This is a genomic window from Legionella cardiaca (assembly GCF_029026145.1).
In the GTDB taxonomy this organism is placed as follows: Bacteria; Pseudomonadota; Gammaproteobacteria; order Legionellales; family Legionellaceae; genus Tatlockia; species Tatlockia cardiaca.
Genome location: NZ_CP119078.1, coordinates 2,408,428 through 2,523,770, shown reverse-complemented (window position 1 = coordinate 2,523,770; position 115,343 = coordinate 2,408,428). Strand labels below are relative to the sequence as shown.

Here is a 115,343-nt window from a genome sequence, read left to right as displayed (position 1 = left end):
CCTCGTTGTTTATATCTTCTAACTGAGCTTTGGCAACAGGCTGCTCTATAGCGGCCTGTTGTTCATCCAAAATCGCAAAATTTTCGCTATCATCAACTACGGGTGCTTCAGCAAAAACCTGAGAAGAAAAAATCCAGGTGAAGCATAAGCAAAGTAGAAGTCGATGGGATTTTATCATCGGGTAGCCTCATAAGTTAGCTCGACACGACGATTTTGCATGTGAGAAGCTTCGTCATGACCGAAGTTTGCGGGACGCTCCTTACCATAACTTACAACACGAATTTGATCTCTACCAACACCAGCCATACGCATTAGCTCAGCAACAGTATCAGCACGACGCTCTCCGAGTGCAATGTTGTATTCACGGCTACCGCGCTCGTCAGTGTGCCCTGCTAATAAGACGCGTGCGCCGGGATGAGTCTTTAAATATTCTGATTGTGCGTTTAAAGAAGCAGTATACTTAGGATTAAACGAACTATCGTCATAAGAAAACAGGTAAATTTGATTGTGTGGTGCTTGAGTTGTATAAGATTCACCTGGCTCTTGACCGGCAAAACGACTCAATTTTCCCAGACCATGGGCAGATGCTCCACCAGTACCACCCATGCCATCAGCACTGCCGGGGGTCTTTGAACAGGATGCAAGTAGCACCACGCTGGCGGCAACAAGTCCCAATTTTAAAAACGATCTGGCGTTCATCCTTTTATTCTCCTTTATTATTCGAATTACTAATAGTTAAAGCGCCACAATGGCGGCTCATTGTACAATTGTTTTCTGCATTTCGCTATTGTCTCTGGCATTTAAGATGAAAATCAGTAAATTTAATGGTCATTGCTTATGTGCTTCACTACAAATTGAGTGAGTATCGCAGTAAATAGCTCCGTTGCGCGATTTGCCGCGATAACTCCGCCGTAAGGGGTGTCAGCGGGACAAGGTACCAGGTGATTGATAATTCGCGAAGCAACAACATGATTATCTTCAACCCGCACTAATACTATTTTGACGACAAAATTAACAGTACTTGGCTTTGTTAAAAAGTTTTGCTGTAGTTCAATTAATTGCGTATCAAGACGATATTCAGCCACTTCAGCTCCAGGGCTGGAGGCCACAACGCGAAAATAACCACTACGTTGTAAGCTTTGCACAATCAGAGGTAATAACATTTCTGCAGGTTCATCGACCCAGGCACTATGCACAAATGGTGTCAATTCATAAGCCTTATCAGTGTATAACATGCTCTCACTTTGATATCCAGCAACTGCGTCAGGAGTATTGACAAAAATAGAATGATTTGATGATTTTTTCGTCAATTGCTTTTTACTGAAGGCTCCTAATTTGTATTGATCAGTAATTAAAGGTTTTACGGAGCAGCCCATTAAGAGGACGTGAACGCAAAGCAGTAAAATTAAATTATATTTTTTCACATTACTCTCCTGGCCCAGCTTTGGGTGGCTTGGTGCCACGGATAAGGACTGAGGGATTTTGACGCATTTGTAAACTGATTTTTTCAAGATTGGCAGCGATAACATCAAGACGGCGCAACAAGACTACTGCTGGCGGTACTGCTTGCTGAGAAATTTTATTAATGGCAAGTTTTCCAGCCTTCATTGTATCTGCGATTTCATCACCTGCTTGACTGACGGAGTTTGCCATGACATTAAATTTTTTCACACCTGTTTTTAAATCGGCAATAACTGCGGGGAATTCTTCACTCGCATTCGCTGCGTTGTTTAAAAATCTATCCGCACTTTGTAAGCTTTTATGAATAGATTGACTATCTTTGGCAAGCACGTCAGTGACTGTTTTAAAGTTAGCAAGTGTTCTTTTAATGTATTCTGCATTCTCTTTATCAAATATGCGGCTAACTTCCTGACTGACTTTATTTACATTTTCTGAAACCTCTTTGAGAACACTATCAAGCTGGTGGAATAAAGAAGGTTTGGATGGGATAATTGGATAGCGGTGTTTGGGAGCTTTCTTTAAAGGGGTCAGGTCGGATGAACTTGCTGAAAGCCCAACATAAGTTGTTCCTGTAATTCCTTGCGAAATTAATGTGGCACTTGTACTTGTAGTAATTGGTGTGTCTTCCTCAATGCTTAGTAATAGCCTAACCTGTTGGGGGTCTTCTTGATTCAATTCAATTTTTTTAACAAAACCAACCTGGACGCCATTAAATTTAACAGCTGCTTCATGACTAAGTCCTGACACGGCTTCATGCATAAAAACCTCATAAGTTTGATATTTTTTTTGTTCAAAGCCGACGGATAGCCATAAGCCTGAAGCAATCAGACCAGCTATAAGAATTAAGACAATGATGCCGACAACAGTATAATTGGTTTTTGCTTCCAAAAAGCCTACTCCCCTGGTTAAATTTCTTCAGTTTAAAGTTTACTGAAGTAATCAGCAATTAGTGGATGTTTATTTTTCATAAGCTCATCAATTGGACCAACGGCTAAGATTTTACCTTCGCCAATAAATGCAACGCGATCGGTTGTCCTTTTTAAGGACTCAATGTCATGACTAATCATAACAATCGTTAAATTAAGTGCATCTCGTAAAAAGACAATGAGCTCATCAAATTTTCTGGCACTATGCGGATCAAGTCCTGTAGTTGGTTCGTCTAAAAACAATAATTCAGGATCCATGGCAAGTGCTCGTGCTGCAGCAGCACGTCGTTGCATACCACCACTCAATTCAGAAGGGTATTTTCCGGCTGCTTCTTTGGGTAAACCTACCAAGGCAATTTTAAGCATGCCGAGTGCTTCCATGAAATTTTGCCCGAGTGTGGTAAATTCTCGCATGGGGAAGGTTACATTTTCCAAAACGGTCATCGCTGAAAAAAGAGCACTATGCTGAAATAACATCCCCCAACGTCGCCGTAAGGCATTTGCCTGGCTACTCTGTAAATTTAAAATATCTTGACCAAAAACTTTTACACACCCTGCTGTTGGTTTCAAGAGCATAAGTAAACTACGTAAAATCGTTGTTTTACCACTGCCGCTACCGCCAATGATTGCTAAAATTTCTCCTTTTTCCACTGTGAGATTGACGTCAGAATGAACCCATTGTCCTCCGAGATAATTTTTTAAACCTTTAATTTCAATGACAGGCTCACTCATTATAAGTTCAACCAGCTATAAATTATGGAATAAGCAGCGTCAGCGACGATGATTAAAAATAAAGCTTGAACAACACTTTTAGTTGTTTGACTACCTATTGTATCTGCCTCAACTCGAAAGCCCTGAAAGCAGCCAACCAGAGAAATCAGGATTGCAAATGCAGGCGCTTTATATAAGCCTAATAATAATTGATCCAAACCCACCGTATCTCTCAAGCGAATCATAAAATCTGAATAACTCACATTAAGCATCCATTTTGACATAAATAAAGCACCTAGAATGCTAAAAAAATCAGCCCAAAAAATAAGTAAGGGAAAAACAAAAAATAGCGCGATCACTTTGGGCATTACCAGAAGTTCCGTGGGTGATAAACCCATGGTTTTAATGGCATCAACTTCTTCATTAATCTTCATGCTACCAATTTGTGCAGTAAAAGCAGAGCTGGTACGTCCAGCAACAATAATTGCTGTGATCAATGGGCCGAATTCGCGAAAGATGGCGAGTCCTGATAAGTAAGCTATGAAAATATTAGCGCCATAGGTTTTTAGTTGTAAGCCCATTTGATAGGCAAGCACAATGCCAATAAGAAAGCCTAACAAGCCAACGATAGGCAATGCTTGTATGCCTGCAGAATTAACATTGGAAACAATACTTGGCAGTTGAAAACGGCGCCAATGACCAAAAGATTCAAAAATTTTAGAACTTAAATCACCAAGTAAAATAATAAAGCCGTCCAATTGCTTTAATTTTTCAATGGTTTCCATGCCAACTCGGGCAAAGACATTCGGTTTGGGAGGAGGTGGGGGTTTATAATCCAAGGTTTCTTTCTTTTCTTCAACAAGCTCTAATAATGCTTCCTGATTTTCTTCGAATTTAGTCAATTCAATTTTTTTATCTTTGTCTTTTAGGGTCTTGATGCATTGAAGCAAGGTTAATGCGCCCGCACTATCAAATTGTTTAAGTCGTTCGCCACTAATAGTTATTGTTTCTGTTTCAGGGAGAGAAGTTGCGTCAAAACGCTGAAGTAGACCATCTAAATGAAGAACGGACCAATTCCCTTCACAGAGATAAGTATTATTCTCTTTATCAAAAATTAATTCGGCTGATGGGATGGCCTTCGTCATGATTGCAATTATTTCAAGAAATAGCCTAGCATAATACGAATCTTCTTTTGCAGCAAAAATACTTAAATAAAGTGCTTAATTTTAGACGCCTTCGATTTTTTCTATGGAAAATAGATCCCGGTTATTTTTGCTTAAAGCAAGCACTTAAAACCATTTTAGCTATTTTAATTACGCTATGGTTTGTGCTTGATGAATCTACCGTAACCAAAGCCATGGCGGCCATGTCTTGTGCTATGTCAATGCAAGGTGCTTTCGCCAAGAAGTTTTGGTGGCGTGTGGGCCAAGTGATTTTATTTGACATGCTCTATTTTGCATCGTTTATTTTAGGGCTTAGTATTCGTGATTCAGTAGATTTAAAAGCGGTGGTCTTTGTCCTGTTGGGATTTACAGTCAATTACTGTCGTCGTTTTGGCCTGCAAACCAATGTGGCACCATTCATGGTATGGCTATTATGTTTTGTTGCCACCATTTTACCTTTTAATTCATCTAAAGAAGCTTGGATGCATATCAATGGTTTAATAATTGGTCTCATTGTATCTGCTTGTGTCATGTTAGTGATATTTCCTGAAAATTACCGCCGATTGTATGTTCATAATTCCAATCGATTCTTCCAGCATTTGGCAAATGGTCTCAATGAGATTAGACGCTATCTATTAGACCCCGACATAACGTTTGATTCTCGGCGCCCTATCCTTTTGCGTGTCAAAGATAGTATGAATCATTTGCTGGCGAGTAATCGCGGTATTGATCAGAGCGATATATTTGATGAGCATCAAGATGGGTTAGTAAGTGAGATATTAATTTGTGAATATGCTTTAACTCAAGCCTATACGATGATGATTGATGCTTATCAAGATTTAAGGTTGCATCAACATTTTTGGTCGCCCCAGATCAGATTAAGTTTAAGTCTCATTAATAAACAATTGTCGCAATTATTTGCTTCAGTGAAAATGAATGAATCCTATCTAGTTAAAGTGAAAATGGTTGAAATTTCTTTTTCTAAATTTACGCAGAGAGTCAATCAGGAGAAGATTACCGATCCTCATCTGCTCATGGCAATCTTGAATTTAAATTTCAGTTTAAGATTTATGACTCGTCAATTTGATAAATTATTGGATTTTAGTCATGCCAATTAGAAATACAACCAGAATGGCATTTCAAGCGGCCATCGCTATTGCCATTTCTGAGATAATAAGTCGTTATTTCAATTTAGAACATGGCTACTGGTCCACTCTTACTGCCATGGCATTAATTGCGCAAACCTGGGGTGAAAGCGTTAAGCGTTCGGTTGAACGGGTAACTATGACTGTTTTAGGTGGGGTATGTGGAACCTTTTTGTATTTTTTTGTGATTCCCCCAAATGATTTTTTAATTATGGGCGTTTTGTTAGTTTTTATTTTTTTCACCGTTTATCTACTTACTATCAATAATCTGTTGGCTGTTTTTACTTTAACAATGTTTGTCGTGTTTTTCTTTGCCTTATTAGGTGACTGGAATCTCGTATTGCTAAAGCAGCGCATTGAAGAAACGGCTTTAGGTGCCTTGATTGCTATCGGCGTAGGTTTCTTCTTCTTACCAGTAAGAACCAATATTAGAGAGCTTTTTATTAATTATTTAGAAAAAATGAATAATAGTCTCACGGCGATTTTTACTGAATCCCATTACAATCAATTGATCATTAAAGAAAATTTATATGAAGAATTTCAAACAATACGAAAAAAGGCAATGGCTATTCGCTATGAAGTATTTTTCCATCGTTTAAATAGACTGGATTTTAATAGCCTGTGGACGCATGCGCTTATTTGTACACAATATCTTGCAAATCTAATTGAATCCTATCAATGGTTATCTCTCCACCTAAGAGCGGAAGATAAAGAAATTGTTGTCATGGCGGCACAAACCACGCAACATAATATTCATATGATTATTAACCTCCTCAAAGGTATGCAGGATGTCAATATGATTCCCGCACAAAATTTACTTGATAGACTCAGTGAAGCTATCGTTACTGAGCCGACACGTTTTGCTGCTTTGGAAGATGAGGCATTGGGTTTTTATAATTTGATGTATTTTTTTTCTCGCCTGAACACGCGTCTGCAGCAAATTGCTGCTTTGGTACACCATGCCGGGAGCTAGGATTATTTCTAGTTGAAATGATTAAAATATGTTACTATTAACACCATTTTTTCTGGTGCAGTATCGGGGCATGCAAGATAATTACAGTCAATTTGAAAAACGCAAACAAGATCACATCACGCTTGCATTATTAGAAAGTAATCAAGCCAGTGAGTTGAACGTTTTAGATAGCATTGTGCTTGCCCATGAAGCATTGCCAGATTTGGATTTTGCGGACATTGATATCCAGAGTCAACGTTTCGGAAAAATTATAGAGAAACCGTTTTTGGTCAGCTCAATGACAGCTGGACATCGAGATGCCATTAATATTAACCACAATTTGATTGCTGCCTGTACGCAAAGTAAGTGGGCGATGGGAGTGGGGTCGCAACGACGTGAGCTAACAGATAAACAAGCAGCAAGTGAGTGGCAAGTTTTAAGACAACAATTCCCCGATGTTACCTTATTTAGCAATATAGGTATTGCTCAAGTAATAGGTACCCCACTAGAACAACTTCAGCGCTTGACTGAAGCGCTGCAGGCCCAAGCATTAATTGTTCATTGCAATCCCCTGCAAGAAGCAATTCAACCAGAGGGCACGCCCCAATTTAAAGGTTGTTGGCACGCGCTTGCCGAGTTAGTCCAAAAGTTAGCTATTCCTGTAATTATTAAAGAAACAGGTTGTGGTTTTTCTTTGCCCACATTAAAGCGCCTGAATGAAATTGGTGTTGCTGCAGTTGACGTAAGTGGTTTAGGCGGCACGCATTGGGGGCGCATTGAAGGCCATCGCGCTTCAGAAGGAAGTCTGCAGCAAAAAGCAGCAGTGACTTTTCGCAACTGGGGTATTGATACGGTGCAAAGTGTAAGAAATGCGGTTTCATTGTCACCTTGTTTTGAGGTGTGGGGTTCGGGTGGAGTTCGTCATGGTTTGGATGCTGCAAAATTATTTGCCTTGGGGGCAAGTTCTGTCGGTTTTGCCAAACCCATGTTGAATGCAGCGCTTCAAGGTGCACAAAGCGTTTATGACTTGATGACAACAATTGAATATGAATTGAAGGTTGCTATGTTTTGTACAGGTAGCCGCATACTCACTGAGTTAAAGGAGAAGGCATGCCGTTAAGCAATCAAGCGAATCAATTATTTCAAGGATTTTCTAAATTGACGCGTGAAGAGCGATTTCAGCGTTTGTTGGATTTAGGTGCCTTAACTGCAGAAGATATTCAATACCTACAAAAGGGTGGCGTACAAGATACGGTACTTGCTGACAAATTAATTGAAAATGTCATTGGTTATTTTCAACTTCCTTTAGGTGTTGCAACTAATTTTTGTATTGATGGCGAAGATTATGTTATCCCTTTAGCTGTTGAAGAAACATCAATTATTGCTGCCTTGTCTAAAACTGCCAAATGGATAAGACAGCATGGTGAAATCATGACTTGGGTGACTGGTGATTGTATTCTTGGGCAGATTCAAATTGCGAAAGTAAGTGATTTTGCCAGATTTTCCAGTATCTTCAGTGAAAATAAGCAATTTTTGCTCGAAAAAGCAAACGAAGAAGTCGCTTTTAATATGGTGAAACGGGGCGGTGGTGTCATGGATTTGCAGCTGCGACATATTCCTCGCCATGATGGTGGGGACATGGCTGTAATTCATGTCACGATGAACACTTGTGATGCGATGGGTGCAAACATTATTAATCAAGTTCTGGAATTTCTAAAAACACCCATAGAAAATATCTCTGGTGAGCAAGTCACCATGTGCATTTTATCAAACTTAAATGATGAAAAACTGACAACGGCCAAAGTGACTATTCGCGACGTCGAACCTGAATTAGGGGAACGATTACAGGAAGCATCATTATTTGCAGAAATCGATCCATACCGTGCTGCTACTCATAATAAAGGTGTTATGAATGGTATTGATCCTGTCTTAATTGCTACCGGAAATGATTGGCGAGCGGTGGAAGCAGGGATCCACGCTTATGCGACTCGCTCTGGGAGTTATCAAGCAATTACCCGCTGGCGTTATCAGGATGGCTTATTGACGGGGGAATTAACAGCACCGATTATTGTTGGTACTGTAGGTGGTGTTACGGCATTGCATCCGACGGCAAAACTTTGCTTGCGCATGATGGGTATTCAATCCGCTAATCATCTATCTCGCGTGTTGGCTGCCGTAGGCTTGGTTCAAAATCTGGGGGCTATTAAAGCACTATGCACAGAAGGGATTATTCAGGGCCATATGAAATTACACATTGATAATTTATTATTGGTGGCTGGCGCAACGGATCATGAAATGCCGGTGTTAAAAGAGCGTTTGCAGAGTTGGTTGACTATTAATAAGCGCGTTAGTTTAAATAATGCTTGTGAGCTATTAACTGAAATACGACGGGCAAAAGCAGCATCATGAAGTGGCGTATTCCGGCAAAAACATTTTTACTGGGCGAATATGCTGCTGTAGCTGGTGGTTCAGCAATTATTCTAACGACAGCTCCCTGTTTTGAATTAGCGTTTACTGAGGATGATCTTATGCAAGGGATTCATCCCGATTCTCCTGCAGGTCAATGGTGGTTACATCATCGCATGCCCAAACAAGGGCTACTATGGCGTGATCCTTATAAAGGAAAAGGAGGATTGGGGGCATCGAGCGCGCAATTTATCGGCGCTTATTTGGCAAGTTGCCATTTATTGCATCTTCGTCCTACTCAAAAAACGCTTCTTGATGCTTATTATCAAGCAGCATGGCGAGGAGAAGGACTTAAACCTAGTGGTTATGATGTCTCAGCCCAATTGCAGAATCGCTGTGTTTATATCAATCGTCAAAATAATATTATTCAATCCTATGATTGGGTTTTTAAGGATATTGCCTTTTTATTGCTTCATAGTGGCCAGAAGTTAGCAACACACTATCATTTACAAAGAATGACCCTTCCTCATTCAGTTAACGAACTTTCTGCAATTAGTGAACAGGCAAGAAAGGCATTTGAGCAAGAAAATAGTGCAGAATTGGTTAAAGCCATCAATGATTATCAACAACAATTAAGTAGCCTTAACCTAATTGCATCTCACAGTTTGCAACATATTCAAGCCTTTAAAACGCAGGATGATATCTTGGCGGCCAAAGGATGCGGAGCCTTGGGAGCCGATGTTTTATTATTGATAGTACCGAAAGCGTGTTTAAAAACAAAAGCCAGTAGTTTGACTACAGAGGGTTGGACTATTTTGGCTACCAGTGATGATTTATTTACTGGAAGAGCATTAATGAAAAATAAAAGCCAGAAAACACTTGAAATTTTACCTTAATCCGGTATCATTCCAGCCTCTTTAGGGCCGTTAGCTCAGTCGGTAGAGCAGGAGGCTTTTAACCTCTGTGTCATAGGTTCGAATCCTATACGGCCCACCATTTAATGCAATGCATTAAATGAGGTTTGCTCTAAAAAATTGTTTACCTGTAAAGGGCCGTTAGCTCAGTCGGTAGAGCAGGAGGCTTTTAACCTCTGTGTCATAGGTTCGAATCCTATACGGCCCACCATTCTGGCCTCAGTTGTTTAAAGTCCAGACAACGGGGTAGCATAATCAATCCGATTTACCCTACAGTATCTTATTGCGCTCGTAGCTCAGCTGGATAGAGTACTTGGCTTCGAACCAAGGTGTCGGGGGTTCGAGTCCCTCCGAGCGCGCCATTTAAATTATTTGAAATCAATATGTTAAAATTTTCCATCCAACATACATTGCCTTGTTGTGTAGCAGAATTGTAGCATTTTTTGAGGTTCTTACTGTTTTGAATGATGTGGGTGGAAACCAAGCAAGCTTAGGCTGGGCTGAAAAGCCCAGAAATGATTGGAGGAATGGATTGATATTTGAATTAATATTCTGCTTTTTAGTTAATAATCAATTTCTATGTAATACTCAAGCGTAGGCTGGGCTTTCTAGCCCAGCCTACGCTTGCTATTCTCAATCACTTCCTACGGAACCATAATAGGAAGAACGTAGCCTTGGTCTGAAAAGCCAAGAAATGATTGAAGGAATGGATTGATTCTTGAATTAATATTCTGTTTTTGAGTTAATAATCAATTTCCAGATCATACTCGGATTGGTCGCTGCGTTTATAGCCCAGCCTATGCTTGCTTGAATTAGCCAAAAGTATTCACAATTGAAGCTTAAGCTTTTCAAGATCGTTTTTTACGCGTTGAGTCGCTTCGTGACCTTCTTGTATGGTTTCTTTCGCACGATCGAACTCCATAAGACCAATATAGCCAAGTTTCGGTTCGATAAGAATGTCAGGTGGATCCTCTGCTATTCGCGCATGAGTAATGCGCTCCTGCATAATGTTAATGGAGCCAGCGATTGCATCGAAGAGACCTGGTTTGAAGATTTTTTTCTTGTGCAGGGAGGAAATAAAGGAATCCAACCGAATGTCGAAGTCTACTTTAAGCTTCGATGGCCACGTAGAAATGGTTGGATTATTCTTTTCCCCGTATTCCAGTTTCTTTTTGTTGTCCTCGTTCTCAGTTAACGATGTTTCTCTAGGATATCGCGAGAAATGTCTGCCAACGAGATCCCCATTTAGATTTACCGCGATCACATAATCTGCACCCATAGCACGCGCTAGTGAAATAGGCACAGGATTAACTAAGCCACCATCTAGCATAAAATCGTGTTTTAAAACAAAAGGGGCAAAGATGCCAGGCAAAGAGATGGAGGCTCGTACTGCTTCAAGCAAGGAACCCTCGCGCAACCAATGCTCTTTACCACTTAATAGAGACGTGGCAACACAGGCAAAGGGAAACTCAAGATCCTCTATATTAAGATTTCCAATGCGTTTTTCTATGGCAGTCATCAGAGATTGCCCTTGAATAAAGCCTCCACCAGTGATGCGGACATCTAATAATTTTAGGATGTCCGTACGCTTCAGCGTGTAGACCCATTCTTCAAATTTGTCGAGGTTACCTGAAGCATAAGCTGCACCAACTAACGCGCCTATGGACGAGCCTGTAACTAGATCCGGTTTTATACCCAAGTGTGCTAATTCACGAATGACGCCTATGTGTGCCCAGCCACGTGCGGATCCACTTCCGAATACTAGTCCTATCTTAGTTCTTGCCATGCTATCCATCTCATGCCAATTTCTAATAAATTATAGTCAGAACATTATGGAACTGGAACAATACCCAGATAAATTATGACATGGTTCGAGTTTTGAAAATTTTAGAGTGCGCGTTAGAGTGCGAATAAAAGAGCTTAAGGGTCGCCTCTTGCTTTTTCAAAAAGTAATGGGGCGCATATGCTCACCAAATATCCCATCTGCGTTTGATTATGTGTTTAGATGATGAAAATGAACGACATTACTATCTGCAAGAAGCAAGCTCCCAAAATTGGAGCACGTGTCTGTTGGAACGCAACATCAAAAGTCGTCACTACAGACGTTTGTTGTTCACCCAAGGACATGAAGAAGCAGCCATACATAATCATCAACAGTCTCCTTGGCTAATCAAAGATCCTTATGTTTTAGAGTTTTTAATGTCCTGAAGATCTGAGAGGTCAAGAAAGTCTTTTAGAATCAAATATAATAGAACACTTACAAAAAATTTCTTTTAGAATTAGGCAAAGTTTTTTGTTTGTAGCACGTTAAATGCGTGTAAGTATGGAAACATCACATTTCTATGTTGACTAAGTTTTTTGTGTTCCTTATTACAAGAAAGCTACACTTAAAATAGCCAGTATGACTGGGGTGGAAAATGACTCTTTTTAATGAGATTAAAACGAGATTTATTGTTATCTTTATAACTGCCTTTGTAGTTACTGCTGCCTTACTTTTTGTTTACTCAATCTACTCAAGAAATCAACTTATTGATTCTTATAAAGAATTTTTCAAACTCTGGGAGTCCAGAAAACTTGATAATTATCTATTAAATTACAGTAGTCGTGATTGTGCATATACAATCAAGGTGACTAATGGGATTCCTAAAATTATCAAAACAGCTAATTCTGGTCTGGGTTGTGAAATCACCCCATCATGGTTAAATAAAAAGCAACCAATGACTGCTTTGTTTAGAGAGTTGATTCCATTAAATTATCCACGATGTGGAGCAAACGGTTGTATCTGCGACAATATTAATAACGTAACAATTAAATTTGATAAAAAATTAGGCTACATTCAGTCATGGAAAGAAATAAACTCAGGTAACTTTACCCCTTATAATACTGCAAGATTTTCCTTAGGGGTTTCTTGCCATACGATGTATTCTGAACCTGTTAATTTTTCGGTATATCTAGGGCCCTTATGAGAATTAATTGGATATTATCGATTCTTTTTTGCAGAAAAATACTCAACCCAAGTGAGAGTGGGCTCTTACTCTTATTGCAGCTTATATTGTTTTTAGAATTCTGCGTATTTCTAGGTAATTACCTGCCCTTTGATATACTATATGAGAGACTATTTTTATTTATAGTTTTTCTTATTTTATTTAATCTCATTTTGCTTGCGTGCTTCAAAACACCTTATTTTTTTTCTTATAATAATTCCTTTTTTATTAGTCTTTGGATTTATACCTTAGTTATTGTTTTAGAACAGCTTCTATTAATGCTCATTTCTCCCTATCTCATATCAGAAAAAGTGGTTTTCATTTGGGCAGTCTATTTTTTATTTTATTCTCTCTTTGCTTTTTTATGGGGAATAATGATGTTTATTAATGTATTAGTCTTTTTTATTTCAAAACCGTCAAACTAGTAGTGTTTATTCTGCAGTTTGCATTGCAACAAACAGCGAATCTTGTCTGTGCATTGGGTAATGCACAGACAAAAAGCAGGCTCTTATTTTAAGATAATCTCAGCCTTCATGCTTTTATAAAAATCTGGCCAACATCTAACAAATAGTTCTAGATTTTCATTGGGGATAAGATCCATTTTTCCTATTTTTACGCCAGGGTTTAAAGGATCGTTAACCACAGGCTCCAGGAGTCCCACTTTTTTGGAGTTAATATATTGAGTTATTTCTTTTTTTGAAAAAGAGTTACCACTAGGAGATATAACCGGATTATCAAAATGCTCAACACTAAGTGAGTCAATGAGTTCTTCATCTATTTTATCTAAAATTTCTGAATACTCGGTAGGTGATTTTTCTTGTGAAGCAAGATAACCAATAATATTTCTTAATACCAAATTACGGTAATAATGCTCTCCTTCCTGTAAATGAATGCCTAATTCTTTGTATTGAGCAATTAGCACATCGCGTTCATACGTTTTTCCATCATCTTTTAAAACAACGGGATCTTTCATAAGTGGAACGGTTCCATGTAGCCCCAATTGTTCTCTTTTCTCTTTAGTTAATGGGCAAATTAAAATATTTGCTATATAGCTGGGTAATGTGAAGTCTTCTTCTTTCTCGACATAGCGACCCCTAGCCACAACCTTGGTATCTTTTTCCATGAAAGGGGTAATATGATCATCAAGACTACAATTTACTGTCTCAAGTATGTGGATTACTAAGCTCTCAATGAGCACGCTATTATCATCAGCAATAATATCTTTCTTTCCACCAGATTTTTCTACTATTTGAGCAAATTCTAAAGACTTAGGGGGCTTATTATTTATTACCCATCCTTGCTTTGAATTCATATAACGAATAGCATTTTGAACTACCCATTGCTCACTTGCCTTATGATAAACAATCGATTCAAAAGTAATTAGACCAGGGACACTACTGTCTCGTAATAACCATAATTTTTTATTATCCTGAATGTCTTTACCATGTTGTTCCACTGCTTTTTGGGCGCTTGTTAACAATAATTTTGTAGCCTGTGTTTGGCTCATATTCTTGTGAATGTAAATTATATTTTCTTGAGGTTGTTCCATTTTGTTGTACATTTTAATTTCTCATATAATTTAAAGAGTTAAGTATTTTTTTGACGTAGAAGATAAAAGAACAACGTTTTTGAAGATAAAAAATCTTAGCATAATTCTTTGATTGCTAGCTCAACTAGTTGGATAGTTTATCAACAATTTCTTAGGAAATTATTAAGGCTTTAATAGAAAGGAAATTGCGACAATAGACCAACTAAGTAACTTCCCAAGATGCCCCATCAATAAGCATTCCAGAACAATTAAATCTGAAATCAAGTAAAGTTCCTTAACAATGATTTAATTAGTGTGCTAACGTCATTGTAAATAATGCATAGCATTGTTCTTAACATAGTTACCATTACGAGAAGGTTTCATAATGAAGCATACAATCAATCTTAAGTTAGTGAGGTTTTGGCATCTTATATTAGCTATGAACTTGAGTATCGGCCTATGTTTGATATCAGGCATCGCAACAGCTCAGGAGGCTAAGGTGATGTCACTTATGTCAAAAGATCTGAAAGACCTCCCTGGTAAGGAAGGCCAGCTGATCATGGTAGAGTATCCGCCTGGAGCTACGGACCCTATCCATCGTCACAATGCACACGCATTTGTATATGTGCTGGAAGGCTCCATCGTTATGCAGTTGAAAGGCGGAAAGGAAGTTACATTGACACCAGGACAGACCTTCTATGAAGGGCCCGACGATGTTCACATTGTTGGCCGGAGTGCAGACAAAACCAAGTCAGCAAAATTTCTTGTGTTTTTGATCAAGAACAAGGGCGCGCCAGTGCTCACACCAGTGAAGTAACTGGGAAGCGTCTTGCCATTTCCGAACTTATCTTTGACGAAGCAATGGAAGCGGGTAGGAGAAACAATCTGTTATGGTTCAATAAACATTGGAGAGTGTTTTTACACATGTGCATTAAACATAGTGTGAATCTGAAGTGCACTTGACCACTTGCCCGAATTACGGGCTACCTACAGGAAGGAGCGCATATGAAAATCGTAGTCATAGGGGGCACTGGGTTGATTGGAACGAAGCTTGTGAACAATCTTCGCAAACGAGGGCATGATGTCGTAGCGGCATCACCCGCTACAGGCGTCAATACCATCACTGGTGAAGGGCTTGCAAAAACGCTTGCCGGTGCTCAGGTTGTCGTCGACTTGGCGAACGCGCCTTTGTGGGAAGACAAAGCCGTGCTGGAATTCTTCGAGACTTCTGGCCGCAACCTCCGCGAAGCGGAAGCTGTAGCAGGCATTCGTCACCATGTTGCGCTGTCTATCGTCGGAACTGACCGGACACCCGATAATGGCTATTTCCGCGCTAAGCTTGCTCAAGAGAGGCTGATAGAGACATCCGGTATTCCCTACACCATCATCCGCTCGACCCAATTCATGGAATTTCTTGGTGGAATTGCTTCTTCAAGTACAGATGGAAATGTAGTCAAGATTTCGCCGGGTCTGTTTCAGCCTATCGCTGCTGACGATGTCGCTGCCATCGTTGCCGATGTGGCGCTCGCATCGCCACGCAACGGCACTATCGAGATCGCCGGCCCAGAACAAGCGCCATTTAACGAAATTGTTGCGCGTTATTTGAAAGAGATTGGCGATCCGCGTAAGGTCGTAAGTGACCCGGATGCCCGATACTTCGGTGGCTTGGTCAAAGAGCATTCACTCGTGCCGTTGGGCAAAGCACGCCTCGGTCATATCGGTCTCGACGAATGGCTCCGCTCACAAGCAAAAGCTTGAGTCTAGAATTATCTAACTGTAGGAAAAACGATGAATAAGGAATTGCTCGAGAATACCACTTTTGACGAGTTGACCCTGGGTCAGCAGGCTAGTTTGACTAAAACGTTAACACAAGAAGATATTTCGCTTTTTGCGGTTATGTCCGGTGATGTAAATCCTGCTCACATGGATCCTGAGTTCGCTAAAAGTGATATCTTTCGTGGCATTGTTGGCCATGGTATGTGGTCCGGCTCATTAATTTCGGCGCTGCTTGGAACAGTCTTGCCAGGCCCAGGGACAGTTTATCTTGAGCAGGATATTAAATTTAGAAAACCAGTACGTATTGGAGATAACATCACCATCACGCTTATCGTGCGAGATAAATTCCCCCATAAGGCAATTGTAACGTTTGAATGTAAAGGCGTTAACCAACGTGGGGAAATTGTTATTGAAGGATTAGCTACCGTTCTTGCACCGACTAAAAAAATACGCGTGGCAAGAGCTGATTTGCCATCCATCGAGATTCATAACCATGATCGTTTTCAGGCCATTATTCGATCCTGTCAGGATATGAAGGCCATTCGCACAGCTATTGTTCATCCGGTAAAAGCTAATGTGCTCACTGCAGTGGCCGATGCCGTGAAGGCTGAGCTAATTCTCCCCATTTTAATTGGTCCGATGGTAAAGATTAAGGCGGCTGCTTATGAGGCAGCTATTGATATCTCCCAATGGGAGCTAATTGATACAGAGCATAGTGATGCTGCAGCAAGCAAAGCGGTAGAGTTGGCCGCTACAGAGAAAGTTGAGGCCATAATGAAGGGGTCTCTGAGTACTCATGAATTATTAGCAGCTGTTGTACCTGCTGCATCTAATTTACGCACTAAATACCGAATTAGTCATGCTTATGTGATGGACGTTCCGTCTTATCATAAACCACTCATTATTACAGATGCTGCTATTAATATTACACCTAATGCAGCTGAGAAAGCTGACATCTGTCAAAATGCGATTAATCTTTGGCGTGTCTTGTTCGGTGAGGATAAAAAACCTAAAGTAGCTATTCTTGCAGCCATAGAACTTGTAAATCCCAGGATGCAAGCAACGATTGATGCGGCCACCCTGTGTAAAATGGCTGATCGCGGTCAAATCACCGAGGGTATTCTTGATGGACCTTTGGCATTTGACAATGCGATTAACAAGCAGGCTGCAGATGATAAAGGAATCCTATCCTTGGTTGCGGGGGATGCTGATATTTTGCTTGTCCCTGATATTGACTCGGGTAATATTTTGGCTAAGCAGTTAACTTTTCTTGGACATGCTGATGCTGGCGGTATTGTTTTGGGGGCACGTGTACCCATTATTCTGACTAGTCGAGCCGATTCATTGCGAACTCGACTTTTATCCTGTGCTTTGGCAGTTAAAATGGCCGCAGCTCGCAAGGCAGGAAAGATAAAATGATGAGTAAGAAAAAAGACAGTATTCTGGTGATTAATACAGGATCGTCAAGTGTGAAATTTCAAATCTTCTCAAGACACCCTTCATTGGAACTTTTATCTCAAGGTAGTATCTCTGATTTAGGCAATAGACCTTTATTTACAGTAACAGATGAAAAAAAGGCGCTTAAAGATAAAATAGAACTTCCTAGGGATTATAATCACGAAAAGGTCTTGCATTTTATCTTCCATTGGATTGAAGCGCAAAGCCAATGGCCGGTCGACACAGTAGCCCATCGCATCGTTCATGGCGGTACCAGATATACTTCCAGCGTACTAATAACACCTGAAGTAATGACCTATTTGCGAGAACTATGTTCTCTAGCACCACTTCATCAACCGCATAATCTTATTGCTATTGAGATTTTCAGTGCGCTCAAGCCTGAGTTAATGCAAATAGCCTGTTTTGATACGGCTTTTCATGCTCATCATGAGCCTTTATTTATTGAATATGCCTTGCCGCAAACAATCCGTGATCAAAGCATTCGCCGTTATGGGTTTCATGGTCTTTCTTATGAATGGATAGCTCATTTTTTACATCAGAATGAACCTGAGTTGGCAAGAGGACGCATCATCGCTGCCCATCTTGGTAATGGCGCCAGTCTATGCGCCATACACAAGGGCATCAGCATTGATACCACCATGGGGATGACCGCTCTTGACGGCTTACCAATGGGAACTCGCTGTGGAACTCTGGACCCAGGCGCTGTCATTTATATGATACGTGAGCTTAATTTATCTCCTGATGATGTGGAGTCCATTCTCTATCATCAATCAGGACTTCTTGGATTGTCAGACTTGACATACGACGTTTGTCTATTACAAGACAGTAATGCCCCCAAAGCACGATTTGCACTCGATTATTTTTCCATCAGAACAGCGCAGTTAGCAGGCATGATGGCAGTGGCGTTAGGCGGTGTTGATGGGATTGTGTTTACTGGTGGTATCGGAGAAAATTCAAGTTTTATACGCGATGCGATTCTACGTCACCTCGATTTTTTAAGGCCCTTTGAAGTTCGTGTTATTAAGGCCAATGAAGAACAAATGATGGCGATGCACACGGTATCCCTTCTCGAAAATCATGAAGGAAAACGCAGATAATTTTTTTAAAAGAACTGGTTATTGGTGTGGTTTGAGCAATTTATTATAGCGAGTATTTTTTCTGTACTGATAGGGCTTATAACATTTATTCTTAAGCGAAGTTGTTTTTAATTTAAATTACAGCGAAAAATGACATCATGGTCATACTATTTAATGCGTATTCACGCATTCAGTGGTGAAATATAGTCCGGTGATTTTAACGTAATGCAATGAAATGATTAGGGTCTATGTATGTTAATTATTTTTGGTGGACTTCCAGGAACAGGAAAAACAACAATATCAAAACAAATTGCTAAACAATTAAATGCAGTTTATCTACGGATTGATACAGTGGAGCAAGTATTCAAAAAATTCTCTGGCTTTGCTGAACATTGGGTAGGGCCTGAAGGGTATATGATATGTTATGCCATTGCGTTAGATAACCTAAAGTTAGGGCTTCCTGTAGTTGCTGACTCGGTCAACCCCATTGCCATTACACGGAACGATTGGCAAAAAGTGGCGATGGATGCAAACACAGCTTTTATTGAAATCGAGCTAGTTTGTTTAAATGCCAAAGAACATCAACGCCGAATTGAAACCCGAAAAGCCGATATACCCGGACACAAGTTACCTAACTGGCTAGATGTTTTAAAACGGGATTATGAACCATGGCAATCAAAATCAATGACATTAGATACTTCTAAATATTCTGTTGATGAATCGGTAACGATTATTACGGATTTTATTAGGTCAAAAAGTTAATTGAATTGTTTGGTCTTCGAATCACGGCGTCGAGGGCAAGTGCCTTGACGCCATGTTATGTCGATATTCGTTATTTATAGATTGCAATCAAGCCAATTTTTATTGATTAAAAAATCAGTATACAACTTCTCTTCTTCTGTTCCAGATAGCGGATGCCAATCATAAACCCAAGCTACCTGGGGTGGTAGTGACATCAAAATCGATTCAACCCTTCCTCCTGTTTGCAGACCAAAAGCTGTCCCTCTGTCGTAGATTAAATTAAATTCAGCATAACGTCCCCTGCGGTATAGCTGAAAATTCCTTTGTCTTTCTGTGTAAAATATATTCTTTCTGCGAAGAACAATGGGACAATAAGCTTTAGTATATTGATTCGCAACGGCTTTTAAAAAATTAAAACAGGTCTCAAATTCCCACATATTAAGGTCATCAAAAAAAATTCCTCCAACACCCCGAGGTTCATTTCGATGTTTAATATAGAAATAATCATCACACCATTTTTTATAGGAGGCGTACACATCGTTGCCAAAATTGTCACACGCTTCTTTTGCCATGGTATGCCAATAAATACAATCTTCTACAAATCCATAATAAGGCGTTAAATCAAAACCACCACCAAACCACCAAATGGGTTCAGCATTTTCCCTGGTGGCTATAAAAAATCGAAAATTAGCATGTGAGGTGGGTACGTAGGGATTGATAGGGTGAATAACAATGGATACTCCAAGAACTTCAAATTGATAACCTTTAAGCTCCGGGCGTTTTTCTGTTGCTGAATCAGGTAGGCTCTTCCCCTTAACATGCGAAAAGTTTATTCCTCCCTTTTCAAAAACATCACCATTTGCTATCACACAACTTATCCCATGTCCTAACTGGTTTTCCCAGCTATCTGAGATAAAGTTAGCATTCCTGTCTATAGCGAGAAACTCATGACAGATTGACTTTTGTAGTTCAGTTAAAAAAGTCTTAACTTGGGTGATGTGATTCATGCCTTAATCCTTAAATATCACTTGACGAGGATTCTATAAGTCAATGAGATTTACCGCATTGATCTACATCATGGAAAAATTTGTATTATAAAATGCATTTGCGGTTTATAATAAAACAATTTAGACATTGCTAGTTCAGTATGATGGTACAAATATGGTAGGCATCGGTGGTGATCATCCAACATGTGAAAATTGCACATTTTCTCCTTTTTGCAATGCAGAGGAGAAAAGTTCACAATGGATGAGTCAAATTAATCGTGCAGTAAAGCAACATCATCATCTAAAAAAGCATGCATTTTTACATCTTCCTCAGAATACATTTCGAAATATCTATGCTATTCAGCATGGAAATTTAAAAACATATCAAGTTGATGCTAATGGAAATGAATTAATTCAAGGGTTTTATTTTACTGGCGAAGTCATTGGATTTGAGGCAATTTCCACAGGGCATTACCGTTTTTCAGTAGTTGCATTATCGGATACTGTCGTTTGTGAAATTCCCTATGATAATTTTCTTGAGTTACTTCAGGTAAATCCCTCTTTGCAAAAACAGATGTTGCATTTAATGAGTCAGCAACTAAATATAGGGAATTATTTGTTTTTAGTTACTGCAGAACAACGTCTTGCCGCCTTTCTTATTGATTTATCCTACCGATTACACTTCTCGGAAATGCAACTTGAATTTCTTCTGCCGATGTCTCGTCAAGATATTGGTAACTATTTAAGACTCACTGCAGAAACGATTAGTCGTCTTCTCTCTCACTTTAAAGAAAATAAAATTATTGCGATTGATCATAAGAAAATTAAATTGTTGCAACCTGAAGAACTAAAACTTATTGCCGATATGGACTTGATGCAATAAATATTAAATACATAAACAGTAAACTCCTGCATACCACCATGCTCTTTTCCATGATGTAGATCAATGTCATCCGTATAAAAACAATTAAAATATCCAAAAAAAATACAAATTTACAAAAATTGGATTCTTAACTAATGAGTCTTATTGGCTTGGAAATTCCGACAGTTTCGGCCGAAGTTGTATGAAGGTAGTGTCTAACCATCACCCAGAACAATTATTTTTTTAGTCACGACAAGCCAATAACCTGATCCCTGCGAAATCTATAAAAACGGAGAGTTAAAAGTATGATACAACCAATTTGTAAAGTAATTAGACATGCGGGTGTTGTTGTTCTACTTGCGATGGTTTTACTTACTTTAAATGGTTGCCATTCCGGAGCAATAGCACCCAGAGGGCAAATCGCTGCAACTGAATTAAAATTGATTATATTTTCAATAAAACTCATGCTAATTGTGGTGATTCCCGTTATTTTCATGGCATGCTGGTTTGGCTGGCGATATCGGGAAGGAAGTAATAGCAAATATACGCCAGAATGGAATCACAGCACTATTTTGGAAATCGTTTGGTGGACAATTCCCTGTATTATTATTTTAATTTTAGGTACAGTGACTTGGAAAACCACGCATAGTTTAGATCCCTATAAACCACTTGATTCACAAATAAAACCTGTGACAGTTGAGGTTGTCTCACTGGATTGGAAATGGTTGTTTATTTACCCTGAACATCAAATAGCCACACTTAATTATCTTAAAATTCCTGCTGATACTCCTATCAATTTCAAAATAACAGCTGCATCACCTATGAATTCTTTCATTATCCCACAGCTTGGGGGACAAATTTATGCGATGACTGGAATGAAAACACAGTTGCATCTTATTGCAGACAACCCAGGAAATTATCGAGGGCTTGCAACGAATTATACAGGCATCGGTTTTGCTGAAATGAGCTTTAACACGGAAGTTACATCGCATGAAGATTTTATTAATTGGGTTAATTCAATTAAGAGCAAGCCAAACCAACTGACATCAGCGGTATTTTGGGAGCAACTGGCACCCAAATCGATCAATGTTTCTCCCAGGTATTTCGGTAGTGTTGATGCTGGATTATTTGACAGCATTATTATGCATTACATGATGCCAGATGTTGATCATAAAAATGCATAGGCAAATTCTCCTTGTGCTTATGAACCAAAGTTAATACAAAAAAGGAAATCGTCATGCTAGAAACCATTTTAGGAAAATTAAGTATTCCACAAGAGGTTTTTCCTTATCTCTATGAGCCTATAAGTCAGCAGATTATTATATTTTCCATGTTGGCCTTCATTGCAATTGCAGGTATTGCGGTATTGGGAGGTATAACTTATTTCAAGAAATGGAGTTATCTTTGGCATGAATGGATAGTAACTGTAGACCATAAGCGCATTGCAAAGATGTATCTTTTTGTTGCGCTGCTAATGCTTTTTAGAGGGTTTATCGATGCGGTTATGATGCGAGCTCAGCAAGCTATGGCCTCTGGCGATTCTTATGGTTACCTTATTCCCGAGCATTTTGATCAAATATTTACTGCTCATGGAACCATAATGATATTTTTTGTCGCAATGCCCCTTATGTTTTCGTTATTTAACCTGGTAATACCATTACAAATTGGGGCTCGAGATGTTGCGTTCCCCTTTCTAAATTCGCTTAGTTTTTGGCTTTTTGCTGTTGGTGCACTGCTAGCCAATGTATCCTTATTAATTGGTGATTTCGCGCATGCGGGTTGGTTAGCATACCCGCCATTTTCGGAGCTTGCCTATAGCCCAACCGTTGGAACAGATTATTACATTTGGGCTATTCAAATCTCAGGTATTGGTAGTCTCATATCGGGAATAAATTTTTTCGTGACAATTCTTAAGATGCGCTGTCCTGGAATGTCCTTAATGAAAATGCCGATTTTTACATGGACAGCTTTTTGCTCTTCAATTCTTGTAATGCTTATTTTTCCTGTACTAACGGTTGCTTTAGCTTTGCTTGGTCTGGATAGATACCTTGATATGCATTTTTTTACCACTGGTGCTGGTGGGGATCAAATGATGTATGTGAATTTAGTTTGGATTTGGGGGCATCCAGAAGTCTATGTATTAGTTTTACCTGCTTTCGGTGTTTACTCTGAGATTGTTGCCACCTTCTCTCGAAAAGCATTATTTGGTTACAAAACCATGGTGTGGGCCACTGCGGTCATTACCTTTTTAGCTTTTATTGTTTGGGCTCATCACTTTTTCACAATGGGCGCAGGCGCTAATGTGAATGCAGTTTTTGGAATTCTTACGATGATTATCTCTGTACCTACCGGAGTGAAAGTCTTTAACTGGCTATTTACGATGTATCGAGGGCGAATTAAATTTACTTCTCCAATGTATTGGCTAATGGGGTTTTTTATAACCTTTACCCTAGGTGGAATGTCTGGAGTAATGCTTGCAGTACCGGGCATTGATTTTCAGGCTCACAATAGTACTTTTTTAGTCGCACATTTTCATAACACGATTATTGGTGGGGTTGTCTTTGGTTATTTTGCTGGCTTAGCTTATTGGTTCCCAAAAATGTTTGGTTTTACCCTGAATGAGACATTGGGTAAATGTGCTTTCTGGTGTTGGCTAGTTGGTTTTTTTGTTGCATTCACTCCTCTCTACATCCTGGGAGGTATGGGTATGACGCGTCGTTTGTATCATTATGATGCTTCCACGGGTTTTCAACCTTATTTAATTGTAGCGGCAATTGGTGCAGGTATTATTGCATTAGGCGTTGTTTTCCAGGTGCTACAAATTATAGTTAGTATCAAAAACAGAGAAAAATGTCGTGATGTTACTGGCGATCCCTGGGATGGTCGTACCTTGGAGTGGGCTACAGCATCGCCACCTGCTTTCTATAACTTCGCTCATATTCCGGTTGTTAGCGAGATAGATGATTTTTGGGAACAAAAACAAAAGAGGATAAATCGCACAGATAAGTCCAAAAAAGAAGTTTTGACTTACCAGAGTATTCATATGCCTAAAAATACTCCAATGGGATTTATTATTGGTATCTTTGCGTTTATTTTTAGTTTTGCCATGGTATGGCATATTTGGTGGCTTGCAATATTAGGCCTGGAGTGCGTTGTCATTTCTTTGATTATCAGATCTTTCAATTACGATACAGATTTTTACATCAAAGCAAGTGAGGTGGAAGCAAACGAAATTCAATATCAACAATCTATTGTAGGAAGATAATGATGAGTAAAACGTTAATGAAAGATACTCAAGCCGCGACCCCAATTCCAGCTACTACGAATCGCGACCTATTCATTGGATCTTATAATGAGCGGCATTCCAGACCTGAGGGAAAAACAGCAGCGCGAAGCCACAATATTGATGGTCACATGAGTCATTTTGATGGTTCTAAAAATGTCTTCGGTTTTTGGATATACATCATGACTGATTGTATTTTATTTGCATCTTTATTTGCAGTGTATGCCGTGCTTCATACTCATACCTTTGGAGGCCCCCATGCCAAAGAACTTTTTAATCTATCCTTTGTGTTAACTGAAACGTTAGTACTATTAAGCAGCAGCTTTACCTATGGCCTTGCAATGCTGGCACGTGACAGTAAGTCTCAAGACAAAGTGACCCGTTGGATGTGGGCAACTTTTGTCTTGGGTTTTTGTTTTATTACAATGGAAATGTATGAGTTTCAACACTTGTATTTAGAGGGTCATACCTGGGCTAAAAGTGCATTTTTATCATCATTTTTTACTTTGGTTGCTACACACGGGCTGCATGTTACCGTAGGACTTATCTGGATGTTAGCCCTTATATTTCAAATGAAAACCCATGGGATTACACCCGTGACCAAAACTAAATTAACCTGCCTGGGTTTGTTTTGGCACTTTCTGGACATTGTTTGGATTTTTGTTTTTTCAGTCGTCTATTTGATGGGAGCAATTTAAAATGTCAAAACATGAACTTGTTTTTGATGTAGATACAGGTGCGTCTTATGGTACATATCAATCTTATACCATTGGTTTTGTATCCTCACTTTTGTTGACGCTTTTTTCGTTTTATTTGGTTGCCTCTTCTGCTCTACCTCCCAAAATTCTGTACATAGCGGTGGGAGCACTTGCGATTATGCAGCTTTTTGTCCAGCTTGTTTTTTTTCTCCATTTAAATACGACTTCAAAAACAAACTGGAATTTATTAAGTTTTCTCTTTACGTTGGTTGTGGTGTTAGTTTTGGTAATTGGTACCATGTGGATTATGTATAATTTGTACGCGAACATGGATATGAATATTATGGCAATGTAATCGCCAAACACCTTTTAACAAGTCGAATCATTCATATATTTTATACAGGTTAAAGCATTAACATCATGAAATCTCCAGAATTATTATCTCCTGCAGGTTCTTTAAAGCGTATGCGACGAGCCTTTGCCTATGGAGCAGATGCGGTATACGCGGGGCAACCCCGTTATAGTCTCCGAGCTAGAAATAACGAATTTTCCCATGAAAAGTTGGTGTTGGGCATTAATGAAGCTCATGCTCAAGGTAAATTATTTTTTGTAGCGAGTAATATTGTTGCCCCAAATAATAAAATAAACACGTATCTTGAAGATCTGACTCCAGTCATTGAAGCAGGTCCAGACGCTTTGATCATGACGGATCCCGGTCTCATTATGATGGTTAGAGATAAATGGCCTCATCAACCTATTCATTTGTCAGTACAATCAAATGTGATGAATTTTGCCGCAGTAAAATTCTGGCAATCTATGGGTCTTGAACGAGTTATTTTGTCTCGAGAGTTGTCTTTAAAAGAAATCCAGGCAATTCGTGAAAATTGCCCAGATATTGAATTAGAAGTATTTGTACATGGCGCATTATGTATGGCTCATTCAGGGCGCTGCCTCCTATCTGGCTATTTTAATCACCGTGATCCTAATCAAGGAGCGTGCACCAATTCATGCCGGTGGAAATATGATGTTAAAGAAGGTAAAGAGGATGAATGGGGTAATGCACATGTAGAAACTAAAACTTTTCTATTTGAACAATCTCCCCAACGTGAGGGGGAAATGAATACCATCGAAGAAGATGAACATGGCACCTATCTGTTTAACTCAAAAGATTTAAGAGCAATTCAACATGTTGAATCATTAACCAAAATAGGAATTGATTGTTTAAAAATCGAAGGTCGTACTAAATCGGATTTTTATGTAGCTCGTGTAACCCAATTGTATCGAAAGGCTATTGATGACGCTGTTGCCGGAAAGCCTTTTGATTGGGGTCTTATGGATTCTCTGGAGGGATTATCACTCAGAGGATACACAGAGGGTTTTTATCGCCGTCATGTTCCTGAAGAATACCAAAGTTACAAAGATCGCAATGAAACAGGCATAAAACAGCAGGTTGTAGGTGAGTTACTTGATTATGACGAAAGTAAACAACTACTTGAAATTAGTGTAAAAAATCAATTTTTTGTTGGTGACACCCTTGAAATCATGCTGCCAAACAGTAACCATATTTTTACACTTGAAGCCATTGAGAATACTGAAGGACATTCCATCCATTGTGCGCCCGGTAGTGGTCATATTGTTCGGATTGCTGCTAATGTTCAAGACGTGAACCAGTTGGAACATGGCTATTTAATTCATCATTGGAACGATACACAACTGCTTGAGTAATCTGTTACTAATTCAGTTAATGGCTAAACTGTAGTCTAATTCTAGGTATACGCTTTATGCGCACTACCTAGCATTAAGTATTACTTATTTCTTAGAGGATTGCATACTTGCCATTTCGTGGGGATGCATCAAAACGCGTTCTAGAATAGTTTATTTTCCTGCCATATAGTTAATAGCTTGAATTAATGCTTCGTCAGAGCAGTTATTATTCGGAGCCTCTGCTTCTTTGCATAAACCACCGTGATGCATTAAGCCTTTACCAATTTTTACATTGTATAATAAATAATCCATACCTGTTTTAAATTGAGAAGGGTGTTTTTTTGCCTTCCTATCTGCATCTTTAAATCGTTTATTCCAGGCTTTTTTATCAAAAGCGGCTGGAGCGTTTAATCCTTTTGCTAGTTGAGGTGCATGACAATTTTGACAAGCATTTTGATAGGTGCTTTTACCTAGTTCATTAGCTAAAACTGTAGTACTAATTATAGATAATAAAAATACTAGTATATTTTTCATTTTGACCTCTAATATGTAAACCGTTATGCGTCTGCTAGTGTCGGGTTAACGGTTATATTCACCGTTAATACATTAGCAACCAGGCAATGGTTATGTGTTTCTGTAAAAAGTTGTTTTAAATGATCTTTATCAGGTCTGTTTTCTTTACTAAAGGTAATGACTGGACGAAGAGTAATCTCTGTAATGGCGGGTGCATTCTTTTCAGTACTGCCTAAAAAACAGGTTGCATTATCATGATAATTATCAATGATAAATCCTTTTTTAGCGGCAAGAGAAAGGAAAGTAAGTAGATAACAACTTGAAACGGCTGCAGCTAAAAGCTCTTCCGGTGTATGAAATCGAGGGTCACGAATAAAATCAGGAGATGAACTTACTTCTATTTTGGGGCCACCATAAAAAAATACGGTATGGTCTCTGTTGTAAGATTTATAGTCGAAGTCTTCCGTATCACGTTTCCATGCAAGACGAATATTATATTCAGACATCGTATATCCTTGTATTTTTAATCATTAACGTATAATGATTTGCTTTATACTAAAGCTACAATTAATAAGCTAGCGACCTGAAAATTCCACTAAGTGGATTACTCAGCACAATACCATATAGCTTTGCAAATAAGTAGTTCGTAGGAGTTCTAACTTCTAAATGTTTCTGTTGAATTTCACAAGGAGTGGAAATGAAATACAAAAATATCATGATAGCAATTGATGAGAACGATACATCCAATCTTGGGTTAGAAGAACCAATTGCTATCATGCCTGTCCTCTGAATTCGAGGCAGTGAAAGTAAATATGCAAAGGTATACTAAGCGCTTATGGAAAAATTAGAACACGGTCATTCACAAAAAGAAATCAAGGAACGCTTTGCGAAAGCTCCTGCACCGAGTTATTTGCGAGACTGGATTTATGGCGGAATCGATGGCGCTGTAACCACTTTTGCGATCGTTTCAGGAGTTGTAGGAGGGCAGCTATCTTCTATAGTAATTTTAATATTAGGTTTTGCTAATTTGCTTGCAGATGGATTTTCAATGGCCGCAAGCAATTATTTGGGAACAAAATCTGAAAAAGACCAATACCAACGCTATAAAGCGATTGAAGAAAAGCATATTGATTTAACACCTGAGGGTGAAAAAGATGAAATTAAAGAAATTTTTAAAAACAAAGGACTAAAGGGAGATATTTTAAACCTGGTAGTAAATGAAATTACAGCGAATAAGTCCTTATGGATAAAAACCATGTTGCAAGAAGAATATGGATTGCCTCTGTTAATTCGCACTCCTTTAAAATCAGCGACCTATACTTTTCTAGCTTTCCTTATTTTTGGTTTAATTCCATTATTTCCTTATGTATTTAATGTAAGTCATTCCTTTTTTTGGTCTTGCTTATTTACTGGAACTACGTTCTTTATTATTGGCTCTATTAAAAGTCATTGGTCACCTAAGTCTTGGCTCAACTCAGGTATTGAAACATTAATTATTGGAGTTATTACCGCAGTGCTCGCTTATATTATTGGGTTAATTTTGCATTTTTGGTTAGCATAAAATTTTAATTACTTGCATTTGTTGAACATAGGCATTCTAGGAGAAGGGATAAATAATGAAGGCACTTATATATAATGGACCAGGAAAAAAAGTTTTTGCAGAGCATCCAATGCCGCAAATTATGGAAAATACCGATGCGATAGTTAAGATTAAGAAAACGACCATTTGTGGTACTGATCTTCATATTCTTAAAGGCGATGTATCAACTTGTGAGCCGGGCCGTGTATTAGGTCATGAAGGGATAGGAATTATTGAAGAAACAGGTTCCGGAGTAACAGAGTTTCATCGTGGCGATAAAGTGCTAATTTCTTGTATTACTTCTTGCAGTAAATGTTTCTATTGTCGCAAAGGGATGTACTCTCACTGCAAAACGGGTGGTTGGATTCTGGGGAACAAAATTGACGGGACTCAAGCTGAGTATGTTCGTATACCTTATGCCGACACAAGTCTCTATAAAGTTCCTCCAGGAGCCGAAGAAGACACCATAGTGATGTTAAGTGATATTTTGCCTACTGGTTTTGAATGCGGCATTATAAACGGCAAAATTCAACCAGGGGATACAATAGCAATTATTGGAGCTGGCCCAATAGGGTTGGCAACTTTACTTACTGCCCAATTCTATTCGCCAGCTGAAATTATCATGGTCGATACAGATTCTAATCGACTCGAGGTTGCAGAGCGTTTAGGTGCTACCATGATTATTAATAACACAGATGGAAATGCTGCAAAGAGAATAATGGAGCATACAAATAACCTTGGGGTCAATACAGCTATAGAAGCAGTGGGGATTCCTGAAACTTTTGTTCTTTGTGAAGAAATTATAGCGCCAGGAGGAACTATTGCGAATATTGGTGTTCATGGAAAGAAAGTAGATTTACATCTGGAGCGACTGTGGTCTCAAAACATTTCAATTACGACACGGCTTGTAGATACTATTACTACACCCTTGTTGCTAAAGTCAGTCTGCGCCAAAAAATTGGATGCTGCTACACTAATTAGCCATCATTTTCCATTTGATAATATCCTTGAAGCCTATGAAACATTTAAAGATGCGGCGAAGACTCATGCACTAAAGGTAATTATTGATTTATAGTCATCTGTGAGAAGTAGCATCCTACTCAAAAAAATCCTGTATTCACCTATATCGCAATTTACGTAGATAAATTAATGGCAGCAGAGATTTACTATTAAGTTCATTCTAATTTGCTGGCAGCAAACATCCACAAGGATAAAAGAATAGCTACAACCAAGGCTACAATACTTACTGACATTGGAATAGTATGCCCTGCAATGACAATTTCCCAACGAAATATCAATCGTAATACATGTAACAAAGCAAAAAGAATAAAAATAATTCCTGAAAAAACTAAAGGTAGACGTTGTCGCATTTACTTTCCTCCCTGAATTTAAAAGCATTTTCACACTTTAATCTCCATTTAATTACCAAATCAAGAAATTAAATTCATACTAATTCGAGTAATGTACTCTACCGCTAATTATTGGGTTGTGGGTTACATGATAATCTAAATGGTTTAGGCGAGTTCAAGCTTGGCTGGCTCATCTGTAAAATAAAAATGAATGGTAGTTCTCAACTTGGCTTTGAGTTCTCTAGCGATATTATAAGCTTCGTCAGTTTTATAAAATTCATTAATTCTTACTTCCTCCGGATTATAAAAGTCTGGATTCGCGGTTAAAAAGCGAACCTGTAAAAAATCATTCCATTCGACTTCCATGGAGTTACTAAGTAAATTATCAGGTGTATATTGCGCGTCTACGAGATGGTAAAGTTTATCTTCTCTAAAAGCTTGTAAAAATTTTTCGGCAATAAAGCTTCCCCAATTTGAGCAACTCTGATTATTTAATTCTTCATAAAGTGTATGAAGAAAAGAGGCGCTATCCTTAACGAGTGGGATCCCTCCGGCATAACTATAATAGCCCAGGCTATTAAAGCTTTTTTCGTTAACAAAAATTTGCAATAGCTGCGCTTCCAAGGTTTGTTGGTATTGAACGTAATAGTCAACAAGTGTATCAATTGGGAAGTTATCTAATTTCTTCTTATGGCAAAACTCTTGCAAAACGTCTCTAAGAAACTTAACTTCGTGGTTGTGCTTTATCGATATACTTCTATTCCTGTGAAAGAGGAGCCAGCTAGTTTCGCCATAACAACCATCATGCAGTAACATTGAGGCAGATAAAAGTGCCCTGCTAATTTTTGATTCATGATCAAAGAGGGGTCTTATTTTCCGGTCAAAAGCAGTATTGAATGGGTATAGAAATGCTCTTTTATCCAGATGTTTTTCAAAAAAACATTGTGGAGAAAGTGATTGTGGCTTAGGAGTCCCAAATACCAGATTAGACTTTACACTCTCTGTCTTTGTCTTAAAGGCTTCTTCTTTATAAAGACTACTCATTATCATGCGCAAAAATTTTACTACGTTCGAACTTCCATTATAGAAAACAAAAGTTCCTTCTGGCCGACTAGCTTCCCGAGCAATGATTTCTTTTAATAACGGGATTTCTTTTTCAAATGTCTTTTGAAATTTTTCAAAATTATGAAATTCAGTTGTTCCTAATAAGAATTTTGCATTAATGGATTTTTCCGCATTTTTTTCAAGAAATTCTTTAAATACGGTTGTTTCATCAATAGTATTTCGTGAACTGAATACCGATGGCCTAATAGACGTTGCCAATTTTTTCTTTGCCACCTTCTCAGATTCTTGTTTTTCCTGCATTGCGCTCTCTATGTATTTGATCTTGAATTACCCATTTGGTGTATGATAAGTTCTAATTGATTTAAAATCAATCGTTATTTGTGTTGTAAATAGACAACTTTTCAAACTCCCAATGCTTCTTTTTTAAAGACTAAATTCTTAGATTAGTGAATGGCTTTTGAAATCGGTAGACCGAAATTAGTTCGAGGAGTCTCTACTCTGTTAAATCAAGCTTTCATCCGCAGTAAACGCGATGGTTAGCCAAAGTTGCGGGCTATCTCCACCCATTGCATCTCTTATTTCGTGACGAATGGCATCCAGGTCTTCAACAGTTGAAATAGGATGGTTTGGGGGTACAACAATATGTATTTCAATGAATTGCGCGCGACCTATCTTTGCTACATAGCTCGAATAGGTTTTGAAACCTTCTCTTGCTGTCAACTCATCTAAAAACATTCTTATTTTCAGATCAAGCTCAAAAGGAGCAACAAGAAATACATCCCGCATAGCATCATACACTGCGGCCATGGGTACAAAAATCAAGCAGGAGGTAAGCACAGCTAGTATAATAGGGTCAAAGTAAGGAGTAAGATTATGATAAGACGTTCCTTCTGTGAGATTAGCGATACCAAAAGCAACCAAAAGTGAGGAGGAAATAGAGGCTGATATAAGCCAGCTTTGTCTATCAAGACGTAAAAATTCAGAATTAAGTTTAAGATTTTTCTGTCGTATATAGACATACATTATAATGGATACCACAGACATTAATAAGGCAAAGGCAAAAGCCCAGTCAAAATTCAATTGCCGACCGCCTGAAAGCAAACTACCAATTGCGTTAATTAAGGCATAGGCACAAATTAAGATGAGTGTACTGCCGTTAAAGATAAGTACCATCGGTTCAACATGCCAATAACCATATTGGAATCGACGACTCCCTTTGCTAGTCAGTAAGCGCGCTACAAAGAGCGATAATAAGGACATGGCCGTATCAACCATATTGAACATACCATCAAATATAATAGCCAATGAACCAGACACTAATCCAAAAAAAATACCCGCTGCTGCAAGAAGAAAAGTGACTGCTATAGAAAGTTTAAGAATCCGCTGCTCATGAAAATCTGAAGTGCTGGTTACCATATTATTTACCCAAAGATTTGTTGCCAAAGTTTGGCTCTGAAAGGGGGTTTAACCTCTAATATAACTAATGATTATAAATTAAATTTTACAAAGATTGTTGAACTAATATTCAAATAAGCAATATAAAATTAAAGTGTATCCAGAAAGTTGTTGATAGTTACATTAAATATCAAGTGTGATTATTCTAGATCGGTCTTTGCTTAGGTTTTAGACTATAATAAAGACATTAGGACAGTATAAGCATTTCCCTTTAATGGGTTTTGTAATCACATTATACCCTCTTAGATTACATTCATTACCCTTTCACTTGATAGGAAATTAAGATGTTTACTTATACTGCAACTATCTATTTTGGACCCCATCTAATTAAGCAAAGGTCAGGTAACGATTTAGAAGCACTTTTTATTTGGATGCTCAATAAGGGAGACCAGCATTTTGGCGACTTTAGGGGCCAGATAGTTAATAATGTTACCAATGCAATAGAAAAGAAAGTTAAAAAAAATTCTATCCATTAATCTGTCAATGTTTCCACCGTGAAATAATCATTTCATCAACCTATTAACTTTGCATTTTTGCTTGGGCGAATTTTTTTTCTCTTTTGGAGATAATACACCTTTGTAAACTCCGCTCCCGTAAATAAAATTTGCGCAGAATAATAAATCCAAACGAGAATAATGATTAAGGCAGCTGATGGGCCAAATCCTTGCGCCAAATTGGAATGGGAAAGATATAATCCCAGTAAAAATTTGCCGATGGTAAATAAAAGTGCAGTAAAAAAGGCGCCTAACCAAACGTCTCTCCATTGTAATGATACGTCCGGGATTATTTTGAAAATCATGGCGAAAAGAAGAGTAATCGCTGCAATGGAAATAAGAAGATTTAATCCATAACTAAAAATGATTAATTGTGGGAAAAAACGCAAAAGATGCATAGTTACCAAAGATAATATAAGAGAAATAATTAATGACACCAAGAGTAAAAATCCAACCCCAAGAACTAAAGTAAACGATAGAAATCGGCTTTTAATTAATTCCCAAAACCCCATATTGGGATCGGGAAACACACCCCATATCGCATTCAGCCCGGTTTGAAGTGCTCCAAAAAAACCAGAGGCACCGAATAATAAAACGATTATAGAAACAATCTTTGCAAGTATATTTGTTGCTGGTCTAGCAGATGAAATTAGAATTTTAATTTGTTCAGCCGGATCATTTCCAAAAGTTTTTCCGATTTGCTCTAATAGATTTTCTTGCACAAGGTTAGGATCAAATACAAGGCCTGCGATAGCAATAGAAATTATTAATAAAGGAGATATAGAAAATATAGTGTAATAAGATAACGCCGCCGATAAAGTAGCTACTTTATCCTGGCTCCAATTTTCCAATAATTTCTTTAAAATTATCTTCACACGCATGTATATCACCGTTGTTTTTCCAATAAATAACTCCCGGCATAGTGTCCAAGAGTTATCTAAGCAGGCGTTAACTTAAAAGGTATTTTATATACACCTGGACCTTCTTCTGGGCATCCCGTACCTTCTATTTTGATGCTTCGTTCACCAGAAAAGCTCCCGTCGCCATTTGAGGTAAGAAATTCAGATAAAGTAGATTTCACTTTGCTGCCGTCATTGCAATTGAAGAGATGCTCTGCTTTTAATTCCCAGCGATTATTATTCCAGTGATAATCAATATACTTGGACTCACCGGGAAGAGGGTAAAGGTTAGGTGTATGAGCCACACAACCTGATGCTTTGCAAACGGTGAAGAAATCTTCTTTTTGTTTGGTTGGACGGCTATTAGGATTAGTTTTTCCATTGAATGTTTGCGTTGCGCGATCCAGATGTCGAATGTAGGAACCATAAAGAGGGATGGGTTCTGGTCGCGAGGCAGCCATAGCAAATGACGTCATCGCACCAACAAAGGTGACGATTACAAGGAAGCGTGTTGTGCAAAATAAAAATATGTTAGTCATCTTAATTCCTTTTATCTTTGTTGCGGAAATTAATCTTATTTTTCCTAATGTCAGGATAGTTAAATTACTTCTCTAAATTTCTGCAAGAAAGTCCATTTTTACAATATAGTCAATGTATAGCTTATGTAATTGCAATTCAAGTTAGCTTAAATAATTGATAGAAGAAATGCCAAATTTCTAAGAAATAACTTGTACTCGTTATAACTATAGGAATAGGCAAACCAGTTTTTAGCGAAACCAGTGAGGTGAGTTCCGCCCGAATCCTTGCTCGTATAATATTAGAAAAGGGCGGAGTAATTCTAAAGTTTGTGACTGATCTAAATGAATCCAGTTAAGGCCCAGCCTGGTTGCTACGAAAGGATGATAGCTGGATTGCAAGTTACTTTTCCATTGAACCTGCAAATACGGTTGTCATTCCAGAACGAAAGGAAGAACTCCTAACCTATACTTCTTTTTTGATTTCAATTTTCATCTCCTTTAAGCAAGGACTAATCATAAGCAATTAAAGTGAGTGCAATTTGCAAGTAAATCTACTTGAGACATTTGTGTTCTGCTTGCTTTCTCATACAAGATACTTCATCGTTATTAGAATCCTACATATAAGCTATACAATAAGGAATAGGGATGTCAGTACAAGAATGGCCAGCTCAGGATTATGCGATTGGTTCCTATATTCAGGAAAGTATCGCAAAAGAATACTTAAAATATTTGAAAATAAAGCCAACAGATTCGGTTCTGGATGTTGGATGTGGCAATGGGGCATTCAGCCGTAATATTTTAGCTAAAATTCCACAAGGTCATTTTCTAGGAATAGATGCTTCGGCGAATATGCTGGCAATAGCCAGGCAAGAAACTGCTAATTATCCTAATGTTACACTGCAACAAGCCGATGCGTTAACCTTGCCATTTACAAATCAATTTGATTATGTCGTTTCATTTTGGTGCTTACAATGGTGTGCTTTTGCCATAGAGAAAGCCTTTCTTAATATTTATAAGGCATTAAAAAATAATGGCAAAGTATTGGCTCTTTTTCCCTCGGGTGACGATCCTTTTATTACCAGCTATTACCGTGTTCAGGAATGCGGACAGTTCTCTTGTCTCAAAGATTTTAAACCGCCGGTTGATTATCACTATTTTCAGAATCTGGAAGAAAAAATACATGCGCTTCCTTTTAAACATATTAAATTTGAGCGGTTGCAGCATGAGATTCTTTTGCCCTCTTTAGATACTTTTCGTAAATTTGTTAAGGGCATTGCATTCTTTCAAGGTCAAATACCTGACAAAGACATTGATCTTATTAATGAAGCTTTGGTTGATACCTATAAACGTGAGTGCCAAGAGAAATTTGCTGGTGAATATTGGTTTATCTTGTCTATTTATTTGATGCAAGCTGAGAAATAATAACCATCCATGCTTGTAGAATGTATGGATGGTTATTATTTGCGATTTATTGGCAGCTTTTCGTTGCGCAGTGCAATACTTTGATATGTTTGCTTGCTGCGGCATAGTAACTTGCAACGGGCTTATTATTTGCATCAAGTGTTAGAGCACTATCCAAACCCTGCGTCGTTGGATCAACAGCAGTAATCACATTACCTGCTGTACAACTTGCATTACCACAATAAAGTATCGACATCGTGCTGTTGGTTCCAAAGCTCACGATTGGATTCCCCGTCGCATTATCAATTTTAATGGAAGGTTGTAATCCAACATTCGGACCGGTTACAGGTGATGCAATGGTATTACCTGAATTACAGGCTGCGTTGCCACAATGCAAAACTTTTAGCGCGGCATTCGCTGTGTCCCAGTAAGCAAGCACTGGATTACCACTTGCGTCTAAAGTGACTGATGTTGCACGATGATCACCTGCTTGTGCGCCAGGATCAAGCACGGTGAGTGTATTTGACCCTGTACAATTAGAGTCACCACAATGTAGTAATTTCAATTGATTTTTGTCGGCACGAAAATAGCTAACTACTGGATACCCTGATGCATCGAGCACTAAGGATACACCCCGTACATCAGCATTATCTGGAAAAACCGGGAAATCGGGTGATGCTATGCTATTGTTTGCAGAGCAATCTGCATCGCCACAATGCACGACCCTCAAACCTTGATCCGATTGTCCGGCAGATGCAATTACTGGATTCCCAGATGAATCAAGCGCCATGGATGAGGCACGTTTTGACAAAATATCCGGGGTATTAACTGGATTCACGCCACTGCAATTTTCATTCGTACAATGCATTATGCGCATCATTTTAGCAGTGAAGTCATAAAAACTAATTACTGGATAGCCATTGGCATCAATATCAAGTGAGGTATCCCAACCCACATTCCCGGTAGTAAGAGGACTAGTAATGGAGTTGCTTTGACTGCATGTTGTATCACCACAATGCAACAATTTAAGATCCCCATTTGTTTCATCCCAATAACTAACAACGGGTTTACCACTGGCATCTAATTTAATTGCGCTATACCGGCCCACGTCCGTTGCTGTATCACCAACATAGACGGAGTTCGGACCACACATTGGACTCCCGCAACGCAATACTTTTAGATTTGCATTGGTGCCATCATAGTAACTAACAACAGGATTACTGCTGGCATCGAGATTTAAAGAGGTATATAACCCAACGTTTCCAGTACTATCAGGTATATTAATGAGGTTATTGCTTACACAATTGGCATCACCGCAGCGTATAACGTTTAAGCTCTCATTGGTCAAATCGTAATAGCTTACCGTAGGTATATTATTTACATCAAGTGATAGTGAAGAATAGTAACCGCCAATACCGTTACCGGCAATTGAACTAAGCGAGTTACCCGAGGTGCAAGTTGTATTGCCGCAATGCAATACTTTTAACTTACCATTGGTTAGATCCAGATAACTGACTACTGGTTTTTGATTGCTATCTAACGTTAATGATGGATAGCGACCCACATCACCAGTGGAATCGACGGTGGTGATCGAATTACCAGAATTACATACACTATTTCCACAGCGTAAAATTTTTAGGGAGGAATTCGTAAAATCAAAATAAGCAATTACTGGGTTGCCCGCTGAATTTAATTTAACGGAACTCTGCACACCATTACTGCTTGTAAGATCTGGTTTCTCAATGGTGTTACCAAGCGTACATGATGCATTTCCGCAATGTAGAATTTTCAATTTTCCGTTGGTTGCATCGTAATAGCTAACAACAGGAAAATTATTCGCATCGACTGTTACCGAGGTATATAAACCAACTGTTCCCGTATTATCCGGTGTTGCAATAGTATTCCCCGCTGAACAGGAACTGTTTCCGCAATGCAATACTTTTAATGCTGAATTTGTTTCATCATAATAACTGACGATAGGCTTACCTGCGTTGTCCAATGCAATGGATGTGTACTTACCGATATTGGTTGCTGCATCGGGTGTAACAATTGAATTAAATTGGCTGCAGCTACGTGTAAAGCAATGAGCAACCTTCAATTTTTGTTCAGAAGCATCATAATAACTAATTGTGGGAAATCCCTGGGCATCCAATGCTATGGATGTATATTGACCTGTCACGCCATCCACATCAACGGCTACAATATTATTACCAATTGCAAATGAAACTGGTGTAAAGCCTAGAGTAAAAAGAGAGTAAAGTGGAACGACAACTCCTCGTAAAACACCACGCATCGTACGCATAGACACCTTCCTGGATAAGTTAAAGATTGAAAATTAGCGATTAAATACTAACACACCAGAGGAAATAATAAGATTTTATTTGCACGAATTGTGCTGGCTCTTAAATATGAACTCTTAAATGATACAATGTACAAATTTTTTAGCGGTTGATTGAGAAGAATAATGAAATTATCGCGCATAGAATTAAGTAAAAATTTTGGTGGTCCGTTACATTACCTTGGGAATAGATATTTATCCCTTCCAGATGTATCTGGTCATATGGCACCTGATGATGGCTGGTTAAATGAACATTTTTCCATACTTTTGGCTAATAACGGAAAAAAATACAAAAGAGCAATTGAACCCTTTGCTGGATCTGCTTCCTGGAGTATGGCGGCAATGGAGTTGGGTATTGCGGAAGAATACATTATCAATGACAGTAACAAAATTCTTATCACTACACTCCAATTAATTAAAGAAAAACCAGAGCGGATTAAAGAGTCCTATTCACTATTGGTAAATAAATATGATGCTGCCACTTCTAAAAAGGCTTCTTTTCTTGATGTTATTGAAAAATACAATCATGACACTAGTGATGAAGAGAAAGCATTGCTTCTGCCTTTTATCATTAATCATTCCTGGGGCGGAATCCTTTGTTATGATAATAACTTGAATATTCTATACCGAGAAGGAGAGTTGTTTGAAGGTAAAAATGCAGAAAGATTTCTTGAAAAAGCGAATCTATCCTTAGATTGGTTTTTGCAGGAGGTTGATAGAGCCTCTAATCTCTTCAATATTAATAATGTTTCATTTAAATCGGGTGATTTTATCCAGGTCATTTCTGATGTAGCAGCAGACGATTTTGTGGCACTGAATCCACCGTATCCCGAGAATGAGCGTTCTATTTCTGAAGGCACTGGTATGTATGTTGAACTCTACTCACCTGAGAAATTACACCAAAATTTAAAACAAGTAATTCAACAATTGGAAAAGAAAAATATTCATTATTATATGACTTACGGATTTTATAATCCTAAATTTTCTAATTACGTTTTTCGTGATGAGCTGAGTCAACCTATTAATTATTTTCGTGTTCTAGGTTATGAAAATTGTGCTTTCGGAGTAGGGCTTGATCAGCTGTACTTTACCTCTCAATTTTCAATTCCGGAAAGTGTAAATATTTTTAAGGCAGAAGATGTTTTAAAAAATTCGAATATAACACCTGAAGAAGCACTTAAACAGTATGAGCAACTTTCAAAAAAGTAAATAAGATTAGGAAAATTTGACTAGTTAGCTTTATGTAATAAATGCATAAAATATTACTTCTTTACCATGACATTTTTTAATACATTGCTAGAATTTTCTAAAGCAGCATTAAGTTTGGATACTAGATCGTAATTTTTATGAAAAAATCCATGAAAGCGTCGTTTGTCTTTTTCAACAGTTTCAGCCAACGTCATCGCTTCTGCTCTTGTTATTTCTACTGCTTTAACATAAGTCCCAATTGATTGTCGTAGAGTCTTATCTAATTGGGATATAATTTCGTGGTAATTCTGGGATTCATCAATAGGTTTAGCAAAATCTCTGGTGAATTGTTCGGTAGCATCCCGTAATTGGCTTATTTTGCTTTGAATAATCTGGTATTTTTTATTATCTACACCATATTTTTTTTCTAACTTATTGCCAATTCCTATAAGAGCCTTTTCCAAATTAACTGCGGCTGCAATAATCATGTGCTGTTTTTTTTGAAAAAGACTATAAACTTCAGCAATGTGTTCATTAGTATTAAATTTTCTGATGTAGTCAGTATTGTAGTTCCTAAGAGGACTAAACGTGTGTTTGGCTGGATTAAAGTCTTCTACCTGATTAGTATCAGTCTCTGAAATCTCATCATATCTCTGATAGTAATTTTTAGTGCGGGAAAGGTATTCAGAGGCAGGATATACATCATCAGACCAAGGATCGCAAATATAGGCATCCTTACCCCACGTCTCTGGTTTTCGCGGGTCGCTATTTTTTGTCTTCCAACTACAAGCACCACGTGGTTTCCACCCAGTAATTGAAAAACTTCTGCATGGATGTGCGGAGCATAATGAGCAATATAATCCAAAGCTAATTCAGCAAGCTCATTACAGTTTCCTATGGAATACTTTTTGCTGCACTCAATAGATTGATAAAATTCATAGGCATAATAGTCAAACTCCAGTCGTGAACTGGCCATTTCTTGAGATTTTTCTCTTATAGCTTTTGCAGCCTCACTAAGGCTTTTTTTCTTATCAATAAGATAACTATTATTAATTAGTTGGGTTGAACCCTCTACTATAAATTCTCTTGCATATTTAACAGCGAGTAGAGCGGCGTCTTTATTTGAGTAAGGGACAAGAGAATTTGGTAATTTCATAATGAATTAAATCAATAAATTTCACATCATAATGATAGCAGAGCTAGCTTAAGGTTTAATTATCTGAAATGGTTAACCGACTGCAGGTATGACAAATTTTTTGTAAAGAAGTTGGCTTATAATTAATTACAATATACAACAGATCCTATAAATGTAGGGGCAAAAAATGGACCTATCGGCGAAGGAAATTATAGCGATTTTAGATTTGAAACCTCATCCTACTTGTGGATTAGTTAAACAAACTTATGTAAGTCAAATTATCCTGCCAAAAAATGTACTCCCTTCTCCGTTTAATAGTAATAGATCGGTTGGCTCAGTTTTATATTTTATGGTAACCCAGGAAACGGAGATTTCTTTACATAAAATTTGTTCTGATCAGATGTACCATTTTTATATGGGTAGTCCTCTTGAGGTATTTTTGCTTTATCCAAATGGACATTATGAAATCAAGCTAATGGGACATGAACTTAAGAAGGGCATGATACCTCAATTATTAATTCCTGCAGATACCTTTCATACGAGTAAATTGTATGACAAGAATAGCTATGCTTTGCTAGGCACATCAGAATGGATAGGGGTTGAACCAGAAGATGTCATTTTAGGAAATTTTTCTGAATTAATTAAACAGTATCCTAATTGCAAAGAAGAACTTACAAAATTTATAAAATAATTTGGGTGATTGATAATAGGAGGGATTTGTCCTGAGGTATCGTCACTTTTTATGATTTAATTAATGTCCTTCCCGCCTGCGCGAGAAGGGACACTACTATAGAAAGCTTTCCATCTCAATATATTGTTGCACTAAGCTGTTACTACGATTTTGCCAATCTGCTCATTTGATTGCATGTATCGATGTGCTTCAATTATCTGCTCTAGTGTAAAGGTGCGCGCAGCAATTTTTGGTTTAAATGTTCCATCTTGTACGTATTCAAAAATATATTTTTCTGCTTTTTTACGCAAATCAGGATCAGTGGCCAATTCAAATAAAGTATAACCACGAACGGCAAGTCCTTTAGCTAAAGCAGCAAACAGGGGGTAAGGCATAGGTTCACCTGATAAATTACCGTAAATAAAGAGAGTTCCTTTTTCAGCTGCAGCATCAGCTAATTTCTCAACGCTTTTCCCAGCAACGGGATCAAAAATAATGCGTGCGCCAATACCGCCGGTAATTTCCTTAACGCGAGCAGATAAATCCTCGTCCTCGGTTACAATGACATGGTCAGCTCCCAATTCTAACAATTCAGCTTTCTTTTTTTGCGTTCTAGTAGTAGCAATACTAGTGGCCCCTTCTGCACGGGTAATTTCAATTGCTGCTAATCCGACGCTACTGCTGGCTGCAGTAATAACGACATAATCCTCTTTAGTCAGCTGGCCATAATGTACAAGCGCTCCATAAGCAGTCATGTATTGCATCCAAATCGAGGTAGCTTGAACAAAGGAAAGGTTTTCTGGATAAGCAGCAAGTGCGTAGGCAGGCAAAATGGCGACCTCACCATAGACACCGTAACGTCCCATATCAAAACAAGGAACAGAACTAAATTTTTTGCCAATCATCCCTTGATCGACCCCAGGTCCAACAGCTTCAACAATCCCTGAAGCTTCATAGCCTATTTTGGAAGGAAATTTAGGGGTAATGAGATATTGTCCAAGACGAAACATGATTTCAGCACGGTTTAAACCAATGGCGTGAACGCGTAAACGCACTTCTCCTGGCCCAGGTTCTGGTAGAGGAACTTCTTCTAATTTCAATACCTCAGGAGCACCAGTTTCATAAAAATGAACAATCTTGGCAGTTTTATTTAACATACATATCCCTATATTAATGATTAAGAAAGTGGATACAGACTAGTAAACCCGCTCAATATTACTTTGCTTTATAGAGTCAAGCAATCGCGTTGTTCTAGCTGTCCGCCTTTTCTGAACTAGGGTTGTATTCCACAATTACCTCTAATTCTGGCGTTTCTGATAGGGTCTTGCGAATGAACAAGGCATGCTTTAGAAAGAATTAAATTTTGTCAAAGATTCCGAGCATTATTCTTGGAAATTAGATGGGAGTTGATTTTAACTATTGGTTGCTATATGAATTAATATAATTTTTTAAATCTTGAATGCGTTTTTTGTTAAAAGTATTATAACAATCGATCTCATCAATAGCCTGCATTGAGCCTCCCTCATGTTGTAAACCCATAAGTTTGCATTCTTTAGTACGATAGTCCAGCCATGCCTTTTGACTTGTGACTAATGCAGTTTTACCTTCTGGAGATAAATAAGATAACAATGACTTATAGGTATCATTTAGAATTTTATCGTAATAGGAATATTCCTGATTGGCACATTCATGAATAGCAAGGGTAGTCATTGCTTTATCATAACAAGCCTTAATTTCTGCGGGGGTTAGACTGAAAGCCGGGTAAGAAAAAAAAAGAGCGAATGGAATTAAAATACTTTTTATTTTTTTATTCATGCTATCCTCGCTATCGTACTTTCCTACCTCAAACTATAGCATGCATTTATCTATTAGTTGCTAAGTCATCCATTGAATAAGAGAAAAATTAATCTATACTAAACGGCCTTATAAGACGCTTCAAATCAGGCGTTGAGAGGGGAGCAATATAAAAAATTCTATTTATTTTAAAGCTGTTCTTGAATCTGCTTTGATATTTAAAATCAAAACCATCTCATCGGGTATTTTCAGTAGGTGGGTCGCTCAGGCTAAACAAGAATATCCCAGCTATTTATTCCAGGCGAATGAGGAAAGATTAGTGGATGATGTCATAAATGCATTGGCTAAAGGATTGGAATTGATCTGGCGAAATGAAAATCACACTAAGCATAATGTACCAGGATGGAAAATAGAGTTTTTCTTAGACGTTGTATCGTCAACATTAAATACTCACTGGTCTCAGGAATACCTATATAAAATGACTGATGAATATAAAGAACTATGTTTGATTAAGGCAGTTACTCAATATTTAAAAATAGATCAAGTGGCAATAAAGAAAATTGAAGCACTTTATAGTCATTTAATTAACCAAGAAATGAAGCTTACAGAACAAACTCATAAAAAAAACGAGAAGGTTATTGATTTGAATCACTTTAGAAAAGATAAACATGAGGTCTTCAAAACCAAGGTGATTGAATATATAGAATCAATTTTTTTTGAAAAACATTTCATCACCTTCGGTAATATTCTTAAAAAGAAATATATTTTTGTTTTAACGGATTTTTTTGACACGGATGAAATAGAGAAGCTTATTGTTGGGATAAATTTATCTTCTGCCAATTAATTTTACCTTAAGTATCACTCTTTAAACTAACGCGGCATTGTTGAACCTGAAGCAATGCAAAATCTATTAATAAGGAATAATATGAAAAGAATACTAATCGGTCTGCTATTTTTAATATTTGCTATAAATTTGAGTAGTGCAGGTAATGTACATTCTATTCCTAATGAAATTTCGGTGCGTGAACATTGGATTAGTTTAACCAAGAGTTATGATATTGAAACCAGTACCAGTAAGCTGGGTACTTTGTATCGACGTTTCTTTAGTTTACTTCTGACTTATGATTTTTATGATCCTACGGATATAAAAACTGCCACTGCAAAAGCCAGATTCTTTTCGTTTGGTGCACATCTGGACATCTATGATCAAACCGATGTCTTAATGGGTAGCGTTGAAGAAAAAATATTCACTTTTTTCCCCACCTTTGAAATTTATGCTCGCGATTTGGCGACGAAACTTGCTCGGGCCGAAATGAATTTCTGGGGAACTAAATTTTATATTTATGATCCTGTAACGAGTCAGGAAATGGCAATTATGTCCCGCTCATTTTTTAGATTAAAAAATGATTGGACAATTCAAGTGACTAATAGAGCCTTATTAGAGCAAAAAAATATCGATCCAAGAGTGTTGATGACTGTTTTAGCTGTCCAAGGAGAAATTGAAGACTGGCAGAAAGATAATTATAGTAGTTTGAAATCAGCAACCATCAAGACCCAATCTAAAGATTATGATGCGCTGTCTCAACAAATCAAGACATTGAGTGCGAATAAAGGGTTGAATGCGCTAGAGACACCAAGTCAAGAGACTTTGGAAACCTTAGCAGATGAGTTAGATCAGGGATTTAATGCCCAATATCCTTCAGTAGAGGACGAAAATCAAAGTAATCAAGAGCATATTAAAGCATTCACAGCTTACTGTTTGAGCTTGATTGACGCGCAAGATCTATCTGATACGAAGAAAAAAGCTATTTTGACCTTATTAAATTTACGTTTGCAAGGTCATAATTAATCATTAGTCTGTTTGATTCAAAAAATATATCTAGGGAGTGGGTACTAATGCATCTGCTCCTGCAAAATCATTTAAGTCAAGAATACTTTACCCCGAGGTCATTTGACAGGTATTAGATGCTATGCCAGTCTTATTTTAGTGCGCAATATACGGTTTGTTAGGAATCACTACCAACTACCTCAAGGAAGATCCTATGACAAAAGTTCAGGCTTATGCAGTCCGCGAAAAATCCGGTCAACTTTCCTCCTTTGACTATACCCTTGGAGAACTTGGGCCCGAACAGGTAGATATTAAGGTAGAGTCGTGTGGTATCTGCCATTCAGATCTCGCTATGATCGACAATGAATGGGGTTTTAGTAATTATCCTATTGTACCGGGACATGAGGTGGTTGGGACTGTCATCGCCACAGGGGAGCATGTTAAAAATTTAAAAATGGGTCAGAGAGTTGGTCTCGGGTGGTTCAGCGGAAGTTGTATGTATTGCCATAATTGTCTTCATGGCGATCATAATCTTTGTCTTACAGCAGAACAAACTATTGTAGGAAGACATGGGGGATTTGCAAATCTGGTGCGTTGTAATTCTCTATGGGCTATTGCATTACCCGACAATTTAGATGCTAATAATGCAGGCCCTTTGCTGTGCGGTGGTATTACCGTATTTAATCCCATTGTGCAATTGGATATACGTCCTACACAGCGTGTAGGTGTGATTGGTATTGGCGGTCTCGGCCACATGGCACTGCAATTTCTTAATAAATGGGGATGCGAAGTGACTGCGTTTTCGTCTACAGCAGCTAAAGAGGCCGAAGCCAAGCGCATGGGGGCTCATTATGTTGTTAACAGCAATGATAGTAAGGCGTTTAAGAAATTATCTGGAAGATTTGATCTTATACTCAATACGGCTAATGCCAATCTTGATTGGCCTGCCTACATTAATATGCTTGCTCCGCGGGGGCGATTGCACACCGTAGGCGCCGTGCCAGATCCAATTCCTGCCCCGGCATTTCCGCTTATTTTGAGTCAGCGCAGTATTTCGGGTTCACCACTAGGGAGCCCTGCAACAATTCAGGAGATGCTTGAGTTTTGTGTGCGCCACAATATTGAACCCTTAACAGAACATTTTGCCATGAGAGATGTTAATAAAGCACTTGATCATTTACGAGCTGGTAAAGCACGATACCGTGTTGTTTTGGATAATTAACGTATCAAAAGATAAGATTGCAGGATTTGAGAGGCGTAACAAACCTCTCAGTCCTATTTTTGAGCTAATTACTTTAAATACTGTTGGTGTTGCTGGCAAGCATCTTTGCTTCAAGAGCCCCCACAAACTCTCTAACTGTTCTAACTTTTTTGTTGCCAACTAGCTCATCAGCTTGACCTGATTTAATAAATGCTCTTAAGTCTTGCCCTAATTTGCCATTTCTTAAAGTTGACAAATGCTTGTCTAAATCCACTTTCTCCCCCGTTAAAGCTCTTTTTAAAGCTTCAACTGCATCGCTTTTTTGCTGGAAACTCTTTTGAAATGGAACAAAAATACTATGGAAATAGTCTTTGGTTTTACCTGTCTCGGGATCGACTACTGCCGCTCTTTGTTTTAAATAACTTGTTAAAAGATCATCAAGAGTCTTTACAGGTGTTGTTGGTATAGTCTCTTGAGGGGTAGTCTCTTTGGGAGAGGTAAAAGAAAGCTGATGTTGTTTATATAATTCACTAAAATTATCCCAAGTATAAGGAGGTATCCAGTTAGTATTCTCTTTGTCTTTTTTAAATAACTCAAGTAAGCATTGACAATATTGGATTTTTTGCCTGTCGTTTATTGCTGATACAACTTGTTGATAACCATTTATGTAAAAATCATGAAAACGTATGTTTGTCGATAACAAAATGTCTGATTTTATTAAACTACAAATGGCTGCGACTTTTTGTTTCTCATCAGTGTACTCTGACATTTTGGCAAGAAACGTTTCCTTGGGAATATTTTTAAAAACAAAATGCTCTAAAAATAAATAGTCATCTTTTTGAGTAAAAAAAGAGGATGGAGCAGTGTTTTCAGATAAAAGATATAAACATAAACTTGCCAGGAAGTATCCTTCTCCATTCGAACCATGATAATCATATTCACCAGGAAGGTATTCTGCTAACCACCCTCTATCGTAGGTCATATTGCCCCATTGGTTTAGACCTAGTTCTTTCCCCATAAGCTCAGCACGAGTAGTCATATTGTTCTCTTTAACAAGTAATTTGCAAATTATGTGTGCACATGATACAGTAAGTATAAAATTAAATCAATTAATTTAAGGTATATCAAGAAGTTGCCAATTAGTATTGACCACAGGCCCTATTGGAGCGCTATATTTTCGGTAGTTTTGGAGCTGTTAAATACCTTACCTATTTAGATTAAGACTGTTACTTGATAGCTCCAACTAAAGTAGGCTTCTCAAGTTCTATATCTTTCTCATCCTTCTCTAGCTTATCCAAGATGTTGTGCATATCGTTTTGGATTTTACTAATTTTTTCTAAATGATAGGTAGTTGATTTAAAAATATCTTTTTTTTGTCCAAAAGTTACTAAAGTAATTAAAAAATTCAGACATGCTTTTAAAAAATCTAATATAACCTCAGTGCCTGGTCTATTAGCGAGTGTCTCATGAAGCGCATGTTCAGTGATCTCTTTGATGGCGTCGAAAGCTTGCGAAAGTTGTAACGGAGTTAATTTACGAGGATTAAGTAATACACCAGGGGGCGTGGTTTTTTTGGGCTCACAGGTTATGTCTGGGTATAATATTGGAAGTAATTTTTGACCAATTTGATAATATATTGCCAATGCTTTAAATTCGGCAACAGTCTTATTATCGAATGTAGCCCAGACATCATCTGAAAAATTATATCTTCCAGTAGCAACCTTAAGAAATAAATCAAGACGGAACGTCGCCAAATGAGCTACTAATGCTGTATTGTATTTGACATAGTCATAATAACTATTCTTAAATTGGTCTAGTGTTTTTGACATAACTCCTCGCGACAAGTTACAAATAATTGCCAAGGAATTATACCCATTTTTTATTAAGAAATTGTTAAATTTATGAGTATCTCACTATCGAGAAAAAAGAGTGGTTTCTGAAGATGAACAGTTATTTATTTTCGCAACGGGACACTGCAGAATATGTATATTAATTTAAAATTAATATACAACAACTTCGTTAGAATGGAATTCTAACGACAAGAGAGTTTTAGAACTGCCAATATTTTCTCATTACAGTTCTACTTTATGATTAAGATCATTGCCCTCAATAGTGGCATGGTCTTTTAGCTGAGGAATAGGTGTATTCCAAAATACAGATCTAGCAAAGCTTTGATAAGAGAAAATTTCAGCATCAGTAAAAAATACATTTTTACTAATATGTCGAGATATCGACGGGGTTTGGCCGGAAGAATAATTCTTCATCGCATCATTCTCACCAATAAGATCTAATTTAATACCGTTTCGAGCCTCATTTTTATGCACGCCAAAATTATTGACAGGTGTAAAACCTGGTAAATGCAATTAAGCCTTGTGCTAAGGCCAAATTTTATCTCCAAAGTAGTCTATATTTTATCTAATTGAACGATTTTTCGATTGTAGAAAATCATGCCAAATCGATGGGAAGGTCAAGATAAATTAATCCAGATAGCAAACTCAATTACGATTGGGCTCTGTAACGAAGAATATAACATCCAAATCCCTCTTTTAAGTCCTACTGGTATATGCCATTTGCTATGTAAACTTTGGTCAGAATCCATAAAACATAGTAGTGTGGATAGTTATTTTACTCAGTTGGAGTTAATAACAGATCCTGGCCAATTTCTTCTTAAAGTCTCAGAGATTTTAAAAAAAATCCACTCTCCTCCTGTTGGTACTAGAGCAGTTTATTCCTATGAGCGGAATGCTCAATCTATAGAAGAGTCTTCTGTGGGTATGGATCAACAAAAATGTTTCACAGAATTAGAAATTGCGTTTCAACAAGAAAATACCTTGGTCATTTCAACACCAATTCATTCCATAGGTATGCATAAAACCTCGACTGGTCAATATATTGTATTTGATCCTAATGAAACTTTTTTCAGTGACTATGAGCGTAAAATGGGTGGTAAAGTATTTGCTACACTCCAAGCAGCGGTTGGCTACTTATTTCAATCTTTTAATAAAGCGTACAATGATAATAGTAATGAATTTTATTTTGAATTTAACGAGACTTATTCAAAACCTGCAGATGAAATTGAAAAATTATTCAATGCAATTAAATTTGGTGAGGTTGAAGAGTTTCGCGCCCTCATTAATCAAGAAAATATAGAAGCATCTCATTCCAATTTATCACTTCTAGAGTTTGCTATCATGTGGGATCGTCCGGATTTTATTCCGATTTTACTGCAGTATGGTGTGGACCCAAAAAAAACAAATGCTGATGGAATGAATGCTCTTGAACTAGCCTCAGATTTAGCAGGAGACTTGTTTGTTAACACCGAGCGCTCAATTAATTACCTGCTTAGTCAGAATTTCACAATAGACCAAATTTCAAGATCGCTAAATATTGCAATTAATTCAAACAACATGCCAGCTATAAAAGCCTTAGTCAATTATGTAATCCAACTTGAAAATATAGAAGAAAAGCTGATTCTTGTAGATAACATGCTAATGTCATGTAATAACAACAATACTTGTCTAAACAGTTACCATCATCTTGGAATTCAGATTTTATTGTCTATTGAGGCTAATGACCCCGTTTTTGTAGAAAAATTACAGGATAAACTCACGCAATTTGCTGCCATTAAAACTTCAGACACTAACTTCATAGCAGAGTTCTCATTAAAATTAGTAATAGACTTTTTAAATATGCCCACTGATAATCCAAGACGATTAACTCTATTGAAAACTGCAATGACTTTTGTTACTGGGGCTATCGAGGGTGGTCATCCAAAAGGATTACCCTATCTTTGTTCTTTTGCTGAAAATATTCTTGACGCATGTAATGAACCGGAAATATTAAAATTGTGCTACGACACTTTAATGGTCGCCAAGGTGTTTGTGACTACTACTGCCAAAGGTGAGATATCTCAAGGATTTTTTTCTCATGAACATGAAAGAAAAAAATCAGTTGCACCAATAGATCGCCTGGGCATGCAACTCAAAGAAAAAATTATTGAAGCTGAAACTCAAACGACTAAAAGCGAAAACTCCTTAAATTAGAAGATAGGTATCTCATTCTAGAGAACATTACAATTGGATATTGTGGTTGTGTTGACCCTTGGGGAATCCAAGGATCTTCTTTTCAAAAATTAAAGAATTAGCCTTTAATGGCAGCATTCTCCAGTACTTTTTTAGCCTGCAGTTCACGGTATTTTTGTACAGCAAGGCGGTATTCAGGATATTTATTTCCAAGAATTGTGGCGGCAAAAATAGCGGCATTGATAGCACCAGCTTTGCCCACGGCCAATGTACCAACAGGGATCCCTGCAGGCATCTGAACAATTGAAAGTAATGCATCCAACCCATCTGTAAAGGTTGTCGAAGGCATAGGCACGCCTAAGACAGGTAATAAGGTTTTTGCTGCTACAATTCCTGGTAAATGAGCTGCTCCGCCTGCGGCGGCAATAAATACCTCGACACCATCCTGCTGTGCTGTTTGCAGATAGTCAAATAATGCATCAGGTGTTCGATGAGCGGATAATGCGCGTACCTGATGAGGAATACCTAATTCTTCAAGAATAAGGCTGGCTGCTTCCATAATCGACCAATCTGATTTCGAACCCATTAATATGGATACTAGTGCTTTAGACATATTAACTCCTCTCCAAATTACCCCTAAAAATACAGTCGTTTTTCTATAAAACGACTAATCCAGTTGCAAACTAACTTCTAATTCCGACAATTGCTTAATGGCTTCTATTAATGCCTGTCCTTCCAGTTGTTGAACACGTGATTTTAAACTTTCAGGTGTATCATCAATAAATACAGGACATTTCTTTTGTAAAATCAGTGGGCCTGCATCGACCTCTTCAGTTACAAAATGCACTGAGCAACCAGTGACAGTAGAAGATGCCTTTAAAACAGCTTGATGAACAGCAAGATCCATCAAACCAGAAAAAGCAGGTAATAGCGATGGGTGCACATTAATAATTCGATTACTCCAATTGAGCACAAAATGAGATGTTAGAATGCGCATATAACCAATTAAAACAATGAGCTCGACGCCATGTTGTTTAAACAAATTTGACAAATAAAAATCAAACGATTGGCGACTGAATCCATTGGGATTAGCGAAGACTGATTTGATGCCAAAGTTGGTGGCTTTTTCCAGGATTGGAGCATCAATTTTATTACTGATAACAATCTCAATGGATGCCGATAAATTTTCCTTATTGATAGCTTCAACAAGAGCGTCCAAATTGCTCCCGCGGGTTGAGCCTAATATACCTAAGCGAATCATTGACGTATCCTTAACATGGCTTCAATTCGATGTTGAATTAAACGTTGTGTCCCTATATCTTCCCTATGAAATAAGGGACCTTCAATGACTGAAATTCCATCTTCTGCTCGTTTTTCGGCAGTAAAAATGTTGTCACCAATACCAACATAAGCAGCTGTACGTGCACCGGTAGCAATCAGTTGATCATCAATTTGATTTACAGAGGACAGGTATAGATGGGATTTATCTTCTACCTTACTGCAATCAATCACAAAATCTTTGGCTGGCGTATCAGGATATCCTTTGGGTACAGCATATTTGCAAACAGTAGCTTGCTCATAAAATTTGACTTGTTCCGCTGTTAAATTGCCCTGAACCATGGCGCTGCAAAGCTCAACAAAATCCGATTGGAGAATAGCCAGGACATTTAAGGCTTCGGGATCACCAAAACGAGCATTAAATTCAATCACATAAATTCCATTTTTTGTGGCAATAAAACTGCCATACAAAATACCAATATATTTTTCCTTGCATTCAGTAGTTAATGCATGAAAAACGGCATTATTAATGGCAAACGCCAGTTCAACTTCATTGGGTGTTAAAAATGGAAGCTGGTGATTTTTGTCACTATAACTTCCCATTCCCCCAGTGTTTGGACCCTGGTCCCCATTATAGGCACGTTTGTGATCCTGTACCAATGGCATGGGAATAAGACGTTCACCATCTGCAAAACACATGAAAGAAAACTCTTGCCCAAGAAGTTTTTCCTCAATAATAATGCTTTGTTTTTTATCAATAATTTCTTGGCAAAAGGCTTTGGCCTCCGTAAATGAATGCAAATGTTCTCCAGCAACTTTTACCCCTTTGCCACTCATGAGACCGTTTGCTTTAATAACATAATTGTTTTCACCTAACTCCTTGAGAAATTCTTCTACATGTTCAAGATCATTAAATTTTTGCCACTGCGGTGAGCCTGGAATATGGTATTTTTTCATTAATTCACGAGCGAAAATTTTGCTCGTTTCAATTTTGGCCAAAGCTTTTTTAGGCCCGATAGTTGGAATTTTTTCTTGCCATAAAGCATCAGCCAGGCCCTGCTCAAGTGGTGCTTCAGGACCTATGATAACTAATTCGATTCCCCATTTCTTGGCAAGAGTAATAATTGTTGCACAATCGGTGATGATGCCCTGAGAATAATCAGCAGTTAATTGTTTAATACCTGGATTAATAAAATTTCCATAGCAATAGAGCTCTGTTTTTTTAGGCGAACGTGCTAAGGCTCTCACTATGGCATGTTCGCGGGCACCAGAACCAATAAGAAGAATTTTCATGGTGTTAAATCCTCATTATGCTTCACTGGTTATCGGTCGATTAAGTTGCCGTTCTTGCTCTAATTGCAACATTTTTGCAGGTGTTATGGCATTGCAAAAATAATCCCCGTCCATACAGGACAGACAAGGACGTTTTATTTCATGTTTGCCTTTGCGAGTCACTGCTTCAATAAGATCGGGTTGAGATTGATACATTAGAATATCTACGCCTAAATATTTTGCGATTTCTTCTTCAGTTTGATTCGCTGCAATAAGTTCTTTACGAGAAGGAATGTCAATACCGTTGAAACAGGGGTGTTTGATGGGCGGGCAAGTAGAAACAAAATAGATGTTTTTTGCACCATATTCTCGCACCATTTTGACAATTTCACGTGATGTCGTGCCACGAACGATACTATCGTCAACAATAAGCACTGTTTTATTTTGAATCTCAGTCCGTTGCGGGGTCAGTTTATAGCGGATACTCCGTTTTCTTTCCTTTTGATTGGGCATGATAAATGTCCGACCAATAAATGGATTTTTGTATAATCCTTCGGAGTAGCGAACTCCCAGTTCATGAGCAAACGATAAAGCAGCCGTATTTGCCGTAAATGGCGCAGGAATAACAACATCAGGAATGAGCTCGGGATATTGTTCTTTCCACGCATGCGCAAGATTTTGTCCCATGCGTAATCGCGCACGATAAACACTAACATTATTTAACGTTGCATCCGGGCGAGCAAAATAAATGTATTCAAACACACAGGGTCTGAATTCAGCCGTGGTGATAATACGGCGGCGGTACATGCCTGAATCATTAACATAAGCAACCTCACCGGGTTGAATATCGCCTTGAGGGGTAAATCCTAATGCGTAAAAGGGGGTGGTTTCCGAAGCAAACATGGTATCCAGAGTGCCATCGGAATTTTCGCGCGTTCCCCATACCAAAGGCCGAACCCCATGCGGATCGCGAAAGGCAATCAACCCCTTTCCAATAACTACACTGACAATAGAATAAGCACCTTTTATGCTATGGAAGATCTGACTTACCGCCTGGCAGAGTTTATTAAAAAAGATATCATCATCTTCTTCTGTGGACGAGCGAGATAATTCATCTGCCAGCATGAGTAATAAAACTTCCGAGTCCAACGAAGAATTAAGATGACGATGCTGCCTGGTGCGGATTTCTTCTGCCAGTTCATGGTAATTTGATAAATTGCCATTATGGGCTAAGGCAATACCTCTTGGGCTTCCAATCCACAACGGCTGAACATCGGATTCTGTATAGCCACCAGCCGTGGGGTAGCGCACATGAGCAATGCCCATATTCCCCTTAAGCGGCGAAATATTTTCAGAAGTAAAAATTTCCTGCACTAAACCTAAACCATGCTTGGTATGGAATCGTTGATCGCAAGTGAGTATACCCGCTGCGTCTTGGCCACGATGCTGCAAGTGAATGAGGCTATCGTAAAGTTCGGAGGCAATGGGTTGGTGACTGTAAATACCGACAATGCCGCACATGTCGTCTACCTTAAATAAGTTGCAATATTGCGCAAGATTCGTTCCTGCACCGGTTCTTTATGCTCACCAAAAGTAAAAGAATTGCCGGTAATCATTTCATAAAGTTGAATGTATCGTGAAGCTAGCTCTGTAATTAATTGTTCTGGTGCTTCAGGCAGGTTTTCATCCTTGTAGGGATCACTATTTTTAGCAAACCATAAGCGTAGGAATTCTTTATCGATATTTTCCGGTTCCAATTCTTGAGCCATGCGAGTCTGATAAGTATCAGCCAGCCAGTAGCGGCTAGAATCAGGGGTGTGAATTTCATCAACAACAATAATATTACCAGCCTTGTCACGGCCAAATTCATATTTGGTATCGACTAAAATCAAGCCATGCTTTTTAGCAATTTCCACGCCGGTATGATACAAACGAAGTGCTAATTCGCTTGCTTGCAACCAATCTTCTTCGGTCATCCATCCTTCAGTAATAATTTCTTGTGGGGAGATAGGTCTATCATGGAGTTTTTCTTTTGTAGTTGGTGTGAGTACAGCGTGTGGAAGTTTTTGATTTTTCTTAAGACCTTCTGGAAATACATGTCCGCAGTATTCGCGAACTCCTTGATTGTATTGGGTCCATAATGAGGTATTGGTGGTCCCCGTAATATACCCTCTGACAACAAATTCAATAGGGAATACAGTACATTTTTTGGCAATGACAACATTCGGATCGGGAACAGCAACCAGGTGATTAGGGACAATATTAGCTGTTTGCTCAAACCACCATGCACTTGTTAAATTTAAAACTTGTCCTTTGTAAGGAATAACTGCCAAATGTCTATCAAATGCTGTTAATCTGTCGGTAGTAACCAGCAGGATTTGTTCTCCTAAATCGTAAAAATCTCTTACTTTGCCTTGAGTCTTATGATTAATAGGCAAGTTGGTTTGATGAAGACAAAAAGGAATTGTTGCTTGAATTTCCCGACGATAATTAGCGATATTGGTAGCATTCATGTGCATACTGATTACCTATAATGTTGGTTGAGAGGATGTTATCGATTAATTCGTGGATATCGTTGTTATCACTTGTAAATTGCCACAAAATGCCAGACTTAATTTGATTGATTGATTCAATGGAGTAATGATCTTTAAGGATTTGTACAGTCTGTTGACCCATTAAATCTTCCTTTGGTCTTACAAGATAAGTTAGCGTGTGTTCTTGTGATTCAGATAATGAGACTTCTTTTTCTTTTCGCTCGCTGTATAAAACGCCACTTTTTTTAACCTCGGCCAGTATTGATACGGAATCACAATCGATTTCCCAATGTTTGAAACGACGGACCGTGACTGGAAACCCTAGTTTTCTTAATGTTTTTTCAACAGTTAATGCATGATTGTCAGTAATGATTAGTTTGACTACGCATTCATGATAATCAACTGGTTTGGGAAGCGGTTGAGGTTTGATGTTATTGGAGAGAAGAGGAAGGGAGGGAGTTTTGCGTTGTTCATTTTCTAGAATGTAATCACGCATCGATCTAAAAATGAGATCCCCGTTGGGCGTCCGCTCCGGGTGCGGCATTATCGCTAATATATTTCCTGCCTGGTTAGACACGGCCGCAAGACTGGCCATTGAACCATTGGGATTTACAGGAAAATTATCAATGATCTGCCCTGCTGCGTCACAGTACTGAAAAAGATGCAATCCTTTCTCGATGAGCTGGGTAAGTACTTGGTCAGGCATAATAAAGCGGCCTTCACCATGAGCAATGGGGAGATTTATGATTTGCTGTGGTGTTAAATGGCGAGTAAACGCGTTAGTGTGGCAATACTTTGGTTGGCGAATATTAACCCAAGCATTATAAAAACCGGTACCTAAAATTTTGCCGTCTAAGACACGTTTATTTTCGGTTAACGCGATCTTTGCATTGGTACTATCTAAAAATCCGGGCACCATTCCGGATTCAACAAGTATTTGCGCACCATTACAAATGCCTAGTACTGGTTTTCCTTCTTCACTTTGTGCCTTAATTTCTTGTATTACTGGATCAAGAGCGGCAATAATTCCGGCACGCGAGCGGTCTTCATAAGAAAAACCACCCACCAGAATATAGCCATCAAAATCACGAAGTTTTGTGAGGGATTCGTTCCATAGGAATTCAATCGGCTCCATGTCGGCACGTTTCACTGCCAATGCAGTTTCACGTTCACAATTGGAGCCAGGAAACTGGATTAAGCCGATTCGTATCATAATAAACACACCTTTTTGTCCGTATGGTTAATTACTCGGCCAATTTCATAAAGTGGGAAGTCTGGAAAATCATTTAATGTTTCTTGTAGGGAAGAAAGAACCTCAGGTGAGATAAATAATACCAGGCCTGCCCCCATATTAAATGTGCGATACATTTGCTGATCATCCAGATTGCCTAGGCGTCGTAATAAATTAAAAATTGGACGTTCAGGAATGTGTTTTTTATGGATTTCTACGGCACAGCCAGCAGGCAAAATACGCGGAATATTTTCTAATAAACCGCCACCTGTAATATGAGCCATACCTTTAATGGGGATATTTTTTTCCAGTATTCCCAAAACAGGTTTCGTGTAATTACTATGCGGCAGCAGAAGTTCCTCACCGATAGTATGAAAAAAATCCTGAAAATGAGACTCTACGCGATAGCCTGCGATTTCAAAAAGCAGTTTGCGCGCAAGAGAGTAGCCATTGGTGTGTAAACCGTTGGAAGAGAAGGCAAGAACAATATCACCTACTGCTATTTCTCGTCCTAATATTGCTTTTTCCTTCTCCACAACACCGGTAATGACACCGACTAAATCGAACTCACCAGTATGGTAAGTCCCTGGCATTTCAGCCATTTCACCGCCAACGAGTGAAATACCATTTTCACGACAACCTAAAACGATACCTTGAATAATTTGTTCGATTATCTCAGGTTTTAAGCGCTCATTGGCAATATAGTCTAAAAGCGTAAGTGGTTTTGCTCCCATGACGAGAATGTCATTAGTAGTTGCGCTAACCAAATCAATGCCGATGGTATCAAATTTTTGCATCATCTTGGCTACCATCATTTTTGTACCCACACCATCGATACTTTGTACCAATACCGGATGCTTGTAACTCTCCATGAGCGTCTTTAAATCATACATTGCTCCAAAACCACCGATGTTAGTCATTACGTTTGGAGAAAAAGTCGTTTCAACGGATTGTTTAATCCGTCGCACGGCTTCATTTCCTGCTTCGACATCGACTCCTGCGGCTTTATAATCAATGCCAGGCATTATATGAATCTCCCTCGTAACCCATTTTCCCAGGCGATGCTCGCTGTACTAATGGATAAATTAATAACTGAGTTAATAGCAAGAATAGGATCTGCGGTTGTCTCACCGATTACTGAGAATGAAACGGTGCGTGTCTTAAGCAACTGTTTGACGTAATTTAGATTTTCTGGAGAAACCTCAAGAATAAAGCCACCCGTTTCTGAAAATAATTTTTTGTCATCAGGTAAGGATCCTGGCAAAGAAACATTGACACCAATTTTGTTTTTAAAACTCATTTCTGCCAAGGTGACAGCAATTCCTCCTTCGGAAATGTCATGAGCGGAGAGGATTAATTCTTGTTGAATAGCAGTATGTACCGCGGCAATTTCATTAGCAAAAGAAGCCAAATCTGGCCTGGGTAATTGGCTGCCTAGGTGTTGATGAAGTTGATAATAAATACTGCCACCACATTCATCTTTACGCTCACCAATCAATATCAAGACTGAATGGGGTCTTTTTAAGTCATAGGTTAGCGCTTTGGAGAAATCGTTCATGGCGCCAAGACAACTAATGATAGGACTTGGGGGAATAGAACCTTGATTGGATTCATTATAAAGTGAAACATTTCCAGAAATAATGGGTAAGCTCACTTTGGTGTCATCAATCATCTTTACTGCCTTACAGGCATCCACAATACCTTGTACTGCTTCAACAAATTCAGCCATGTGGACAGGATTTTCTGGATTACCAAAGCAAAGGCAATCCGTTAATGCCAAGGGCCATGCACCTACTGCAATAATATTGCGAACCGATTCAAAAACGGCATTCACGGCACCCCAATAAGCATCAATTTTGCAGTAGCGTGGATTATGATCAAGTGATAAAGCAACACCTGTATTACGGATTTCTGCTGGATATTTGTCTTCGTTAAATGGTGTAATAAGCCCTGCATCAGCCCAACCAGGCTCCAGCACACTTCGTCCCTGCACTTGCTTGTCATAGGTTTCAAAAATTGGTGCACGAGAGGCAATGTTTTCATGCGCTAAAAGAGAGAGCAATGTCTTGTTAAAATCAATTTCCGAAAAAGAAGCAGGTTCTTTATAAAATTGTTTCTTAGGGTGATAGGGTCTATCGTAAAGAATTCCTCGGGTGATGTCTTGCGCTTTGGCAGAAACAATCGTCTTACCTTGATAGTTAACTACATACATGCCATCGTCTTTTAAATCACCAATAACCGTAGCTTTGGCACCTTCACAAATATCAGGTAAGGCAAAGCGTTCATTATAATGGGATAATAAGGTGTCAACTAAACTTTCAGGAATTACCCACATAAAACGCTCTTGTGTCTCAGAACACAAGATAACCGCAGGTGATAAGTTGTTCATACTAGTGGGCACTAATTCAAGATTAATTTCAGCACCATAGCCAGCTGCTTCTGCCAGTTCGACAGTTGCGCAAGCAATCCCTCCTGCACCTAAATCCTTAAAACCCACTTGGTCGATGAGGTTACGTTCACGTAGTAATTCAAAAAAAGCGTAGTTAGCTTTCAATAGGTGTCGTTGCAAAAAAGCGTTTGGCTCTTGCACGGCCCCCTTATTTTTTTCCTGTTGATCTTCTCCTAGCGTTGAGGAAGCAAAAGCTGCCCCACCAAAACCACTATTGTCTGTAGGTTTACCAATTAGAACAAATTTATAATTTGTTGCATTCGCCGGGGCGTAAGAATGAATTATCTGATCTTCGCGAACCACGCCAAGCGTGACAAGTGTCACCAGACAGTTTTCGTTATAAGCTTCGTCATAATAAGTATCGCCTGCCAAGTTAGGAATTCCTAGTGGATTAGCATAACCGGCAATTCCGCGCACGACACCATCCTGAATCCATTTGGTCTTAGCGCGATTAATATCGCCAAAACGCAAGGAATCAGCTACCGCAATAACCTCTGCTCCCATACAACAAACATCTCGTACATTGCCACCAACACCTGTTGCAGCGCCTTCGTAAGGAACCAGTTGTGAAGGATGATTATGAGATTCATGACTGATAACAATACCATAGCGCATGCCTTGATTATCTGTGGCCACAGCTACAATTCCAGCATCTTCTTTGGGACCAAGAATGACATGCGGGGCTTTTGTATTAAATCGATTAAGATGTTTACGGCTGCTTTTATAAGAACAATGCTCTGAGCCCTGTATAGACCATAATACGCATTCAGCATAAGTTGGCGGTCTTTTTAGCAAGACATTTTGAATGGTTAATGCTTCTTTAACAGTCAGGCGAAGATTATGTTGGTCAAGCAGGCGGGCAATCTCATCAGGGGATAGTTGAGAGAAATCCAGTGAGTTGGGCGTTTCTTGCATCTTGGGTAAACCATCAGCTAAAACGAATGACATAACATAGCGATCTTTTGCAGGAAAATCAAATTATAAATTTAGGGCGGGATCGATATAGCGTGTGATCACCTGTTTTTGATAATTCATGAAATCTGTTGGGTGAGTGTTTATATAATGTCATTCCCGCGCAGGTGGGAATGACAAAAATTTAAATCAAAGGGCATTATTGTTTAGGATTAAGCACCTTAATCGGGAAAGGCTGAAGATTTTTTTGCGTTTTTAAGAAATGAGTAATCTGCTTAGACTGGGCAACCGTAGCTGAAGAAATAATGCCAGTGGTACAAGTTGTATTTTCATAATTATCAGCAACGATAATATAGTCACCTAAATTTTTTACTAAAGAACAAATACAAGTTGCTTTTGCAGGATCTTTTTTATCGATGATACAGGGTTTATCCAAACACCAAGCCCAGGGACGATTGTTTGCACAGCTGACATAGCTTTTAATCGGATAATACCGCGAATAAATAAGTTGTCCATGCTTTGTTTCTTTTACAGGTTTACATTGTTTAGTACCAGCAGAATAGCCGGTTTTTACATTACAATCACAATTAACCAATCCCTTTTTTCCTGCAATGGGGCTACATTTTGCTGTGGTACAAAGTGCATATTTACTAGAGCAGGCAGTAAAAGTTGTGGTTTTGGCGCCGAGGCAAGTATGCACGACCATTAAAATAAAAATTACAAGTCCTTTCATAGATAGTCCTTAATTATAGTTAACCTGAATAATTGTATTTTAAAATCAAACTATAAAACACAAGTGCCGATATCAACCTATTCTTTTAAAATCTAATTCGCCAAGAACTTCATTGGTACTTGTTTCTTCAAGGACATTCTTCTCTACTTTTCGTCTCGAAATAAGAAGATAGGCAAGGGGAACAATGTATAAAGAAAAGAATGTACCAACTAACATGCCGCCAATAATAACTAATCCTAATTGTTGGCGACTTTCACTGCCAGCTCCCGCTGCCATAGCTAAGGGGAGAGCACCAAGAATCATGGCTAAGGTTGTCATTAAGATGGGTTTAAGTCGAATCCGTGCGCCTTCCAGAACTGCGGTTATTTTGTCGCGACCTAAAATAATTTGTTTATTCGCGAACTCAGTAATCATAATGCCATGCTTTGTGATAAGCCCAATCAAGGTGATAATGCCTATGTTGCTATAGATAGATAAACTTTCGTTAAAAAGAAAAAGGGTCAAGATTGCGCCAACCAAGCTTAAAGGTACGCTTAATAAAACAATGAAAGGGTCAATAAAACTTTCAAATTGCGCGGCCAAAACAAGATAAATAAACAATAGTGCCAACAAGAAAGCATAGAAACTGCTGCCTGCTGCTTCCAGATAATCTTTAATAGCACCAGTAAAGCGATATTGAATATCATCAGGGAGTTTTGCCTGTAAAATCTTTTGTACATCACTGATAACTTCATCAAGATGAGCAGTAGGGCCGAGTTCGGCACTAATACTGGCACTGCGCATGCGATTTAAATGCGGTAAACTGTCTGGACCTATGGTGGTGTGAACATTAATTAAAGTGGATAAAGGAATCATTTTCCCTCGCCCACTTTGCACATACAATTTATTAAGCACGGCCACATCTCGTCGCTCTGCTTGCTTCACTTGAAGAATGACTTTATAAGCTTGTCCTTCATAAGTAAAATTGGCAGGATTACTTCCTCCCAACATGGTCGATAGCAATTCCGCTACATCAGCCAAATTAACATCTAGGTCAGTTGCTAATTGTCTATCAATTTCAATGTCAATCTGTTCACTATCAAGAGCCAAGGTATTTTTAATGTGTCTTAAGCCAGGATAATCATCCAGGATCTTTACTATTTCACTGCTGATTTCATTGAGTCTCAAATAAGAAGTATTTCCTAACAAAGCTAAATTAAATTGACTATTGCCACTGTGGTGTCCTAACGGATTGGGACTTACAGGAAAAACATTCACACCTGTAATCGTTTGCATTTGTTCACTAAGGTCATTACTGATTTCCTTTTGCTTACGCTGACGTTCTTTCCAGGGGGTAAGTTTTAACAGAGTAAACGCGGAAGTTGGTCTAATGGAGGTTAAATAAGCAGCTTTTTCCGGTATTTTTTCATAAATAGTTTCGAGTTCTTGAGTATACTGGTCTGTATAACGTGTACTGGAATTGGTAGGGGAGGAGAGTGAACCAATAATGTAGCCTTGATCCTCGGCAGGAGCCAATTCAGCACCTACTTGTTGGTAACAAAAAAAACCAATTAAACAACAACACAGGATAATAAATCCCAGAATCAGTGGGTGTTTGAGCGTAAAATTTAAACTTTGAGAATAGCGTGTGCTTAATCTCTCGAATTGTTGGTCTAGCCAATGGCTATAACGACTTTCCTTATTGTTTAGCAACTTGGAGCACATCATAGGGGATAAGCTTAAAGCGATTAGGCCTGAGATAAGAACACTCACTGCTAAGGTGATGCCAAATTGTAAAAATAATTTTCCAGTAAAACCAGAAACAAATCCCATCGGAGCATAGACTGCTGCCAATGTAATGGTCATGGCTAATATGGCAAAAATAATTTCATTACTTCCTTTAATAGCAGCTTCCAAAGGAGATAATCCAGTTTGCATATGGCGATGACAGTTTTCCAGGACAACAATGGCGTCATCTACCACAAGTCCGATTGCTAATACCATTGCTAAGAGAGTAATTATATTTAGTTCAAACCCCAATAAATACATTGGCCAAAAAGCACTGATAAGACAGATAGGAATGGTAATTATTGGAATGATGGCAGCGCGCAAATTACCTATAAATAAAAAAACAACGGTGGCAACGAATAAAATAGCTTCAAAAAAAGTTTTATAAACCTCATGAATGGATTGTTTAATGAACAAAGTTGAATCGAAAACCAGTTGAATTTTAAAATGAGGCGGTAAGGTTTGTTCGAGAGAATTAATAGTTTTCTTTACTTCAGCAGCCACATCAATGGGATTTGCTGTTGATTGCGCAAGGATAGCTAGTCCAACGGCAGGTTTGCCATTGATACGAAGTAAATTGTCTTCATGCTCACTCCCTACAGTGACAGAAGCGATTTCGCCTAAGTGAATTGGCTGGTTATTGTGTTGTGCAATGACTAAATCTGCAAAATGTTTAGCGTCTTGCAAACGAGCATGGGTAACGACGGTGTAAAAACGATTGCTACTTTTAATTTGACCACTGGGAACATCAATATTTTGTTGCGTAAGCGCTTTCTTTACTTGTGCCACCGTGACTTGATAAGCGGCCATTTTTACAGGGTCTAACTCTATTTTGACAGCGTAATCACGGCTACCGTGATAAACGACTTCGCCTACACCTTTTATTTCTTGTAAAACAGGTTTAATAAAACGATTTGCATAATCAGTGATTTCAAGCGGTGTTTTGCTTTCATCATGAAATCCTAGCATTAATACTGGATTAGCATCTGCATCATTCTTACTCACAGTGGGGGGATGACTATCTTTGGGTAATTTCGCTTGTATTGCTGATAATTTATTGCGAATGTCGCTGATGGTTTCATTAATATCAACACCCAGTTGGAAATCGATGTTAATGCGACTCTTACCAAGTAGGCTTGTTGAGCGTAAAGAATCAATCCCTGAAACGCCTGATAACACATTCTCAATTGGGATAGTGACTTCCTTTTCAACCAGTTCTGGGCTAGCTCCTTCATAATCCGTGGCAATATGAACTACCGGTTTATCAATGTTGGGTAAATGTCTGATAACCAATTTGTTATAGTGAAGAATGCCGGTAATCACCAAAAGTAGCGATAAAACAATTGTGAAAACAGGGCGTTTGATACAAAGCTCTGAAAAAATCGCCATCGTTTTTATCCTTGATGAATGTCAATAACAGGACTACCTTCCCTCAATTTATGCTGACCTCGCACAATGATAACATCATCGATGGTTAAACCACTGCAGATTTCAGTCATTGCCCCATGATGCGCGCCCGTTTTGACCCGTACGGCGACGGCTTTTGCATTGCGCAAGACGAAAACTTTTTGTCCATTAATAGTAGGAATTAAACTTTCCTCGGGAATCAGAAGCCTTTTTTTCTTCCCACCAAACTCATGTCTAACACGGACAAAAAGTCCTGCAGATAAGAGATTTTGCTTATTATCGATTAATGCTTCAACAGCGATGGTTCTGGTATCCTTATCAACAGCTGGATCAATATAATTAACAAATCCTTGATAGAGCTGACCTGGGAACGCATCTGATACGACAGTCACTTGTTGACCCTCTTCTAAACGAGGCAAGTAACGTTCAGGTAAATTATATTCGACCCGCAATTTTTGATTAGCAACTAACCGGACTAAAGGTTGTCCGACTTTAACATACTGACCAACACTTACTTGTCTTGAGCCTAAAGTTCCAGAAAAGGGGGCGCGTAAACTCAATTTTTCAAGTTGAGCCTGCTTTGCTTTAACTGTATTTTGTTTTTCACGTAAATCAGCTAAAGCTTGATCAAGCGCCTGGGCAGAAGCAAGTTTTCTTTTTGCTAATTCACTTGTGCGCTCATAACTTGTTTCACTTAATGCTAAATTAGCATTGGCACTAGCTAACTCGCTTTTTAAAACAGTGGCATCCAGTTGAATAAGTAAGGTACCCTTTTTTACATTGGCACCTGGTTTAAAATAAATTGCAGCAATCTGTCCTGCTAATTCAGAACTAATATCAATATTATCAGTACTTGCAAGACTGCCTATGGTTTCAAATTGATCAGCAAGAACTCTTTCGGTAACGGGAGCTGTTTCTACCGTAATGGGTTTAGGCTCTGTCGTTCGTCCATGCAATTTTGGTGTTGTGGGAAAAGAAAAATAAATTATTGAAAGAACAACCACCGGCGTTAATAATAAAGCAATGGAACGATATTTCATGCAAGTGGCATCCAATAACGAAATGGAAAATGGCAACGATTATAAAGGAGTTTACGCGTGGATTCAAAAAATGTCGGAATATTATCCAATTGCAATAGGATAAGGAACTCTTCAAGTAGCTGCATTTTATTATGATCAATGGAATAACAATTATCTTAAATGGGATGACGTATTTGCAGAGGTACAATATTACTTGTCATCCAGTAGAGAGATAGCTTATGGATTTAAGCTATACTTCTAAATAGAAAAGGTAAATCAAAACAACAAAGCAATTATTTATTCGGGCTAACATGTCTATTCGATTGAAATTAATAGCTTTCTTAGCAATGATGGTTATCCCTGAATTGTGGGGGGCAGTTGCCTCAACCCCAACTCTGGGTAATATGTCTACATCCATTACAAATTCCTTTACCAGTTTGGCAAAGCTTATCACCGCAATAAGTTATATAGGCGGATTAGCCTTTGTTATCGTAGCTATTATGAAATTTAAACAACACAAAGATAATCCCACACAAGTCACTATTGGACAGGCTATTAGTCAGGCTTGCATTGCTATTGTGTTGCTATTTTTACCATCATTTCTTGGCTATTTGGGCGGTACGATGTTTGGAAATGATGCTCGAACCTCAGGTCCTACAGGACAAATTTATTGCTCAGGCGATATGGGTGTTTATAGCGCAAATAGCTGTGGCAAGTAAAACCTGCCAATTTATTTCTTTTCGCCTAACCAATCAGTCAGAACCTCAATAATTTTACGCGCTTGATCTTCACTGGAAATATTGAATTTTGATTTCATCCAATACTGATTATTTTTCTTTTGATAGCGTCTGATTGAATATTTTACAGGACCAAAATCTTGTTTTGCATTGTCCCAGTCCTGGTAGCGAAACATGATGGTGGTCCAGGCTCCCTTCGACAAAACGTGCTTATCTAATTCTTTGACGGTTTCAGTACCATTTTCGCTGTAAGCAATTGTTAAATCATCGATGGTTTCACTCATGAATGTGTTTCCGGCAGTCAATTAATCGATGGATTGTAATTTGCCATTAACAAAAGTCAAGCTAAATGGGGTTTGGAATTGGTCAGTTTGATAGGTCCATATTTCGGGTTTTTGATTACTTTCGATAGGCTGATTAATAAAGGTGTTATTAACAAGCGAGGGATTGCCACAAGCTCCATAAACTTTACTAACAGGATCCCCAACTTGAATCATTGAACCACCGCATATGGAAAAAGCATTGGTGTTACTGCCATTGAGGCTTACGCTACTCACTTTATTATCAATAATGTTGACTTGTAATTGAGCACCACTATTAACCCCTACAGGTAAAGACCAAACGCCATAAAAAGCAGATTGAGAACCTTGGTTGTTATACATTAACTGTAAGACCGGGACTTTTTGCATGACAGGAGTATTGGATTGTTGCCTACTCAGAGGTTGACCGCAGGCGGCAAGAACCTGAGGAACCGACATGCCCAGGTTAATATAGCCATGATTTTGCGGACAATAGATTGATTGCGCCGCAAAAGCATTAAATGAAAAGCCAAGGGAAGCGATACCAATTGTTGTTATCAAGCGGTTCATGGGCTTGTCCGTAAGTTTCAACCTGCTTCAAGTATAGCTCCCCTTAATAATTTTTGCTTACAAATGAAAAGGAAGGGAGGCGGCTATAAATAAAGTAAAAATTTTTAAAATAATCGCAATAATAAAGGGCGAAAAATCAAAACCAGAAATATCTGGGACAATACGTCGTCCTAATTCCAACAATGGATCGGTAATTACTTTGATGATATCCAGAACCGGGTGTTGTCTTGTTGGATTAATCCAACTGATTATTACGCGAATAAGAATCATGTAAAAGAGAAAGTCGCATAGCTGAATGAGGGAATCGGCCAGAGCAAATAATATTAAATAGGGTAACGGCAGTAACGAATTATAAAAGAGCAGGCCAATTATCAGAAATTTAAAAAGTTCTAACACAATAATTAAGACAAGAGTAATCCAGTCGTAGCGCTTTAAAGTCGCATTTTTAGGATAAATCAAACGTTCAATTGGATGGACTAGCGGATCTGTAAAACGATAGACTAATTGCCCTACAGGATGAAGTGTACTAATGCGAAAATAACGCAGAGCAACTCTTAACCATAAAACAAAAAGAATTAAATTAAAAAATAGTTTGATTAAAAAATAAGAAACAGCAATTAAACCTGACATAAAGTGTTCTCTCAATTATCCGTTTATTGTTATCTATGCTACAGGGAGTATACAGCTAATCTGTACAACCTGCGCCTTTTAAAGAAGTCTTTAACTAAAAACTTAGCTGTTCGGCACGCTTGGTGGCTGCTTTCATTGCTTTAAATAGCAAATCTTTAAATCCATGAGCCTCTAATATTGCAAGGGCTGCCGCGGTTGTTCCAGCAGGAGAAGTCACTTTTTTTCTCAATTCGCTAATATCAAGCCTACCTTGACTGGCTAGGTCCAAAGCGCCTTCTAGTGTCTGAAAGGTAAACGCTTTAGCTACTTCTTCGTTTAGGCCTAATTTCTTTGCTGCGTCAATCATTGCTTCAATAAAAAGAAAAAAATAAGCAGGACCACTCCCTGATAAGGCAGTAAAAGGGTTCATATCGCTTTCTTGAGTAGACCAATGAATGATGCCTAAATCTTGAAATAAATCTTCAGCCCATTGTTTATGTTGGGACGTGACATAAGCATTCGCTATCATTGGTGTTGCTCCTTTACCTATTGCGATTGGCAGATTAGGCATGGTGCGAATGATGGCTTGCTCCTGACGACAATGTTTTGCCAATGCTTTAAGACTTACTCCTGCTGCAACAGAAATAAGTAGACTTTCAGGAGGAAGGGCTAAACCTATCTCATTTAATACATCAGCAATGTTTGCAGGCTTGACCGCCAGGATGACAATATTGGCATTTTTTATTATTTCTAAATTATCAGGTGATTGCGTAATACCATCGGCTGATATGCCATTTAAAAGAGAGGGTGCGGCGGCGAAAATTCGGTATGTTTTGTTACGTGTTAAGCCATTAGCAATGGCTTGTGCCATGTTACCAAAACCAATAAAACTAATATTCATCTGCGCTCCTGTCATTAATGCGGTATTTAAGCGTTATCTTATCTTTTACCAAATAAGGCTTGGCCAATGCGCACGATGGTACTTCCTGCTCGAATCGCGGCAATTAAATCATCACTCATCCCCATAGAGAGTGTGTCCATCGATAAATTCATTGTTTTGTTTAACATATTTAATAAATTTTTTAACCTTAAAAGACTCTCATATTGTTGCTGCTCATGATACTGCGGTTTGGGGATAGTCATCAAACCACGAAGTTTTAATCGGGGTAATTTAACAATTAAAGCAGCGAGTTCTTGTGCGTGTTCGGGGTTGATTCCTGATTTGCTCTCTTCATGATCAAGATTAATTTGAATGCAAACATTCACGGGGGGTAAGTGATTTGGACGATGTTTATTCAATAAAGAGGCAATGTCTTCGCGACTTAGACTATGGACCCAGCTGAAGTGTTGGGCAATACCTTTAGCCTTGTTGCTTTGGATAGGGCCTATAAAATGCCAGCAAATGTTTAAAGTCTCTAGCGTTTGAATTTTTTGCAATGCTTCTTGAAAATGGTTTTCACCAAAGTGCCTTAATCCTGCTTGATAGGCTTCCTGGATTGCCTGAACGGGATGACTTTTACTGACTGCCAATAACTGTATTTCCTGGGGATTACGATGATATTGTTTGGCTGTTGAGGTGATAAGGCTTTGCAGTGTGTGTATTCTGTCAGTGATCGTAGTCATACGTTCAGGGCTAGGCAAAAAATGACTAAGATATCAAATCCATGAGCAAACTAAAACCTGCTCCAACTCGCCATTGATGTTAACAGGCTTCATACTGGACAAAAAATCTGTCATGCCCGCGCAGAGCGGGCAACCATTTATCAAAGTAAATCGATAATCAAGCATTCTTTTGAATTTCAATCAATTGGGCAATGCCATTTTCTGCCAGAGCCAACATGCTGTTTAGCTGTTCGCGGTTAAAGCTTTTGTCCTCAGCAGTACCTTGTACTTCAATAAAATGTCCCTCTTCATTCATAACAACATTCATATCTGTTTCGGCTAATACATCTTCGGCATAATCCAAATCCAATACGGGCTGGCCACGATAAATACCAACAGAAACGGCTGCTACATAGTTAAAAGTCGGCATTTTGCGTAATTTTTCACGACTAACCATCCATGCAATGGCATCTTTTAGAGCCACACATGCGCCAGTAATTGCAGCGGTTCGTGTACCGCCATCAGCTTGAATGACATCGCAGTCTAGCGTAATGGTATTTTCACCCAGTATTTTTAAATCAACACAATTACGGAGAGAGCGCCCTATTAATCGTTGAATCTCCAAGGTTCGACCACCTTGCTTGCCTTTACTTGCCTCTCGTTCGGTACGACTATGGGTCGCACGGGGCAACATGCCATACTCAGCGGTTACCCAACCTTGATTTTTGCCTTTTAAAAATCTTGGCACCCCATCAATCACAGAGGCATTACACAGAATGCGAGTTTGGCCGAATTCTATCAGGACTGAGCCTTCTGCGTGTTGAGTAAAGTTTCGAGTTATTTTAATGGGACGTAATTGATTAGATTCGCGATTACTGGGGCGCATGATTAATCCTCGCTAAAATAAGCAAGTATAAACCTTTAGCTCTTACTATGCACCAACTCTGTCATGTTCTGGAGGATAGATTTATGCCTGCGAGGAAATGACAAATAATATCGAACTTTAACCAGGCAAAAATTAAACGTTGAATTATATAGCGCCAAATTCGAGTCGTTCCAGCGTAGGCGGGGATTATAGTGAACTCTGTCGTGTCTTTGCAGGATGATTCCATCTTTCCGCCTGACCGGAAATGGGCAACAATAAAGACCATTTCGCCGTGCTTGATTGTATCTAAATTTGTTCTTTTAGTTGTTAATTGTAGCTATTTAAGATGGCAATTTAATTACTGCAAATTGTTTCAAAAGGGTTATAAGGAAATTAATAAAGAAGTCTTGCATTTGTACAAATTTAGTATATAGTCGCGCCCACATTAGACGAATTGGTACTATTATGACTCACAGTATGACCGCTTTTGCCAGGGTGCAACGCCAGCTTGATGCTGGAGTTTTCTGCTGGGAAATCAAATCTGTTAACCATCGCTATCTTGATGTGTCGTTTCGTCTTCCTGAAGCATTTCGCTTTTTAGAGACATCTTTGAGAACGTTAATGCGTGATAAGCTAAGTCGTGGTAAATTGGAATGCCAATTGAAATTTCAAGCAACATCAAGCTCAAATCAGTCCATGCTTATCAATGAAAAGCTGGTTGACGATTTGCTTGAGATAGGAAATAAATTGGCGACAACCAAATTCATTGCCAACGACTTATCACTAAATGCCATTTTAGCTTGGCCTGGAGTGATTGAAACCACACAACCCGACATTGAATTATTGGGCCAACAGGCAGAACAATTATTTATGGAAGCTCTGACGCAATTGCTCGCAGTAAGAGAAGCGGAAGGGAATGCTTTAAAAATGCAAATTGAAAGTCGTTTGACTAAGTTGGATAAAGAAATAAAAAATAGTTTGCAGCAGGTAGCTGCACTTTCTGGTCAAACGCGTGATAAATTATTAACTCGTCTAAGTAGTTTACAATTAGAAATTGATAATACACGCATTGAACAAGAGATTGCTTTATTAATTGCTCGTGCGGATATAAGTGAAGAATTAGACAGACTACAAATCCATGTAAAGGAAGTGGCTAAAACATTGGATAGTAGTGAAGTGGCGGGACGGCGTTTGGATTTCTTGATGCAGGAATTGAATCGAGAAGCCAATACTTTGAGCTCTAAGTCAGATTCTATTGGGTTAACTCAAAGTGCTGTGGAAATGAAAGTCCTCATTGAGCAAATGCGTGAGCAAATTCAAAATATAGAGTAAACATCATGACTGTTACTTGCAAAGGCAGTTTAATAATAGTCGCTGCCCCATCTGGAGGTGGTAAAACCAGTTTGGTAAAAAAATTGGTGAATGAAATGGATAACATTGCAGTTTCCATTTCACACACAACCCGTAGTATGCGCCCAGGTGAGCAAGATGGGATCGATTATTTCTTTATTAATGAACAACAGTTCTTACAAATGATTAAAGAGGATGCTTTCATTGAACATGCTCTTGTTTTTAATCATTATTACGGTACTTCTGTGGCACAAATTAAAGCTCGACTGGAAGCAGGCATTGATGTTGTTCTGGACATTGATTGGCAAGGTGCGCAGCAAATTCGACGTATTTTTTCTGAGTCAATTTCGGTTTTTATTATTCCTCCGTCATTAGATGTTCTTAAACAGCGATTGCTCGGTAGGCGTCAGGATAATGAGGACGTTATCAAGGAACGTATGAAGCGCGCACAAGACGAATTAAGCCATTATTCTGAATTTGATTACCTGATAGTGAATGATGATTTTGAGAAAGCTGCCGCGGAATTACAAGCAATAGTAGTGGCTAACCGTTTGAAAATGAAGCGTCAATCCCTGCAACAAAGAAAATTACTTTCTTTCCTGCTGGCATCGCAGTAAAATAGACTATTTTGGGCCCTCAAAAACTCTACTAGAATGCCAAGATCTTGATTTTTTGACTTAATTACCTACCTATTAGCTATAGTAATAGAAAAAGACGTTAAAAAAATCAATTACTAGTAAATTAACAGGGGCCCTTAACTATCATTGGCCGACAATGTTTTAGTTTCTGGAGGGTAGATGTTATGGCACGTGTAACCGTAGAAGATTGCTTGGAACATGTAGCAAACCGTTTTGAATTGGTAATGGTCGCAACCAAGCGTGCTCGAGAGATCGCTGTGCGCGGTGAACAGCCGCTGGTTGAATGGGAAAATGATAAACCAACTGTGGTTGCTCTACGTGAAATTGCAGCAGGATTAATTAAACCAGATATTCTGGATAAAGATTAATTGAAAAACTTTCATTACCATAAAGAGAGTTTGAATCTACAGGTTTTTAAGGATTTACTATCGACGTTTGTTGCAGTGCCTAAAAATCTGATTTTCACAATTACCCGATGTAAATTGGCGAAAATAGTCAGACTACTCAACCATGGACTTTTTAAAGCTAATACATTAGAGCGGTAGTTTGAAGGGACAGGAGTATTGCGTGAGCTACTTTAAGGAGTTAGACGAAGAGCTTAAATGCTACCTTGAGCAACCGCTTATAGAAAAATGTTATCAAGCTTTCTTGGTGGCTGAAAAAGCACATCGTGGTCAAATGCGCCGTTCAGGTGAGCCTTATATTACTCACCCGGTTGCTGCTGCTTTAATATTGGCACGCATGCGCCTGGACTATCAAACCATCATGGCGACATTGCTTCATGATGTGGTTGAAGATACCTCAATTAGCAAAGAAGATTTAATTCAGCAATTTGGTGAAGACGTGACTGCTTTAGTCGATGGAGTCACCAAATTAACCAAGATCAAGTTTGAATCACGCGCCGAAGCACAAGCGGAAAACTTCCGTAAAATGGTTTTGGCCATGGTAAAAGATATTCGCGTAATTATTGTGAAGCTGGCTGACCGCTACCATAATATGCGTACTTTAGGGGCCATGCCCTCAGTTAAAAGACGACGTATTGCCATTGAAACCCTGGAGATTTACGCACCTATTGCGAATCGGCTGGGGATGCATGCTATTTATACTGGTCTTGAGGATTTAGGATTTCAAGCCTTATATCCCATGCGTTATCGGGCGATTAAATCTGCTGTGGAAAAATCCCGTGGAAATCGACGTGAATTAACGCAAAAAATTGAACAAGATTTAGAACACGCTTTAAAACAACTGAATATTCCTTACGAACATGTGTTTGGCAGACAAAAACACCTATACAGTATTTATCGTAAGATGCGCCAAAAGAAGGCTTCTTTTGCTGAGATTACTGATGTCTTTGCCTTTAGAGTTATTACCGAAGATATCGATGCTTGCTATCGTGTTCTTGGTGCACTACACCGTACATACAAACCCGTACCTCAACGTTTTAAGGATTATATTGGGATTCCCAAGGCAAACGGCTACCAATCGTTGCATACAACCTTGTTTGGCCCTTTTGGTGTTCCGCTGGAAGTACAAATACGAACACAGGATATGGATAAGGTGGCTGAAAATGGTGTTGCAGCGCATTGGATTTACAAATCTTCTGGTTTGGAAGTAAATGAAGCGCAGTTGCGTGCCCGCGAATGGGTGCAACGTTTACTTGAAATGCAGCGAAGTACAGGGAATTCTCTGGAATTTATTGAAAATGTCAAAATTGATTTATTCCCGGATGAAGTATATGTCTTTACGCCCAAAGGTCATATTATGGAATTACCGAAAGGGGCAACGCCGGTTGATTTTGCTTATACCGTTCATTCTGGCGTAGGGAATAGTTGTGTTGCAGCCAAAGTAAATCGTCGTCTTGTACCTTTAAGTATCCCGCTAACTAACGGACAAACGGTTGAAATTATTACTGCTCCCGGAGCGCATCCAAATCCTGCCTGGTTAAATTTTGTCGTTACTGGTAAGGCACGCAGTAATATTCGTCATTTTCTAAAGAGTCAACAACACGCTGAATCCATTGTGCTTGGCAAGCGGCTTTTGGAGCAATCGCTAACTGAATTGTCCAGTGATTACGCGAAGGTACCTCCTGAAACGTTGCAAGCATTACTTCATGATTTAAATTACAAATCATCCGATGAATTACTTTACGCAATTGGTATTGGTAATCAAATGCCAATGGTTATTGCAAAGCGGCTTATTATCTCGCAGGAAACTACAGAACTTGATAAAACAACAAAGAGTCGACCACTTGCAATTAAAGGGACAGAGGGGATGGTTGTCCATTTTGCCGATTGTTGTCAACCTATTCCTGGTGATAATATCGTAGGTCGTTTTCAACAGGGTCGTGGTATTATCGTGCACGCGAGTGATTGCCCTAATATCAATCAAGGACGAAGCAATCCCGAACAATTGATTTCATTGCGTTGGGATGAGCAGGTGCAGGGTGAATATTGGGTCGATATTACTGTTGAAGTTGCGAACCAAAGGGGAGTACTTGCTGCATTAGCAACAGCCATTTCTGAAGCAGAGTCAAACATAGGCAATATTAATGTTGATCCTCGAGATGGTCGTCATAATGCGGTAACTTTTTCCATTAGCGTACGTGACAGAACTCATTTAGCACGAGTAATGCGCCGTTTGCGAGCAAATAAAGTAGTAATGCGTCTTTATCGTAATAAGCAGGAGAATAATTAATGCAACCCGTTCATAGTGATTTGGCACCAGCAGCAATTGGTACCTATAGTCAAGCGATTCGTTGTGGAAATACTGTTTATTTATCTGGACAGATACCTCTTGATCCAAAAACCATGCAATTGTGCAGCACGGAAGTACGCATGCAAATTAATCAGGTTTTTGATAATTTATCCGCAGTTTGTGAAGCGGCTGGCGGCAGTCTTGCAAATCTTGTAAAACTGACTGTGTATCTAACTGATTTGAGTCATTTCCCTTTGGTAAATGAAGCTATGGCCAGATATTTCGTTGAGCCTTATCCTGCTCGAGCTGCTATTGGCGTAAGTGCTTTACCACGTAGTGCTCAAGTAGAAGTTGAAGGCATTATGGTTTTACCAGGCAAGTAGTCAGAAGAAAGCCAAAGTGAGCGATAATCATTATACCAAAGCAGGACGATTTATGTTCCTTGCCGTTTGGTTAATTTTCTTTGGGCTATTATTTTGGTTTTTTCACTATTACCAAAATGCAGAGCAAGGACAGTATCAGGTTAATGCGGGGACAGTTTCAGTGACACCTGACCCGCAAGGCCATTATTACGTTGATGGTTATATTAATGATCATCCGGTGAAGTTTCTCTTGGATACGGGTGCTACTTTAGTTGCTATTCCAGAAAATCTGGCTAAGAAGATGAATTTGAGAGGCCGTTATGCGGTAACAATTAAAACCGCAGGCGGAGAGGTGACTGGTTCATTAACGCGACTAGAAAATCTTTCTTTTGCTGACTTCAAGTTTCAAAATATTAAAGCCGTCATTGTTCCTACTGATAACGACAACGTCGTTTTATTAGGCATGAATGTGTTGGCGCAGTTTGATTTGTCGCAGAAAGGTAAGCGCTTAATCTTAAAAAAAAGCTGAAGCAATGATGTATCCTGAAGCAAAACAAAAAAATTCTTTAATGTTAAAAAGCATTTTTGCAGGTTCATTTTTGTTTATAATTTATAAATTGTTCCTATTTAGCTATTTTAAACCTACACTTGTGTGAATGACGAACCTATTGGTTTTTACAGTCAAAGTAATTTTTCTGATACCAAGGCTTTAGCTGATTATCAAAATTGAATAAATAATGAGTTTTTATGAGTATAGTTTCCTTTCAGGGTGTCACATTAAATCTTGCTGGTAATCGTCTATTAGATAAAGTCGACTGGCAAATCCAACCCCAGGACCGAATTGCTTTAGTGGGTAGAAATGGCGCTGGAAAATCTTCCTTGTTGCGCCTGTTACAGGGGGAACTGGTTCCTGATAGCGGGCAATTGAGTCGAATAAATGGTCTGCGGGTAGCAGGTTTAACTCAGGAAGTGCCTTTAACCGCTCAGGAAACGGTCTATCATTTTCTGGTAAAAAGTTTAGGAGAAGTAGGTGACGTTCTTTCGCAGTTCCATGCTCTGACGGTGGCCAATGACATTGCCAAATTAGCACAATGTCAGCAAAAAATGGACAACTTACATGCCTGGGATATTTTGCCGCGTGTGGAGATGATGGCAAGTCGGCTTGGTATTGACCCGCATGCGCAGATGAATCAATTATCAGGAGGAATGAAGCGTCGCGCTTTATTGGCGGCCGCTTTAATTGCTGCTCCTGATCTGTTGCTTCTCGATGAGCCAACCAACCATTTAGATGTAAATGCGATTGAATGGTTGGAGTCTTACCTGAAAACTTACACAGGTAGTTTGCTATTGGTGACTCACGATCGTGAATTTTTAAGTCAGGTGGCTAACCGTATTGTTGAAATTGATCGCGGCAAACTTTATAACTATGACTGCGATTATGAAACCTTCCTGGACAGACGGGAAGCTCGACGCATGAGTGAGCAAAAGCAAAACGACCTATTTGATAAGCGACTTGCCGATGAAGAAACCTGGATTCGTACTGGCATTAAAGCTCGACGCACCCGTAACGAAGGTCGTGTCCGTGCTTTAAAGGCCATGCGCGAGCAATATAAGGCTCGTCGCGAACAACTTGGGAAGGTACAAGCGCTTTCATTGGATGTATCACGTTCTGGTGCTTTGGTGATTGAAGCACAACATGTGAATTACCGCATTGCTGATAAAACCCTGTTACAAGATTTTTCCTTATTACTGATGCGGGGCGATAAGGTAGGGATTATTGGTCCCAATGGTTGTGGAAAAACAACCCTTGTCCGTTTGCTATTAGGAGAATTAACACCAGATTCAGGTTCGATACGACAAGGCACATCATTAGAAGTGGCGTATTTTGATCAGCTAAGACGTAAACTCGATGAGCAACAAACGGTGATGGCGAATGTTGGCGATGGTGCGGATTATGTCACTATTAATGGTCAGCAAAAGCATGTGGCTTCCTATTTACGCGAATTTTTATTTCCGCCGGAGCGTTTTAATCAGACGGTGGCCACCTTATCTGGTGGTGAGCGTAATCGCTTATTACTCGCAAAACTGTTTGCTAAGCCGGTTAATCTCCTGGTAATGGATGAGCCCACGAATGATTTAGATATTGAAACCTTGGAGTTATTGGAAACAATGTTAGTGGATTACCCTGGTACCTTGCTCTTGATTAGTCATGATAGGGCTTTTATTAATCAGGTGGTCACCAGCGTATTAGTTTATGAAGAAGAAGGTCAGTTTAAAGAATATGTGGGTGGTTATGACGATTATCGTAGTCAGAAAAAGCAGCAACAGCAACGAGAAGTAAGTGCTAAAACAGTAAAACGCCCGAAAAATGCAGCCAAATTAAGTTTCAATGAACAGCGAGAATTGGCGCAACTTCCGCAAAAAATTGAAACTCTGGAACAAAAAATTACCCAGTTACAATTAAGAATGACTGAGGCTGATTTTTATCAACAGGAAGCACAGGCCATTGCGACATTTAATCAACAATTGGCTGCTGATGAAGCTGAACTATCTCGACTTTATGAGCGCTGGGAAGCATTGGAGGACAAGGGGTAACTATGCTATTAACTGTAGCGCTAGTTGTAGTAGGCTGCGCAATCGTAGTGCTTTTTTCAAGAGAATTTGGCAACTTTTTTAAAAAAATGTTTGCAATTCGCGGCATGAAATTGTTTTTACCTTTAATATTAGTATCCACTTTAGTCGTGTATTATGAGTATTGGATTTCTGTAGGTTTGCTGAATATAAAATGGGTTTTACATCGTGTCGCTTCCATGATAGCTGACTGGTTACCGTTTACTGGCGCACTTCTTGTCGCTAATATTTTGGTACTCATGCTCGTTTCAGTTCTCCCGGTTGCTTTTGCTAATTTTCTAAACAAGCGAAGACATTATGAACCGCTTCGCTATGCTTTTGTGATTAGCATGGTGCTTTGGTTGTTGACGGCGATTTTATTAACCGTGAGTTATAGCTATTCTTAGCGGGTGCCTATACAGGAAAAAACCTGTAATGTCATTCCCGCGTAGGCGGGAATCTATCTGCCATTTAATTCTTTAACTTTCATATGGGGATGGGATTCCCGTCTGCGCGAGAATGACATAAATAGGTATTGTTGAACGTTAAAAACGCTTAGGTGTAACGATACCTCGCGCGATGGGAATGGAGTGTGAGGTTGGCCTTATACTGGTTGATTCCTGCTATTTTACACTAATGCGTTTGCATTTCTCCTAAATGATAAGGATAACCTTCGCGGCATTTTTTATAGGAATAGTAAACATAAGAAGGGTTAGTTGAAAAACTGTAATGGGTTGCATCATAGGCGCAGCAAGGAATCTTGCTCATAAAACAGCCCCTTTTAGCATGCCACAACAGACCGCTGCTTGTTTGACTTACGGAACGACCATCCATACAAACATAACGTGGGCGATCAGGTTTGCCCCCTACAATACAGCCTTGAGCAAAAAGAACCCCTGGTAAGACGCTGATAACAAAGCAAAGTATTTTGTTCATTCCCTTGTCCAACTGCTTGCTATACTATTAAAAATAGAAAGATGCTTGTTTTAAATCAAGTATTACTACAAAAACTTTTGCAAACTTTAAGGAATACTTAATAATTTGCGTTTAAAATAAAACTATAGAACTCGTCTGGAGTATGTAAATGCCTGCCGTAAATAACACTCTTAAAGCTGCGTTGCTGCGTGATGATATCGCGACAAAACCAGGAGCAATAGAAGCTTTAAATGATTTATTAAAATTAAATTATACTGACCCAACTACATTTGATGCTTTTAGACAAGCAATACTTAATAAGCCAACTTTTTGGCAGGGATTGGGATTTGATCCCACTGGCCAACCTAATAATAATACTTGGCTGCATCCTGATGGTGATATAGGTTCTGGGAATAATCCTCTTTACAGTTATGAAACTTTATATAAGCTAGCCGCCGAAAAAAGAATAATGATCGGTCTTGCCGGTAGAAGTGAAGCCGAGCTACAAAGCCTTCTTTCGCCTAATCCGCCAGCGACTGTATTGAGTACAACGGATATTCGTAATAAGCTTGTAACTTCTGCCACGCAGCAACCTCCGGCGGGTAGAGTAAGAGTTGGCCAACCTACTGTCACCTTGCCGGGTTGGGATCCTGCAACCCAAACAGTGTTGACAGATGCTGCAGTAGGGAATATTCAGAAAGAAGCACAACGCTTACTGATTCTTAAAAAGCTTGAAGCAGCAAATGCCAGTCATATCAATCATATCCAGGCATTGTTAACGGCAGGTGATGACGCTACTTTCCGAGCGGCACTTGGCAATCTCGGTGTGTCTGCCAATCTTGTCCAGGGTATGAATCACGCTGATTTATTTCCTTTGGTGAAGGTTGCGGCTGCTAAAAAAGGCTTTGAATTGCATCTTGCGGCAAATCCTATTGCTAATTTTAATCAGGCTTACAACCATTTAAAAGATAACAATAAAGCTAGATTTGCAACTAATGTAGTGCCAGCTCCCTATCAGGCTCATCTTCAAGCTGATTCGGAATCGGATTGGGTTCGCGAAGTATATGGCAAAAAATATCTGGAAGAATTTTATGCTAGAGAGGTTCGTGATGTTAACATGTTAAGTACCATAGCCAAACAATCTGATGTTGCAGCTCAAAAGCATTATTTAACCACCACAGGGGGACATGATGCTCTCTATGTAAATGCGGCTGTTACAGATAAGAATCTTCCAGCTCTACGTCAAGCTGCAGCGATCCAGGCGCTTAAATTAAAAATCGCTAACTTAGAAGATTTGGAAACACTCGATGCCTTGCTTAAAGTAACACGACCAGATGACATCAAGCGTATCTTAGATCGCAGCGATTCATTAGGTTATAAAAATGATACGGCCTTCCAGGATGCTTTTACCGATGCTAAAAGTGTACGCGAAATTATCGCTGCCGCCATGGTGAGGAAAGCCATTTATACAGCCGATGATCCGGCTAAGCTCAAGGCGATGCTACTCGATCCAACTCCCACTTTTAGTACAGTTTGGGATCGTTTTGCGCCACCGAACCCGGTGATATCAGGTTCTCATGTTGCTAATTATTTTAAAGATCCTGCTAATGTGTCTCACGCTAAGGCAGAGGCGTTAATTAGATTAGCGAAGATTACGCTCAAAGAGGCTGACGATGCCGAAATTGCAAAGATGGCTTTAGCCGCTACCCCAGGAGAGTTACAGAAAAGCGTCAGAACTCTACTAGGTAGTGATGAAAACACGGCTCAACCTACAGATGCTTTGATAACAAATATTACTTACAAGTTGGAACAGAGTTTAAAAGCACATGCTGCGATAGAAGCAACTTTACGAGCCACTAAAGATATAGATTTAGATTCGGGCACTAATTTTGCAAATTTTATAGGTCGGATAAATACTCTGAATATCACCAGACCTACTACAATTAACGGTGCTGCTGGTCGGGTTGGAGGTAGTACTTTAGCTAGCCTTAGTGTAAGTGCTCTTATTGCTAACCCTAATCTGTCTGCAAAGGAAAGGGAGGAATTCAGAGGTCGACTTGTTGAAAATTTAGTTCGTAATTATCCTGCACCGCCTACTGGAGACCCCCAAAAGTTAAACAATCTAACCCAGGCAAAAAATTTCACTACTTTCAAACAAGCTCTAACCGCGTTGGGTATTACCGAACAAGGCTGGGTGACAAAAGAAAGCATGACTGCTGTGCAAACTGCAGCGAGTAAACAAGCAATCCAAAGGAATTTAGGAAATTATTCCTCTTTTGCAAGTCACAATGCATTTAATGAGATGGTTGAAAAACTGCCTTTGGCAAAACAACAAGCGATGGTAGAGAATCCCGATATCACACGCTCCCTCCGAGATGCGCAAACTCCCGAGGCTATTCAACGAGTACTGGGAAGTGATATTAAGATTGATCCAGCACTTTTGAGCAATTTGGCTAAGGAAAATCAGCACCATGGTTTTGCAGCAAAAATTATTAATCCTGAGGTTGCAAGACTAGTTGGCAATTTAAGATTGTCACCTCCTGCAAAACTGGATGAAACCAGTGTTCGTACTATTAATAATCTAATATTAGGGGCTAATCCATTTAGTGGACCGAATTATCAAAGAACTGTAACTGCCATTGCGCAAGCTCTGCATCTACCTGATCATGCATTAGACGTAACTTTCGACACTGCAAGAGGGCCTTTAGCCAACATTACTACTCAACATACCCGTAATGCAGATCTAATCACTGAATATAATAGAACAATTAGCCCACCACTCCCAACACAATCCGATAAAGCTATTCTAGAGTTTTTAATGACTTTAAATAAGGATGGTGGGGCTCCTTTCCCCCAGGGCGATATAAATAGTGCCAAGGATGCTTTTCGTAACGCTAAAACGCCACAAGAGCTTATCCAAACGCTTGCTAATATCCCTACTGGTGGTGGCGTATTTACAGCAGATAGCCTTAAAAGACAAATTACACCCGAGGTTTTCTATGCTGCCAAGATAGAAAGCAATAAAGCGATTTTGTCTTCCAATAATAAAACAGAGGTTAGTGCAGCGTTAACCGATCAAAAAGCAGCACGTCAAGATGTTGTTGATTTACATAAGGAAATTACTTCGGGCGATAAAGCAATTTATGCCAAATTAAAAGATTTAAGCACAACCACTTCGATGAATTGGCTTAATCCGGGATTTCAGGCTTCTGCCAGACAATATTCACGTGAAATGTTAGCCACTTATCGTGAATTAGATAAGGTTTGTAATACCACGATAGAGTTTTTTGAAAATGAAATAGCGCTTTTAGAGAGGCAAAAAGCAAGTCTTCCTCCTACGACAGGAATGACTCCAGATTGTAAAAAACTAATAGACGCTGAACGAGTTGAGATTACTAAACAGTTAGCTGCAGCAAAAGAGGAACTGGCTCGCTATCAAGGTGTACAAAAATTGTTAAGAGGGACGCCAGGAGCTCCTGAGGATGCCTCTTTCGCGGATAAAGGTGTTCTAAGAGTACTTGAAGAAGCCGAGAAAGGTAAAGATATAAGATTTACAGGAATTGCGTCCGAAATAGAGGATTATCCGATAAGTCAGAAAGCCTCTTTACTGAAGGTTAAAGGCACTGATACGATTGATCTTACGACTGCAAATGCGCTGCGAGCGTCAACAAGCGGCCCAGTACGTTTTACTACAGAGAAACCTATTCCTCCGGGACATATCCGTAATCATACGGTAAGTTACAATGTGGATGTTCCAGCTGCAAGAGGCGTGGCAGCTTCCACACAGCAAGTCCATAGTAGATATTTGGAGGAGCGAGGACCTGATGTCGCCAGGGTCGATAAAAATGGCAAAGTATTCTATACCGCCACTACAACTATAACGAACAGGGAGGCTCCACCTAAAGGAAAAGATAAAGGTCACTGGATGTCTATGGCAGCAGATCTTTTGAAATCTTGTAGTGTTGTTCCGGGTCAGCCTTTACCTGGCGGAAAGCCCGGAGAGGTTCAAAAAATATACTTAAGTCATGGTGTATCAAAAGAGGAAGCGAAGCAACTGTGCATGGCCCTTCTTGTATTAGGAAGAGAGGTCCCCGATTTTAAATTTGATAGTTCTGCAATTGATTCAACTGATACAGGATTTGATGTAAGGAGCCTGGTTAATGACGACAGGCGTTTTAAGAGCCTTAGACAAGAGAAAATTCTTGATGAGCAAGAATATCAGGCATGGTTGAAAGATCCAGCTGTTGATCAAGCACTAAAGGGTATGAAGGCATTTGCTGAAGTGAAACACGGTAAACAAGCAGTACAAGACCAAAAGAAAATGACGACTACTGCAATAGATACTACGCAACATTATAAAAAAGAGGTCTCTGAAGGTCGACTAACCAAAATGGAAGAGAGCAATAAGGAAGTGCAGAAGACGATACCAACGCTTGGCAGTGGTGGTGGCGGATAACAGAGCGAATAAGCAATTTGGCAATAGCGCGAAAACTTACAATTTAGGAAAATAATGAATAAAAATAATTTGCCGATTGGTGTCTTTGATTCAGGGATGGGAGGCTTAACAGTTCTTCGTGCTCTTAAAGCCACTTTGGCGAATGAGTCTTTTATTTATTTGGGAGATACTGCTCGACTGCCCTATGGTACGAAAAGTCCTGATACTGTTCAGCAATATGCGTTGCAAATGGCTCGAGTTTTAGTGGAAAGGCAGATTAAAGCATTGGTTATTGCTTGTAATACAGCAACCACTGCGGCCCTTCCTCATTTACAAGCGATGCTTCCTGACATGCCTGTGTTGGGCGTGGTTTCTCCAGGGGCATCGGCTGTAGTGGCTGCGACTAAAAATCACCGCGTAGCAGTAATGGCTACGGAAACAACGATTGCTTCCAATGCCTATCAACGATTGATATGTGAAAAATTGCCGCAAGCACTGATTAGTGCTCGAGCCTGTAGTGTTTTAGTGGCATTGGCAGAGGAGGGCATGGTGGATAATGCCATTGCTCGAGAAGCTTTAAAACATTATATATCGGGCTTTTGTGAAGAAGATACCTTGTTACTAGGTTGCACCCATTTTCCAGTATTTAAATCCTTATTAAAGACGCTTCTTCCTGCGGGTGTTACCATTGTGGATTCAGCAGAAGCAACCGCGCAAGCCCTACAAAAAGTGTTAACGGAAGCCAACTTATTTAATTCGCAGCAATCAGCCCAAACGATACATTATTTGGTAACTGATTCCATCCAACGCTTTCAGATTGTAGGAGAGATTTTCCTGGGAGAGCCACTGGTCCATACTGAGATTGAATTAGTGGATGCTTGCACGAACTAATTTAATACTTACGTAATCCCTCGCTGTGCTCGGGATGATGAAAATAGCTCAGGAAGCTACCTAATCACTTTCAACGGTTATCTTCTTCTTTCGCGCTGATTTATGACGTGCTTGCATTTCAACGTCAATATAGCGATCGGTTGTCGCACTGGAACTATGACCAGCATCGTCGCGCACATGTTCCCTTGGACGTATTTTTACATCTTCTGAAATGCCTGTATGTCTTAACCAATGCACGGTCGCTGCAGTCAAATTATCGGCCTCTTCTTGCTGATTGTTTCGTCGTAACTCATCAACTGCGATATCAAAGCATAATTGCACTAAACGCCTAATAGGCGCTGTATCGCTCATTGGCCCCGTGCCACGAATCTTGGGGATTAGTGGCGAATTGTCGGCTGGAGAAGGTAATGGTGTTAAACCCAAAAATTGACGCCAGCGTGCCAAGCTGGCAAGCATTGCGTCACTAACTGCAACCTGGCGTTCCTTATTCCCTTTCCCAACAGTGGTAAACCACCACTGACCACTGGAATCCTTGGCAAAATCATTCATTGTTGGGATCCAGCGTTCACTTGCTGCAAGCTCAGAGATGCGCAAATACATACCAAAAAGCATACTAAGAATGAAACGGGTGCGCTCATGTTTCTCAGGATTTTCGTTGGCAAGTTTTTCAGCCGCGTCTATCACGCTATCCCACTGATTAAGACTTAATCGTCTGATGGGGGCATGGGTCTGACGTTTGCGTATAAATTTACTTTTTTGCCGGATTAAAGCTACAGGATTCGAAACTAAATATTCCTCGGCAATCAAAAAATTGAAAAAGGTACTTAAGATAGCAAAAATTTCCTGCACTGCGCCTTGAGAGAGACTGAATTGTTCAACTGAGGGGATTTCACCTTGTTTTCTTGCTGATTTGCTGACGATAGCTACAAAAGGGCGCCAATTTTCATTCGGTTGTCGTTTTCCTTCTTTTTCAATAAAACGGGGAACTTTTTTTACACTAATCCAGGCTTCAGGTGGATTTTGGCAAAAACGAACAAATTGCTCGATATCATCACGCTTTAATTCAGGCAAGGTTATTTTTTTGATATGCCAACACCATTGTAATAAACGTTCTGCTTCACGTCGGTAACTGTTGAATGTTCCTAAACTACCAATATAACTTTTTAAAAAGTTTAAACTGTAATAGAAATCATTTTGATACCGCGAATCGGGTAAAACGACATTTTCCTGATTTTTATGAAGATAATTAATATTATCGAAGATCGGTAATAATCGCAGTTTCATGATTTTAACTATTTCAATTGATGTTTTAGGATACTAACTAGAAACAATTGAGGCAGCAATAAATATTATTTTTCTGTCGATAACAAAAGCATTCCCATATTTTTGCAGATAACCATTCAACGGATTGGAATTACCTTCTTATGATGGATGGTTGCCCGTCTGCGCGGGCATGACAGATTTTTTTACTGCATTGGATCTATTACAGTAATACCCATTCCGGTTTTGATATGAATTAAAGGATGTCTGCTGGCGTATAATTTTAAAGATTAATAGTTAATTTTTTGCAGAATTATCAGCTTAGGATAAAATTTATAGTCGAGGTTATTGACCTCTCGCACTGCTACGAGTATTATTTGCGCTCTGTCCTTGGGGACGGGTTAACGGGGTGTAGCGCAGTTTGGTAGCGCGCCTGCTTTGGGAGCAGGATGTCGGGGGTTCGAATCCCTCCACCCCGACCAGTTTTAATTTGCGCCCGTAGCTCATCTGGATAGAGCATCGGCCTTCTAAGCCGAGGGTAGCAGGTTCGAATCCTGCCGGGCGTGCCAGCCTGAGTGCAGTATTCCTATATAGTAGATAATATATAATTATGGTGAGCGTAGCTCAGTTGGTAGAGCCCCGGGTTGTGATCCCGGTTGTCGTGGGTTCGAGTCCCATCGTTCACCCCATACTTTGAATACTCCTAAAGCGAAGTTAGGTACGTTGAAGAGCGGCAAAAAACATTGAAAGTATGACTCTTTCAACGTGATTGAAGCTTGTAGTAAAAGGCAAGCGTTTTTAGGAAATAAGGCCATCCAAGCTTAAGATTCATTCTGAGTCTTTACAAGAGGGGCTTACTGTTTGATAATTCCACCCTGTTTAGCGAAAGTGGCGGAACTGGTAGACGCGCTGGATTTAGGTTCCAGTGGGGTAACCCGTGAGAGTTCGAGTCTCTCCTTTCGCACCATTTCATATAATTTCCAAGAGGTGACTAGATGCAAGTTTCTGTTGAGACCTTGAAAGGTTTGGAACGTAAAGTAACAGTTTCGGTACCGACCGAAAAAGTAGAGGAAGAAGTGAGCCTGCGTCTCAGAAATCTTGCTCGCAAAGTAAAGGTGGACGGTTTTCGCCCCGGCAAAGTCCCTATGCATGTTGTCCAAAGTCGTTTTTCTGCCAGCGTTCGTGAAGACGTAGCCAGAGAAATGGTGCAATCAACTTTATATGAAGCATTACAAGATAAAAAGCTGATCCCAGCTGGTTCGCCTCAGGTTGAGCCTGAGCAAGTTGAATCAGGAAAAGATTTTGTCTACAGCGCAATTTTTGAGGTTTTCCCAGAAATTACTATCGTAGAACTCGATAACACCAAGATTGAAACAATTCGTGCTGAAGTAACTGACAAAGATGTCAACGAGATGCTCGAAAAATTGCGTGAGCAAAATAAAGAATGGCATGAAGTATCTCGTGCTATCGCTAAAGATGACAAAGCTGTTATCGATTTCGAGGGCTTCTTGGGTGATAAAGCTTTTGAGGGTGGAAGTGCTGAAGGTTATGAAATTGTCATCGGCTCTGGCTCAATGATTCCAGGCTTCGAAGACAGCTTGATCGGTGGTAAAAAAGGCAAGCCATTTGATATTAAAGTCACTTTCCCAGAAGATTATGGTCATAAAGATTTAGCAGGGAAAGAAGCAACCTTTAAAATTACTGTACATAAAGTTATGGAAGGTAAGTTGCCTGCTTTGGATGATGCTTTTGCTGAAAAGTTTAATATCAAGGAAGGCGGCATAGAAGCGTTGAGAAAAGACATCAAAGAGAATATGGTTCGTGAGCTCGATCGTCGTGTTAGTGCCATGAATCGTGAAAAAATCTTTGATGCACTGTTAGCAGTCAATTCATTTGATTTACCTAATGCACTAATCGATAAAGAAATCGAACATTTAAAACATGAAATGTATCATCGTCTTTTTGGTCATGAGCATCATGACAATGAGAAAATACCCGATTTCCCAAGAGCATTGTTTGAAGAACAGGCAAAACGCCGCGTTCATCTTGGCCTGCTTTTCTCTGAATATGTTAAAAAACATGAATTGGTTGCAGATAAAGCTCGTGTTGATGCAATGATTGATAAATTTGCCAGTGCTTATGAAAGTCCAGACGAATTGCGCGCTTGGTACCAAGCCAGCAAGGAACGTATGGGAGAAATCGAAGCCTTGGTTATGGAAGAAATGGTTGCCGAGAAGATCAGTGAAAATGCTAAACTGACAGAGAAAAAAATGAGTTATGAGGATGTAATGAATCCTAAGAAAGAATCTACAAAGGAGGGAGCGTAAGAGCATGGCGCTAGATTCAGTTAACTTGATAAGGAATGCCAGTGGCTTGGTGCCAATGGTGATTGAGCAAACATCCCGAGGGGAACGCTCTTATGATATATACTCAAGGCTTTTGAAAGAACGTATTATTTTTCTGTTAGGCGAAGTTGAAGACCATATGGCTAACTTAGTTGTGGCTCAATTATTGTTTCTAGAATCAGAAAATCCAGATAAAGACATTTCCCTGTATATTAACTCACCAGGTGGGGTGGTAACAGCAGGTCTTGCTATCTATGATACGATGCAATTTATCAAGCCAGATGTCAGTACACTATGTATTGGACAAGCAGCTAGCGCAGCTGCATTGCTGCTTTGTGCTGGCGCAGAGGGTAAGCGCTTTTGTTTGCCAAATTCTCGAGTAATGATCCATCAACCGTTGGGTGGTTATAGAGGGCAAGCAACTGATATTGAAATTCACGCACGTGAAACATTGGCTGTTCGTGAACGTCTGAATAGTATTATGGCAAAACATACTAAAAAGACACCTGATCAGATTATGCGTGACACCGAGCGCGATAATTTCATGAGTGCTACGCAAGCCACTGAATATGGTTTAGTAGATAAAGTTCTCACGGACCGCAATGCGCTAACTGAAACCAAATAAAAACTTGTCGGCCAGTTTATTCTTAAAAACTGGCCTATTTTATTTGGCGTTATTTTTCTAATTGTCTAAAATTTTACTAGGGCTTGTGCTTAAAGTTGTAAATAAAAGGGAAATAAGAGAATTAGGAGCAAGGATAGATTTAAAGCGAATAGCCAACGCTATTTAGTATTTAGTACTATTTCTTTGTTCCGATAAATTTTCTCGTAATTTGCCTGGTAGGAATCTTTTTTAAGACAGGCTTTCAGCTTACCACTGCTTTTGGTAACAGTAAGAAAGGGGTTTGTAGATGAGTAAAACCGGTAACGGCGATGGTGATAAGGTCTTGTATTGTTCATTCTGTGGAAAGAGTCAGCATGAAGTAAAAAAATTAATTGCTGGTCCCTCTGTGTTTGTCTGCGATGAATGTGTTGAGCTCTGCAATGACATTATTCGTGAAGAAACTCAGGAAATGCAAGAGGAGACTGAGACTCGTTTACCTACACCTAAAGAAATCGCCAACTTTTTAGATGAATATGTAATTGGTCAGCCTCATGCAAAAAAAGTATTGTCTGTAGCTGTTTATAATCACTATAAACGTCTGCATCATAAAACTGAAGATGGCATAGAGCTAGGTAAAAGCAATATTTTATTAATTGGACCTACGGGTAGCGGTAAAACATTACTAGCTCAAACACTGGCTCGCATATTGAACGTGCCATTTACTATGGCTGATGCGACCACACTGACAGAAGCTGGTTATGTGGGTGAAGACGTGGAAAATATCATCCAAAAACTACTGCAAAAATGTGACTACGATGTTGACAAAGCGCAACAAGGCATTGTCTATATCGATGAGATCGATAAAATTTCCCGTAAATCTGATAATCCATCTATTACGCGTGACGTTTCTGGTGAAGGAGTTCAACAAGCGTTATTGAAATTAATAGAAGGAACGATCGCATCGGTACCTCCTCAAGGGGGGCGTAAGCACCCTCAACAGGAATTCCTGCAGGTAGATACTTCAAATATTTTATTTATTTGCGGTGGAGCTTTTGCCGGTCTGGATAAAGTGATACGCGAACGCAGCGATAAATCAGGTATAGGTTTCTCTGCGGAATTAAAAAATAAAAAAGATACTCAGGATATGGAAAGAGTCTTGAGTGCGCTTGAGTCCGAAGATTTAGTAAAATACGGTTTAATTCCTGAGTTTGTTGGGCGATTACCTGTGGTAACTACGCTTCATGAGTTAAACGAGGATGCATTGATTGACATTCTTACTAAGCCAAAAAATGCACTAACCAAACAATTTCATGCTTTATTTAAAATGGAAGGGGTTGAATTGGAATTCCGTGAAGAAGCCCTGCATTTAATTGCTAAAAAGGCCCTTGATAGGAAAATAGGTGCTCGTGGTTTACGTGCTATCCTTGAAAATATACTTTTAGACACCATGTATGAATTACCTTCAATGGAAGGTGTTAATAAAGTAGTTATCGATGAAAATGTTATCAATAACACTGGAAAACCCATCCTTATCTATGAGGGTGAGGAAAGCAAACAATCTGCTGCAGGTGGAAGAGAATAAGAAACCATTCTAATAGTGTGGTTATATTTGGTAACCGGAGCGACAAAGTAAAAAATTGGACTGATTTTTTCAGGTTTTTTGTAACTGAACATACATTTAGCAGCAAAACGCCAGAAAAAATCAGCAGATAAAATGTCGTGCCACTGGAGTAAAATAGCATTTTTTAGGATTATATAGTTGCACTGCGCTCCTGTTTTTGGAAAAACAGGGGGCAGCGTTCAGGTTTCTATGTCTTAGTGTTAATAATTTAACCGAAGGCGGCTGTGCTTTTTCTCATAGGATTATCGTTTGAATAAGGGCTTATTATGTCTAGCGAAAGCGAAAATGATTTCATGCCAAATGAAAATGAAGAAGTAGGATCATCATTGTTACCTGTTTTACCTCTCCGGGATGTGGTTGTGTATCCGCATATGGTAATTCCTCTGTTTGTTGGACGGGATAAATCCATTAAAGCCCTGGAAGCATCGATGGTAGATAACAAACAGATTTTCCTAGTGGCTCAAAGGAAATCTTCTAATGATGATCCTGGACCAGAAGATGTTTATACTGTTGGTACAGTGTCCAGCGTCTTACAATTACTCAAATTACCTGATGGGACTGTAAAAGTGCTGGTTGAAGGTGAACAGCGAGCACAAGTAAAAGAATATGTTCAGGGAAAAGGTTTTTTAGAAGCCTCTTTAGAATCAATTGATGAATTGAACGAACAGATAAAAGAGCAGGAAATTGAAATTTTGATGCGCTCTTTGATGTCACAATTCGAGCAATATATTAAGCTCAACAAAAAAATTCCACCTGAAGTTTTAAGTTCGCTGGCAAGTATTGAAGAACCAGGTCGTCTAGCAGACACAATTGCTGCCCATTTATCTCTAAAAGTTGAAGATAAGCAAGAATTATTGGAAATCCTTGATGTTGGAACGCGTCTAGAGCGCTTAATGGCTGCTATTGAAGGTGAAATTGATTTACTTCATGTTGAGAAGCGCGTTCGCGGCCGCGTAAAACGGCAAATGGAAAAAAGTCAGCGCGAGTACTATCTCAATGAGCAAATGAAGGCAATTCAGAAAGAATTAGGCGATCTCAGTGAGGAAGGCAATGAAATAGAACAATTAGAAAGTTCTATTAATAAAGCAGGCATGCCCAAAGAAGCTAAAGAAAAATCGCTTTCAGAATTGCAAAAATTAAAAATGATGTCGCCAATGTCTGCTGAGGCGACGGTAATTCGCAACTATTTGGATTGGATGTTGTCTGTTCCCTGGAAAAGAAAAAATAAAATCCAATTTGATTTGAGTAAAGCGGAACGTTTGCTTGATAAAGAACATTATGGCCTTGAGAAAGTCAAAGAACGTATTCTTGAATACCTGGCGGTACAACAGCGTGTGAAACGTTTAAAAGGCCCTATTTTGTGTTTAGTAGGTCCTCCTGGGGTTGGTAAAACTTCATTGGGACAATCTATTGCCAACGCTACGGGTAGAACATTTATTCGTATTGCACTCGGCGGGGTACGAGACGAGGCAGAAATACGAGGGCATCGCCGAACCTATATTGGTTCTATGCCCGGGAAAATAATTCAGAAATTATGCAAAGCAGGCGTAAAAAACCCGCTGATTATGCTCGATGAAGTAGACAAAATGGCTATGGATTTCCGTGGTGATCCAGCCTCTGCATTACTTGAGGTTTTAGATCCAGAGCAAAATCATACGTTTAGTGATCATTATCTCGAAGTGGATTATGACTTAAGTGATGTAATGTTTATTGCTACAGCGAATTCTTTGGAAATTCCAGCGCCATTGCTAGATAGAATGGAGGTAATTCGTTTACCGGGTTATACCGAGGATGAGAAGATCCATATTGCTGAAAGTTACCTGATACCAAAACAACTGGTCTTAAATGGATTGAAGGCCGATGAGATTAATATTGCAGAAACGGGTGTTCGAGAAATTATTCGTCACTACACACGCGAAGCAGGGGTACGAAATCTGGAACGCGATATCGCAAGTGTCTGCCGAAAAGTGGTGAAAGAGATTTTAACTGGCAAACGAGTTAAAAAAGTCACTATTTCTCGTAGTAATATTGAAAAATACCTTGGAGTAAAAAAATTCCGTTATGGTCTAGCTGAGGAATTTGATCAGGTAGGTCAGGTAACAGGGCTTGCCTGGACCAGTGTGGGTGGAGAGCTTTTAACCATCGAGGCATCCATGATGCCTGGAAAAGGTAAGACGACGCATACGGGGCAGTTGGGCGAGGTCATGCAAGAATCCATTCATGCTGCAATGACAGTGGTTCGAAGTCGTGCTAAATCATTTAATCTGCAGGATGACTTCTATGACAAAAATGATTTTCATGTGCATGTGCCGGAAGGTGCTACACCCAAAGACGGTCCCAGCGCAGGTATAGGAATGTGTACAGCACTAGTTTCTGTGCTTACGCAGATTCCTGTACGGGCAGATGTTGCGATGACTGGAGAGATTACCTTGCGTGGGCAGGTACTTCCTATCGGTGGCCTAAAAGAGAAATTACTGGCCGCACACCGTGGGGGCATCAAGCACGTCATTATTCCTGAAGAAAATCGCAAGGATCTTGAAGAGATTCCTGACAATGTATTGAGGAAGTTGACAATTCATCCAGTTAAGACAATTGAACAGGTTTTGGAGTTGGCTTTACAGCGTAGTCCTATCGTAAATACGTCAAGTTCTGACCAAACTAAGGTCATTCCGAATAAAAGTTCAAAAAAAATTAAAAATAAGGATTTACATGCCCATTAATACCGGGTATATTTCACAGCGTTGCCCGCCACTGGCGGGTGATGCAAGGATGTGACTGCTGCTTGACTGGGGCTGATGTTTTTGATTTAATCGCCGCCGGGTAAGGAAAGAATAACTGATAGGGGAAAAGATGAATAAGAGTGAATTAATTGAAGCAATTGCAAATGGTTCAGGCGTAACTAAAGCAGACGCTAGTCGAGTTCTCGATACTTTTATGACAACCGTGACCGACGCTTTAAGAAGCGGTGACCAAGTTGTATTACCAGGTTTCGGTTCTTTCTCCACTGGTAACCGTTCTGCGCGCACTGGTAGAAATCCGCAGACAGGTGAAACCATTGAAATCAAAGCTTCAAGAGTTGCTAAGTTTAAAGCTGGCAAATCATTGAAAGAAGCTGTACAAGAAGCGTAAGTTTTTTGGGTGCTTAGCTCAGCTGGGAGAGCATCGCCCTTACAAGGCGAGGGTCGCAGGTTCGATCCCTGCAGCACCCACCATGAATTGGAGTGGTAGTTCAGTTGGTCAGAATACCGGCCTGTCACGCCGGGGGTCGCGGGTTCGAGCCCCGTCCACTCCGCCAGATTAACGCGCCGTATGGCGCGTTTTTTTTATCAATCAAGTTTTGAATCTAGATTTCTTTGCAAATTACCCAAATTATGGAACATCGAACATGTTGCAGAAGCTGAACGAACGCATACAAGGTCTTGTAGCCTGGATAGTCATTATTCTTATCGCTGTTACTTTTACTCTCTTCGGCGTGGACTATTATATGCAGTCGCATCAGGCATCGGATGCTGCCGTAGAGGTCAATGGGCAATCAATTTCTAAGCAGGCCTTCGAAGTTAATTACCGACGCGCCCGCCAGCAGCGTGATGCCGCACAAATGACTGCCGGTGGTGAAAAAGCACTTAAAAAAGAAGTGCTGGAAGATATGATTGTTAATGAAGTATCGGTCCAGGCTGCCAGAAAAAATGGCTTTGAAGTCAGTGTAGAGCAGGCTAATGCTGCAATACTTAGTATTCCTCAATTTCAAGAAGATGGTCATTTTTCAGCAGAACGCTACCAACAGGCACTAACTGGAGCCATGTTTACACCGGAATCTTTTCAAAAAGAAGTTAGACAAGGGATGCTGCTTAATCAACAACGTTTTGCCTTCATGGGTAGTGCGTTTGCGTTACCTAATGAAATTAAACGCTTTGTGAAGCTTTATATGCAAACGCGTGATTATGACTACTTACAAATCCCAGCTGCTAACTTTATTAAAGACAGCCAAGTTTCTGATGAAGCTATTGCTGAATATTATAAACAGCATGAGAAAGAATTCATCGCTCCAGAAAAAGTTTCAATTGATTATGTGCGCCTGTCTATGCAACAGCTTAGAGAAGGCATTGCTGTTAGCGATGATGAATTAAAACGTTACTATGATGAGAATCAATCTAATTTTCTTACGCCAGCGCAGTGGCAAGTTTCTCATATTCTTTTTGCCGTTCCACAAGATGCATCTGAGCAAATACAGGATGAAATTAAGCAAAAGGCCGAGGAAGCTTATCAAACCTTAAAGAATAATCCTGCTCAGTTTTCTGAATGGGTAAAGACAAAATCTGATGATAAATTATCGATCGCAAACGATGGCGTATTACCTTGGATGGTTGCCGGACAAACAGAGTTTGACAAGGAACTGGCTACATTAACTACGCCCGGCGAGATTTCACCCCCCATTAAATCGACTCACGGTTATGAAATTTTCAAACTACTGGCTTATAAGCCGGCAGCCTTAAAACCGTTAACTGAAGTGCAAACTGACATTAAAGAGCAATTATTAGGTGAGCTTTCTCAAACTAAATACGCACAAGCACTCGAACAGCTGAGTGATTTAAGTTATCAATCACCAGATTCGTTAGAACCGGTAGCTGATGCATTGAAATTAACTATTAACAAAACGACACCATTTTCTCGACGAGGTGGTAAAGACGAGTTGACTAAAAATAAAGAGATAGTAAATGCCGCCTTTAGTCATGACGTTTTGGAACTGGGTAATAATAGCGAACCTGTACAAATTGATAACGATAGTGTTATAGTATTGCGTGTTAACAAGCATTACCCTGCTGCAGAAAAGCCTCTGGCTGATGTAAAAAGCTATATTGCTAAAAAATTAGCGCTAAGAGATGCTGAACAAAAGGCAAAGCAGTTGGGCACAACCCTGCTATCTTCAAAAACAAATGAAGAAGCGCGGGAAAAATTGCTGCAGGAAAATCAGTTGCAGTGGCGTCAAGTTGCGCAGGCGACACGTGATACTGATAAAGCTGACTCTGCAGTTAACGATTTGGCTTTCGGCTTAGCGCGTACAGATAGCAAAAATGGCCGTAGCTTAAAAAATGGTGATTTCGTAATTGTTCATCTGAAAAAGATTAATAATGGCCAATTTAAATCACTTGACAAGGAACAACAGGCTAGCATTGCGCAGCAAATTGAGTCTAGCTATGGTGTGATGGATTACGACCTTTATGTAAACGGCTTATTGAGTAAGGCGACAATCAATAGGCATTAACGCAGGGGGAGTAATGATAGAAAGGTTTACTGATAACCATTTAGCGAATTTGTATTTAAAATTATCAAGTAAATATAAAGCATTATCCAAACAAACGAATCCAAAACTAGACCGACTGCAGATTTATCAACGATTGCTTGATGACATTCGTTTTGAGTTAACTAGCCCACAAAGTCATTTACATCAACTCGACCCGACTGAGCATTATAAGGTTTACACTGTTTTAAATACGTTCTTTAGCGCTACAGAATCTACACAACAACCTTCTGATACAAGACCTCACTACGTCTTTACCCATCAACCAGTCAATATTCATGATCCGTGTTGGCATGAGCACCGTTGTTTTATTCCAACGAATGATTTTCTGTTTACCTGGTTATTGTTAGATTCGCTATCTAATCGTGGCTCTTATCATTCTTCTGGCTGTTTTGGTGGTGATAGTCATCACGAACATTCAAGTAAAGATAGTGAGGCAAAAATATTTTTGCTTCTACTTCTTTTTGCAGCACTCACGGCTGGAATGGCATTTATAGCAGCCTATTATCTGATAAGAGAATCTATAGATAGCATTGAGCGTCTTTGGTTTAATGAGGGTTCGCTGCAGGCTATTGTCAGCTTATCCAGTGCCATTGCCAGCACAGTTGTTACAGGTGTAGTAGCTTCAATTTTTACTTCTACACCTCTCATGATGTTTGCTTTAGCAGCAGGCCTTAGCACTCCTGTTGGATTTATGGTTTTTGGTGTGATTTGTTTGACACTGATCGGTGGTGCATTAGGCTGCTTCATTACGAATCAAATTCAAAGTGCTTATATCAAAGGAACAAATCCACATTCACTGGATCCTTCAGATCCTTATCGTTTCGGGTTAAGTGAAGAGGAAACACAGAATCTAGTTAGCAAAGGTTATGATCCTATTAAAGTAAAATGTGCTATTGCTGAACTTCATGCGCAGATTGGCAAAGAAATGCCTCCTCTTCTGCATCGCATTTTTTCTGATAGTAGCGACAAGCAGCAAATGTTAGATACCATTAGAAAATTACGTCGTGGTGAAGCAGAAGCTATATTGGTAGTTGGTAAAGGAGCCAGACAGTTATCGTTTAATTTACTGCCCAATAACCAACGACCTCCAGAAGTGTCTCATGGACACCATAGCACCTACGCTGATTCTCAATTCCCTGGTTATCCTAGTCTTGTAGAGCCCGATAACTTAGGAGGAAATGGTACTGTGATTGATTCTGAATTTCCCGGCTATCCTATAATAGATTATACCGCTACCCCATCTGCCCCTCTTATTTTTGATTAAGTTTAGGACAGAGATCCCAGACTCCGGAATAATTTTTTATTCTGGAGTCTAACGCTTGTTTTATCATTCTGTGCTATTCCATTTTGGCATACGATTAAGTGAAATTTTCGTTGTACAACCACACGCCTGATATATAAATTGCTGCTTGTTTTTTTAACCATCAATTTCAATTGCCTCGCAGCATTAATTTAGGAAACAGCCATGCGTGAAAAATTCTCAATGACACCATCATCAAGCACCAATTCAACACCAGCATCACAGAAGAGGACAAATAATAGTTGTTTGCTTCTTTTCGTTGACTCTTTTACTGGGTCAGCGGCGCTTCAAGATTTACCTGGTGACTCAAGAGATGCTTATATTTTTACAACACAAAATGAGCTTTTTTATGCTTTTAGAACAATGCCAACCAGTGATAGTCGAACATCAGATTGTTGGCAGAGGTATTTGCCTATTCCTCTAAACAATGAACAAGTTAAACGATTTAATGAGGAACTACTGAATGCCAATATTAAAACAAGAATGATAGCAGATTCTGCTAGCAGACAATATGTCGTTCTTAAACCAGCAGAATTACGAAGTATTAAAGATATAACAAAACACGCTCGTAGGGATTCTCGTTCGCCTGTTGAGGTAGTGAAAGTGTGGCACCGAATACCATGGCTTCCGGGTTACTTAGTCAGTGGTATCGCCGGGAAAGGGAGAATCTTCCAAACCATTAGCGACCTTAGGTTAAAACGAGAGAGAACGCTGGGAATATATAAAAAAGGAACGGTATCCTTTCCCGTAACTAAAGCTGGCAATTTTACTTTGATAAGAGAGCGTGATGCGATTTCTTTAATGCAGGTAAGTCTTGCTATCAATATGAGTCATAATGTCTTCCAGATAACTTCTGAAGTTCTGACAGAAAGAAGACAGGCTAAGCTTGCTCATTTTCTAATAAAGAAAGCTGCGTCAAGAAATAATGTGGCTAAGGAAATTATTTCATCCAGTGACTTTAAACGATATCTTCAATCAGAGTCTTATAGGGAAAATTTAGATTCCTGGCTCATGAAACAAAGTAATAAAACTGTGTCTTCAAGAAATACCAGAAAAAATAGTATCATTTATAATTCACCAAGGCCGTTTCGCTACTTTGGCAATTCATTGAATTATGCCGATGATTTGATAAAAGTACTTACTAATTCGGACGAATTTGCCAAGGCGACAGTAATTCGAGATGTTACCTGCGGAAGTTGTGCATTAACTTTTTATTTAGCAGCTAGATACCCCGATAAAAAATATATTGCCAGTGATATTAATGGTGAACTTATCAATTTGCTTAATCACATTAAATCAACGCCCTGGGAAATTTTGGAAAACTCCTATAGAGCACATTATCAACGTTGCTTTGCTGTCCCAGGTACTAGTTCTGCGGTGTATAAGCAAATGGTACAAGAATATAACGATCAAAAAACTAAAGATTATTCCTTGTTATTGTTTATTCAAAATTATGCATTTACGAATGTCAATTTCAAAGGAAACACTATAAAAGCAATTTTATTAGAAAAGAAAGCACGTTCAATTGACAGTTCTGTTAAATCGCTGCGTCAATGCAAAGAATTAATCAGTAAGGGAAATATTGACTTTGTGCAAATGGATATGTTGCAAGCGATGCAACAGGCACAACCAAACGAAATGTGTTTTGTAACACCTCCCCATGAACATGATGACTCAAAATTATATATAGACACAGTATCTGTCAAAAAGCTTGTTGCTGGGTTAAAAATGTTAAATGCACGCAAGGTGCCTTTTGCACTTACCTACGGAGATAATTGTGCGGAGGCATCCAGTGATCTAACAAAACTAATTCCAGAGCTTTTTAAATATACTTATATTATTCAAGGTGGTAGAAATAGAACGAGTAAGGCGATGATTATTTATTTCTCTGAAAATGTAGTTTCTAAGGAGAAAATTGCCGTCTTAAATGAGGAAATTCGTTTTGAAACTGAGAAATTATTAAGACGCATGGAGAAAGAGCTGCGGAATTTGGATGAAACCACGCGGGATAATATTGTGGGTATCGCAACAACAAGGGATTTTTATGCACGCACTATTGAAATAGCAAGACAAGTACTAGCGGAGTTATCGCAATCAAAGCTTAAAGAACAATCTGCCTCCTCATCTTCAGGCTCCACTAGTGGTTCTTGGGGGACTGAAGAAACTGTTATACCAATGGAAAGTCAGGGCTATCAACTATTTGAACATAATGAAACTGAAGAAGCTTCGCAAGCCGCACCTCTCAGTCTCCATGCGCTGTTGCCTTCTTTCTTCTCTCCACTAAGTCGTAAGCCTATCTTGCCCCCTATCGCAGGAGAGAAAGAAGAGAATAGTCATAAGAGAAAACAGTTGATGGATGAGAAAAAGAAAATGCAAGATCCTACAGCCAAGCGCCAGCGGGCAGATGATCAATCAAATCTTTATCGCTATTTCCTACCCCACACCAAATCAGTGCAGGAGAAACAGCCACCCCTTAATTCTTTGGATGCATCTCCAGACATTCCAGATTCATCTGCAAAACCTACTAACCATAGCTAATGAAAGCTATCATTATTATCAACGTGAGAAAGGATGCTCACAGTATTTTTCACGAATGTCTCTCCCCGTCATTCCGAGCGTAGCGAGGAGTCTCCCTATAACTGATTGGATGTTATTAGAATTATCTCTTCTAACATCATCAAGCCTCAATGTAGAAAAACAATGTGTTATTCTAATCAATCAATTAGGGCAATTTAGGAGATTCTTCGCGACGCTCGGAAAGATGGGGAAAGGGGGCTTATTTTTCGGAAGGACGGAGAGGAGAGGTTTAATTTTCGGGGTGATGTCTCGTTTTAGGGCATAGCCAAGTAGTATCTTCTTTTTCTTATGATTCCCTTGTGATAGCCTGTAGCAAATTTAAATGCTCAATACAGATGAACAGCAATAATAATTGCTTTCACTAATTTTCTTAAGTTCTGAATTTGGGCTCGAGGTAAATATTCATGCGTAACAAATACCAAAGTATAACTTTAAATCGACAAGCATTTTCCTATTTCTTTGCTTTAGCCAGCATTTTGATATTGGCTCGTTTATTTTTATGTAACCCGACCCTTGGCTTAGATGAGGCTGAACAAATTGTCTTTGCGCAGAAATTATCGGCAGGTTACCCCTCGCAGCCTCCTTTGTATACCTGGCTCCAGTATTTCGTTTTTCAAAGTTTAGGCGTGAGTTTATTTAGTGTTGCTCTATTAAAATACAGTTTATTATTTTTATGTATTTATTTTTATCACCAAATTTGTCGACTCTACTGCCAAAATTCTTTATTAGTTTGGTGTGCCACCCTCTCTTGGGCATTAATTCCTAATATCAGTTATGATCTCTTACCCCATCGAACTCATGCTATTCTTGCCTTGTTGGCAGCTTGCCTGACCTGGTATTGGTTTATTAGACCCACACAGTTATCCAAATGGAGTTGGTCTATTATCTGGGGTTTAATTATTGGTGTGGGTTTGTTGTCTAAATTTAATTATTTAATTTTTCTTGCTATTTTTTTATTTACTGTGTTGTCAATTAACGAGTATCGCAGCAAACTTTTAAATCCCTATTTTTTAATCACCCTAACGACTGCGCTACTCTTATCAAGTCCATATTGGATTTGGTTACTTGATAATGCAAAGATGGGATTATATTCTTCTTATAAATTGGCTTTACCAGGGAAGAATCAGTGGAGTGGAATAGGGCGTCTGTTTCAAGCGTCAGTTTGTTTTGCCATTCCCGTCATTTTAATCCTTTTCTTTTTTCCGTTATCACGCGCACGTTCGGCTGCCAGTGCAGCAAATCAATTGCTGTGGCGCTATCATCTTTTTGTTATGCCATTTCTCTTGCTTATCGTGGTAAGTGCTGGCATTTATAATGTAAAAACCCATTGGGTTCTGCCGTTATTTTTCTTATCACCGTTGTGGCTATTTAGCATTGTAAATGAACAAGCCTTTTCAGTTCGCCATGCTAAATACTTTCTTGGTATATGTTTCGTAGTACAAGCAACTTTAATTGGCGTTTGGATTGTTCGCACCCCTCATCTCGCTCAATTTCCCGTAAAACAATTTGTTAATGAAATTAAAGAAGAACATCACCCTTTTGCGGCAATTGTTTCAGACTCACATTGGCTGTTAGGTAGTCTTATGCTGTATTTACCTAATAATCAAGGCATTTTAATGCATCCGGTAAAACCTATTACATTACCAGCAGGTAATTTATTGTTTATTTGGGAAGGTGAACAATCGCCTTGGTGGGTTAATAATCTTGCTGCAGCCACACCACAATTAATGACTCAAGCGGTAACAACACGAAATGATAAAGCCTCAGCTAGTCACCGATATCGCTTGCAGACTGCACAAGAAGGTGGAGAGATTGGTTAATGAGGAATTCCTGTAACGATGGACCCCGTTATGGCTTCCTCATTAATGAAAAAGGATTATTATTCTAAATTAGTCATTGATACAGCATGATAACCAGCGTCAACATGCACTACTTCGGCTGTAATTCCTGATGCTAAATCAGAGCATAAAAAGGCAGCGGTATAACCAACTTCTTCTGCTGTTACATTGCGTCTTAATGGCGTTGTATTTGCATAGGAACTTTGCATTTTACGAAAATCTTTAATTCCCGCTGCTGCTAATGTCTTGATGGGGCCTGCTGAAATAGCATTCACACGAATGCCTTTAGGACCTAAACTTGCGGCAAGATAACGTACAGAAGCTTCAAGGCTTGCTTTCGCAATACCCATGACGTTGTAATTGGGGACCGCCTTTTCTGCTCCGTAGTAGCTTAATGTTAAAATAGAGCCCTGCGTATCCTTCATCATTGGTTGAGCTGCTTTTGCTAACGCAACAAGGCTATATGCACTAATATCATGAGCAATACGGAATCCTTCGCGATTAGTATGTTCAACAAAATCGCCGCTGATTTGATCGGCTGGAGCAAAGGCAACAGAATGAATAACAATATCCAATTTATCCCAATGATTATTTAATTGCTCAAAAACTGCTTGAATCTCAATATCACTTGCGACATCACAAGGAAATGTTAGATTAGAATTAAATTCTGCAGCCATTGTCTCTACACGGCTTTGCAGTTTTTCATTCTGAAAAGTAAAAGCAAGCTCAGCACCTTGTTCATGAAAAGCTTTAGCAATACCATAGGCAATAGAGCGGTTGCTTGCAAGACCAACAATTAACGCTTTTTTTCCAGTTAAAAATCCCACATTACTCTCCTCTAACTTGTCTAAGTGGTTATTCCGTTAAATCTAGGACATGCTAATCTCTGTCCTTCATTAAACTACTTGTGTGCGTTGCGAGTAATTCGCGCATTTTAGCTTGAATCATATCAATGGCTATACGATTTTCTCCTCCACGAGGAACAATAATATCCGCATAACGACTGGATGGTTCGATAAATTGTAGGTACATCGGTCTAACCGTGGTTTCATACTGATGAACAACAGATTCAAAAGAGCGATGACGCTCAACAACATCTCGCTTTAGCCGACGTGTGAGGCAGACGTCCAAAGGAGTAGACATAAAGATGCGAATGTCCATTATTTCACGTAATGCTTTATCACTAAAGAGAAGAATTCCTTCCAGGACAATAATGGCATGCTGACCTACTCTGCGCGTATCGGGCAAGCGAATATGCTTGGAATGCGAATAAATAGGAATATCTACAGATTTCCCTTGTTGCAGATTACGCAAATGCTCACACAGCAAGGCATGATCAAATGCATCAGGGTGGTCGTAGTTAATTTTTTCTCTTTCAGCGAACGGCAAATGGCTATTGTCCTTGTAATAAGCATCTTCAGAGATTACCACAACTTGTTCAGAACCAAGTTCATTAACAATTGTATTGGCTAAAAGGCTTTTTCCTGAGGCTGAAGGCCCGGAAATTCCGATAATAATGGCTTGTTTACTCATGGTTTTATCATTCAAAATTTTGTGCAAATGGTAAGGGTTTATGAGGATAAATTCAACTTTAATTGGCTAAGAATGCCGTGTTTATCTAGGTTGCAACGAATATATGGCTTTGTTAGTCATCCTCATGCTGTCGTTGACGTTTTAATAGCACATAGAGTGCACCACTGCCACCGTCACGCCCTAAAGCACTGTGGAAGGCCAGTACCTGTGGAAATTGCCGTAGCCAATGATTAACTAAATTTTTAAGTATAGGAGCTTCACCACTGTAACTCCCTTTGCCGTGAATAATGAGTAAACAACGACGACCGCTGGCACTTTGTTCCAAGATAAATCTAATCAATGTTTCTTTAGCTGCTTCAGGTTTATGTCCATGTAAATCCAGGCGTGTTTCCCACTTAATTTGTCCGCTTTTCAGTTCACGCATTCTTTTGTAGGGAATGCTATGGCTGCAATAAGAAAGAATGGTGTTTGTTTGTACCTCTACTGAATAATAATCAGATAAATAAATGCTGGGCCCATGGAGTTTGGGTAATAATTCTTTGGGTTTGGCAGCTGGCGGCTGCGGTCTTTCAGTAGCGACGACAACTTGCTTATTTTTTTGCAAGGGTTTTACGACTCCTACCGTTCTACGAAATAAAGCTTTGTCTTCATCAGACAAGAAATCATTAGACATAATAAAATTCAATATTAATCATTAATGAGATTATAGTAATTCTTCAGGTTATGATTAAAGATCATTTAGGGACAATTAATTCAAACTAGCGTACAATTTGTGGCAATTATGGACATTAGGGCCTGTCCGAGACAATTTAGAAAGACAAATTTTAAAAAAGGTTTTATCTATGACTGATCCTTATAAAATGGCTTCGGCTGATTTTGCAACGATTATTGATTTTCTCCGCTTTGGATTAAGCCAGGCTAATGCCAATGATCTTTATTTTGGCCATGGGACTGATAATGCGTGGGACGACATATTCTCATTGGTTCTTGAAAGTTTACATTTGCCACTCGATGTAAATCCTTCGCTTTTGCAAGCACGATTGAGTGCTACAGAGAAAGAGTTTCTTGCTAAACAACTGTCACGACGTATTGTTGATAAAATTCCAGTACCCTATTTAACGAATAACGCCTATTTCTGCGAATTACCCTTTTATGTGGATGAACGGGTCTTAATTCCGCGCTCGCCAATAGCTGAATTGATTAAACAACAGTTTTCCCCATGGTTGATTGCCGAAAGGGTGGAGCGTGTACTTGATTTATGTACTGGAAGTGGTTGTATAGCTATTGCTTGTAGTTATGCTTTTCCTGAGGCTATTGTTGATGCTGTTGATATTTCAACGGAAGCACTGGAAGTGGCCGCTATCAATTGCGAACGTCATGGTGTCCAGGACACGGTGAACCTCATTGAATCCGATTGTTGGGCCAAAGTACCTGCAGTGCGCTATGATTTGATTGTTTCTAATCCTCCTTATGTTGGTGCAGACGAAATGCAAACACTGCCAACAGAGTATTATCACGAACCTCGGCTGGCTTTGGAGGCATCGAATAATGGGTTAGCTATCGTTGAAAAAATCTTGGCGAAAGCCCATGATTATCTTACAGACGACGGTATTTTAGTTGTAGAGGTCGGCAATAGTGAGTTGGCGTTGGAAGAGGCTTTTCCACATGTCCCATTTACCTGGCTCGAGTTTGAATATGGTGGACAAGGGGTATTCTTATTAACATGCCAACAGTTGAAAACTTATTTTTCGCCCCAAGGTAATTAATCCATGAGTGGAAATACATTCGGTAAATTATTTACAGTTACTAGTTTTGGTGAAAGTCATGGACCCGCTTTGGGGTGTATTGTTGATGGTTGTCCACCTGGATTACCGCTGACGGCTGAAGATATTCAACCCTTCCTCGATAAGCGCAAACCTGGTCAGTCTAAATATACCACGCAACGACGGGAAGAAGATAAAGTTGAAATTTTATCAGGGGTTTTTGAAGGGTTAACAACAGGGACCCCTATCGCCTTACTCATAAAAAACAGCGATCAACGTTCCAGTGATTATAACGAGATTAAAGATTTGTTTCGTCCCGGTCACGCTGATTTTACCTATCATCATAAATATGGATTTCGGGATTATCGTGGTGGAGGGCGCTCTTCTGCACGAGAAACAGCAGCAAGAGTCGCGGCAGGAGCTATTGCAAGGCTTTATTTGCAACGACATCTTGGCATTAAAATTCGTGGGTATTTACAACAAATGGGAATAATTCCTATTGATTTTGTCAGTGAAGACGATATTGATAATAACCCTTTTTTTTGCCCCAACCAGCATCAGGTTGAAACACTAGCTGATTATATTGATCAGTTACGTAGACAAGGTGATTCTGTCGGGGCTCGAGTAAAAGTCGCGGCTTATAATGTTCCTGTCGGGTTAGGAGACCCTGTATTTGATAAACTTGATGCAATGATTGCCTATGCCATGATGTCTATTAATGCTGTCAAAGGAGTAGAAATCGGAGCAGGCTTTAACGCCGTGCAACAGTTAGGTAGTGAACATCGTGATGAAATGACAAAGACGGGTTTTCTAACTAACAATGCAGGAGGTATTTTGGGAGGAATTTCTACAGGACAGACTATAGAGGTTAGTATGGCTTTAAAGCCAACCTCAAGTATTATCAAGCCCGGAAAAACCATCAGTACCCAAGGTGAAGAAGTCACGGTAGTGACGAAAGGACGTCATGACCCATGCGTTGGTATTCGAGCAGTACCTATTGCTGAGGCGATGTTGGCTTTGGTATTAATGGATCATTACCTTAGACATAAAGCACAAAATAAATAACACGGCCATTACTACGTGGCTCAAAAAAGGGGTTGCAATGAATAGACGTTTAAATATTGCTGTTGTAGGCGCTACAGGGGCTGTTGGCGAGACTTTGTTAACGGTATTAGAAGAGCGAGATTTTCCAGTGGATAATCTTTATCCTTTAGCCAGTTCCCGCTCGGTTGGGAAGACAGTCATGTTTAATAACCGTCAATTAGATGTTGAAGACCTTGCGAATTTTGATTTTAGTAAAGCCGATATTGCTTTATTTTCTGCAGGCGGTTCTGTGTCTAAAGAGTATGCTCCTAAAGCTGCCGCAGCGGGTTGTATCGTTGTGGATAATACCTCCTGTTTTCGCTATGACAACGATATTCCTTTAGTTGTACCAGAAGTGAATGCCTATCGCATTAGCGAATATAAAAATCGCGGTATTATTGCAAACCCTAATTGCTCCACTATTCAAATGGTTGTGGCTTTGAAACCTTTACACGATGCTGTCGGTATTAGTCGTATTAATGTTGCCACTTATCAAGCAGTTTCGGGTACAGGTAAAAAAGCAATCAATGAATTAGTTACGCAAATTGGCGAATTGTTGAATGGACGACCTATTAAATCAGCGGTTTATCCCAAACAGATAGCGTTCAATGTACTGCCACATATTGATGAATTTCAGGAAAATGGCTATACCCGTGAAGAAATGAAAATGGTTTGGGAAACCAAGAAAATTATGGAAGATGATTCTATTTTGGTTAACCCAACTACTGTGCGGGTACCCGTGCTTTATGGTCATTCAGAGGCGATTCATCTGGAATTAAAGGGCCCCCTGACCGCTGCTGAAGCTCGTAAGCTTTTGAGCAAGGCGCCAGGTGTTAAATTAATTGATGATCCAAATAAATTACAATATCCAACACCAATAACTCATGCAGTTGGACATGATGAAGTATTTGTAGGACGTATCCGCCAAGATATTTCTCATCCAAATGGTTTAAACTTATGGGTAGTGGCCGATAATATTCGTAAGGGTGCTGCTACGAATGCAGTGCAAATTGCTGAAATTCTGCAGCGTGAATATTTATAATTTATACTAGTTGTTATGTCCGAGACGAAAAAACCAGAGAGTATTGTTTTTCCACCCGTTTGGCCTCCTCAAAAAGAGGGGGCAGGCTCCATATTGCTTGAAGAAACGAAGTCAATGGAGAGGCAAAGACGGATTGCCGAACAGCAACAACATAGTAAGTTAGCAAAAGTACATGCTAGAGAGCATAACGAGGAAGCGCCATCTGCTTCCCCTGAAGAAGCCGCAGAAAATGGCATGTTGCAGCATCCTTATTTAGATTCGCAGCGTAACGATGGTATTGATCCTAATTTGAATCCGGAGCCCCCTTTAAATTCGCAGGCGCGTATGGAATATGATAATGAACGACGAGAACAAGAAATGGAAAAACAACTGCGCTTAGGTAATATGCCAAAAATGAGAACCGATCCGCAATTTAAACCATAGGATTTACTAAATGACCATCGCCAATGACATCATCAGTTGCCGTATGCCTGAATTTGACTTCTATGTAAGTCAAGGTGAGTCTTTGGATGATATTGATGAATATGGTTTTACTCCTCTTATTGAATGCGCTATTACTCAACAGCCAAAAATTGCTGAACAATTGATAGCTCGTGGCGTCAACATAAATAAAGCCGATGTAACTGGTCGTACGCCGCTGCATTGGGCAGTGGACAATAATGATTTGGAAATGACACGTTTGCTGTTAAGTCATGGTGCCGATCCGAATGCTTATACTCGCTTTGGTCTTGCGGTACTAGTTTATCCTGTTTTAAGAGGGCAGGATAAACTCAAGCATCTGCTTTATCAGCATGGCGCTAAACTGGATTTTGCTCTTGATTTTATTAATGGCAAGCTATTGGGACATCGATTTGAACTGACAGGGGATGTGGATATCGTCAATGCTCAAGGTGAATTCATTGAGCTTGATTACGAAGGATTTATGTTGGAATTTACGGTTGCTGTGGTGAAGGATTCATTACGACGTTTTACCAGCAGTTATTCCACTCGTCATCTTCGCACTCATTTTCCTTATTTATATCAAATCATGGATGCTTTCGGGGCAGCGGCGGAATTATTAAAATTCCAACAGCACCGATTTTTAACGGATACTCACAAGAAACAGCTGGCGTGGTTAGTGGAATCGCCCATGCTTATTTTGCCCGCTGCCAGCCGCGGTCACGCGCTAGGTTTTGTACGCTATAAACAATGGTGGGCGAAAATTGATAGAGGAGAGAATAGCTTAAAAGAAGGCAGTGTGAATATTTATCATATTTCGCAACCTGAGATAATTAACGTGAATTTTTTACAAGAATTCCTCTTTAAAAAACAAAGTCGCAATTATTTTCATCAGACCATCAATAAAAAACTAGGTTTACAGCCTGTATTACAAATCCCAATAAGTTCTCAAATTGCCGGTAATTGCTCTTGGGCAAATATACAAGCTATTATCCCCGTTGCTTATGCTCTGCAAGAGTTAGACGAAAAACCGCTTGCTGAATTTAATTCGGATAGGGTCCTGTCATTATATAATACCTGGGTGGAGTGGGATAAAGATCGAGCATTAGATGAATGTGTGCACCGCTTTTATTTGGCAAATCCTGTTCGCAAGGCAAGTTTTGCATCAATGTTAGCTGCTGTTCTTTTTCAGGCTTGTGACTACAGTAATAGTCATCATCTGGAGCGTGCGGAAAAAATTCTTACCATCCTGACCTTGCCAGACTATTATTACATTCTTTATAGCTATTTGGAGGAGTATTGTATTAAACGTTTAACGCGTCGCGGCAATAATTTGTTAAAGCTGCTTGATGATTGTGGTGTTAATCCTAATATTGGTATCACGCCAATTGCAACAGGCCTTAAAGACCGATCTTAAATTTGCTTTATTTTAAATTTGATGATGCATTCGTTTTATTTGTCGAAGAAAGATTTAATGGTTTTGTTTTATCAATTACTCTAAAACGGTCAATATGCTCTTCACTGTAGAAATAATCTCCCTGCCTCTCATCAGTGTCTTCAGCCTCCTCTCCTTCATCATCATCACCATCACTACACTCAATAAATACTCTGCCTAATTCATTAGCGGCAAGAACGGCTTTATAAGTTACAATGAATTGACAATTCTCAGCTAGCCGGGTCGTTAGTTCTAATCGAAAAGCAGTAGCATAGCCCATCATACAGCTATAAATTTCAAGATTAACCAGCTTGGATAATTCAAGGTCTTCTTGAATCAACTCAATAAAAGCGTCTGCATCTAGATCGGCTACTTTTGATTCCTCTAGGTTTCCTTGGGCCACGATAATCACAGAATCGCCTGGATTTAATAACTTGAGAAATTGTTTAAGAGCAGTAGGGGATGTAAGATTCAAAGGCTGAAACCCCTCTTTTTGCAAATCAATTTCAACATTTGGATTGAGTGAATAAATAAAATGCATTTTCTGATTAATTCGGGTTCTTAATGTTTGGCCAATTTCCTTATTGGATAATAATTCATGGTCATAAGCCTGTTTAACAAAAGTATCGAGAGTGAAGCTAGAGTAAAGCTCGATTACAATTTCTTTCGGTGAGTTACTTTTTTTAAGCAGATCAGCCAGTAATAAGTTGAGTATAGAAGATCCAGATTGGGCCATTAGAATAAGGGAAAATTAGGTTGTGCCTTATATTAAATCAAAATAACCATAAAATAAACTTTTAGGATAGATAAAAATCATAATTTAAACACAAATAAACTTCAGGGAAATTACCTAATGCCAGATCAGAACGATTACTTAAATTTTGATTGAACCGTTAAGCCCGTAAATTCTGTTGAATTTTGTATCGACTATCAGGATTTAACTGTGGTGTCATTTGAAAGCACTCAGTTTTTATAACGTGGATCAATTAAAGGTAATGGATGTTTAATGGATTTATTGCGATTGATTGAGAGGGTTTATATCAGAATTACAAAGAACTATTGGGCCAATAAGGCCCAATAATTAAGATTTAGTTTACACGGAATCAGCTGTCGTGCTCTTTGTTAGCTGGCGCTTTTTTTTTTGCTTGATCAGGCTTCATCTGTACTACTCGTCCACCGCTTGAATGGTGACTGCCTTGACCTTTCTTTCGTTGCGGGTTATTACCACCAGCATTGCGCGGTTGATTTCCTCCGGAACGACGGCGACGATTACCTTGACCCTGTTGCTGGCGTCTATCATTCGATTGTTTTTGCTGATAAGAATTACCACGAGTCACTTTTTCTTGGCGTTGTGAGGAAGTGCTTGTTTCACTGGCACCAAATAAACTATTCCAAAGTCGCTTGATAAAATTATTTTGATGCGCTTTTACTGGATGAGGAATTGAGAAGGCTTTCACTGCTGGTTCATCAAGTTTAGTCGCATCTTCAGCGCGAACTGCTGTTAATTCGGGTTGATGAATAAGTGAATAACTTGGTTTCTTTGTCTTGCCAACATTATCTTCCTTCAAACGCGTTATCTCGTAATGAGGAGGTTGTATATAAGGATTGGCAATAATTAATACCTGTACATTGTGGCGTTTTTCGATATTCAAAATGAATTCACGCTTTTCATTCATGATAAAAGTAGCCATTTCAGGAGGTAACTGAACTTGAACTTCTGCCGTTTTTTCCTTTAAAGCTTCTTCTTCAATTAAACGAATAATCGATAAACCATGTGATTGAATATTTCTAACCGTTCCTCTTCCTTCGCAACGTGGGCATACTTCCTGAGCACTTTCACCTAAGGAGAGACGCAAACGTTGACGAGACATTTCAAGCAAACCAAAGCGAGAAATACGACCTACTTGAATGCGCGCTCTATCGGCTTTCAATGCCTCTTTTAAGCGATTTTCGACGTCTCGTTGATTTTTGCTGGAACTCATATCAATGAAATCAATCACTACCAAGCCGCCTAAATCGCGTAAGCGTAGTTGACGTGCAATTTCATCTGCTGCTTCAAGGTTAGTATTTAAAGCGGTTGTTTCAATATCAGAGCCGCTAGTGGCCTTCGCAGAGTTAATATCGATAGATACCAAAGCCTCTGTACGATCAATGACAAGTGCGCCACCAGAAGGTAAAGGTACCTGGCGTTGAAAAGCCGTCTCAATTTGACTTTCAATTTGATAGAAATTGAAGAGAGGGATGGTGCTGTTATAAAGCTTGAGATTAGGCAGAAAATCGGGCTTAACTTGCTCAATGTATTGTTTGGCTTTTACATAAGAAACTTGATCATCAATGATAATTTCGCCAATGGATTTGCGCAAATTATCACGGATAGAGCGAATAATTACATCGCCTTCCTGATGGATTAGACAGGGGGCGAGTTGATTTGCGTAAGCCTGATTAATTGCTTGCCATTGATTGCAGAGCATATCGAGGTCACTTTGTAATTCGTCCTGACTCTTGCCAACGCCGGCAGTTCGAATAATAAGACCCATTTCATCCGGTAACTCTAATGCGTTGAGTGTTTCTTTTAACTCATCCCGATCATCGCCCTCTATTCGACGGGAAATTCCCCCAGAGTTAGGGTTATTTGGCATTAAAACCAAGTAACAACCTGCTAGAGTAATATAGGTTGTGAGGGCTGCTCCTTTGTTACCGCGCTCTTCCTTATCAACTTGAATAAGTAATTCTTGTCCTTCACGAATTAAAGAAGTGATTGGTGGTTTGTCATCGCCAAATTCATCAGGATGTTTACTTAAGTATTCGGGTGCAATTTCTTTCAGAGGTAGAAACCCTTGGCGTTTGGCACCATATTCAACAAAAACTGCATCCAGGCTTGGTTCTCGGCGCGTAACAATAGCTTTGTAGATATTTCCCTTTTTTTTGACTTCTGCTGGACACTCAAGGTCTAAATCGTAAAGGTGATTATTTTTAACAAGAGCAACTCTCACTTCTTCAGCTTGTGTTGCATTAATTAACATTTTTTCCATTAATTTACCCCATAAAAGGGCGCCACTCTTAAGTTAGACAGTGTAAGGATTTATTTTTTGTTGTGTGAAGCGACATAAGGCTTATTATTAGTTCTCTTAGTTGAACCTTTGATTTTTTTAGGAAATCAAAAATAATTTAGCCAGCGAACGTCTCTTAACGAAACAAAAAATATTCTGTTTAAGCATTTCCCAAGACCATAAGGACAGACCACACGCATTGTGCCTGCAAATATTGCGGCGCATGCTGGAGGTATACATCTGAGATGCCAGATTTTGTGAGCAAAAGGCGACATTGACGGTTTTATGCATGAGAAACCATCCTTTGCTTAGTATTCGCAAAATAAGCGGGAACTGATGTAAGGCATGTCTGACATGCGTGGGTATCTGATGAGTTCTTCTTCAATTTGGCTCTAGTATTGGGTGCTTCCTTATATCAACTTAAGGGAGCGCGTTTCATTTTTAAGGACCTATCTTCAATTATACTACAAATGGCGCCTTAACTATTTTGTCTTCTGTATCGGCAGTCAGATAAAGCTGCCCGGTTCCACAAAGACTAGTTTGGCTCATATTGACGAATTGCTAACAGGCCCTTGGTTTAGCCGAGTTTATTAGCGGCTGATAAACTTTTTTTGTTTATACGTTATAATTCGGTCGCGTGATTGTTCACGCGATTTTTAATACTATCAAAAAAAACAGCTACAGCAAATAGGTTTATGCATAAATGAGCGATGTACGTTATACAGAAATTAGTGCCGAAGAAGAAGGGCAGCGCTTGGATAATTATTTGGTAAGAATCCTTAAAGGCGTACCTAAAAGTCATATTTATCGAATCATTCGTGCAGGGGAGGTGCGGGTTAATAAGAAAAGAGCGCAAGCTTCTTTGCGTTTAAGTACCGGGGATTCCGTGCGTATCCCACCTGTACGGATTTCACAAGATAAAGAAATTTTCGTCGGTTCTAAATTAGAGCTGCAATTGCAAAACAGCATTTTATTCGAGGATAGCAGTCTCTTGGTTATTAATAAACCTGCAGGAATTGCTGTGCATGGTGGAAGCGGTTTAAGCTTGGGTGTCATTGAAGCATTACGAAAAACGCGCACCGATTTAACTTACCTTGAGCTTGTTCATCGCCTGGATAAAGAAACCTCGGGTTGTTTATTATTGGCTAAAAAAAGGAGTATGCTGCGCGCTATTCAAGCCTTATTGGAAGAGCGACAAGTTCATAAAACTTATTGGGCTTTATTGAGTCACTCCTGGGAAGGTAAAAAAACAATTCTTGTTGATATGCCCTTGGATAAAAATATATTAAAATCAGGCGAGCGAATTGTAACTGTTAATTCAGAAGGCAAGCCTTCACAAACCCTATTTAAGTTACTTGAAAATTATCAACAAACCTGTTTAGTAGAGGCTTCACCTAAAACGGGTCGTACACACCAGATAAGAGTACACAGCGCCTATCTTGGACATGCCATAGTGGGTGACGAAAAATATGGTAAATCGGAGAAATTAGCTGGTTTGGAGACAATAAAGCCAAGACTTTATTTGCATGCGAGAGCGATTCAATTTAACCTGAACGGAAAAAATCATCTATTTGAAGCAAATTTAGATGAGAAATTTACGGAAACACTAAAAAGATTACGTGCAAGGGGAGCTTGTTAACTCATGGGTAAACCATATCGCCTGGTGGTGTTTGACTGGGAAGGAACCTTAGGAGACACACTGGGACAAATTTTTAATAGTGTTGCTATAGAAGCAAGACGCTTGCAATTTGGAGAAATTGATAAGCAATTAGCGCGTCAGTCTGTAGATTTGGGTTTGGTAAAAGCACTAAGGAAGATATTTCCTGATTTAAGTGAGGAGCAACATCAGCAATTACTACATGCTGTGCAGCACTCTTTAATTGCTCGTACCACAGAAGTGTTCTTGATTCCTGGTGCAAAAGATTTTATCAGCCGTTTGCATAATGCCGGGATTGATATCGCTATTGCTACGAATAAGGGGCAGCAATCATTGCAACGAACTTTACATATCTCAGGCTTGGATACGTTATTTAAAGTTACTCGTTCGGCAGGTCAAACGGCTCCAAAACCTTCCACCCAGATGCTTGAGGAAATTATTGATACCTTTGGCCTTACCACTGATGAAACACTCATGATTGGTGATTCAATCACAGATATCGAAATGGCAAAAAATCTTGGTGTTGATGCGATTGGTGTGGATTTTTACCATCAACAACACAATGCATTACTTGCTGCAGGAGCGATGGCAGTATTTGATGATTATCAGCATTTAGCTGATTACTTATGCTTGCCTAAAGAGGGAGAGCTTAAATGAGCACCTTAACCAGTTTACCCAATTTACTGACATTAATGCGCATTGTACTGATCCCGGTATTTATTATCGCGTTTTATCTGCCTTTTGATTGGTCGCATGGTTTAGCTGCGGCAATTTTTGCCCTGGCAAGTTTTACCGACTGGCTTGATGGTTATCTTGCGCGAAGGCTGAAGCAAATGTCTCCCTTTGGCGCATTTCTTGATCCAGTGGCTGATAAATTGCTAGTTGCCTGTAGTTTATTACTCCTTGTTGGTGCAAGGGAAATGGACTATATCACTATTCCTGCTATTGTCATTGTAGGGCGTGAGATTGTTATCTCGGCGCTTAGAGAATGGATGGCGGAAGTTGGTAGTCGCGCAAGTGTTACGGTAAGTTATATTGGTAAAATAAAAACAACCGTGCAAATGATCGCACTTTTACTACTATTGGCGTTTAACCCAACACAATCATGGTGGGGAGTGCTCGGTTTTATTTTGTTATATCTGGCAGCTATTCTAACGATTTGGTCAATGATAATTTATCTTACTATCGCTTGGCCTCAATTGATGAGTAAACGGTCTGTTTCGTCTTAAAGTTTGCTGAGAGATAATCTCTGCCTTGATAGGAATATTAAGGCATCCCCTGAAGTTTTTGTATAGTCTACAACTTTTGTATTGCAACCCTTTTCTAGCATTCACTTACGCTACTTGAAATATTTAATTTTGCACTGAAACAAAATTCAAAAATTACGCGCAAGCTCCATAACCGTTAAAATAAATTTAATTTTTTACATTGAAAAAATTGCTAAGCCTCAGCAACTTATCCATTTTAAACACGCATATTGAATTAAATATAAACGTTTTGCATAGTGTTTACATTTTAATTAAGCAGTTATAAAAAAAATTAATTTAATTTGTTGACAGCGTTCTAATTTTCGGTAGAATGGCAACCCGTAGACAGGCGGGAATAGCTCAGTTGGTAGAGCACAACCTTGCCAAGGTTGGGGTCGCGAGTTCGAGTCTCGTTTCCCGCTCCAAAATTAAAGCGACGCGGAGTCGCTTTTTTTTTCCGAATTTTAATTCGGCTGTGTGGCAGAGTGGTTATGCAGCGGCCTGCAAAGCCGTGTACGCCGGTTCGATTCCGGCCTCAGCCTCCAAAAAATGCCCAGGTGGCGAAACAGGTAGACGCAAGGGACTTAAAATCCCTCGGGAGTTAAATCCCGTGCCGGTTCGACTCCGGCCCTGGGCACCATCCTATTTTATATGCATATAGTAATTGGAAATTTTGGCAACCATTCTTTGGCTGCAGTGCAAGTTCTCATTGAAAAGGACTTGCCTAATATTCATTTTATTTACGTGGAAACGGGTTGGGCGGCTGCTTCTTGGCCGGAAAGGGTAGAAGCTTGTAGCCAGTACATTAAACAGCGCGGTGTAACAGTGCATCGTTTAGTAGCGCAAACAACTTTCTCTGACATGGTTATTGCTCGCAAGCAGTTTCCCAGTCAAAAATTTCAATGGTGTGCCAGTTTTCTTAAAGGTTTAACCATCCTCAATCATCTTGATGATTGCGATCCTGCTTGTGAAGCGTTGATTGTGTCTGGTAAAAGGCGATTGGATTCACGCCGTTATGCCGATCTTGAAGAATTTGACTACCAAAATGAGTTATATCAGAGACGAACAGTATGGCATCCTTTATGGAATGTCGCTGATGCTGAATTTACACGCTTGATTAATCGAACTGGATTTGCCTTACTCTCCCATGCCAGTTTGGAATGCAGCCCTTGTATCCATCTAAAACAAGCTAATAACATCGATTCATTATCCTTTGAGCGCTTAGATAAGCTTGAACAAATAACGCAGCAAACGATGTTTCAACAGCCAATACGTCAATTATGCACATCGGCGCCCTTATGCGATAAAAAGGGAGATTTAAGTCTGCAGCAGTTTGATTTAGGTTGTGGCGCCCCCTGGGGTTGCGGGGAATAATTTTCTTCCTTGTATAATCTATGGAGTGTGCCGAAAATTGCTAAAAAATGTCAAAATTGGACTATATTTTACTCAGTAGTTCAATTTAAGGACATTTCATGCCCACTCGCAGACTAGGGATAACACTCGGGACAGTCGCAGCAGCTGTTGGCGCTTATGCCGTCTATGACAGCAACCAATCAGCCTATCAACCTCGTATAAATGATTATCTAAAAGCAAGTTATGTAGTAGCCACAGGCATTGCTGTTTATCAACCGCCGCCTGTCGTATGGACGAAGGAAAATCGTAAGGTTCTTGATGCATCCGCTCCAAGAGCAGAGGTCGCAGGAGTAAATAGAGCATTAGAAGCCTATGGCGTTGATTTAAGAGATGAAGAACTAGCCCTTTTATTAGCGCAAGGTGGTATGGAAATGAATTCTTTCAATCCAGGACCTGATTTAGCGGCAGAGAGGTTAATTTCTAGATCATTTGG

General features: G+C 39.3%; 105 protein-coding genes and 12 tRNA genes (2 of these 117 only partly in view). 69 read left to right on the top strand and 48 right to left on the bottom strand.

The features are described 5' to 3' along the window. From ybgF to PXX05_RS10820, 6 genes are all read right to left on the bottom strand, one after another. On the bottom strand, positions 1-178 hold the 5' portion of the coding sequence (gene ybgF / locus PXX05_RS10845) for a tol-pal system protein YbgF (RefSeq protein ID WP_275088233.1). Its footprint begins 761 nt before the window's first position; only the first 178 of its 939 coding nucleotides appear in the window; the start codon lies at positions 176-178; its stop codon lies beyond the left edge, outside the window. Continuing rightward, the gene (gene pal / locus PXX05_RS10840) at positions 175-699 is read right to left on the bottom strand and encodes a peptidoglycan-associated lipoprotein Pal (RefSeq protein WP_275088232.1); all 525 of its coding nucleotides are present in this window, start codon (positions 697-699) and stop codon (positions 175-177) included. The genes ybgF and pal overlap by 4 nt, the downstream gene beginning before the upstream one ends. A 122-nt stretch (positions 700-821) precedes the next feature. Beyond that, on the bottom strand, positions 822-1,424 hold the full coding sequence (locus PXX05_RS10835) for an ABC-type transport auxiliary lipoprotein family protein (protein WP_420844587.1): 603 nt from the start codon (positions 1,422-1,424) through the stop codon (positions 822-824). A gap of 1 nt (position 1,425) precedes the next feature. Continuing rightward, positions 1,426-2,349: an MlaD family protein gene (locus PXX05_RS10830; protein ID WP_275088231.1), complete on the bottom strand. Its 924-nt coding sequence runs from the start codon at positions 2,347-2,349 to the stop codon at positions 1,426-1,428. Between the two features lie 32 nt (positions 2,350-2,381). Then, positions 2,382-3,119: an ABC transporter ATP-binding protein gene (locus PXX05_RS10825; RefSeq protein ID WP_275088230.1), complete on the bottom strand. Its 738-nt coding sequence runs from the start codon at positions 3,117-3,119 to the stop codon at positions 2,382-2,384. Further along, complete coding sequence (locus PXX05_RS10820) at positions 3,119-4,243, bottom strand: MlaE family ABC transporter permease (protein ID WP_275088229.1); 1,125 nt, start codon at positions 4,241-4,243, stop codon at positions 3,119-3,121. The genes PXX05_RS10825 and PXX05_RS10820 overlap by 1 nt, the downstream gene beginning before the upstream one ends. A gap of 71 nt (positions 4,244-4,314) precedes the next feature. Here PXX05_RS10820 and PXX05_RS10815 point away from each other — a divergent pair, with 71 nt between their 5' ends. The 8 genes from PXX05_RS10815 (at position 4,315) to PXX05_RS10780 (ending at position 10,040) form a co-directional block, all read left to right on the top strand. Further along, positions 4,315-5,379 (top strand): aromatic acid exporter family protein, encoded by a 1,065-nt coding sequence (locus tag PXX05_RS10815; RefSeq protein ID WP_275088228.1) that lies wholly within the window; start codon positions 4,315-4,317, stop codon positions 5,377-5,379. Continuing rightward, positions 5,369-6,379: an FUSC family protein gene (locus PXX05_RS10810; RefSeq protein WP_275088227.1), complete on the top strand. Its 1,011-nt coding sequence runs from the start codon at positions 5,369-5,371 to the stop codon at positions 6,377-6,379. Before PXX05_RS10815 ends, PXX05_RS10810 begins: the two co-directional genes overlap by 11 nt. A 70-nt stretch (positions 6,380-6,449) precedes the next feature. Beyond that, the gene (gene fni / locus PXX05_RS10805; protein ID WP_275090498.1) at positions 6,450-7,478 is read left to right on the top strand and encodes a type 2 isopentenyl-diphosphate Delta-isomerase; all 1,029 of its coding nucleotides are present in this window, start codon (positions 6,450-6,452) and stop codon (positions 7,476-7,478) included. Beyond that, positions 7,469-8,767: a hydroxymethylglutaryl-CoA reductase, degradative gene (locus PXX05_RS10800; protein ID WP_275088226.1), complete on the top strand. Its 1,299-nt coding sequence runs from the start codon at positions 7,469-7,471 to the stop codon at positions 8,765-8,767. Before fni ends, PXX05_RS10800 begins: the two co-directional genes overlap by 10 nt. Continuing rightward, positions 8,764-9,660 (top strand): mevalonate kinase family protein, encoded by an 897-nt coding sequence (locus tag PXX05_RS10795; RefSeq protein WP_275088225.1) that lies wholly within the window; start codon positions 8,764-8,766, stop codon positions 9,658-9,660. Before PXX05_RS10800 ends, PXX05_RS10795 begins: the two co-directional genes overlap by 4 nt. A 24-nt stretch (positions 9,661-9,684) precedes the next feature. Then, positions 9,685-9,760, top strand: a tRNA-Lys gene (locus PXX05_RS10790). Between the two features lie 53 nt (positions 9,761-9,813). Next, positions 9,814-9,889, top strand: a tRNA-Lys gene (locus tag PXX05_RS10785). Between the two features lie 74 nt (positions 9,890-9,963). After that, a tRNA-Arg gene (locus PXX05_RS10780) sits at positions 9,964-10,040 on the top strand. A 464-nt stretch (positions 10,041-10,504) separates the two neighbouring features. On the opposite strand, the gene PXX05_RS10775 is transcribed toward PXX05_RS10780, so the two are convergent. Next, a complete protein-coding gene (locus PXX05_RS10775; protein ID WP_275088224.1) occupies positions 10,505-11,473 on the bottom strand; it encodes a patatin-like phospholipase family protein in 969 nt (322 codons plus the stop codon). 200 nt (positions 11,474-11,673) lie between these two features. On the opposite strand from PXX05_RS10775, the gene PXX05_RS15160 reads away from it, so the two are divergent. Then, positions 11,674-11,886 carry a hypothetical protein gene (locus PXX05_RS15160; RefSeq protein WP_420844586.1) on the top strand — a complete coding sequence of 71 codons (213 nt, stop codon included), beginning with the start codon at positions 11,674-11,676 and terminating at the stop codon, positions 11,884-11,886. 209 nt (positions 11,887-12,095) lie between these two features. After that, a complete protein-coding gene (locus tag PXX05_RS10770; protein WP_275088223.1) occupies positions 12,096-12,644 on the top strand; it encodes a hypothetical protein in 549 nt (182 codons plus the stop codon). 526 nt (positions 12,645-13,170) lie between these two features. Here the strand turns inward: PXX05_RS10770 and PXX05_RS10765 are convergent. Further along, positions 13,171-14,211: a U-box domain-containing protein gene (locus PXX05_RS10765; protein ID WP_275088222.1), complete on the bottom strand. Its 1,041-nt coding sequence runs from the start codon at positions 14,209-14,211 to the stop codon at positions 13,171-13,173. A gap of 490 nt (positions 14,212-14,701) precedes the next feature. On the opposite strand from PXX05_RS10765, the gene PXX05_RS10760 reads away from it, so the two are divergent. The 5 genes from PXX05_RS10760 (at position 14,702) to PXX05_RS10740 (ending at position 19,262) form a co-directional block, all read left to right on the top strand. Continuing rightward, complete coding sequence (locus PXX05_RS10760) at positions 14,702-15,007, top strand: cupin domain-containing protein (RefSeq protein ID WP_275088221.1); 306 nt, start codon at positions 14,702-14,704, stop codon at positions 15,005-15,007. Positions 15,008-15,195: 188 nt separating this feature from the next. Beyond that, entirely contained in the window at positions 15,196-15,948 is a 753-nt protein-coding gene (locus PXX05_RS10755; protein ID WP_275088220.1) for an SDR family oxidoreductase, read from the top strand. A gap of 30 nt (positions 15,949-15,978) precedes the next feature. After that, entirely contained in the window at positions 15,979-17,385 is a 1,407-nt protein-coding gene (locus tag PXX05_RS10750; protein WP_275088219.1) for a bifunctional enoyl-CoA hydratase/phosphate acetyltransferase, read from the top strand. Beyond that, positions 17,382-18,521 (top strand): acetate/propionate family kinase, encoded by a 1,140-nt coding sequence (locus PXX05_RS10745; RefSeq protein WP_275088218.1) that lies wholly within the window; start codon positions 17,382-17,384, stop codon positions 18,519-18,521. The genes PXX05_RS10750 and PXX05_RS10745 overlap by 4 nt, the downstream gene beginning before the upstream one ends. Before the next feature lie 231 nt (positions 18,522-18,752). Beyond that, entirely contained in the window at positions 18,753-19,262 is a 510-nt protein-coding gene (locus PXX05_RS10740) for a P-loop nucleotide/nucleoside kinase family protein (RefSeq protein ID WP_275088217.1), read from the top strand. A 74-nt stretch (positions 19,263-19,336) separates the two neighbouring features. Here PXX05_RS10740 and hemF read toward each other — a convergent pair whose 3' ends face one another. Then, entirely contained in the window at positions 19,337-20,248 is a 912-nt protein-coding gene (hemF, locus tag PXX05_RS10735) for an oxygen-dependent coproporphyrinogen oxidase (protein WP_275088216.1), read from the bottom strand. A gap of 154 nt (positions 20,249-20,402) precedes the next feature. Between hemF and PXX05_RS10730 the strand changes: the two genes are divergently transcribed. The 6 genes from PXX05_RS10730 to trhP all read left to right on the top strand — a co-directional run bounded on the left by PXX05_RS10730 (position 20,403) and on the right by trhP (position 26,795). Beyond that, a complete protein-coding gene (locus PXX05_RS10730) occupies positions 20,403-21,110 on the top strand; it encodes a helix-turn-helix domain-containing protein (protein ID WP_275088215.1) in 708 nt (235 codons plus the stop codon). Positions 21,111-21,394: 284 nt separating this feature from the next. Further along, the gene (cyoA, locus tag PXX05_RS10725) at positions 21,395-22,273 is read left to right on the top strand and encodes a ubiquinol oxidase subunit II (protein WP_275088214.1); all 879 of its coding nucleotides are present in this window, start codon (positions 21,395-21,397) and stop codon (positions 22,271-22,273) included. 53 nt (positions 22,274-22,326) lie between these two features. Further along, positions 22,327-24,354, top strand: coding sequence for a cytochrome o ubiquinol oxidase subunit I (cyoB, locus tag PXX05_RS10720; RefSeq protein WP_275088213.1), 2,028 nt, complete (start codon positions 22,327-22,329; stop codon positions 24,352-24,354). After that, positions 24,354-25,070 (top strand): cytochrome o ubiquinol oxidase subunit III, encoded by a 717-nt coding sequence (gene cyoC / locus PXX05_RS10715; protein ID WP_275088212.1) that lies wholly within the window; start codon positions 24,354-24,356, stop codon positions 25,068-25,070. The genes cyoB and cyoC overlap by 1 nt, the downstream gene beginning before the upstream one ends. A 1-nt stretch (position 25,071) precedes the next feature. After that, positions 25,072-25,425 carry a cytochrome o ubiquinol oxidase subunit IV gene (cyoD, locus tag PXX05_RS10710; protein WP_275088211.1) on the top strand — a complete coding sequence of 118 codons (354 nt, stop codon included), beginning with the start codon at positions 25,072-25,074 and terminating at the stop codon, positions 25,423-25,425. 65 nt (positions 25,426-25,490) lie between these two features. Beyond that, positions 25,491-26,795 carry a prephenate-dependent tRNA uridine(34) hydroxylase TrhP gene (gene trhP, locus PXX05_RS10705; RefSeq protein WP_275088210.1) on the top strand — a complete coding sequence of 435 codons (1,305 nt, stop codon included), beginning with the start codon at positions 25,491-25,493 and terminating at the stop codon, positions 26,793-26,795. A 150-nt stretch (positions 26,796-26,945) separates the two neighbouring features. Here the strand turns inward: trhP and PXX05_RS10700 are convergent, their stop codons facing one another. Together PXX05_RS10700 and PXX05_RS10695 are read right to left on the bottom strand one after the other, a co-directional pair. Next, positions 26,946-27,308, bottom strand: coding sequence for a c-type cytochrome (locus PXX05_RS10700; protein WP_275088209.1), 363 nt, complete (start codon positions 27,306-27,308; stop codon positions 26,946-26,948). Between the two features lie 23 nt (positions 27,309-27,331). After that, positions 27,332-27,793, bottom strand: coding sequence for an OsmC family protein (locus tag PXX05_RS10695; RefSeq protein ID WP_275088208.1), 462 nt, complete (start codon positions 27,791-27,793; stop codon positions 27,332-27,334). A gap of 329 nt (positions 27,794-28,122) precedes the next feature. Here PXX05_RS10695 and PXX05_RS10690 point away from each other — a divergent pair, with 329 nt between their 5' ends. After that, complete coding sequence (locus PXX05_RS10690) at positions 28,123-28,848, top strand: VIT1/CCC1 transporter family protein (RefSeq protein WP_275088207.1); 726 nt, start codon at positions 28,123-28,125, stop codon at positions 28,846-28,848. Positions 28,849-28,903: 55 nt separating this feature from the next. Then, positions 28,904-29,941: a zinc-dependent alcohol dehydrogenase family protein gene (locus PXX05_RS10685; RefSeq protein WP_275088206.1), complete on the top strand. Its 1,038-nt coding sequence runs from the start codon at positions 28,904-28,906 to the stop codon at positions 29,939-29,941. Positions 29,942-30,041: 100 nt separating this feature from the next. Here PXX05_RS10685 and PXX05_RS10680 read toward each other — a convergent pair whose 3' ends face one another. From PXX05_RS10680 to PXX05_RS10660, 5 genes are all read right to left on the bottom strand, one after another. Beyond that, on the bottom strand, positions 30,042-30,236 hold the full coding sequence (locus PXX05_RS10680; RefSeq protein ID WP_275088205.1) for a hypothetical protein: 195 nt from the start codon (positions 30,234-30,236) through the stop codon (positions 30,042-30,044). A gap of 144 nt (positions 30,237-30,380) precedes the next feature. Next, complete coding sequence (locus PXX05_RS10675) at positions 30,381-31,580, bottom strand: hypothetical protein (protein ID WP_275088204.1); 1,200 nt, start codon at positions 31,578-31,580, stop codon at positions 30,381-30,383. A gap of 201 nt (positions 31,581-31,781) precedes the next feature. Continuing rightward, a complete protein-coding gene (locus PXX05_RS10670) occupies positions 31,782-32,696 on the bottom strand; it encodes a cation diffusion facilitator family transporter (RefSeq protein WP_275088203.1) in 915 nt (304 codons plus the stop codon). Positions 32,697-33,246: 550 nt separating this feature from the next. Then, positions 33,247-34,110 (bottom strand): YihY/virulence factor BrkB family protein, encoded by an 864-nt coding sequence (locus tag PXX05_RS10665; protein ID WP_275088202.1) that lies wholly within the window; start codon positions 34,108-34,110, stop codon positions 33,247-33,249. 56 nt (positions 34,111-34,166) lie between these two features. Then, on the bottom strand, positions 34,167-34,667 hold the full coding sequence (locus tag PXX05_RS10660; RefSeq protein ID WP_275088201.1) for an MBOE_33420 family protein: 501 nt from the start codon (positions 34,665-34,667) through the stop codon (positions 34,167-34,169). Between the two features lie 624 nt (positions 34,668-35,291). Between PXX05_RS10660 and PXX05_RS10655 the strand changes: the two genes are divergently transcribed. Beyond that, positions 35,292-36,068: a class I SAM-dependent methyltransferase gene (locus PXX05_RS10655; RefSeq protein ID WP_275088200.1), complete on the top strand. Its 777-nt coding sequence runs from the start codon at positions 35,292-35,294 to the stop codon at positions 36,066-36,068. Between the two features lie 46 nt (positions 36,069-36,114). Here PXX05_RS10655 and PXX05_RS10650 read toward each other — a convergent pair whose 3' ends face one another. After that, positions 36,115-38,349 (bottom strand): hypothetical protein, encoded by a 2,235-nt coding sequence (locus PXX05_RS10650; RefSeq protein ID WP_275088199.1) that lies wholly within the window; start codon positions 38,347-38,349, stop codon positions 36,115-36,117. Between the two features lie 162 nt (positions 38,350-38,511). Between PXX05_RS10650 and PXX05_RS10645 the strand changes: the two genes are divergently transcribed. After that, positions 38,512-39,594, top strand: a complete 1,083-nt coding sequence (locus PXX05_RS10645) for a DNA adenine methylase (protein WP_275088198.1) — start codon at positions 38,512-38,514, stop codon at positions 39,592-39,594. A gap of 53 nt (positions 39,595-39,647) precedes the next feature. Here PXX05_RS10645 and PXX05_RS10640 read toward each other — a convergent pair whose 3' ends face one another. Together PXX05_RS10640 and PXX05_RS10635 are read right to left on the bottom strand one after the other, a co-directional pair. Then, positions 39,648-40,061 (bottom strand): hypothetical protein, encoded by a 414-nt coding sequence (locus PXX05_RS10640; protein ID WP_275088197.1) that lies wholly within the window; start codon positions 40,059-40,061, stop codon positions 39,648-39,650. Positions 40,062-40,186: 125 nt separating this feature from the next. Further along, positions 40,187-40,729 carry a hypothetical protein gene (locus PXX05_RS10635; RefSeq protein ID WP_275088196.1) on the bottom strand — a complete coding sequence of 181 codons (543 nt, stop codon included), beginning with the start codon at positions 40,727-40,729 and terminating at the stop codon, positions 40,187-40,189. A 166-nt stretch (positions 40,730-40,895) separates the two neighbouring features. Between PXX05_RS10635 and PXX05_RS10630 the strand changes: the two genes are divergently transcribed. After that, complete coding sequence (locus PXX05_RS10630) at positions 40,896-41,399, top strand: cupin domain-containing protein (RefSeq protein ID WP_275088195.1); 504 nt, start codon at positions 40,896-40,898, stop codon at positions 41,397-41,399. A 131-nt stretch (positions 41,400-41,530) separates the two neighbouring features. On the opposite strand, the gene PXX05_RS10625 is transcribed toward PXX05_RS10630, so the two are convergent. Beyond that, a complete protein-coding gene (locus PXX05_RS10625; protein ID WP_275088194.1) occupies positions 41,531-42,535 on the bottom strand; it encodes a zinc-dependent alcohol dehydrogenase family protein in 1,005 nt (334 codons plus the stop codon). Positions 42,536-42,794: 259 nt separating this feature from the next. Then, the gene (locus PXX05_RS10620) at positions 42,795-43,193 is read right to left on the bottom strand and encodes a lysozyme inhibitor LprI family protein (RefSeq protein WP_275088193.1); all 399 of its coding nucleotides are present in this window, start codon (positions 43,191-43,193) and stop codon (positions 42,795-42,797) included. Positions 43,194-43,491: 298 nt separating this feature from the next. On the opposite strand from PXX05_RS10620, the gene PXX05_RS10615 reads away from it, so the two are divergent. The 3 genes from PXX05_RS10615 (at position 43,492) to ahr (ending at position 46,222) form a co-directional block, all read left to right on the top strand. After that, positions 43,492-44,016, top strand: coding sequence for a hypothetical protein (locus tag PXX05_RS10615; RefSeq protein ID WP_275088192.1), 525 nt, complete (start codon positions 43,492-43,494; stop codon positions 44,014-44,016). 81 nt (positions 44,017-44,097) lie between these two features. Further along, a complete protein-coding gene (locus PXX05_RS10610; RefSeq protein ID WP_275088191.1) occupies positions 44,098-45,021 on the top strand; it encodes an LURP-one-related/scramblase family protein in 924 nt (307 codons plus the stop codon). A 193-nt stretch (positions 45,022-45,214) separates the two neighbouring features. Further along, the gene (gene ahr, locus PXX05_RS10605) at positions 45,215-46,222 is read left to right on the top strand and encodes an NADPH-dependent aldehyde reductase Ahr (RefSeq protein ID WP_275088190.1); all 1,008 of its coding nucleotides are present in this window, start codon (positions 45,215-45,217) and stop codon (positions 46,220-46,222) included. 73 nt (positions 46,223-46,295) lie between these two features. On the opposite strand, the gene PXX05_RS10600 is transcribed toward ahr, so the two are convergent. The 3 genes from PXX05_RS10600 to PXX05_RS10590 form a co-directional block, all read right to left on the bottom strand. Beyond that, positions 46,296-47,240, bottom strand: coding sequence for a hypothetical protein (locus PXX05_RS10600; protein WP_275088189.1), 945 nt, complete (start codon positions 47,238-47,240; stop codon positions 46,296-46,298). Between the two features lie 187 nt (positions 47,241-47,427). Further along, positions 47,428-48,030, bottom strand: coding sequence for a hypothetical protein (locus tag PXX05_RS10595; protein WP_275088188.1), 603 nt, complete (start codon positions 48,028-48,030; stop codon positions 47,428-47,430). A gap of 243 nt (positions 48,031-48,273) precedes the next feature. After that, positions 48,274-48,564, bottom strand: coding sequence for a hypothetical protein (locus PXX05_RS10590; protein ID WP_275088187.1), 291 nt, complete (start codon positions 48,562-48,564; stop codon positions 48,274-48,276). Between the two features lie 84 nt (positions 48,565-48,648). On the opposite strand from PXX05_RS10590, the gene PXX05_RS10585 reads away from it, so the two are divergent. Continuing rightward, positions 48,649-50,244, top strand: a complete 1,596-nt coding sequence (locus tag PXX05_RS10585; RefSeq protein WP_275088186.1) for a hypothetical protein — start codon at positions 48,649-48,651, stop codon at positions 50,242-50,244. A 97-nt stretch (positions 50,245-50,341) separates the two neighbouring features. On the opposite strand, the gene purE is transcribed toward PXX05_RS10585, so the two are convergent. From purE to PXX05_RS10530, 11 genes are all read right to left on the bottom strand, one after another. Further along, positions 50,342-50,836, bottom strand: a complete 495-nt coding sequence (gene purE / locus PXX05_RS10580) for a 5-(carboxyamino)imidazole ribonucleotide mutase (protein ID WP_275088185.1) — start codon at positions 50,834-50,836, stop codon at positions 50,342-50,344. A 54-nt stretch (positions 50,837-50,890) separates the two neighbouring features. Further along, complete coding sequence (purN, locus tag PXX05_RS10575; RefSeq protein WP_275088184.1) at positions 50,891-51,484, bottom strand: phosphoribosylglycinamide formyltransferase; 594 nt, start codon at positions 51,482-51,484, stop codon at positions 50,891-50,893. Further along, positions 51,481-52,794: a phosphoribosylamine--glycine ligase gene (gene purD, locus PXX05_RS10570; protein WP_275088183.1), complete on the bottom strand. Its 1,314-nt coding sequence runs from the start codon at positions 52,792-52,794 to the stop codon at positions 51,481-51,483. Before purD ends, purN begins: the two co-directional genes overlap by 4 nt. Before the next feature lie 15 nt (positions 52,795-52,809). Next, positions 52,810-54,294 (bottom strand): amidophosphoribosyltransferase, encoded by a 1,485-nt coding sequence (gene purF / locus PXX05_RS10565; RefSeq protein ID WP_275088182.1) that lies wholly within the window; start codon positions 54,292-54,294, stop codon positions 52,810-52,812. Positions 54,295-54,299: 5 nt separating this feature from the next. Then, entirely contained in the window at positions 54,300-55,292 is a 993-nt protein-coding gene (locus tag PXX05_RS10560; protein ID WP_420844585.1) for a phosphoribosylaminoimidazolesuccinocarboxamide synthase, read from the bottom strand. Then, positions 55,264-56,520, bottom strand: coding sequence for a phosphoribosylformylglycinamidine synthase I (gene purQ / locus PXX05_RS10555; RefSeq protein ID WP_275088181.1), 1,257 nt, complete (start codon positions 56,518-56,520; stop codon positions 55,264-55,266). The genes PXX05_RS10560 and purQ overlap by 29 nt, the downstream gene beginning before the upstream one ends. After that, positions 56,517-57,563: a phosphoribosylformylglycinamidine cyclo-ligase gene (gene purM / locus PXX05_RS10550; protein ID WP_275088180.1), complete on the bottom strand. Its 1,047-nt coding sequence runs from the start codon at positions 57,561-57,563 to the stop codon at positions 56,517-56,519. The genes purQ and purM overlap by 4 nt, the downstream gene beginning before the upstream one ends. Beyond that, positions 57,563-59,902 carry a phosphoribosylformylglycinamidine synthase subunit PurL gene (gene purL, locus PXX05_RS10545; protein ID WP_338034440.1) on the bottom strand — a complete coding sequence of 780 codons (2,340 nt, stop codon included), beginning with the start codon at positions 59,900-59,902 and terminating at the stop codon, positions 57,563-57,565. The genes purM and purL overlap by 1 nt, the downstream gene beginning before the upstream one ends. 196 nt (positions 59,903-60,098) lie before the next feature. Then, positions 60,099-60,632: a hypothetical protein gene (locus PXX05_RS10540; RefSeq protein WP_275088178.1), complete on the bottom strand. Its 534-nt coding sequence runs from the start codon at positions 60,630-60,632 to the stop codon at positions 60,099-60,101. Between the two features lie 72 nt (positions 60,633-60,704). Next, positions 60,705-63,788, bottom strand: a complete 3,084-nt coding sequence (locus PXX05_RS10535) for an efflux RND transporter permease subunit (protein WP_275088177.1) — start codon at positions 63,786-63,788, stop codon at positions 60,705-60,707. Between the two features lie 5 nt (positions 63,789-63,793). Beyond that, positions 63,794-64,846, bottom strand: coding sequence for an efflux RND transporter periplasmic adaptor subunit (locus PXX05_RS10530; RefSeq protein WP_275088176.1), 1,053 nt, complete (start codon positions 64,844-64,846; stop codon positions 63,794-63,796). Between the two features lie 290 nt (positions 64,847-65,136). Between PXX05_RS10530 and PXX05_RS10525 the strand changes: the two genes are divergently transcribed. Beyond that, positions 65,137-65,544 (top strand): type IV secretion protein IcmD, encoded by a 408-nt coding sequence (locus tag PXX05_RS10525; RefSeq protein WP_420844584.1) that lies wholly within the window; start codon positions 65,137-65,139, stop codon positions 65,542-65,544. Positions 65,545-65,555: 11 nt separating this feature from the next. Here the strand turns inward: PXX05_RS10525 and PXX05_RS10520 are convergent, their stop codons facing one another. From PXX05_RS10520 to rph, 6 genes are all read right to left on the bottom strand, one after another. Further along, complete coding sequence (locus PXX05_RS10520) at positions 65,556-65,846, bottom strand: hypothetical protein (protein ID WP_275088175.1); 291 nt, start codon at positions 65,844-65,846, stop codon at positions 65,556-65,558. A gap of 21 nt (positions 65,847-65,867) precedes the next feature. Then, positions 65,868-66,431: a DUF2845 domain-containing protein gene (locus PXX05_RS10515; RefSeq protein ID WP_275088174.1), complete on the bottom strand. Its 564-nt coding sequence runs from the start codon at positions 66,429-66,431 to the stop codon at positions 65,868-65,870. Positions 66,432-66,488: 57 nt separating this feature from the next. Continuing rightward, complete coding sequence (locus PXX05_RS10510) at positions 66,489-67,061, bottom strand: YggT family protein (RefSeq protein ID WP_275088173.1); 573 nt, start codon at positions 67,059-67,061, stop codon at positions 66,489-66,491. 94 nt (positions 67,062-67,155) lie between these two features. Continuing rightward, complete coding sequence (gene proC / locus PXX05_RS10505; protein ID WP_275088172.1) at positions 67,156-67,941, bottom strand: pyrroline-5-carboxylate reductase; 786 nt, start codon at positions 67,939-67,941, stop codon at positions 67,156-67,158. Positions 67,942-67,979: 38 nt separating this feature from the next. After that, positions 67,980-68,663 (bottom strand): YggS family pyridoxal phosphate-dependent enzyme, encoded by a 684-nt coding sequence (locus PXX05_RS10500; protein ID WP_275088171.1) that lies wholly within the window; start codon positions 68,661-68,663, stop codon positions 67,980-67,982. Between the two features lie 157 nt (positions 68,664-68,820). Further along, a complete protein-coding gene (rph, locus tag PXX05_RS10495) occupies positions 68,821-69,528 on the bottom strand; it encodes a ribonuclease PH (protein ID WP_275088170.1) in 708 nt (235 codons plus the stop codon). A 444-nt stretch (positions 69,529-69,972) separates the two neighbouring features. On the opposite strand from rph, the gene PXX05_RS10490 reads away from it, so the two are divergent. The 8 genes from PXX05_RS10490 (at position 69,973) to PXX05_RS10455 (ending at position 77,568) form a co-directional block, all read left to right on the top strand. Continuing rightward, entirely contained in the window at positions 69,973-70,839 is an 867-nt protein-coding gene (locus PXX05_RS10490) for a YicC/YloC family endoribonuclease (RefSeq protein ID WP_275088169.1), read from the top strand. 5 nt (positions 70,840-70,844) lie between these two features. Next, a complete protein-coding gene (gene gmk / locus PXX05_RS10485) occupies positions 70,845-71,474 on the top strand; it encodes a guanylate kinase (protein WP_275088168.1) in 630 nt (209 codons plus the stop codon). Between the two features lie 185 nt (positions 71,475-71,659). Beyond that, positions 71,660-71,863, top strand: a complete 204-nt coding sequence (rpoZ, locus tag PXX05_RS10480) for a DNA-directed RNA polymerase subunit omega (protein ID WP_058443088.1) — start codon at positions 71,660-71,662, stop codon at positions 71,861-71,863. Positions 71,864-72,062: 199 nt separating this feature from the next. Next, positions 72,063-74,189 carry a bifunctional GTP diphosphokinase/guanosine-3',5'-bis pyrophosphate 3'-pyrophosphohydrolase gene (spoT, locus tag PXX05_RS10475; protein ID WP_275088167.1) on the top strand — a complete coding sequence of 709 codons (2,127 nt, stop codon included), beginning with the start codon at positions 72,063-72,065 and terminating at the stop codon, positions 74,187-74,189. Next, positions 74,189-74,572, top strand: coding sequence for a RidA family protein (locus tag PXX05_RS10470; RefSeq protein ID WP_275088166.1), 384 nt, complete (start codon positions 74,189-74,191; stop codon positions 74,570-74,572). Before spoT ends, PXX05_RS10470 begins: the two co-directional genes overlap by 1 nt. Before the next feature lie 16 nt (positions 74,573-74,588). Continuing rightward, positions 74,589-75,080 (top strand): retropepsin-like aspartic protease family protein, encoded by a 492-nt coding sequence (locus tag PXX05_RS10465; protein WP_275088165.1) that lies wholly within the window; start codon positions 74,589-74,591, stop codon positions 75,078-75,080. A gap of 218 nt (positions 75,081-75,298) precedes the next feature. Then, complete coding sequence (locus tag PXX05_RS10460) at positions 75,299-77,146, top strand: ATP-binding cassette domain-containing protein (protein WP_275088164.1); 1,848 nt, start codon at positions 75,299-75,301, stop codon at positions 77,144-77,146. Between the two features lie 2 nt (positions 77,147-77,148). After that, positions 77,149-77,568 (top strand): hypothetical protein, encoded by a 420-nt coding sequence (locus PXX05_RS10455; RefSeq protein ID WP_275088163.1) that lies wholly within the window; start codon positions 77,149-77,151, stop codon positions 77,566-77,568. Between the two features lie 226 nt (positions 77,569-77,794). Here the strand turns inward: PXX05_RS10455 and PXX05_RS10450 are convergent, their stop codons facing one another. Continuing rightward, the gene (locus tag PXX05_RS10450; protein WP_275088162.1) at positions 77,795-78,097 is read right to left on the bottom strand and encodes a hypothetical protein; all 303 of its coding nucleotides are present in this window, start codon (positions 78,095-78,097) and stop codon (positions 77,795-77,797) included. Between the two features lie 148 nt (positions 78,098-78,245). On the opposite strand from PXX05_RS10450, the gene PXX05_RS10445 reads away from it, so the two are divergent. Beyond that, the gene (locus PXX05_RS10445) at positions 78,246-82,532 is read left to right on the top strand and encodes a hypothetical protein (RefSeq protein ID WP_275088161.1); all 4,287 of its coding nucleotides are present in this window, start codon (positions 78,246-78,248) and stop codon (positions 82,530-82,532) included. Positions 82,533-82,586: 54 nt separating this feature from the next. Beyond that, on the top strand, positions 82,587-83,402 hold the full coding sequence (gene murI, locus PXX05_RS10440) for a glutamate racemase (protein WP_275088160.1): 816 nt from the start codon (positions 82,587-82,589) through the stop codon (positions 83,400-83,402). Positions 83,403-83,462: 60 nt separating this feature from the next. On the opposite strand, the gene PXX05_RS10435 is transcribed toward murI, so the two are convergent. After that, complete coding sequence (locus tag PXX05_RS10435; RefSeq protein WP_275088159.1) at positions 83,463-84,686, bottom strand: tyrosine-type recombinase/integrase; 1,224 nt, start codon at positions 84,684-84,686, stop codon at positions 83,463-83,465. Positions 84,687-85,067: 381 nt separating this feature from the next. Here PXX05_RS10435 and PXX05_RS10430 point away from each other — a divergent pair. The 15 genes from PXX05_RS10430 to PXX05_RS10360 all read left to right on the top strand — a co-directional run bounded on the left by PXX05_RS10430 (position 85,068) and on the right by PXX05_RS10360 (position 100,231). Then, positions 85,068-85,144, top strand: a tRNA-Pro gene (locus PXX05_RS10430). A 10-nt stretch (positions 85,145-85,154) separates the two neighbouring features. Beyond that, positions 85,155-85,231: transfer RNA gene (locus PXX05_RS10425), tRNA-Arg, on the top strand. 44 nt (positions 85,232-85,275) lie between these two features. Then, positions 85,276-85,351 (top strand) — tRNA-His (locus PXX05_RS10420). 193 nt (positions 85,352-85,544) lie between these two features. Beyond that, positions 85,545-85,629 (top strand) — tRNA-Leu (locus PXX05_RS10415). Positions 85,630-85,657: 28 nt separating this feature from the next. Further along, positions 85,658-86,989: a trigger factor gene (gene tig, locus PXX05_RS10410; RefSeq protein WP_275088158.1), complete on the top strand. Its 1,332-nt coding sequence runs from the start codon at positions 85,658-85,660 to the stop codon at positions 86,987-86,989. A 4-nt stretch (positions 86,990-86,993) separates the two neighbouring features. Continuing rightward, positions 86,994-87,632, top strand: a complete 639-nt coding sequence (gene clpP, locus PXX05_RS10405; protein WP_275088157.1) for an ATP-dependent Clp endopeptidase proteolytic subunit ClpP — start codon at positions 86,994-86,996, stop codon at positions 87,630-87,632. Positions 87,633-87,918: 286 nt separating this feature from the next. After that, on the top strand, positions 87,919-89,193 hold the full coding sequence (clpX, locus tag PXX05_RS10400) for an ATP-dependent Clp protease ATP-binding subunit ClpX (protein ID WP_275088156.1): 1,275 nt from the start codon (positions 87,919-87,921) through the stop codon (positions 89,191-89,193). 332 nt (positions 89,194-89,525) lie between these two features. Then, entirely contained in the window at positions 89,526-91,952 is a 2,427-nt protein-coding gene (lon, locus tag PXX05_RS10395) for an endopeptidase La (RefSeq protein ID WP_275090495.1), read from the top strand. Between the two features lie 130 nt (positions 91,953-92,082). Then, complete coding sequence (locus tag PXX05_RS10390) at positions 92,083-92,361, top strand: HU family DNA-binding protein (RefSeq protein ID WP_045105272.1); 279 nt, start codon at positions 92,083-92,085, stop codon at positions 92,359-92,361. Positions 92,362-92,368: 7 nt separating this feature from the next. After that, positions 92,369-92,444: transfer RNA gene (locus PXX05_RS10385), tRNA-Val, on the top strand. Positions 92,445-92,450: 6 nt separating this feature from the next. Further along, a tRNA-Asp gene (locus tag PXX05_RS10380) sits at positions 92,451-92,527 on the top strand. Positions 92,528-92,617: 90 nt separating this feature from the next. Further along, on the top strand, positions 92,618-94,495 hold the full coding sequence (locus PXX05_RS10375) for a SurA N-terminal domain-containing protein (protein WP_275088155.1): 1,878 nt from the start codon (positions 92,618-92,620) through the stop codon (positions 94,493-94,495). Between the two features lie 13 nt (positions 94,496-94,508). Then, positions 94,509-95,798 (top strand): hypothetical protein, encoded by a 1,290-nt coding sequence (locus tag PXX05_RS10370; RefSeq protein ID WP_275088154.1) that lies wholly within the window; start codon positions 94,509-94,511, stop codon positions 95,796-95,798. Between the two features lie 201 nt (positions 95,799-95,999). Continuing rightward, positions 96,000-98,372, top strand: a complete 2,373-nt coding sequence (locus PXX05_RS10365) for a DNA adenine methylase (RefSeq protein WP_275088153.1) — start codon at positions 96,000-96,002, stop codon at positions 98,370-98,372. Between the two features lie 443 nt (positions 98,373-98,815). After that, complete coding sequence (locus PXX05_RS10360; RefSeq protein WP_275088152.1) at positions 98,816-100,231, top strand: glycosyltransferase family 39 protein; 1,416 nt, start codon at positions 98,816-98,818, stop codon at positions 100,229-100,231. Positions 100,232-100,290: 59 nt separating this feature from the next. On the opposite strand, the gene PXX05_RS10355 is transcribed toward PXX05_RS10360, so the two are convergent. The 3 genes from PXX05_RS10355 to PXX05_RS10345 all read right to left on the bottom strand — a co-directional run bounded on the left by PXX05_RS10355 (position 100,291) and on the right by PXX05_RS10345 (position 102,455). Further along, positions 100,291-101,076, bottom strand: a complete 786-nt coding sequence (locus PXX05_RS10355; RefSeq protein ID WP_275088151.1) for an enoyl-ACP reductase FabI — start codon at positions 101,074-101,076, stop codon at positions 100,291-100,293. Between the two features lie 52 nt (positions 101,077-101,128). Further along, positions 101,129-101,782 carry a uridine kinase gene (gene udk / locus PXX05_RS10350; RefSeq protein ID WP_275088150.1) on the bottom strand — a complete coding sequence of 218 codons (654 nt, stop codon included), beginning with the start codon at positions 101,780-101,782 and terminating at the stop codon, positions 101,129-101,131. 112 nt (positions 101,783-101,894) lie between these two features. Further along, on the bottom strand, positions 101,895-102,455 hold the full coding sequence (locus tag PXX05_RS10345) for a Smr/MutS family protein (protein WP_275088149.1): 561 nt from the start codon (positions 102,453-102,455) through the stop codon (positions 101,895-101,897). Between the two features lie 169 nt (positions 102,456-102,624). On the opposite strand from PXX05_RS10345, the gene prmB reads away from it, so the two are divergent. Genes prmB through ankH form a run of 5 tightly spaced genes read left to right on the top strand, consistent with a single transcriptional unit; the run spans position 102,625 to position 107,525 of the window. Beyond that, complete coding sequence (prmB, locus tag PXX05_RS10340; RefSeq protein ID WP_275088148.1) at positions 102,625-103,548, top strand: 50S ribosomal protein L3 N(5)-glutamine methyltransferase; 924 nt, start codon at positions 102,625-102,627, stop codon at positions 103,546-103,548. 3 nt (positions 103,549-103,551) lie between these two features. Next, a complete protein-coding gene (gene aroC / locus PXX05_RS10335; RefSeq protein ID WP_275088147.1) occupies positions 103,552-104,610 on the top strand; it encodes a chorismate synthase in 1,059 nt (352 codons plus the stop codon). A 37-nt stretch (positions 104,611-104,647) separates the two neighbouring features. After that, positions 104,648-105,670, top strand: a complete 1,023-nt coding sequence (locus PXX05_RS10330) for an aspartate-semialdehyde dehydrogenase (protein ID WP_275088146.1) — start codon at positions 104,648-104,650, stop codon at positions 105,668-105,670. Positions 105,671-105,685: 15 nt separating this feature from the next. After that, positions 105,686-106,093 carry a hypothetical protein gene (locus tag PXX05_RS10325; protein ID WP_275088145.1) on the top strand — a complete coding sequence of 136 codons (408 nt, stop codon included), beginning with the start codon at positions 105,686-105,688 and terminating at the stop codon, positions 106,091-106,093. Positions 106,094-106,103: 10 nt separating this feature from the next. Next, positions 106,104-107,525 carry a Dot/Icm T4SS effector AnkH/LegA3 gene (gene ankH, locus PXX05_RS10320; RefSeq protein WP_275088144.1) on the top strand — a complete coding sequence of 474 codons (1,422 nt, stop codon included), beginning with the start codon at positions 106,104-106,106 and terminating at the stop codon, positions 107,523-107,525. 7 nt (positions 107,526-107,532) lie between these two features. On the opposite strand, the gene PXX05_RS10315 is transcribed toward ankH, so the two are convergent. After that, on the bottom strand, positions 107,533-108,279 hold the full coding sequence (locus PXX05_RS10315) for a hypothetical protein (protein ID WP_275088143.1): 747 nt from the start codon (positions 108,277-108,279) through the stop codon (positions 107,533-107,535). Between the two features lie 367 nt (positions 108,280-108,646). Continuing rightward, on the bottom strand, positions 108,647-110,575 hold the full coding sequence (locus PXX05_RS10310; RefSeq protein ID WP_275088142.1) for an Rne/Rng family ribonuclease: 1,929 nt from the start codon (positions 110,573-110,575) through the stop codon (positions 108,647-108,649). 721 nt (positions 110,576-111,296) lie between these two features. Here PXX05_RS10310 and PXX05_RS10305 point away from each other — a divergent pair. The 8 genes from PXX05_RS10305 to PXX05_RS10270 all read left to right on the top strand — a co-directional run. Continuing rightward, complete coding sequence (locus PXX05_RS10305) at positions 111,297-112,232, top strand: RluA family pseudouridine synthase (protein ID WP_275088141.1); 936 nt, start codon at positions 111,297-111,299, stop codon at positions 112,230-112,232. 3 nt (positions 112,233-112,235) lie between these two features. After that, on the top strand, positions 112,236-112,907 hold the full coding sequence (locus PXX05_RS10300) for an HAD family hydrolase (protein WP_275088140.1): 672 nt from the start codon (positions 112,236-112,238) through the stop codon (positions 112,905-112,907). Next, a complete protein-coding gene (gene pgsA / locus PXX05_RS10295) occupies positions 112,904-113,479 on the top strand; it encodes a CDP-diacylglycerol--glycerol-3-phosphate 3-phosphatidyltransferase (protein WP_275088139.1) in 576 nt (191 codons plus the stop codon). The genes PXX05_RS10300 and pgsA overlap by 4 nt, the downstream gene beginning before the upstream one ends. Positions 113,480-113,846: 367 nt before the next feature. After that, a tRNA-Gly gene (locus PXX05_RS10290) sits at positions 113,847-113,922 on the top strand. A gap of 46 nt (positions 113,923-113,968) precedes the next feature. Then, positions 113,969-114,042: transfer RNA gene (locus tag PXX05_RS10285), tRNA-Cys, on the top strand. A 6-nt stretch (positions 114,043-114,048) separates the two neighbouring features. Next, positions 114,049-114,137: transfer RNA gene (locus PXX05_RS10280), tRNA-Leu, on the top strand. Positions 114,138-114,193: 56 nt separating this feature from the next. Next, on the top strand, positions 114,194-114,871 hold the full coding sequence (locus PXX05_RS10275) for a phosphoadenosine phosphosulfate reductase domain-containing protein (RefSeq protein ID WP_275088138.1): 678 nt from the start codon (positions 114,194-114,196) through the stop codon (positions 114,869-114,871). 98 nt (positions 114,872-114,969) lie between these two features. Then, on the top strand, positions 114,970-115,343 hold the 5' portion of the coding sequence (locus tag PXX05_RS10270; protein ID WP_275088137.1) for a hypothetical protein. The gene runs 382 nt beyond the window's last position; the window shows 374 of its 756 coding nt (coding positions 1-374); its start codon is at positions 114,970-114,972; its stop codon lies beyond the right edge, outside the window.

Excerpts from the sequence above, each read along its gene's own strand:
- pal (WP_275088232.1), bottom strand. The coding sequence starts at position 699 with ATGAACGCCAGATCGTTTTTAAAATTGGGACTTGTTGCCGCCAGCGTG.
- PXX05_RS10825 (WP_275088230.1), bottom strand. The coding sequence starts at position 3,119 with ATGAGTGAGCCTGTCATTGAAATTAAAGGTTTAAAAAATTATCTCGGA.
- PXX05_RS10820 (WP_275088229.1), bottom strand. The coding sequence starts at position 4,243 with ATGACGAAGGCCATCCCATCAGCCGAATTAATTTTTGATAAAGAGAAT.
- PXX05_RS10810 (WP_275088227.1), top strand. The coding sequence starts at position 5,369 with ATGCCAATTAGAAATACAACCAGAATGGCATTTCAAGCGGCCATCGCT.
- fni (WP_275090498.1), top strand. The coding sequence starts at position 6,450 with ATGCAAGATAATTACAGTCAATTTGAAAAACGCAAACAAGATCACATC.
- PXX05_RS10800 (WP_275088226.1), top strand. The coding sequence starts at position 7,469 with ATGCCGTTAAGCAATCAAGCGAATCAATTATTTCAAGGATTTTCTAAA.
- PXX05_RS10795 (WP_275088225.1), top strand. The coding sequence starts at position 8,764 with ATGAAGTGGCGTATTCCGGCAAAAACATTTTTACTGGGCGAATATGCT.
- PXX05_RS10775 (WP_275088224.1), bottom strand. The coding sequence starts at position 11,473 with ATGGATAGCATGGCAAGAACTAAGATAGGACTAGTATTCGGAAGTGGA.
- PXX05_RS15160 (WP_420844586.1), top strand. The coding sequence starts at position 11,674 with ATGTGTTTAGATGATGAAAATGAACGACATTACTATCTGCAAGAAGCA.
- PXX05_RS10770 (WP_275088223.1), top strand. The coding sequence starts at position 12,096 with ATGACTCTTTTTAATGAGATTAAAACGAGATTTATTGTTATCTTTATA.
- PXX05_RS10765 (WP_275088222.1), bottom strand. The coding sequence starts at position 14,211 with ATGGAACAACCTCAAGAAAATATAATTTACATTCACAAGAATATGAGC.
- PXX05_RS10760 (WP_275088221.1), top strand. The coding sequence starts at position 14,702 with ATGTCAAAAGATCTGAAAGACCTCCCTGGTAAGGAAGGCCAGCTGATC.
- PXX05_RS10755 (WP_275088220.1), top strand. The coding sequence starts at position 15,196 with ATGAAAATCGTAGTCATAGGGGGCACTGGGTTGATTGGAACGAAGCTT.
- PXX05_RS10750 (WP_275088219.1), top strand. The coding sequence starts at position 15,979 with ATGAATAAGGAATTGCTCGAGAATACCACTTTTGACGAGTTGACCCTG.
- PXX05_RS10745 (WP_275088218.1), top strand. The coding sequence starts at position 17,382 with ATGATGAGTAAGAAAAAAGACAGTATTCTGGTGATTAATACAGGATCG.
- PXX05_RS10740 (WP_275088217.1), top strand. The coding sequence starts at position 18,753 with ATGTTAATTATTTTTGGTGGACTTCCAGGAACAGGAAAAACAACAATA.
- hemF (WP_275088216.1), bottom strand. The coding sequence starts at position 20,248 with ATGAATCACATCACCCAAGTTAAGACTTTTTTAACTGAACTACAAAAG.
- PXX05_RS10730 (WP_275088215.1), top strand. The coding sequence starts at position 20,403 with ATGGTAGGCATCGGTGGTGATCATCCAACATGTGAAAATTGCACATTT.
- cyoA (WP_275088214.1), top strand. The coding sequence starts at position 21,395 with ATGATACAACCAATTTGTAAAGTAATTAGACATGCGGGTGTTGTTGTT.
- cyoB (WP_275088213.1), top strand. The coding sequence starts at position 22,327 with ATGCTAGAAACCATTTTAGGAAAATTAAGTATTCCACAAGAGGTTTTT.
- cyoC (WP_275088212.1), top strand. The coding sequence starts at position 24,354 with ATGATGAGTAAAACGTTAATGAAAGATACTCAAGCCGCGACCCCAATT.
- cyoD (WP_275088211.1), top strand. The coding sequence starts at position 25,072 with ATGTCAAAACATGAACTTGTTTTTGATGTAGATACAGGTGCGTCTTAT.
- trhP (WP_275088210.1), top strand. The coding sequence starts at position 25,491 with ATGAAATCTCCAGAATTATTATCTCCTGCAGGTTCTTTAAAGCGTATG.
- PXX05_RS10700 (WP_275088209.1), bottom strand. The coding sequence starts at position 27,308 with ATGAAAAATATACTAGTATTTTTATTATCTATAATTAGTACTACAGTT.
- PXX05_RS10695 (WP_275088208.1), bottom strand. The coding sequence starts at position 27,793 with ATGTCTGAATATAATATTCGTCTTGCATGGAAACGTGATACGGAAGAC.
- PXX05_RS10690 (WP_275088207.1), top strand. The coding sequence starts at position 28,123 with ATGGAAAAATTAGAACACGGTCATTCACAAAAAGAAATCAAGGAACGC.
- PXX05_RS10685 (WP_275088206.1), top strand. The coding sequence starts at position 28,904 with ATGAAGGCACTTATATATAATGGACCAGGAAAAAAAGTTTTTGCAGAG.
- PXX05_RS10680 (WP_275088205.1), bottom strand. The coding sequence starts at position 30,236 with ATGCGACAACGTCTACCTTTAGTTTTTTCAGGAATTATTTTTATTCTT.
- PXX05_RS10675 (WP_275088204.1), bottom strand. The coding sequence starts at position 31,580 with ATGCAGGAAAAACAAGAATCTGAGAAGGTGGCAAAGAAAAAATTGGCA.
- PXX05_RS10670 (WP_275088203.1), bottom strand. The coding sequence starts at position 32,696 with ATGGTAACCAGCACTTCAGATTTTCATGAGCAGCGGATTCTTAAACTT.
- PXX05_RS10665 (WP_275088202.1), bottom strand. The coding sequence starts at position 34,110 with ATGCGTGTGAAGATAATTTTAAAGAAATTATTGGAAAATTGGAGCCAG.
- PXX05_RS10660 (WP_275088201.1), bottom strand. The coding sequence starts at position 34,667 with ATGACTAACATATTTTTATTTTGCACAACACGCTTCCTTGTAATCGTC.
- PXX05_RS10655 (WP_275088200.1), top strand. The coding sequence starts at position 35,292 with ATGTCAGTACAAGAATGGCCAGCTCAGGATTATGCGATTGGTTCCTAT.
- PXX05_RS10650 (WP_275088199.1), bottom strand. The coding sequence starts at position 38,349 with ATGCGTACGATGCGTGGTGTTTTACGAGGAGTTGTCGTTCCACTTTAC.
- PXX05_RS10645 (WP_275088198.1), top strand. The coding sequence starts at position 38,512 with ATGAAATTATCGCGCATAGAATTAAGTAAAAATTTTGGTGGTCCGTTA.
- PXX05_RS10640 (WP_275088197.1), bottom strand. The coding sequence starts at position 40,061 with ATGATTATTGCAGCCGCAGTTAATTTGGAAAAGGCTCTTATAGGAATT.
- PXX05_RS10635 (WP_275088196.1), bottom strand. The coding sequence starts at position 40,729 with ATGAAATTACCAAATTCTCTTGTCCCTTACTCAAATAAAGACGCCGCT.
- PXX05_RS10630 (WP_275088195.1), top strand. The coding sequence starts at position 40,896 with ATGGACCTATCGGCGAAGGAAATTATAGCGATTTTAGATTTGAAACCT.
- PXX05_RS10625 (WP_275088194.1), bottom strand. The coding sequence starts at position 42,535 with ATGTTAAATAAAACTGCCAAGATTGTTCATTTTTATGAAACTGGTGCT.
- PXX05_RS10620 (WP_275088193.1), bottom strand. The coding sequence starts at position 43,193 with ATGAATAAAAAAATAAAAAGTATTTTAATTCCATTCGCTCTTTTTTTT.
- PXX05_RS10610 (WP_275088191.1), top strand. The coding sequence starts at position 44,098 with ATGAAAAGAATACTAATCGGTCTGCTATTTTTAATATTTGCTATAAAT.
- ahr (WP_275088190.1), top strand. The coding sequence starts at position 45,215 with ATGACAAAAGTTCAGGCTTATGCAGTCCGCGAAAAATCCGGTCAACTT.
- PXX05_RS10600 (WP_275088189.1), bottom strand. The coding sequence starts at position 47,240 with ATGACTACTCGTGCTGAGCTTATGGGGAAAGAACTAGGTCTAAACCAA.
- PXX05_RS10595 (WP_275088188.1), bottom strand. The coding sequence starts at position 48,030 with ATGTCAAAAACACTAGACCAATTTAAGAATAGTTATTATGACTATGTC.
- PXX05_RS10585 (WP_275088186.1), top strand. The coding sequence starts at position 48,649 with ATGCCAAATCGATGGGAAGGTCAAGATAAATTAATCCAGATAGCAAAC.
- purE (WP_275088185.1), bottom strand. The coding sequence starts at position 50,836 with ATGTCTAAAGCACTAGTATCCATATTAATGGGTTCGAAATCAGATTGG.
- purN (WP_275088184.1), bottom strand. The coding sequence starts at position 51,484 with ATGATTCGCTTAGGTATATTAGGCTCAACCCGCGGGAGCAATTTGGAC.
- purD (WP_275088183.1), bottom strand. The coding sequence starts at position 52,794 with ATGAAAATTCTTCTTATTGGTTCTGGTGCCCGCGAACATGCCATAGTG.
- purF (WP_275088182.1), bottom strand. The coding sequence starts at position 54,294 with ATGTGCGGCATTGTCGGTATTTACAGTCACCAACCCATTGCCTCCGAA.
- PXX05_RS10560 (WP_420844585.1), bottom strand. The coding sequence starts at position 55,292 with ATGCACATGAATGCTACCAATATCGCTAATTATCGTCGGGAAATTCAA.
- purQ (WP_275088181.1), bottom strand. The coding sequence starts at position 56,520 with ATGATACGAATCGGCTTAATCCAGTTTCCTGGCTCCAATTGTGAACGT.
- purM (WP_275088180.1), bottom strand. The coding sequence starts at position 57,563 with ATGCCTGGCATTGATTATAAAGCCGCAGGAGTCGATGTCGAAGCAGGA.
- purL (WP_338034440.1), bottom strand. The coding sequence starts at position 59,902 with ATGCAAGAAACGCCCAACTCACTGGATTTCTCTCAACTATCCCCTGAT.
- PXX05_RS10540 (WP_275088178.1), bottom strand. The coding sequence starts at position 60,632 with ATGAAAGGACTTGTAATTTTTATTTTAATGGTCGTGCATACTTGCCTC.
- PXX05_RS10535 (WP_275088177.1), bottom strand. The coding sequence starts at position 63,788 with ATGGCGATTTTTTCAGAGCTTTGTATCAAACGCCCTGTTTTCACAATT.
- PXX05_RS10530 (WP_275088176.1), bottom strand. The coding sequence starts at position 64,846 with ATGAAATATCGTTCCATTGCTTTATTATTAACGCCGGTGGTTGTTCTT.
- PXX05_RS10525 (WP_420844584.1), top strand. The coding sequence starts at position 65,137 with ATGTCTATTCGATTGAAATTAATAGCTTTCTTAGCAATGATGGTTATC.
- PXX05_RS10520 (WP_275088175.1), bottom strand. The coding sequence starts at position 65,846 with ATGAGTGAAACCATCGATGATTTAACAATTGCTTACAGCGAAAATGGT.
- PXX05_RS10515 (WP_275088174.1), bottom strand. The coding sequence starts at position 66,431 with ATGAACCGCTTGATAACAACAATTGGTATCGCTTCCCTTGGCTTTTCA.
- PXX05_RS10510 (WP_275088173.1), bottom strand. The coding sequence starts at position 67,061 with ATGTCAGGTTTAATTGCTGTTTCTTATTTTTTAATCAAACTATTTTTT.
- proC (WP_275088172.1), bottom strand. The coding sequence starts at position 67,941 with ATGAATATTAGTTTTATTGGTTTTGGTAACATGGCACAAGCCATTGCT.
- PXX05_RS10500 (WP_275088171.1), bottom strand. The coding sequence starts at position 68,663 with ATGACTACGATCACTGACAGAATACACACACTGCAAAGCCTTATCACC.
- rph (WP_275088170.1), bottom strand. The coding sequence starts at position 69,528 with ATGCGCCCCAGTAATCGCGAATCTAATCAATTACGTCCCATTAAAATA.
- PXX05_RS10490 (WP_275088169.1), top strand. The coding sequence starts at position 69,973 with ATGACTCACAGTATGACCGCTTTTGCCAGGGTGCAACGCCAGCTTGAT.
- gmk (WP_275088168.1), top strand. The coding sequence starts at position 70,845 with ATGACTGTTACTTGCAAAGGCAGTTTAATAATAGTCGCTGCCCCATCT.
- rpoZ (WP_058443088.1), top strand. The coding sequence starts at position 71,660 with ATGGCACGTGTAACCGTAGAAGATTGCTTGGAACATGTAGCAAACCGT.
- PXX05_RS10470 (WP_275088166.1), top strand. The coding sequence starts at position 74,189 with ATGCAACCCGTTCATAGTGATTTGGCACCAGCAGCAATTGGTACCTAT.
- PXX05_RS10460 (WP_275088164.1), top strand. The coding sequence starts at position 75,299 with ATGAGTATAGTTTCCTTTCAGGGTGTCACATTAAATCTTGCTGGTAAT.
- PXX05_RS10455 (WP_275088163.1), top strand. The coding sequence starts at position 77,149 with ATGCTATTAACTGTAGCGCTAGTTGTAGTAGGCTGCGCAATCGTAGTG.
- PXX05_RS10450 (WP_275088162.1), bottom strand. The coding sequence starts at position 78,097 with ATGAACAAAATACTTTGCTTTGTTATCAGCGTCTTACCAGGGGTTCTT.
- PXX05_RS10445 (WP_275088161.1), top strand. The coding sequence starts at position 78,246 with ATGCCTGCCGTAAATAACACTCTTAAAGCTGCGTTGCTGCGTGATGAT.
- murI (WP_275088160.1), top strand. The coding sequence starts at position 82,587 with ATGAATAAAAATAATTTGCCGATTGGTGTCTTTGATTCAGGGATGGGA.
- PXX05_RS10435 (WP_275088159.1), bottom strand. The coding sequence starts at position 84,686 with ATGAAACTGCGATTATTACCGATCTTCGATAATATTAATTATCTTCAT.
- tig (WP_275088158.1), top strand. The coding sequence starts at position 85,658 with ATGCAAGTTTCTGTTGAGACCTTGAAAGGTTTGGAACGTAAAGTAACA.
- clpP (WP_275088157.1), top strand. The coding sequence starts at position 86,994 with ATGGCGCTAGATTCAGTTAACTTGATAAGGAATGCCAGTGGCTTGGTG.
- clpX (WP_275088156.1), top strand. The coding sequence starts at position 87,919 with ATGAGTAAAACCGGTAACGGCGATGGTGATAAGGTCTTGTATTGTTCA.
- lon (WP_275090495.1), top strand. The coding sequence starts at position 89,526 with ATGCCAAATGAAAATGAAGAAGTAGGATCATCATTGTTACCTGTTTTA.
- PXX05_RS10390 (WP_045105272.1), top strand. The coding sequence starts at position 92,083 with ATGAATAAGAGTGAATTAATTGAAGCAATTGCAAATGGTTCAGGCGTA.
- PXX05_RS10375 (WP_275088155.1), top strand. The coding sequence starts at position 92,618 with ATGTTGCAGAAGCTGAACGAACGCATACAAGGTCTTGTAGCCTGGATA.
- PXX05_RS10370 (WP_275088154.1), top strand. The coding sequence starts at position 94,509 with ATGATAGAAAGGTTTACTGATAACCATTTAGCGAATTTGTATTTAAAA.
- PXX05_RS10365 (WP_275088153.1), top strand. The coding sequence starts at position 96,000 with ATGCGTGAAAAATTCTCAATGACACCATCATCAAGCACCAATTCAACA.
- PXX05_RS10360 (WP_275088152.1), top strand. The coding sequence starts at position 98,816 with ATGCGTAACAAATACCAAAGTATAACTTTAAATCGACAAGCATTTTCC.
- udk (WP_275088150.1), bottom strand. The coding sequence starts at position 101,782 with ATGAGTAAACAAGCCATTATTATCGGAATTTCCGGGCCTTCAGCCTCA.
- PXX05_RS10345 (WP_275088149.1), bottom strand. The coding sequence starts at position 102,455 with ATGTCTAATGATTTCTTGTCTGATGAAGACAAAGCTTTATTTCGTAGA.
- prmB (WP_275088148.1), top strand. The coding sequence starts at position 102,625 with ATGACTGATCCTTATAAAATGGCTTCGGCTGATTTTGCAACGATTATT.
- aroC (WP_275088147.1), top strand. The coding sequence starts at position 103,552 with ATGAGTGGAAATACATTCGGTAAATTATTTACAGTTACTAGTTTTGGT.
- PXX05_RS10330 (WP_275088146.1), top strand. The coding sequence starts at position 104,648 with ATGAATAGACGTTTAAATATTGCTGTTGTAGGCGCTACAGGGGCTGTT.
- PXX05_RS10325 (WP_275088145.1), top strand. The coding sequence starts at position 105,686 with ATGTCCGAGACGAAAAAACCAGAGAGTATTGTTTTTCCACCCGTTTGG.
- ankH (WP_275088144.1), top strand. The coding sequence starts at position 106,104 with ATGACCATCGCCAATGACATCATCAGTTGCCGTATGCCTGAATTTGAC.
- PXX05_RS10315 (WP_275088143.1), bottom strand. The coding sequence starts at position 108,279 with ATGGCCCAATCTGGATCTTCTATACTCAACTTATTACTGGCTGATCTG.
- PXX05_RS10310 (WP_275088142.1), bottom strand. The coding sequence starts at position 110,575 with ATGGAAAAAATGTTAATTAATGCAACACAAGCTGAAGAAGTGAGAGTT.
- PXX05_RS10305 (WP_275088141.1), top strand. The coding sequence starts at position 111,297 with ATGAGCGATGTACGTTATACAGAAATTAGTGCCGAAGAAGAAGGGCAG.
- PXX05_RS10300 (WP_275088140.1), top strand. The coding sequence starts at position 112,236 with ATGGGTAAACCATATCGCCTGGTGGTGTTTGACTGGGAAGGAACCTTA.
- pgsA (WP_275088139.1), top strand. The coding sequence starts at position 112,904 with ATGAGCACCTTAACCAGTTTACCCAATTTACTGACATTAATGCGCATT.